This window comes from Pedococcus sp. P1_H8, from assembly GCF_056405175.1.
In genome coordinates this window covers 1-112,289 of sequence record NZ_JBFUCP010000009.1, presented here as the reverse complement: position 1 = coordinate 112,289, position 112,289 = coordinate 1, and the positions used below count along the sequence as shown (strand labels likewise).

General features: G+C 69.6%; 107 protein-coding genes, 2 tRNA genes and 2 pseudogenes. 34 read left to right on the top strand and 77 right to left on the bottom strand.

Going from position 1 to position 112,289, the window contains the following annotated elements:
- Nucleotides 1-120: 120 nt before the first annotated feature.
- The 4 genes from rsmD to AC1DYG_RS14585 all read right to left on the bottom strand — a co-directional run bounded on the left by rsmD (nt 121) and on the right by AC1DYG_RS14585 (nt 5,555).
- Nucleotides 121-696: a 16S rRNA (guanine(966)-N(2))-methyltransferase RsmD gene (gene rsmD, locus AC1DYG_RS14600; protein ID WP_477640593.1), complete on the bottom strand. Its 576-nt coding sequence runs from the start codon at nt 694-696 to the stop codon at nt 121-123.
- A gap of 55 nt (nt 697-751) precedes the next feature.
- The gene (locus AC1DYG_RS14595) at nt 752-1,540 is read right to left on the bottom strand and encodes an alpha/beta fold hydrolase (protein ID WP_477640592.1); all 789 of its coding nucleotides are present in this window, start codon (nt 1,538-1,540) and stop codon (nt 752-754) included.
- A gap of 62 nt (nt 1,541-1,602) precedes the next feature.
- Nucleotides 1,603-3,840: an ATP-dependent DNA helicase RecG gene (locus AC1DYG_RS14590; RefSeq protein WP_477640591.1), complete on the bottom strand. Its 2,238-nt coding sequence runs from the start codon at nt 3,838-3,840 to the stop codon at nt 1,603-1,605.
- Between the two features lie 11 nt (nt 3,841-3,851).
- A complete protein-coding gene (locus tag AC1DYG_RS14585; protein WP_477640590.1) occupies nt 3,852-5,555 on the bottom strand; it encodes a DAK2 domain-containing protein in 1,704 nt (567 codons plus the stop codon).
- A gap of 170 nt (nt 5,556-5,725) precedes the next feature.
- Between AC1DYG_RS14585 and rpmB the strand changes: the two genes are divergently transcribed.
- Complete coding sequence (gene rpmB / locus AC1DYG_RS14580; protein WP_056922510.1) at nt 5,726-5,920, top strand: 50S ribosomal protein L28; 195 nt, start codon at nt 5,726-5,728, stop codon at nt 5,918-5,920.
- Between the two features lie 60 nt (nt 5,921-5,980).
- Here the strand turns inward: rpmB and thiL are convergent, their stop codons facing one another.
- Nucleotides 5,981-6,961 (bottom strand): thiamine-phosphate kinase, encoded by a 981-nt coding sequence (thiL, locus tag AC1DYG_RS14575; protein WP_477640589.1) that lies wholly within the window; start codon nt 6,959-6,961, stop codon nt 5,981-5,983.
- Nucleotides 6,962-7,093: 132 nt separating this feature from the next.
- On the opposite strand from thiL, the gene AC1DYG_RS14570 reads away from it, so the two are divergent.
- Both AC1DYG_RS14570 and AC1DYG_RS14565 read left to right on the top strand, forming a co-directional pair.
- The gene (locus AC1DYG_RS14570; RefSeq protein WP_140741828.1) at nt 7,094-7,327 is read left to right on the top strand and encodes an Lrp/AsnC ligand binding domain-containing protein; all 234 of its coding nucleotides are present in this window, start codon (nt 7,094-7,096) and stop codon (nt 7,325-7,327) included.
- Nucleotides 7,328-7,344: 17 nt separating this feature from the next.
- The gene (locus AC1DYG_RS14565) at nt 7,345-7,845 is read left to right on the top strand and encodes a hypothetical protein (RefSeq protein ID WP_477640588.1); all 501 of its coding nucleotides are present in this window, start codon (nt 7,345-7,347) and stop codon (nt 7,843-7,845) included.
- A gap of 39 nt (nt 7,846-7,884) precedes the next feature.
- Here AC1DYG_RS14565 and AC1DYG_RS14560 read toward each other — a convergent pair whose 3' ends face one another.
- Complete coding sequence (locus AC1DYG_RS14560; protein ID WP_477640587.1) at nt 7,885-8,103, bottom strand: hypothetical protein; 219 nt, start codon at nt 8,101-8,103, stop codon at nt 7,885-7,887.
- A 396-nt stretch (nt 8,104-8,499) separates the two neighbouring features.
- Between AC1DYG_RS14560 and AC1DYG_RS14555 the strand changes: the two genes are divergently transcribed.
- The gene (locus AC1DYG_RS14555) at nt 8,500-9,228 is read left to right on the top strand and encodes an alpha/beta fold hydrolase (RefSeq protein ID WP_477640586.1); all 729 of its coding nucleotides are present in this window, start codon (nt 8,500-8,502) and stop codon (nt 9,226-9,228) included.
- Nucleotides 9,229-9,435: 207 nt separating this feature from the next.
- A complete protein-coding gene (locus tag AC1DYG_RS14550) occupies nt 9,436-9,786 on the top strand; it encodes a VOC family protein (protein WP_477640585.1) in 351 nt (116 codons plus the stop codon).
- An 86-nt stretch (nt 9,787-9,872) separates the two neighbouring features.
- Here the strand turns inward: AC1DYG_RS14550 and AC1DYG_RS14545 are convergent, their stop codons facing one another.
- Complete coding sequence (locus AC1DYG_RS14545) at nt 9,873-10,391, bottom strand: DUF6326 family protein (protein ID WP_477640584.1); 519 nt, start codon at nt 10,389-10,391, stop codon at nt 9,873-9,875.
- Nucleotides 10,392-10,553: 162 nt separating this feature from the next.
- Between AC1DYG_RS14545 and AC1DYG_RS14540 the strand changes: the two genes are divergently transcribed.
- From AC1DYG_RS14540 to AC1DYG_RS14500, 9 genes are all read left to right on the top strand, one after another.
- On the top strand, nt 10,554-11,702 hold the full coding sequence (locus AC1DYG_RS14540) for a sensor histidine kinase (RefSeq protein ID WP_477640583.1): 1,149 nt from the start codon (nt 10,554-10,556) through the stop codon (nt 11,700-11,702).
- Nucleotides 11,699-12,346, top strand: a complete 648-nt coding sequence (locus tag AC1DYG_RS14535; protein ID WP_477640582.1) for a response regulator — start codon at nt 11,699-11,701, stop codon at nt 12,344-12,346. Before AC1DYG_RS14540 ends, AC1DYG_RS14535 begins: the two co-directional genes overlap by 4 nt.
- Nucleotides 12,347-12,602: 256 nt before the next feature.
- Nucleotides 12,603-13,244: a hypothetical protein gene (locus AC1DYG_RS14530; protein WP_477640581.1), complete on the top strand. Its 642-nt coding sequence runs from the start codon at nt 12,603-12,605 to the stop codon at nt 13,242-13,244.
- A 34-nt stretch (nt 13,245-13,278) separates the two neighbouring features.
- The gene (locus tag AC1DYG_RS14525) at nt 13,279-13,797 is read left to right on the top strand and encodes an RNA polymerase sigma factor (protein WP_477640580.1); all 519 of its coding nucleotides are present in this window, start codon (nt 13,279-13,281) and stop codon (nt 13,795-13,797) included.
- Entirely contained in the window at nt 13,790-14,602 is an 813-nt protein-coding gene (locus tag AC1DYG_RS14520; protein ID WP_477640579.1) for a hypothetical protein, read from the top strand. The genes AC1DYG_RS14525 and AC1DYG_RS14520 overlap by 8 nt, the downstream gene beginning before the upstream one ends.
- A 222-nt stretch (nt 14,603-14,824) precedes the next feature.
- Nucleotides 14,825-15,424 carry a YdeI/OmpD-associated family protein gene (locus tag AC1DYG_RS14515; protein ID WP_477640578.1) on the top strand — a complete coding sequence of 200 codons (600 nt, stop codon included), beginning with the start codon at nt 14,825-14,827 and terminating at the stop codon, nt 15,422-15,424.
- A 279-nt stretch (nt 15,425-15,703) separates the two neighbouring features.
- On the top strand, nt 15,704-16,255 hold the full coding sequence (locus AC1DYG_RS14510) for a sigma-70 family RNA polymerase sigma factor (protein ID WP_477640577.1): 552 nt from the start codon (nt 15,704-15,706) through the stop codon (nt 16,253-16,255).
- A complete protein-coding gene (locus AC1DYG_RS14505; protein ID WP_477640576.1) occupies nt 16,252-17,304 on the top strand; it encodes a TolB-like translocation protein in 1,053 nt (350 codons plus the stop codon). The genes AC1DYG_RS14510 and AC1DYG_RS14505 overlap by 4 nt, the downstream gene beginning before the upstream one ends.
- Nucleotides 17,305-17,469: 165 nt before the next feature.
- A complete protein-coding gene (locus AC1DYG_RS14500; protein WP_477640575.1) occupies nt 17,470-17,796 on the top strand; it encodes a hypothetical protein in 327 nt (108 codons plus the stop codon).
- Nucleotides 17,797-17,946: 150 nt separating this feature from the next.
- On the opposite strand, the gene AC1DYG_RS14495 is transcribed toward AC1DYG_RS14500, so the two are convergent.
- On the bottom strand, nt 17,947-19,077 hold the full coding sequence (locus AC1DYG_RS14495) for a D-alanine--D-alanine ligase family protein (RefSeq protein WP_477640574.1): 1,131 nt from the start codon (nt 19,075-19,077) through the stop codon (nt 17,947-17,949).
- A gap of 86 nt (nt 19,078-19,163) precedes the next feature.
- Here AC1DYG_RS14495 and AC1DYG_RS14490 point away from each other — a divergent pair, with 86 nt between their 5' ends.
- Together AC1DYG_RS14490 and AC1DYG_RS14485 are read left to right on the top strand one after the other, a co-directional pair.
- Nucleotides 19,164-20,240, top strand: coding sequence for a trans-sulfuration enzyme family protein (locus tag AC1DYG_RS14490; protein ID WP_477640573.1), 1,077 nt, complete (start codon nt 19,164-19,166; stop codon nt 20,238-20,240).
- Nucleotides 20,241-20,390: 150 nt separating this feature from the next.
- Complete coding sequence (locus AC1DYG_RS14485) at nt 20,391-20,591, top strand: hypothetical protein (RefSeq protein ID WP_477640572.1); 201 nt, start codon at nt 20,391-20,393, stop codon at nt 20,589-20,591.
- A gap of 143 nt (nt 20,592-20,734) precedes the next feature.
- On the opposite strand, the gene AC1DYG_RS14480 is transcribed toward AC1DYG_RS14485, so the two are convergent.
- The 7 genes from AC1DYG_RS14480 to AC1DYG_RS14450 form a co-directional block, all read right to left on the bottom strand.
- Complete coding sequence (locus AC1DYG_RS14480) at nt 20,735-20,941, bottom strand: hypothetical protein (protein ID WP_477640571.1); 207 nt, start codon at nt 20,939-20,941, stop codon at nt 20,735-20,737.
- A gap of 137 nt (nt 20,942-21,078) precedes the next feature.
- Entirely contained in the window at nt 21,079-22,059 is a 981-nt protein-coding gene (locus AC1DYG_RS14475; RefSeq protein WP_477640570.1) for a S24/S26 family peptidase, read from the bottom strand.
- 4 nt (nt 22,060-22,063) lie between these two features.
- The gene (locus AC1DYG_RS14470) at nt 22,064-22,642 is read right to left on the bottom strand and encodes a SipW-dependent-type signal peptide-containing protein (protein WP_477640569.1); all 579 of its coding nucleotides are present in this window, start codon (nt 22,640-22,642) and stop codon (nt 22,064-22,066) included.
- A complete protein-coding gene (locus AC1DYG_RS14465; RefSeq protein ID WP_477640568.1) occupies nt 22,639-23,181 on the bottom strand; it encodes a signal peptidase I in 543 nt (180 codons plus the stop codon). The genes AC1DYG_RS14470 and AC1DYG_RS14465 overlap by 4 nt, the downstream gene beginning before the upstream one ends.
- 52 nt (nt 23,182-23,233) lie before the next feature.
- Nucleotides 23,234-23,758, bottom strand: a complete 525-nt coding sequence (locus AC1DYG_RS14460) for an alternate-type signal peptide domain-containing protein (protein WP_477640567.1) — start codon at nt 23,756-23,758, stop codon at nt 23,234-23,236.
- 194 nt (nt 23,759-23,952) lie between these two features.
- Nucleotides 23,953-24,951: an NAD(P)H-dependent glycerol-3-phosphate dehydrogenase gene (locus tag AC1DYG_RS14455; protein ID WP_477640566.1), complete on the bottom strand. Its 999-nt coding sequence runs from the start codon at nt 24,949-24,951 to the stop codon at nt 23,953-23,955.
- Nucleotides 24,948-25,709, bottom strand: coding sequence for a lysophospholipid acyltransferase family protein (locus AC1DYG_RS14450; protein WP_477640565.1), 762 nt, complete (start codon nt 25,707-25,709; stop codon nt 24,948-24,950). Before AC1DYG_RS14450 ends, AC1DYG_RS14455 begins: the two co-directional genes overlap by 4 nt.
- A 97-nt stretch (nt 25,710-25,806) precedes the next feature.
- Here AC1DYG_RS14450 and cofC point away from each other — a divergent pair, with 97 nt between their 5' ends.
- Nucleotides 25,807-26,658, top strand: coding sequence for a 2-phospho-L-lactate guanylyltransferase (gene cofC / locus AC1DYG_RS14445; RefSeq protein ID WP_477640564.1), 852 nt, complete (start codon nt 25,807-25,809; stop codon nt 26,656-26,658).
- 14 nt (nt 26,659-26,672) lie between these two features.
- On the opposite strand, the gene murA (AC1DYG_RS14440) is transcribed toward cofC, so the two are convergent.
- The 4 genes from murA (AC1DYG_RS14440) to leuC all read right to left on the bottom strand — a co-directional run bounded on the left by murA (AC1DYG_RS14440) (nt 26,673) and on the right by leuC (nt 31,257).
- Nucleotides 26,673-27,989, bottom strand: a complete 1,317-nt coding sequence (gene murA / locus AC1DYG_RS14440; RefSeq protein WP_477640563.1) for a UDP-N-acetylglucosamine 1-carboxyvinyltransferase — start codon at nt 27,987-27,989, stop codon at nt 26,673-26,675.
- A gap of 93 nt (nt 27,990-28,082) precedes the next feature.
- Nucleotides 28,083-28,838: an HU family DNA-binding protein gene (locus AC1DYG_RS14435; RefSeq protein ID WP_477640561.1), complete on the bottom strand. Its 756-nt coding sequence runs from the start codon at nt 28,836-28,838 to the stop codon at nt 28,083-28,085.
- A 395-nt stretch (nt 28,839-29,233) separates the two neighbouring features.
- Nucleotides 29,234-29,827 carry a 3-isopropylmalate dehydratase small subunit gene (gene leuD / locus AC1DYG_RS14430; RefSeq protein ID WP_477615521.1) on the bottom strand — a complete coding sequence of 198 codons (594 nt, stop codon included), beginning with the start codon at nt 29,825-29,827 and terminating at the stop codon, nt 29,234-29,236.
- Nucleotides 29,827-31,257: a 3-isopropylmalate dehydratase large subunit gene (gene leuC / locus AC1DYG_RS14425; RefSeq protein WP_477640560.1), complete on the bottom strand. Its 1,431-nt coding sequence runs from the start codon at nt 31,255-31,257 to the stop codon at nt 29,827-29,829. Before leuC ends, leuD begins: the two co-directional genes overlap by 1 nt.
- A 156-nt stretch (nt 31,258-31,413) precedes the next feature.
- Here leuC and AC1DYG_RS14420 point away from each other — a divergent pair, with 156 nt between their 5' ends.
- Nucleotides 31,414-32,157 carry an IclR family transcriptional regulator gene (locus AC1DYG_RS14420; RefSeq protein WP_056922488.1) on the top strand — a complete coding sequence of 248 codons (744 nt, stop codon included), beginning with the start codon at nt 31,414-31,416 and terminating at the stop codon, nt 32,155-32,157.
- Between the two features lie 328 nt (nt 32,158-32,485).
- Here the strand turns inward: AC1DYG_RS14420 and AC1DYG_RS14415 are convergent.
- The 5 genes from AC1DYG_RS14415 to AC1DYG_RS14395 all read right to left on the bottom strand — a co-directional run bounded on the left by AC1DYG_RS14415 (nt 32,486) and on the right by AC1DYG_RS14395 (nt 36,234).
- A tRNA-Glu gene (locus tag AC1DYG_RS14415) sits at nt 32,486-32,561 on the bottom strand.
- Nucleotides 32,562-32,668: 107 nt separating this feature from the next.
- A tRNA-Gln gene (locus AC1DYG_RS14410) sits at nt 32,669-32,740 on the bottom strand.
- Between the two features lie 102 nt (nt 32,741-32,842).
- Complete coding sequence (gene gltX / locus AC1DYG_RS14405; protein WP_477640559.1) at nt 32,843-34,366, bottom strand: glutamate--tRNA ligase; 1,524 nt, start codon at nt 34,364-34,366, stop codon at nt 32,843-32,845.
- A gap of 72 nt (nt 34,367-34,438) precedes the next feature.
- On the bottom strand, nt 34,439-35,215 hold the full coding sequence (locus AC1DYG_RS14400) for a fumarylacetoacetate hydrolase family protein (RefSeq protein WP_477640558.1): 777 nt from the start codon (nt 35,213-35,215) through the stop codon (nt 34,439-34,441).
- A 65-nt stretch (nt 35,216-35,280) separates the two neighbouring features.
- Nucleotides 35,281-36,234 (bottom strand): GlxA family transcriptional regulator, encoded by a 954-nt coding sequence (locus AC1DYG_RS14395; protein WP_477640557.1) that lies wholly within the window; start codon nt 36,232-36,234, stop codon nt 35,281-35,283.
- 83 nt (nt 36,235-36,317) lie between these two features.
- Between AC1DYG_RS14395 and AC1DYG_RS14390 the strand changes: the two genes are divergently transcribed.
- On the top strand, nt 36,318-36,494 hold the full coding sequence (locus AC1DYG_RS14390; protein ID WP_477640556.1) for a hypothetical protein: 177 nt from the start codon (nt 36,318-36,320) through the stop codon (nt 36,492-36,494).
- Nucleotides 36,495-36,528: 34 nt separating this feature from the next.
- Entirely contained in the window at nt 36,529-37,515 is a 987-nt protein-coding gene (locus AC1DYG_RS14385) for a 3-methyladenine DNA glycosylase (protein WP_477640555.1), read from the top strand.
- On the opposite strand, the gene AC1DYG_RS14380 is transcribed toward AC1DYG_RS14385, so the two are convergent.
- Nucleotides 37,398-38,216 carry a PadR family transcriptional regulator gene (locus tag AC1DYG_RS14380; protein WP_477640554.1) on the bottom strand — a complete coding sequence of 273 codons (819 nt, stop codon included), beginning with the start codon at nt 38,214-38,216 and terminating at the stop codon, nt 37,398-37,400. The genes AC1DYG_RS14385 and AC1DYG_RS14380 overlap by 118 nt on opposite strands.
- Before the next feature lie 244 nt (nt 38,217-38,460).
- Here AC1DYG_RS14380 and argG point away from each other — a divergent pair, with 244 nt between their 5' ends.
- Both argG and AC1DYG_RS14370 read left to right on the top strand, forming a co-directional pair.
- The gene (argG, locus tag AC1DYG_RS14375) at nt 38,461-39,879 is read left to right on the top strand and encodes an argininosuccinate synthase (RefSeq protein WP_477640553.1); all 1,419 of its coding nucleotides are present in this window, start codon (nt 38,461-38,463) and stop codon (nt 39,877-39,879) included.
- 88 nt (nt 39,880-39,967) lie between these two features.
- A complete protein-coding gene (locus AC1DYG_RS14370; protein WP_477640552.1) occupies nt 39,968-40,624 on the top strand; it encodes an RNA polymerase sigma factor in 657 nt (218 codons plus the stop codon).
- Here AC1DYG_RS14370 and AC1DYG_RS14365 read toward each other — a convergent pair.
- The 13 genes from AC1DYG_RS14365 to AC1DYG_RS14305 all read right to left on the bottom strand — a co-directional run bounded on the left by AC1DYG_RS14365 (nt 40,616) and on the right by AC1DYG_RS14305 (nt 57,751).
- Nucleotides 40,616-42,904, bottom strand: a complete 2,289-nt coding sequence (locus AC1DYG_RS14365) for a putative bifunctional diguanylate cyclase/phosphodiesterase (protein ID WP_477640551.1) — start codon at nt 42,902-42,904, stop codon at nt 40,616-40,618. The genes AC1DYG_RS14370 and AC1DYG_RS14365 overlap by 9 nt on opposite strands.
- Before the next feature lie 252 nt (nt 42,905-43,156).
- Nucleotides 43,157-44,740, bottom strand: coding sequence for a citramalate synthase (cimA, locus tag AC1DYG_RS14360; protein ID WP_477640550.1), 1,584 nt, complete (start codon nt 44,738-44,740; stop codon nt 43,157-43,159).
- A gap of 287 nt (nt 44,741-45,027) precedes the next feature.
- Nucleotides 45,028-45,756: a gamma-glutamyl-gamma-aminobutyrate hydrolase family protein gene (locus AC1DYG_RS14355; protein WP_477640549.1), complete on the bottom strand. Its 729-nt coding sequence runs from the start codon at nt 45,754-45,756 to the stop codon at nt 45,028-45,030.
- Nucleotides 45,757-45,784: 28 nt separating this feature from the next.
- Nucleotides 45,785-46,552: a 3-oxoacyl-ACP reductase gene (locus AC1DYG_RS14350; protein ID WP_477640548.1), complete on the bottom strand. Its 768-nt coding sequence runs from the start codon at nt 46,550-46,552 to the stop codon at nt 45,785-45,787.
- Nucleotides 46,553-46,563: 11 nt separating this feature from the next.
- Complete coding sequence (locus tag AC1DYG_RS14345) at nt 46,564-47,958, bottom strand: aldehyde dehydrogenase family protein (RefSeq protein ID WP_477640547.1); 1,395 nt, start codon at nt 47,956-47,958, stop codon at nt 46,564-46,566.
- Nucleotides 47,955-49,322, bottom strand: coding sequence for a glutamine synthetase family protein (locus AC1DYG_RS14340; RefSeq protein ID WP_477640546.1), 1,368 nt, complete (start codon nt 49,320-49,322; stop codon nt 47,955-47,957). The genes AC1DYG_RS14345 and AC1DYG_RS14340 overlap by 4 nt, the downstream gene beginning before the upstream one ends.
- Before the next feature lie 19 nt (nt 49,323-49,341).
- Nucleotides 49,342-50,064, bottom strand: a complete 723-nt coding sequence (locus AC1DYG_RS14335; protein ID WP_477640545.1) for a FadR/GntR family transcriptional regulator — start codon at nt 50,062-50,064, stop codon at nt 49,342-49,344.
- 58 nt (nt 50,065-50,122) lie between these two features.
- Nucleotides 50,123-52,591, bottom strand: a complete 2,469-nt coding sequence (locus AC1DYG_RS14330; RefSeq protein WP_477640544.1) for a GcvT family protein — start codon at nt 52,589-52,591, stop codon at nt 50,123-50,125.
- Nucleotides 52,588-53,508, bottom strand: a complete 921-nt coding sequence (locus AC1DYG_RS14325) for a phosphotransferase (protein WP_477640543.1) — start codon at nt 53,506-53,508, stop codon at nt 52,588-52,590. Before AC1DYG_RS14325 ends, AC1DYG_RS14330 begins: the two co-directional genes overlap by 4 nt.
- Nucleotides 53,505-55,094: an amino acid permease gene (locus tag AC1DYG_RS14320; protein WP_477640542.1), complete on the bottom strand. Its 1,590-nt coding sequence runs from the start codon at nt 55,092-55,094 to the stop codon at nt 53,505-53,507. The genes AC1DYG_RS14325 and AC1DYG_RS14320 overlap by 4 nt, the downstream gene beginning before the upstream one ends.
- A gap of 125 nt (nt 55,095-55,219) precedes the next feature.
- Entirely contained in the window at nt 55,220-56,329 is a 1,110-nt protein-coding gene (locus AC1DYG_RS14315; RefSeq protein WP_477640541.1) for a branched-chain amino acid aminotransferase, read from the bottom strand.
- A gap of 139 nt (nt 56,330-56,468) precedes the next feature.
- Nucleotides 56,469-57,536 carry a 3-isopropylmalate dehydrogenase gene (locus AC1DYG_RS14310; RefSeq protein ID WP_477640540.1) on the bottom strand — a complete coding sequence of 356 codons (1,068 nt, stop codon included), beginning with the start codon at nt 57,534-57,536 and terminating at the stop codon, nt 56,469-56,471.
- 125 nt (nt 57,537-57,661) lie between these two features.
- Nucleotides 57,662-57,751, bottom strand: a complete 90-nt coding sequence (locus tag AC1DYG_RS14305; RefSeq protein WP_477615543.1) for a 3-isopropylmalate dehydrogenase — start codon at nt 57,749-57,751, stop codon at nt 57,662-57,664.
- 329 nt (nt 57,752-58,080) lie between these two features.
- Here AC1DYG_RS14305 and AC1DYG_RS14300 point away from each other — a divergent pair.
- Nucleotides 58,081-58,443: pseudogene (locus AC1DYG_RS14300) on the top strand (GNAT family N-acetyltransferase); the annotation flags it as partial.
- A 141-nt stretch (nt 58,444-58,584) separates the two neighbouring features.
- On the opposite strand, the gene serA reads toward AC1DYG_RS14300, so the two are convergent.
- The 6 genes from serA to AC1DYG_RS14270 all read right to left on the bottom strand — a co-directional run bounded on the left by serA (nt 58,585) and on the right by AC1DYG_RS14270 (nt 66,861).
- Nucleotides 58,585-60,168, bottom strand: a complete 1,584-nt coding sequence (gene serA, locus AC1DYG_RS14295; protein ID WP_477640539.1) for a phosphoglycerate dehydrogenase — start codon at nt 60,166-60,168, stop codon at nt 58,585-58,587.
- Between the two features lie 327 nt (nt 60,169-60,495).
- Nucleotides 60,496-61,524, bottom strand: coding sequence for a ketol-acid reductoisomerase (gene ilvC / locus AC1DYG_RS14290; protein ID WP_477640538.1), 1,029 nt, complete (start codon nt 61,522-61,524; stop codon nt 60,496-60,498).
- 122 nt (nt 61,525-61,646) lie between these two features.
- Nucleotides 61,647-62,159 carry an acetolactate synthase small subunit gene (gene ilvN, locus AC1DYG_RS14285; protein ID WP_140741388.1) on the bottom strand — a complete coding sequence of 171 codons (513 nt, stop codon included), beginning with the start codon at nt 62,157-62,159 and terminating at the stop codon, nt 61,647-61,649.
- A gap of 6 nt (nt 62,160-62,165) precedes the next feature.
- Nucleotides 62,166-64,106, bottom strand: a complete 1,941-nt coding sequence (locus AC1DYG_RS14280; protein WP_477640537.1) for an acetolactate synthase large subunit — start codon at nt 64,104-64,106, stop codon at nt 62,166-62,168.
- 410 nt (nt 64,107-64,516) lie between these two features.
- Complete coding sequence (gene ilvD / locus AC1DYG_RS14275; RefSeq protein ID WP_477640536.1) at nt 64,517-66,244, bottom strand: dihydroxy-acid dehydratase; 1,728 nt, start codon at nt 66,242-66,244, stop codon at nt 64,517-64,519.
- A gap of 92 nt (nt 66,245-66,336) precedes the next feature.
- Nucleotides 66,337-66,861: a SixA phosphatase family protein gene (locus AC1DYG_RS14270; protein WP_477640535.1), complete on the bottom strand. Its 525-nt coding sequence runs from the start codon at nt 66,859-66,861 to the stop codon at nt 66,337-66,339.
- Between the two features lie 184 nt (nt 66,862-67,045).
- Between AC1DYG_RS14270 and AC1DYG_RS14265 the strand changes: the two genes are divergently transcribed.
- On the top strand, nt 67,046-68,155 hold the full coding sequence (locus tag AC1DYG_RS14265; RefSeq protein WP_477640534.1) for a PLP-dependent cysteine synthase family protein: 1,110 nt from the start codon (nt 67,046-67,048) through the stop codon (nt 68,153-68,155).
- 69 nt (nt 68,156-68,224) lie between these two features.
- Here AC1DYG_RS14265 and AC1DYG_RS14260 read toward each other — a convergent pair whose 3' ends face one another.
- The 3 genes from AC1DYG_RS14260 to AC1DYG_RS14250 all read right to left on the bottom strand — a co-directional run bounded on the left by AC1DYG_RS14260 (nt 68,225) and on the right by AC1DYG_RS14250 (nt 70,644).
- Entirely contained in the window at nt 68,225-68,509 is a 285-nt protein-coding gene (locus AC1DYG_RS14260) for a MoaD/ThiS family protein (RefSeq protein WP_477640533.1), read from the bottom strand.
- Nucleotides 68,506-69,594: a WD40/YVTN/BNR-like repeat-containing protein gene (locus AC1DYG_RS14255; RefSeq protein ID WP_477640532.1), complete on the bottom strand. Its 1,089-nt coding sequence runs from the start codon at nt 69,592-69,594 to the stop codon at nt 68,506-68,508. The genes AC1DYG_RS14260 and AC1DYG_RS14255 overlap by 4 nt, the downstream gene beginning before the upstream one ends.
- A gap of 132 nt (nt 69,595-69,726) precedes the next feature.
- Nucleotides 69,727-70,644 (bottom strand): 2-hydroxyacid dehydrogenase, encoded by a 918-nt coding sequence (locus tag AC1DYG_RS14250; RefSeq protein ID WP_477640531.1) that lies wholly within the window; start codon nt 70,642-70,644, stop codon nt 69,727-69,729.
- A gap of 154 nt (nt 70,645-70,798) precedes the next feature.
- Here AC1DYG_RS14250 and AC1DYG_RS14245 point away from each other — a divergent pair, with 154 nt between their 5' ends.
- Nucleotides 70,799-72,016: a PQQ-dependent sugar dehydrogenase gene (locus AC1DYG_RS14245; protein ID WP_477640530.1), complete on the top strand. Its 1,218-nt coding sequence runs from the start codon at nt 70,799-70,801 to the stop codon at nt 72,014-72,016.
- On the opposite strand, the gene gatB is transcribed toward AC1DYG_RS14245, so the two are convergent.
- The 3 genes from gatB to gatC all read right to left on the bottom strand — a co-directional run bounded on the left by gatB (nt 71,965) and on the right by gatC (nt 75,427).
- Nucleotides 71,965-73,500, bottom strand: coding sequence for an Asp-tRNA(Asn)/Glu-tRNA(Gln) amidotransferase subunit GatB (gene gatB, locus AC1DYG_RS14240; RefSeq protein WP_477640529.1), 1,536 nt, complete (start codon nt 73,498-73,500; stop codon nt 71,965-71,967). The two genes, AC1DYG_RS14245 and gatB, sit on opposite strands and share 52 nt — an antisense overlap.
- Nucleotides 73,501-73,505: 5 nt before the next feature.
- Nucleotides 73,506-75,065, bottom strand: a complete 1,560-nt coding sequence (gatA, locus tag AC1DYG_RS14235; RefSeq protein ID WP_477640528.1) for an Asp-tRNA(Asn)/Glu-tRNA(Gln) amidotransferase subunit GatA — start codon at nt 75,063-75,065, stop codon at nt 73,506-73,508.
- A 65-nt stretch (nt 75,066-75,130) separates the two neighbouring features.
- Complete coding sequence (gene gatC, locus AC1DYG_RS14230; RefSeq protein ID WP_477623306.1) at nt 75,131-75,427, bottom strand: Asp-tRNA(Asn)/Glu-tRNA(Gln) amidotransferase subunit GatC; 297 nt, start codon at nt 75,425-75,427, stop codon at nt 75,131-75,133.
- Between the two features lie 82 nt (nt 75,428-75,509).
- Here gatC and mce point away from each other — a divergent pair, with 82 nt between their 5' ends.
- The 3 genes from mce to AC1DYG_RS14215 all read left to right on the top strand — a co-directional run bounded on the left by mce (nt 75,510) and on the right by AC1DYG_RS14215 (nt 78,816).
- Complete coding sequence (gene mce / locus AC1DYG_RS14225; RefSeq protein ID WP_477640527.1) at nt 75,510-75,950, top strand: methylmalonyl-CoA epimerase; 441 nt, start codon at nt 75,510-75,512, stop codon at nt 75,948-75,950.
- 126 nt (nt 75,951-76,076) lie between these two features.
- Nucleotides 76,077-77,417: a crotonyl-CoA carboxylase/reductase gene (ccrA, locus tag AC1DYG_RS14220; RefSeq protein ID WP_477640526.1), complete on the top strand. Its 1,341-nt coding sequence runs from the start codon at nt 76,077-76,079 to the stop codon at nt 77,415-77,417.
- 49 nt (nt 77,418-77,466) lie between these two features.
- Nucleotides 77,467-78,816, top strand: a complete 1,350-nt coding sequence (locus AC1DYG_RS14215) for an AI-2E family transporter (protein ID WP_477640525.1) — start codon at nt 77,467-77,469, stop codon at nt 78,814-78,816.
- 22 nt (nt 78,817-78,838) lie between these two features.
- Here AC1DYG_RS14215 and AC1DYG_RS14210 read toward each other — a convergent pair whose 3' ends face one another.
- From AC1DYG_RS14210 to AC1DYG_RS14200, 3 genes are all read right to left on the bottom strand, one after another.
- The gene (locus AC1DYG_RS14210) at nt 78,839-79,138 is read right to left on the bottom strand and encodes a hypothetical protein (RefSeq protein WP_477640524.1); all 300 of its coding nucleotides are present in this window, start codon (nt 79,136-79,138) and stop codon (nt 78,839-78,841) included.
- 62 nt (nt 79,139-79,200) lie between these two features.
- The gene (locus AC1DYG_RS14205; protein ID WP_477640523.1) at nt 79,201-80,979 is read right to left on the bottom strand and encodes a 3-hydroxyacyl-CoA dehydrogenase family protein; all 1,779 of its coding nucleotides are present in this window, start codon (nt 80,977-80,979) and stop codon (nt 79,201-79,203) included.
- Between the two features lie 70 nt (nt 80,980-81,049).
- Complete coding sequence (locus AC1DYG_RS14200) at nt 81,050-81,454, bottom strand: hypothetical protein (RefSeq protein WP_477640522.1); 405 nt, start codon at nt 81,452-81,454, stop codon at nt 81,050-81,052.
- A 79-nt stretch (nt 81,455-81,533) separates the two neighbouring features.
- On the opposite strand from AC1DYG_RS14200, the gene nucS reads away from it, so the two are divergent.
- Nucleotides 81,534-82,229 (top strand): endonuclease NucS, encoded by a 696-nt coding sequence (gene nucS, locus AC1DYG_RS14195; RefSeq protein WP_477640521.1) that lies wholly within the window; start codon nt 81,534-81,536, stop codon nt 82,227-82,229.
- A gap of 52 nt (nt 82,230-82,281) precedes the next feature.
- Here the strand turns inward: nucS and AC1DYG_RS14190 are convergent, their stop codons facing one another.
- The 5 genes from AC1DYG_RS14190 to AC1DYG_RS14170 are packed head-to-tail and all read right to left on the bottom strand — an operon-like array spanning nt 82,282 to nt 86,937.
- A complete protein-coding gene (locus AC1DYG_RS14190; protein ID WP_477640520.1) occupies nt 82,282-82,905 on the bottom strand; it encodes a histidine phosphatase family protein in 624 nt (207 codons plus the stop codon).
- A gap of 60 nt (nt 82,906-82,965) precedes the next feature.
- Nucleotides 82,966-83,775, bottom strand: a complete 810-nt coding sequence (locus AC1DYG_RS14185; RefSeq protein ID WP_477640519.1) for a DeoR/GlpR family DNA-binding transcription regulator — start codon at nt 83,773-83,775, stop codon at nt 82,966-82,968.
- Nucleotides 83,772-84,662, bottom strand: a complete 891-nt coding sequence (locus AC1DYG_RS14180) for a carbohydrate ABC transporter permease (RefSeq protein WP_477640518.1) — start codon at nt 84,660-84,662, stop codon at nt 83,772-83,774. Before AC1DYG_RS14180 ends, AC1DYG_RS14185 begins: the two co-directional genes overlap by 4 nt.
- A complete protein-coding gene (locus tag AC1DYG_RS14175; protein WP_477640517.1) occupies nt 84,659-85,669 on the bottom strand; it encodes a carbohydrate ABC transporter permease in 1,011 nt (336 codons plus the stop codon). The genes AC1DYG_RS14180 and AC1DYG_RS14175 overlap by 4 nt, the downstream gene beginning before the upstream one ends.
- A gap of 2 nt (nt 85,670-85,671) precedes the next feature.
- The gene (locus tag AC1DYG_RS14170) at nt 85,672-86,937 is read right to left on the bottom strand and encodes an extracellular solute-binding protein (protein ID WP_477640516.1); all 1,266 of its coding nucleotides are present in this window, start codon (nt 86,935-86,937) and stop codon (nt 85,672-85,674) included.
- A 302-nt stretch (nt 86,938-87,239) separates the two neighbouring features.
- Here AC1DYG_RS14170 and AC1DYG_RS14165 point away from each other — a divergent pair, with 302 nt between their 5' ends.
- Complete coding sequence (locus tag AC1DYG_RS14165; RefSeq protein ID WP_477640515.1) at nt 87,240-88,136, top strand: SIS domain-containing protein; 897 nt, start codon at nt 87,240-87,242, stop codon at nt 88,134-88,136.
- Nucleotides 88,133-89,395, top strand: coding sequence for an N-acetylglucosamine-6-phosphate deacetylase (locus tag AC1DYG_RS14160; RefSeq protein WP_477640514.1), 1,263 nt, complete (start codon nt 88,133-88,135; stop codon nt 89,393-89,395). Before AC1DYG_RS14165 ends, AC1DYG_RS14160 begins: the two co-directional genes overlap by 4 nt.
- Here AC1DYG_RS14160 and AC1DYG_RS14155 read toward each other — a convergent pair.
- The 5 genes and pseudogenes from AC1DYG_RS14155 to murA (AC1DYG_RS14135) all read right to left on the bottom strand — a co-directional run bounded on the left by AC1DYG_RS14155 (nt 89,350) and on the right by murA (AC1DYG_RS14135) (nt 97,480).
- Nucleotides 89,350-89,913, bottom strand: a complete 564-nt coding sequence (locus AC1DYG_RS14155; protein WP_477640677.1) for an Ig-like domain-containing protein — start codon at nt 89,911-89,913, stop codon at nt 89,350-89,352. The two genes, AC1DYG_RS14160 and AC1DYG_RS14155, sit on opposite strands and share 46 nt — an antisense overlap.
- 1,434 nt (nt 89,914-91,347) lie before the next feature.
- Nucleotides 91,348-93,120 (bottom strand): annotated as a pseudogene (locus AC1DYG_RS14150) (S8 family peptidase); the annotation flags it as partial.
- 432 nt (nt 93,121-93,552) lie between these two features.
- The gene (locus AC1DYG_RS14145) at nt 93,553-95,565 is read right to left on the bottom strand and encodes a protein meaA (RefSeq protein ID WP_477640676.1); all 2,013 of its coding nucleotides are present in this window, start codon (nt 95,563-95,565) and stop codon (nt 93,553-93,555) included.
- A gap of 105 nt (nt 95,566-95,670) precedes the next feature.
- Nucleotides 95,671-96,036 (bottom strand): STAS domain-containing protein, encoded by a 366-nt coding sequence (locus AC1DYG_RS14140; protein ID WP_477640513.1) that lies wholly within the window; start codon nt 96,034-96,036, stop codon nt 95,671-95,673.
- A 160-nt stretch (nt 96,037-96,196) separates the two neighbouring features.
- On the bottom strand, nt 96,197-97,480 hold the full coding sequence (gene murA, locus AC1DYG_RS14135; protein ID WP_477640512.1) for a UDP-N-acetylglucosamine 1-carboxyvinyltransferase: 1,284 nt from the start codon (nt 97,478-97,480) through the stop codon (nt 96,197-96,199).
- An 81-nt stretch (nt 97,481-97,561) separates the two neighbouring features.
- On the opposite strand from murA (AC1DYG_RS14135), the gene AC1DYG_RS14130 reads away from it, so the two are divergent.
- Nucleotides 97,562-98,212 (top strand): cob(I)yrinic acid a,c-diamide adenosyltransferase, encoded by a 651-nt coding sequence (locus AC1DYG_RS14130; RefSeq protein WP_477640511.1) that lies wholly within the window; start codon nt 97,562-97,564, stop codon nt 98,210-98,212.
- A gap of 32 nt (nt 98,213-98,244) precedes the next feature.
- On the opposite strand, the gene AC1DYG_RS14125 is transcribed toward AC1DYG_RS14130, so the two are convergent.
- The 11 genes from AC1DYG_RS14125 to AC1DYG_RS14075 all read right to left on the bottom strand — a co-directional run bounded on the left by AC1DYG_RS14125 (nt 98,245) and on the right by AC1DYG_RS14075 (nt 106,834).
- Nucleotides 98,245-98,673: a DUF2550 family protein gene (locus AC1DYG_RS14125; protein ID WP_477640510.1), complete on the bottom strand. Its 429-nt coding sequence runs from the start codon at nt 98,671-98,673 to the stop codon at nt 98,245-98,247.
- Nucleotides 98,674-98,700: 27 nt separating this feature from the next.
- Nucleotides 98,701-98,970 (bottom strand): F0F1 ATP synthase subunit epsilon, encoded by a 270-nt coding sequence (locus AC1DYG_RS14120; RefSeq protein WP_477640509.1) that lies wholly within the window; start codon nt 98,968-98,970, stop codon nt 98,701-98,703.
- 162 nt (nt 98,971-99,132) lie between these two features.
- Complete coding sequence (atpD, locus tag AC1DYG_RS14115; RefSeq protein WP_477640508.1) at nt 99,133-100,590, bottom strand: F0F1 ATP synthase subunit beta; 1,458 nt, start codon at nt 100,588-100,590, stop codon at nt 99,133-99,135.
- A gap of 18 nt (nt 100,591-100,608) precedes the next feature.
- Nucleotides 100,609-101,508, bottom strand: coding sequence for a F0F1 ATP synthase subunit gamma (locus tag AC1DYG_RS14110; protein WP_477615578.1), 900 nt, complete (start codon nt 101,506-101,508; stop codon nt 100,609-100,611).
- Between the two features lie 132 nt (nt 101,509-101,640).
- Nucleotides 101,641-103,278, bottom strand: coding sequence for a F0F1 ATP synthase subunit alpha (gene atpA, locus AC1DYG_RS14105; protein ID WP_477640507.1), 1,638 nt, complete (start codon nt 103,276-103,278; stop codon nt 101,641-101,643).
- Between the two features lie 130 nt (nt 103,279-103,408).
- Complete coding sequence (locus AC1DYG_RS14100) at nt 103,409-104,221, bottom strand: F0F1 ATP synthase subunit delta (RefSeq protein ID WP_477640506.1); 813 nt, start codon at nt 104,219-104,221, stop codon at nt 103,409-103,411.
- Nucleotides 104,221-104,796: a F0F1 ATP synthase subunit B gene (locus AC1DYG_RS14095; RefSeq protein ID WP_477640675.1), complete on the bottom strand. Its 576-nt coding sequence runs from the start codon at nt 104,794-104,796 to the stop codon at nt 104,221-104,223. The genes AC1DYG_RS14100 and AC1DYG_RS14095 overlap by 1 nt, the downstream gene beginning before the upstream one ends.
- A gap of 69 nt (nt 104,797-104,865) precedes the next feature.
- Entirely contained in the window at nt 104,866-105,072 is a 207-nt protein-coding gene (gene atpE, locus AC1DYG_RS14090; protein WP_056883533.1) for an ATP synthase F0 subunit C, read from the bottom strand.
- Nucleotides 105,073-105,192: 120 nt separating this feature from the next.
- Nucleotides 105,193-106,005, bottom strand: coding sequence for a F0F1 ATP synthase subunit A (atpB, locus tag AC1DYG_RS14085; RefSeq protein WP_477640505.1), 813 nt, complete (start codon nt 106,003-106,005; stop codon nt 105,193-105,195).
- Between the two features lie 103 nt (nt 106,006-106,108).
- Nucleotides 106,109-106,366 carry an AtpZ/AtpI family protein gene (locus tag AC1DYG_RS14080; protein WP_477640504.1) on the bottom strand — a complete coding sequence of 86 codons (258 nt, stop codon included), beginning with the start codon at nt 106,364-106,366 and terminating at the stop codon, nt 106,109-106,111.
- A gap of 15 nt (nt 106,367-106,381) precedes the next feature.
- On the bottom strand, nt 106,382-106,834 hold the full coding sequence (locus AC1DYG_RS14075) for a hypothetical protein (RefSeq protein ID WP_477640503.1): 453 nt from the start codon (nt 106,832-106,834) through the stop codon (nt 106,382-106,384).
- Nucleotides 106,835-107,031: 197 nt separating this feature from the next.
- Between AC1DYG_RS14075 and AC1DYG_RS14070 the strand changes: the two genes are divergently transcribed.
- A complete protein-coding gene (locus AC1DYG_RS14070) occupies nt 107,032-107,655 on the top strand; it encodes a GNAT family N-acetyltransferase (protein ID WP_477640502.1) in 624 nt (207 codons plus the stop codon).
- 9 nt (nt 107,656-107,664) lie between these two features.
- Here AC1DYG_RS14070 and AC1DYG_RS14065 read toward each other — a convergent pair whose 3' ends face one another.
- Genes AC1DYG_RS14065 through AC1DYG_RS14055 form a run of 3 tightly spaced genes read right to left on the bottom strand, consistent with a single transcriptional unit; the run spans nt 107,665 to nt 110,894 of the window.
- Nucleotides 107,665-108,780: an MraY family glycosyltransferase gene (locus AC1DYG_RS14065; RefSeq protein WP_477640501.1), complete on the bottom strand. Its 1,116-nt coding sequence runs from the start codon at nt 108,778-108,780 to the stop codon at nt 107,665-107,667.
- A 52-nt stretch (nt 108,781-108,832) separates the two neighbouring features.
- The gene (locus AC1DYG_RS14060; protein WP_477640500.1) at nt 108,833-110,113 is read right to left on the bottom strand and encodes a serine hydroxymethyltransferase; all 1,281 of its coding nucleotides are present in this window, start codon (nt 110,111-110,113) and stop codon (nt 108,833-108,835) included.
- Entirely contained in the window at nt 110,103-110,894 is a 792-nt protein-coding gene (locus AC1DYG_RS14055) for an L-threonylcarbamoyladenylate synthase (protein ID WP_477640499.1), read from the bottom strand. The genes AC1DYG_RS14060 and AC1DYG_RS14055 overlap by 11 nt, the downstream gene beginning before the upstream one ends.
- A gap of 81 nt (nt 110,895-110,975) precedes the next feature.
- On the opposite strand from AC1DYG_RS14055, the gene AC1DYG_RS14050 reads away from it, so the two are divergent.
- The gene (locus tag AC1DYG_RS14050) at nt 110,976-112,091 is read left to right on the top strand and encodes a class I SAM-dependent methyltransferase (RefSeq protein WP_477640498.1); all 1,116 of its coding nucleotides are present in this window, start codon (nt 110,976-110,978) and stop codon (nt 112,089-112,091) included.
- Nucleotides 112,092-112,289: the final 198 nt, after the last annotated feature.

Below are 112,289 nucleotides of genomic sequence, written 5' to 3'. Positions count from 1 at the left end.
GTCGCGCCGCCTCCTTCGTCGCGCCGCAGCGGGAAGGTCGTCGTCGCGCGTCCCTTCTGGCGCGCCTCCTCCCCTGCATCGCTCCTTCGTCGCGCCGCAGCGGGAAGGTCGTCGGCGCGCTCAGGCCACGACGTCGGGGAGCCGAGGGCCGGCGAACCAGATCTTCGTCTCGCCGTAGCGTCGCTCCCCCTCGCGCTCGAGCTCCTGCGGCCAGGCGGGTTCCGGTGAGCGCGAGGATCGCTCGACGACCACCAGCGCCTCGGGATCGAGCCACGCCTGCTCGACCAGGGCGACGAGGTCAGCGGCCAGCTCCTCCTCGCCCAGCTCATAGGGCGGATCGAGGAAGACCAGGGTCTGGGGCTGCGCCGGGGCCGCCGAGAGGGCCCGTTGCACGGTGGCGTGCCGCACCGTGATCCCGGGTATGCCGAGTGCTCTCGCGTTCTGCTGGGTCACCTTCGCGGCCGCCTTGTCCGACTCCACGAGCAACACGGTCGCCGCGCCACGGCTGGCTGCTTCGAGACCGAGGGCACCGGACCCGGCATACAGGTCCACCACCCGCGCACCGACGAGCACCTCGAGGTGCTCGAGGCGGGAGAACAGCGCTTCCCGGACGCGGTCGCTCGTCGGTCGGGTGCCCGAGCCCGCCGGGGTGGCCAGCCGCAGGCCTCCGGCCCGTCCACTGATGATCCGCGTCACGGCGGCAAGGTAGCAGCGCCGCCCAACCCAGGGCACGCGGCTCAGGGCACGCGGCTCAGGGCGCGTGCACCGTCGGGTCGTCACGCAGCACATCGAGCAGCAGGGTCAGCACGGCGTCCGGCCGCTCCATCGACGGCAGGTGGCCGGCCCAGTCGAGCTCGACCCACTCGGCACCGGGGATCTGGGCGCCGAGATGGGCCGCGATGGCGCGGAAGTGGGCCAGGTCGTGCCCGCCGGAGACGACCAGGGTGTCGACTGCGAGCGCCGTCGGGTCGACCTCGATCCGGCGCATCGACGGCGGTGGGTCCTGCTCGTCGGCTGCCAGCTGGACCTCGTAGGCACGCCGCTGCATCGTCGCGACGAGCTCGCGCACCTCCGGTCCGGCCTCCGGTCCCACCCAGGTGTCCACGGTGAGTGCAGCGGCCGCGTCGAGGTCTCCGTCCTCGAGCAGCCGCCCCTCCTCGTCGCCGTAGGCCTCCACTGCCGGCGCGTCCTCCTCGGACGGCTCCAGCCCGCGATAGCCGGGGCAGAGCAGGACCAGGGACGAGACTCGCGCGGGATGGGCCGTCGCGAGCTCCATCGCCACCCGCCCGCCGTACGAGGACCCGACCACGGCGGCGCTGCCCACCCCCAGCGAGTCGAGCAGCGCGTCGAGGTCGTCGGCGTCGGCGTACTCCTCACCCGGTTGCGCGGAGTCGCCGAAACCCCTCAGGTCGGGGCGGATCACGCGGAACGCGTGACTCAACCCCGGGACGAGGGGGTCCCACATGCGGCGGTCGGCGACTCCGGCATGGAGCAGCAGGACCGCGGGGCCAGAACCTTTGTCGTCATGGGAGAGCAGCACGCTTCGAGCCTAGGGCGAATTCGCGCGTCGGCGCCCCTCCATTTTCGGTCAACCCTCTCTCGTCATCCCCGCTCGAGGAAGGCCGCCTGCTCCGCGTCGAGGCGTTCGGCAACCGCCACCCCGAGCTCGGGGTGGGCCGTGAGGCCGGGGTCGGAGGCCACGAGCTCGGCAGCGTCCTCACGGGCCTGCAGGATGAGCTCCTCGTCACGCACCAGGGACAGGAACTTGAAGCTGCCCCTCCCCATACCCCTGGTCGATCGGCCACCACCGCTCTGCCGTCCACTGAGCACGTCACCGGTGCCGCGCAGCTCGAGGTCGAGCTGGGCCAGGGCGAAGCCGTCGGTGGTGCCGGCGACGGCCTCCAGTCGTTCGCGGGCTCCACCGTCGGCCTCGGCACCGGTCATGAGCAGGCACAGGCCGGGGTGTCCGCCACGACCCACTCGTCCGCGGAGCTGGTGCAGCTGGGAGACCCCGAACCGGTCGGCGTCCATCACCACCATCACCGTCGCGTTGGCCACGTCGACACCGACCTCGATGACCGTTGTCGAGACAAGGACTCCGGTCTCGCCGCGGGTGAAGCGGGCCATCGCGGCGTCCTTGTCCTCCGGGGTCATCCGGCCGTGCAGGACGTCGACGGTGATGCCGCTCAGCGCAGGGTCGGATCGGAGCTGGTCGACGACCGCGAGGACGCTGGCCCAGACGCGTGGCGCCGCCGACTCCTCCGACTCTCCTTCCTCGAGCTCGCTGTCGTCGGTCGCCGGCGGCGCGTCGGGGACCTCCTCGTCAGAGATGCCGCCGCGGGAGTCCTCGGTGTCCACGATCCGCGGGCACACGACATACGCCTGACGACCGGTCCGGACCTCTTCGGCGATGCGTGCCCAGGTGCGCTCGACCCACCGGGGGTTGTCGGTGGGGACGACGTGGGTCGTGATGGGTGCGCGACCGCGCGGCAGCTCGGTCAGCGTCGAGGTCTCCATGTCGCCGAACACCGTCATCGTCACGGTGCGTGGGATCGGGGTGGCCGTCATGACGAGCACGTGGGGCGGTTGCTTTGCCTTGTCCCGCATGGCATCTCGCTGCTCGACCCCGAAACGGTGCTGCTCGTCGACGACGACGAGAGCGAGGTCGAAGAACTGGACGTGTTCCTGGATCAGGGCATGGGTACCGATGACGATGCCGGCCTCGCCACTCGCCACGTCGAGCAGCGTCTTCTTGCGAGCAGCCGCCGACTGGCTGCCGGTGAGCAGCGCGACCTGGGTGCCGATGTCGCTGCCCCCGAGCATGCCGCGCTCGGCGAGCTCGCCGAGCATCGCCGTGATCGAGCGATGGTGTTGTGCCGCAAGGACTTCCGTGGGGGCGAGCAGAGCAGCCTGACCACCCGCGTCGACGGCCGCCAGCATGGCCCGCAGCGCGATGACCGTCTTGCCGGAGCCGACCTCACCTTGCAGCAGCCGGTTCATCGGGGTGTCGCCGGACATCTCGCAGGCCAGGGTCGCGCCGATCTCCCGCTGGCCTGCCGTCAGCTCGAACGGCAGTCGGGCATCGAACGCGTCGAGCAGCCCACCCACGCCGGGCGTCCGCGCGACCGCGGTGTGCTGGAGGGCGGCCCGCGCACGACGCTGGGCCAGCAGCGTCTGCAGGACCAGGGCTTCCTCGTAGCGCATCCGCTGCCGCGCGCGATAGACCTCCGGCATCTCGCTCGGGACGTGGATGCCACGCATCGCCGCCAGCCGACCGGGCAGACCGCGCCGCTGTCGCAGGTCGGCGGGCAATGGGTCCGGCAGCTCGTCGAGCTGGTCGAGGGTCAGGCGCACGCACTCGGCAACGGCCCAGTTCTGCATGCCCTTGACCTGGAGGTAGACGGGGATCGGCCCACGGTCGGTGGTGGCCTCACCCAGTCCACCGTGCATGAGCTGGTATGCCGGGTGCGCCAGCTGCCAGCGCCCCCGATACATCCCCACCGTGCCGGCGAACAAGGCCGTCGTGCCGGGCACGAGGGAGTCCTTGTGCCCCCACGCCTTGAAGAACACCAGGTCCACCTCGTGCGCGCCGTCGGTGATCGTGACGGTGAGCATCTCGCCGCGGCGGTTCTTCATCGACCGGGTGGCGGCCGTCTTGACGGTGGCCACCGCCACGACATACATCCCGACGTGCAGCGTGCCGAGGTCCGCGGAGTGCTCGAGATAGCGCCGCGGCCAGAACTCCAGCAGGTCCCCCACGAGCTTGATCCCCCGGTGCTTCGCCAGCTTGGGCGCCGCCGTGGAGACGATCTGCGAGAGCTTGGTGGACTGCGTGACCACACCGACCACGCCTACTCGACTCCGAGCAACAAGGGGTAGAGCGGCTGGCCGCCCTCGATCAGGCTGACCTCGACGTCGCGGTGCCCGCGCTCGATGCGGGCGCCCACCGACTCGGCGAGCCCCGGAGGCGCGTCGGCGCCCGCGATCACGGTGACGATCTCGCCGCCACTGCTCAGCAGCCGGCCCACCACGTCGATGGCGACCTCCTCGAGGTCGGAACCCACGATGACGACATCACCCGCGACCGCTCCGAGGACGTCCCCGGGTTCGCAGGGGCCGGCACTGGTCAGGGCCTGCTTGCTCGCGATCGCCACCGCACCGTGGCGGGTCGCAGCCGCCGCGTGGCTCATCTGGGCGGCATTGCGTGAGGCGCTCGCCGTCGGGTCGAAGACCGCCAGCGCCGCCAGGCCCTGGACGGCCGTCCGCGAGCGCACGACGTGCAGCGTGATGCCGTCCTGCTCGGCCGCGCTCGCCGCCGCCTCGGCCGCCATCACGGTGTCGCCGTCGTTGGGCAGGACGATCACCTCGAGCGCATGCGCCGAACGGGCGGCGTCGAGCAGCTGGCCCGCGGACGCGCGGCGGCCCGGCCCGCTCTCGACGACCTTGGCCCCCGCCTCTGCGAGCACCTCGGCCAGTCCCGGTCCCGCCGCGCACGCGACGACGGCGACGCTCGCCGCCGGTTGCGCGCGGCCGATCTGTTCCTCGCCACCACCTTGAACGGCAAAATGGGTGACCCGCACACGGTAGGGGCGACCGGCGTCGATGCCCGCCTCCACGGCAGCACCCACGTCGTCGACGTGGACGTGGACGTTCCACAGGTCCGGCCCGCCCACCACCAGCAACGAGTCGCCGAGCCCGTAGAGGGTCGAGGTGAGGGTGGCCACCCGCTCCTCGTCACTGTCCCGCAACAGATACATGACCTCGTATGCCGGCCCGCCCACGACGAGGTCGCCCTCACCTGTCGGCGGTCCCCCGGTGGCGCCCATCGGCGCGACGACACCGCCGACCTGGCTCCAGTCCTCACGGCGGCGCATGGAGTGCTCGGCGAAGACCTCCATCCGCTCCCCCACGTGGGTGCCGTCCTGGTGCACGACCCGCGCGAGGGCCTCCAGGAGCAGGAGGTACCCCGCGGCTCCGGCATCGACGACCCCCGCGCGCTCCAGGGCGGGCAGCTGGGCGGTGGTGGCCTTCAGTGCCTCGGTGGCAGCGTCGAGGGCGTCCTCCGCCACAGCGGCCAGCCCGCGGTCGACGGCTGCCGCACCGGCGCTCGCTGCCGCCCGCGCGACGGTGAGGATGGTCCCCTCGGCCGGGCGCGTCACACTCGCGTAGGCGCGCTGGCTGGCGCGCTCCAGGCCATCGGCAATGGTTGCGGCATCGGCGAGGTCCTTGCCGCTCTCGGCGATCGCCTCGGCGAAGCCACGGACCAGCTGGCTGAGGATCACCCCGGAGTTGCCGCGGGCGGTCAGCAGCAGGGAGCGGGCCATCGCGGTGCACTCCTGCTCGAGCGAGGCAGCACCGAGGATGCCGGCCTTCTCGTGCTCGGTGCGGACCGAGTCGAGCGCCGCGTCGAGACTGAGGTAGAGATTGGTGCCCGTGTCACCGTCGGGGACGGGGAAGACGTTGAGCGCGTCGATCTCGGCCCGCCGCGCGGCGAAGGCGGCCCGAGTGAGCACGGCCCATCGCCTGGCGTCCACGGCACTGAGGGCTTCGAGCACGGTGGCAGGCTAGTCGCAGACGCCCTCATCAGCCCCGTTTTGGCCGTTGCGCCACACCTCGGCTACGCTTGACCGGTTCCCATGGACCTCTGCGTCGCTGGCCTGTGCCCGCGCGAGGAGACACCGGGAGCGCCCCATTTCTTGTACCAATCGATTTCAGGAGAACACCCGTGGCTGCCAACTGCGACGTCTGCGGCAAGGGACCGGGCTTCGGTCACAACATTTCGCACTCGCACCGCCGCACCAAGCGTCGCTGGAACCCGAACATCCAGCGCGTCAAGGCTCTGGTGGGCGACGCGGGCGTGACCCCGAAGCGTCTCAATGTCTGCACCTCGTGCCTCAAGGCCGGCAAGGTCAAGCGCTGACCCGCTGAGCCTGCCGACCGGCATACCGTCCGAAGCCGATCTCCCCACGGGAGGTCGGCTTCAGTCGTTCCTGCTGACTGAGCTGAAGTGGTCCCAACCGCGGGGTTGCTGCACCACTCCGTCGAGCGTGACGCCCTCCCCCGCCTCGACCACTCCGATGGTGCGCCAGCCGTCAGGGACGCCCGCGGGAAAGGTCGCCAGGAGGCTGTGCTCCTCGCCGCCGGCGAGGAGGCACTCCCACGCCGCGTCACCGACGGCCTGCTCAAGGGCGGCGAGGTCGTCGTGCAGGGCCGCCGGGGAGAGCGCGAGGCGTGCTCCACTGGCTTCGGCGATGCGGTGGCCGTCGCGCAGCAGGCCGTCGGACAGGTCGATCATGGCGCTCGCGCCGGCTTCAGCCGCCTGCCTCCCGGCGATCAGGTGGACCTTGGGGCGCAGGTGGTGGGCCAGACACGCAGCGGGTATGCCGGCCGCGGCAGCTCGCGGGTCGGCGCCACCCTCGAGCAGGGCCAGGCCTGCGGCGGACCGGCCCAGGGTGCCGTAGACCGCCACGACATGATCCGGCCGGGCGCCGCTGCGCAGCACCGGTTCGCGGCCTTCCAGGTCGCCGAGCGCCGTCACCGACACCATGAGCACGCCCGCCGGCGCCGAGGACAGGTCGCCACCGGCGACGACGACCCCGAGCGCGGCGGCCTCCTCGCCGAGCGTGCGGGCGAACTCCACGACCCAGTCGAGCGAGGTCGCCGGATCGGCCACGAGGGACACGAGGATCGCGGTGGAGCGCGCGCCCATGGCCGCCACGTCGGCGAGGTTCTGGGTGAGCACCTTGGTCGCGACGTCGCCAGCCGTCGACCACTCGTCGAGCCAGTCGCGTCCGCGGACCATCGAGTCGGTCGTGGCCACGGTGGTCGGGCCGGTGCGCAGGACCGCGGCGTCGTCGCCCGGGCCGACAGCCAGCGACGGACCCGCCTCGAACAACGGAAAGATCCGTCGCAGCAGGTCCGACTCGGACACATCCGCCAACGTCAGTGCGGCCGTGACCATGACTTGACCTCCTCGTGACGGCCCGGGGGAGACGGGCGGGACACGGGCACGGTAGCGTCTGGCGTGGCCGAGGTGCGCCCCGGCCGTGCGGTTCTCGGCTGTTCCCTAAACAGAAGTGTGAGGTGTCTCGTGGTGGTCCAGGCTTACATCCTGATCCAGACCGAAGTCGGCAAGGCGGCGTCCGTTGCCGAGGCCATTGCCGCTATTTCCGGTGTGGTCCTTGCCGAGGACGTGACCGGGCCCTACGACGTGATCGCCCGCGTCGAGGCCAACACCGTCGACGAGCTGGGCAAGCTCGTCATCGCCAAGATCCAGGACGTGCCGGGCATCACCCGCACCCTGACCTGCACCGTCGTCCACGTCTGAGCGTTCGACCGACCTCCGTGTGCTCCGGCGCCCGCCACGCGGCCGCGCGCCCACTGCGCACCACGACCACCGGCCTCCTCGTCCTCGGGGTGGCCGGTGGTCTGCTCTCAGGGTGTTCCGACTCGGTCGAGGTCACCGCTCCCCCGCACGCTGCAGCCTGTGAGCCCGCCACCGCGTTGTGGCCGGCGACCGTTGCAGGCAAAGGCGCGCGGGCAGTCGACAGTGGGGGCGACTCAACGGGGGCGGCAGCCAGGGACGCCGGGGCGTGGGGCGACCCCGCTGTCATCGCGTCGTGTGGTTGGCCGGCGCTCGGCCCCACCGACAAGGAGTGCCTCGACGTCGACGGCGTCTACTGGGTCGTCGAGCGGCTCGGGGACGGCGTGAAGTTCACGACCTTCGGCCGCGCGCCGGCGATCGAGGTGCTCGTGCCGGACGCCTACAAGCCCGAGCCCCTGATCCTGCCCGCCTTCGGACCCGCCGCCAAGGCCCTGCCCACAAACGGCCGCTCCTGCAAGTAGGCCCTGGCCGGCGCAGGCCGACCTCCCGTGATGCTCGGCTCAGTCCTTGGGGACCGGGACCTCACTGACCGGCGTGACAGTGCTCGTGCAGCTCTTGAAGCCGGGCCGGAGGAACCTCTGGATGGCATTGACGTCGACGGCGTCGACGACATAGAAGAGCGTGTGCTGGGCGTTGGCGCCGTAGCGACCGATGAGCGTGAGACCCTCGACCTTCTCGTCATACAGCGAGTTGGAACCGCCGCGGTCTATCGGGCACATTTCGGGACTGTGAACCTGCGTGATGTGGAAGAGCACCGAACCTCCTAGAGCAGACGCTGGCGTGGTGCATCCCATCGTGGCCCGTGTGGGTTGCCCTGTCACGAGAAGGAACGCGGCGCCCCGACTGTCGTGCGAGCCGCGGATCCGTTGTCGCGGTATCCACCTGGTCGCTCTGCCTCGACACGTCATCCGACCTGAGAGCCGATCGCCCTGCAACAGCGCTGAACACTCTCCTCAGACAGGCGCGCGGCTGCGTCACACATTTGCCATGGCTCCAGCCTTCCGACGGCCTCGTTTCGCAATACCGTTCATGGGTAGGAGCCCGTTGTCTCGGAGGTAGCCATGAGGGAATCCTGGGAGCTTCTGACCGCGGGACCGCCGGATGCGGATCGATCGGTGCTGCTCCTCCCTGGCGGAGCCAACGCGGCCCGCTCGTTCGACCTCGTGATGGCTGACCCGGCGCTCTCCGGTGTTCGCTTGGTTGCCACGACGCTGCCGGGCATGGCAGGCGCGCCTCTGTCCGAAGACGTGTCCGTCCCCGCCCTGGCCCGTCGGGCTGCCGAGCTGGCCAAGGAACAGCACTGCGACGTGGTCGTGGGCTTCTCCCACGGCGCGACGGTTGCCCTGGAGATGCTCCTGTCCGGGCACTTCCGAGGCCCGGTGGTGCTACTCGGCATCAGCCTGACGACGGAAGACGAGGCCGGGTTCTTCCGCGCTGCCGTACGGGTCTCGCAGAGGGTGGGCAGCTGGCCGATGGCCGCCCTGCTCCGGCTCCTGCCGCTGATGGCCAGATCTGCCAAGATACCTGGGCCGCACAAGAAGGAGCTGATCGCGGACCTCAAGCAGAACCGGGCCGGCGACTCCGTTCGGGTGTCCGGCGACTACCTCGACTACATCGCCGCAGACCGGGACTTCGCCGCTGAGCTGGCCGCGTCCGGCAGCCCGGTGTGGGTGGTCCACGCCGAGAAAGGGGACGGCGACCTCACCGACGCGGAGCGCGCCACCCTCCATGCGGCTCCCAACGTGACTCTGGTGACGATTCCAGGTTCGGTGTTCCTTCTCCCGGACGAGGCTCCGCAGCAGACCGCAGCCGTGATCGCCAACGCCCTGGCGCAAGCGACCTAACCATCGACCCGTTGAGCGTGGGCGAGATCGACGAGCGGCGGACAGACTGTGAGGATCGCCGACGCACCCTGCGGCAATTGCGCGAGGGACCTCCACCCACGCGCATGATGCCGGGCAGTTGGTCGCTGACGACTGTCGATTGGGGACGCGCTCGAACGTCATCTGGTTGGAGGCCACGCCCGGTGGCCCGCAGAGCCGGAGGTCATCATGAGCCATCCCATCGTGCACGCCGAGATCCGCTCGAGCGACCCGGACGCAACAAGGGCATTTTTCGGGGAGCTGTTCGGCTGGACCTACCCAACCGAAGGCGCCTTCCCCGGCTACACCTTTGTCGAGACAGGGGTGCCCGGCGCGCTGTACACCGCGATCAGCCCGCTTCAGGGCGACGGCGACCTGGTCACGTTCTTCGTCGGCGTCGAGGACATGGCCGGCGCCATCTCGGACACAACTCGCCTCGGCGGACGCGTCGTACAGGAGCCGGTCAGCGTTCCCGGAGTGTCATTCGCGCTGATCGCCGACCCTCAGGGTCATGTTGTCGGTTTGGCCCAGCAAGTGTGACCGGCAACTCGCAGGAGCCGTCGGTTCAGCCCGTCCGCGCCAGGAACCGCTGGCACCGGGAAGGATGGTCGGGCGCGGGCGGGCAGTCATGCCTGCCACGGAGTGCGGAGCGACTCCCTGTCCAGGCTCGGCGCCATGGGCGATGCGGTGCCGCGGGGCCAGGTCCAGGCGGAGCGCAGGATGAAGGCCAGGAGCAGCACCTCGAGTCCGATGGAGAGGCCGTAGAAGTAGGAGTAGGTCCAGGATTCCCCAGCCGCGTTGTACACCGAGACGGGGAGGTAGACCGTTGCAACGACGAGGTTGACGATGCGGTTGGCACGGGCGGGCAGTGCCGCGGACAGAAGGACCATGAGGCTCGGGATGGCTATGAGCGTGAGCGCACTGGCGACGAAAGTTGGGCCGATGTCGAACTCGTGGACGCTGCCGGCCAGGAGGTCGTCGACGAAGCCGGGCTTGTACAGGGCGAGATAGTCGACGTAGATGTAGAGGAACATGAAGCTGGTCCAAGCCGCTGCGAGCTTGGCCGGCACGGGCATGCGCAGGTCTTCCAGTGGGCGCTGGGACAACGGCTTCTCTCGTGCTGCGTGGGACTGAGGCGTGCTCATCACATTGCTCCTTGGCGTGATCGGGTTCGTGCTCCCACTTTTCACGGATGCCGGCGGCGGGCACATCAGCCCCGGGGCGTGATCTGACCTGGCCGTTGGCCCAGTCGTCCAGTTGTACTTTCGGCGGATACGCCGATGACGCGGGCTTCTTAGGCTGATCAGGTGGCCACCGACGCACTGCGCTCGCTGTGGGTCGAACCCCGACCCACGAACCCTTCGGACAGAGGGCCGCGGGACTGGGCCCTGGTCGCGGCGTTCGCCTGCTGGTCCGTGGTGGAGGCGGTGCTCCGCGAGGACATGGCGCCGCGTCCCTTGCTGCTGCTCGTTGCGCTCGCGGTCATTGCCCCACTGCCGTGGCGACGTGCGCACCCCCTCCGCGCGGCCACGGTGGCTTTCGGACTATTGATCGTGGTCGACATCGTCAGAATCCTCACGGGAATGCAAGGCGCTCTTCCCGCAAGTGTCTCGGCAACCCTGGTCCTGACCTACTCCCTCTTCCGGTGGGGCTCCGGCCGGGAGGCCGCCGGCGGCCTTGGCGTGATCTTGGTCTGGCTGGCCATCACCAACGTCGCCGACTCGACCAGCCTGGCCGATTCGGTCGCGGCCTACGCGTTCTTCCTGTTCGCCGCAGCGCTCGGCGCCGCGATCCGCTATCGCGCGAGGATCCGCATCCGCGACATCGACGAAGCCAAGGCCCGCGAGCGCGAGCAGCTCGCGCGCGAGCTCCACGACACCGTCGCCCATCACGTCTCGGGTATCGCCATCCAGGCTCAAGCGGGCCGTGCCATCGCGGCCTCCCACCCGGAGCGTGCCATCGAAGCCCTGGCCACCATCGAGGAGGCGGCGACCCGAACGCTGACCGAGCTGCGCTCCATCGTCGGCGTACTGCGCGCCTCGCAGCACACCGAGTTCGCGCCGCAGCCGGGCGTGGCCGAGGTCGAGCAGCTCGCCAACGATGGCCAGACGCGTCCCTGCGTCGAGGTGAAGCTCGCCGGTGAACTCGACGACCTCAGCCCCGCGGTCGGGGCCGCGATCTACCGCCTCGCCCAGGAGTCCGTGACCAACGCTCGACGGCACGCCCGCCACGCCACCCAGGTCACCGTGGCCGTCATGGGAGACGGCGACCAGGTCCGGCTGACCGTCGACGACGACGGCACTTCCGGCCCAGCCAGCCGCGCCCCAGCCGGCTACGGCCTGGTAGGTATGCGCGAGCGCGCCACACTGCTCGGCGGCACGTTCCACGCCGGCCCCACCGCCGACCGGGGCTGGCGGGTCGAAGCGAACCTGCCCCGAACCGGGACCCCAGGATGAGCATCAGGGTCCTCATCGCCGACGACCAGCCCATCGTGCGCACCGGACTGACGATGCTCCTCGACGCCCAACCCGACATCGAAGTCATCGGCGCAGCCGCCGACGGGCGAGAGGCAGTCCGCCTGGCGCTTCAGCTGCGCCCCGACGTCGGCCTGTTCGACATCCGAATGCCGCTGATGGACGGCATCGAAGCCACCCGCCGACTGGCCGGCCCCGACGTCATCGACCCCCTGCCGATCGTGGTCATCACCACCTTCGACCTCGACGAGTACGTCTACGGCGCGCTCAAAGCCGGCGCCCGCGGATTCCTACTCAAGGACGCCGGACCCACCCTGCTGACCCAGGCCATCCACGCCTCCGCCGACGGCGACGCACTCATCGCACCCAGCGTGACCATCCGACTCCTCGCCGCATTCGCGCATACACAGACCTCAGCGCCCCGGCAGCCGATAGAACCGCTCACGGCCCGCGAGGAAGAAGTCCTCCTGCCCGTAGCCCAAGGCCGCACCAACAGCGAGATCGCCACCGAGCTCTACATCACCCCAAGCACCGTCAAAGCCCACCTCGCCAGCCTCATGAGGAAACTCGGCGCCCGCAACCGCGTCGAGGTCGCCATGTGGGCCCACGAGACCGGCCGCATCTAAACCTCAGGGCGCTCTGTGTTGTCGGCTGCTTGAACGCTGCCCACCCCCCGCCCAAGGCTGCGAAGAGACGCACTTCCGGTGGCCGCGAGCGGATGGGATCGTCCTTGGTGTGAAACCTTTCGGGCCGCTCGTGGGTCGTGTGGTCATGACAGGCATGATCCTGCGGGGGATGAATGTCCCGGCACCCCACCGGGTCGTGGCGGCCGCGCTGTTGGTCGTCGGGGCTCTGACGGGGTGCACGAGAGACGCCACTGACATGGCCCCGGAGCCTCTGACTCCCACGTGGGCCAGCGACACCACGACGAGCGGCCGGTCCTCCCTTGTGCAGGTGGCGATCGAGCCAGGTACCTACCGGATTCCGGCTTCCGCGTGGTCGCTGGCGGACTACACGGTGACGTTTCGGGCGGGCTGGGAGGTGCAGTACGGCCACCTCTTCAGCAAGCACTCCGACACGGGCAACGAGCTCGGGTTCTATGCCGTCGTGGTCGACGAGATCTTCACCGACCCGTGTCGGGGTGAGGGTGTCCCCGTGGCCGTCGGGTCCCGTGTGGGAGACCTCGTGACAGCGCTGCTCGAGCAGCCCGGCCCGGTCAAGGGCAGCCCCGTGACCAGCACCTTGGCCGGGTACCCCGCAACCCGGATCGACCTCGAAATCCCAGAGAGCCTTGACCTGACGAAGTGTCGCTTGGCCGAGGACGACGTCATGGGTCTCCAGGTCTGGAAGAGCACGCCCGCGGACAAGTACTTCGTGCTCCTTCCCGGCCAACGCGTGAGCGTGTACGTCGTCGACGTGCACGGGAGGCGCCAGGTCTTCCTCGTCGAGACGCAGGCCCGCACGTCTGCGACGGACAAGGCCGAGCTTCAGGCCGCCCTCGACTCGATCCGCATCGAGGGATAGATCCACCATGAGTGCGGGGACTGGGGAACCACTCGTGGCCCAAGACGTCCACAGGGAGTCCGACCGGGTGCGCGTGGTGTTCGAGGCGTCGTACCGGCGCCTGGTCGGCCAGCTGTATGGCGTGTGCCGCGATCTCACCGAGGCGGAGGAGGTTGTCGCGGAGGCCTTCGCACGCGCGGTGCAGCATCGACGGACCTTCGCCCGTCTGGACAACCCTGAGGCATGGCTGCGCACGGTCGCTGTCAACGTCAGCCGCACCCGTGCGCGCCGTCGCAGGCTGCTCGGTGACCGCCAGCACGCGCAGGTCGCGCGCCACCTCATGCTCGAGGACGAACGGTTGGCGCTCATGGATGCGATCCGGACGCTGCCAACCGCGCAGAGGGAGGCGATCGCGCTGCACTACCTGGCCGACCTCCCTGTCCAAGCGGTCGCCGAGGCCACCGGCGTCCCCGTCGGCACCGTGAAGACCCGGCTGCGCCGAGGGCGCGCCGCTCTCGCCCTGCTGCTCGCCGACCTTCCCGACCCCCGTCAGGAGGAGGCGCCCCATGCCTGACCTCGACCGGCTGCTGCGCTCCGACCTGTCCCGCGCTGCGGCTCAGGCTGCACACCAGCCCGACTTCTCGGCCATCGAGCAGCGCGGAGCGCAGCGAAACCGGACCCGCACCGTGCTCACCGCTGCCGCCGCCGCGGTGCTCATCGTCCTGGCCGCGCTCGGAACCTCTTTCATGGGCGGGTTCGATCGCACCGCTCCGCAGCCGGCCAAGAATCCGTCTCCCCGGCCCACCGGGGATGCGCTGGCGAAGCATTGGACTCCGCTTCGCCCGGACACCACCAGGCGGGTCACTGCGCAGTCCCAGATCGATGAAGCAGATACCGCCTACGGAGGGATCGACATCCGCGAGGTCAACTCCGGGGACCCATCGCATTCCCTGTCCTGGGGCATCAACCTCCGAGAGCGGCCCGAGTTGGCGTCAACACTTGACCCCGCGAGCCGCGTGATCGAGCACGGCCTGGTCTTCGACACCGATCGCGATGGTGCCGCGGACTGCCAGATCGGGATCAACACCGATGCCCCGACACCCGGGCAGCTGCGGGTGTGGGTCAAGAACCTGACGACCGGTGTCACCGACGAGCGCGTCGGCGGGCCGTACGGCCATCCTTTCGACTTCTCCCACCCCAGCGAGAGTGCGACTGCGCGGCCGCGAGATGTGAGCATCTTCTTCTTGTCGGGCGCACCCAAACCCTGTGTCTTCCCCAACACGACGGGCTTCTACGCGTACGGGTCCGTGACCGTGGACGGGCTGGTCACGGAGTGGGACTACGCACCGGACAACGCGTGGCTCGAATTGACCAACTGATCCGAGCCCCGGGGTCGCCTCGTGCGTGCACTGCCCACCCATTGACACTGGATGGCACCACGACCGCCAGGATCCCGCACAGGTCAACCAATGAGCCATGTGCGGACGGTCACGACCGCGCCCCTCATGGGCGAGCTCACGCGGCGGAATGCAGCACTGGCTCAGCGCCGCGACCTCTTCAACCGTCCAACTACTTCAAATCCGTGCGCCTAGGCTGCTGCCATGTCGATGGTCCACACCGACGCGGTGTTCTTCGAGGACGACAAGGCGTTCGAGACCTGGCTCGTCGAAAACGCGTCGACCGCCACGCACGTCTGGATTCGGATGGCCAAGAAGGGCACCGGCGTCACATCCATCAATTGGACGACGGCCGTTGACGTGGCGCTCTGCTTCGGCTGGATCGACGGCATCGCCCGGCGGCTCGACGACGAGTGGTACGTGCAGCGGTTCACCCCGCGACGCGCGAAGAGCGTCTGGTCGAAGATCAACCGCGAGCGCATCGAGCGGCTCACCGCCGAGGAGCGGATGCGCCCCGCCGGCCTGGCCGTGGTGGAAATGGCGAAGGCGGACGGCCGCTGGGACGCCGCCTACGACAGCCCTGCTACCGCAGTGGTGCCCGACGACCTTGCCGCCGCCCTGGCAGCGCGCGACCTCACCGACGTTTACGCCGCGCTGGACGGCCGCAACCGCTTCGCCTTCCTGAATCGCATCCAGACCGCGGTGCGCCCGGAGACCCGCGCCCGTCGCATCGAGCAGCTCACCGACGCCCTCGCCCAGGGCAAGACCCCGTTCCCGGCGCCGACGAAGAAGTCCGGTACCTAGGGCTCGGACACCAAACGGCCGGAAGGTAGCCGGATGCACCTCCATGAGGCGCCTGAACGTCGTAGCCCCATCTGGGCGAGCAGACGCGGCGGTGTGTCGCACCTTCTCTCGATGGTCAGCCGCCCGGGTCCGACTCTGGCTTCGCGACGTAGTGGCTGATCTCCAACCTGCGGTGGATGCGCTGGCATAGCTGCCTTGGGACGGTGTCGGGGTGGCTCGAAGTGGTAAATGGTTGCCGCGGGTGTCAACCCGCGGGTGCGTCTGGGGCGATTAGTGGGCATGACGAACGCGCCGCGGGTCGGCGCCCGGCCGCAGAAACCGGGTGGGGGGCTGTGGCCTGCCTTCACGGGGAGGGGCCGGTCGTTCGAAGACTTCTATCGTGCCGAGCTTCCGGGCCTGGTGGTTTTGGCGCGGGCGCTGGCGCCACCGGGTTTGGCCGAGGATGTGGCGCAGGAGGCCATGATGGTGGCCTACCGCCGGTGGTCGACGATCCGGGAGTTGCAGCACCCGGAGGCTTATGTGCGGCGCACCTGCGCGAATCTGGCGGTGTCGCAGTTCCGTCGCCGACTGGCTGAAGCCAGGGCTTTCCGGCGCTCGGGGGCACCTCAGATCGTCGACCAGCTAGGCGGTACCGGCGAGTTCTGGCAGTTGGTGCGATCCCTGCCGCGGCGCCAGGCGCAGGTGGTGGCGTTGCACTACGTGTTCGACCTCTCGGTCGCGGACGTGGCCCGCACGCTGGAGGTGTCCCAGGGGTCCGTGAAGGTTCACCTGAGCCGGGCCCGGCACTCACTGGCGCGCACGATAGGCCTTCCGGTGGAGGTGGAGTCATGAGCCTTGAGGAGCTGGCTCGCAGCGCGACCGCGGACATGTGGGCGGAGACCACGCGCACACTGGACGTCGACGCCCGGTTCCGCGACCTGCGCCACGACCGCACCCGCGGCCGGGTCGGGTGGATAGTTGCCGCCGCGGCCGTCGCCGCGCTCGTCCTGCTGGTCGTCACCACCTCGTGGCCGCGCCGACAAGCCCTGCCAGCCGCCCCGACGCGGCCCGCAAGGGTGGAGTCGCTGGTATTCCAGAACGGAACGGCGTTGACCGTGGTCGCTGGGTCGCTTCCCTCCCTGACCGGCAAGGTCAAGACCGGCGCGCCGGCACAAATGTCGTTCTCCCCAGACGGCTCGAAACTCGCCTACGGCGCCGGCGACGTGCACGTGGTCGACGTCAACACCGGAACGGACCGCCAACTCGGGCCGTGCCGGCAACCCTCGTGCCCGGTGGCGTGGTCGCCGGACTCCGCGCAGGTCCTCACAGCCTCCCCGAATGGACTGGTCCGGATTGCGGTCAAGGGCGGTGAAGCGAGCACCGTCGCCCTGCCGGCGGGCTGGTCCGTGACCGGTCTGGACGTGAACGCGGCCGGCCGGATCGCCCTGACCGGCATGGCCAACGCGGAAGCGTCCGTCATGACGATCGACCTGGCAGGTGGGCGCCCCGAGGTGCTATTCAAGTTCGGGCCGTATCCGGACCTGGGCGATCCCCGCTGGTCGCCGGACGGTCAGAGCTTCATGTACCTGCAGTGGCGCGGACTTCAGGACGGTCACAGCAACGACCTCTCCGTGCGCTCGATCCGTGCAGACGGGCTGGACCTCCGCGTGGTCGCCCAAATGGGGCACTGCGAGTGCTTCGGAGCAGTGCGACCGTGGATGGACCTGTCGCCCGGTGGACGGGTTGCCGTGTCCACGCTGAACCAGGACCGGGCAAGCCTGGTCGAGATCGGAGCCGACGGCCGCCTCACCACCATGCTCTCCAATGCCGTCACAGGCACGCCAAGCGGGATCGGCACGGTCGCCTGGCGGTCCGTGCCGGGCACCACCCCAGCGCGGTGAGCGGCCTGGATCCGGCGGTGCTCACCGCCGCGGAGTACCGCACGTAATCCCTCTCCTACCCCCACCCCACCCCACCCCCGCTCACCTAGGCAGCGCCACCGGCCTCGTCCTGTGTCGTCACGGTCGCCGCTGCCTGGAGCAGCTCACCGAAGAAGGGATATGTCAATGAAACTCACCCACACCGACCACACCGGTACTGCCACCGCGGCCACCACAGTCGCCCTGGTCCTGGTCGTCCTCGGCGTCGTCCCAGCCCAGGCATCGGCTCGCCAAGCCGCAGGTGCCGTGCAAACTCAGCAGTCCGCCATACCCGATAGCGACCAGGTCAAGTCCCGGATCGCCTATGCCTCAAGCCTCTTCGCCACCTGGGCCACCGTGACTAACGGCAACTCCTCGGCCAACGCTGCCGAGCACCGCAAGGAGCTCACCGGCGGGCATGCCGGGTCGGCCAACGCAGCCGAGGCCCCGGCATTCAGGCCGCACGGTCGGTGAGCAAAACGGGGGCTGGCGACCGTGGCGACTCTCAAAGCGTCAGAGTCGAGCCGCTAGGGAATGGCTGTACGGGGATGTCCGGAACTCGGCATGACAGCAAGGTCAACGCCCGCGGCAATCTTGGCGAAATGGAGCGGGCCTCGGAGCAGCTCAGCGCAGGCCGACGGGGCGGGTCAGGGCGAGCTGGATGAGCTCGTCGATCAGCTCCGGGTAGGGCAGCCCCGTCGCCTCCCACATCTGCGGATACATCGAGTGCGGTGTGAAGCCGGGCATCGTGTTGATCTCGTTGATGACGACGTCGCCGCTGTCGGTGTAGAAGCAGTCCACCCGCGCCAGTCCCTCACACCCGAGCGCCTCGAACGCCGCCCCCGCGAGCCGCTGCACCTCGGCCGACACCGAGTCGGGCACGTTGGCCGGGCAGGACAGCACCGCGCCGTCGTCGAGGTACTTGGCCTCGAAGTCGTAGAACTCGTGACCGCCCTCGGTCGTCACCTCGATCTCGCCGACGTGGGACACCCGCGGCGCGTCGGTCCCCCGCCCCTGGAGCACCGCGCACTCGATCTCGCGTCCGACGATGCCCTGCTCGACGATGACCTTGCGGTCATGCTCGCGGGCGATCTCGATGGCTGCCTCGAGCGCCTCGGGTGTCGACACCTTCGAGATCCCCATGCTCGACCCCGCCCGCGACGGCTTGACGAAGACCGGGTAGTCCAGCGCCGCGACTGCGTCCATCGCCGCCGCCTTGTCGCGCCGCCACTGGGAGTCCGTGATCACGGCATACGGACCGACGGGGAGCCCGGCCCCCGCGAACAGGACCTTCATGTAGTGCTTGTCCATCCCCGCGGCGGACGCGAACACGCCTGACCCGACGTAGCGGATATCCGCCATCTCGAACATGCCCTGGATGGTGCCGTCCTCACCAAAAGGCCCGTGCAGCAACGGAAAGACGACGTCCACCTCACCGAGGCTCCGCGGCACTTCCTGCGGCTCAAGCGTCGTGAGGGTCCGGTCCGTCGTGGCCAGCGGCACGACCACACCAGCGCCGCCCGGCGCGACCTCGGGCGTGCTGTCAGCGGTCAGCTCGAGCAGCTGGGGGTCGCCGTCGGAGAGCACCCAGTGCCCGTCACGGGAGATGCCGATCGGGATCACCTCGTAGGCGTCGCGGTCGATCGCCCGCATCACTCCTGCCGCGGTCGCACACGAGACCGCGTGCTCCGACGAGCGGCCACCGAAGACGATGGCGACGCGAGGCTTGTGGGTCGCTGGCTGGTCCGTAGTCATCGCCGCCGAGCGTATCCCGACCATCCGCCGAGCACCCGGCGCGGCCCGCACCGCGGCTGGCACCGCGGCGCCTCTACGCTGGCGGCGTGAGCCACGAGCACCTCTCCCCCGCCTCCCGCGTCGTCGCCCTCGGACGCCAGCCCCGTATGCCGGGTGCCGGCGTCAACGCGCCCCTCGAGTTCACGTCGACGTACATCGCAGACGGTCCAGTGAACTATGCGCGCGCTGGGAACCCGACCTGGTCGGCGTTCGAGGAGGCGCTGGGTGGACTGGAGGGTGGCGACGCCCTCGTCTTCGCCTCGGGGATGGCCGCCGTGTCGGCTGCTCTGTCCCTCGTCCCGCACGGGGGCGCGGTCGTCGTCCCGTCCCACGCCTACAACGGCACGACGACGCTGCTCGACCAGCTCGCCGAGAGCGGTGCCGTCGTGGTCCGGCGGGTCGACCCCACCGACCAGGAAGCGGTGCGCACGGCGGTGGACGGCGCGGCATTGCTGTGGATCGAGTCGCCCACCAACCCCATGCTCGAGGTGTCGGACATCCCGGCCCTGGTGGCGATGGCGCGCGAGTCTGGCGCGCTGACCGTTTGCGACAACACGTTCGCCACTCCCCTGGTGCAGCAGCCGCTCGCCGACGGCGTCGATTTGGTGCTCCACTCGGTCACCAAGTACCTCTCGGGCCACTCCGACGTCCTCCTTGGCGCCCTCGTCACACCCTCCACGGAGGCAGGTCGTGGGCTGCACGCCCGCCTGTCGACCGCACGCCTCCTCGGTGGCGCCATCGCCGGCCCCATGGAGACCTGGCTGGCGCTGCGCGGCCTGCGCACCCTGCACGTGCGGCTCGAGCGCGCCACCGCCAACGCCCGCGAGCTCGCCACCCGGCTCGAGGGACACCCCGCCGTGAGCCGCACGCGCTATCCCGGATTCGGCGCGATCATCGCCATCGAGGTGCACGGCGGCGCCGAGGCAGCCGAGCGGGTGGCCTCCACGACGGCCCTGTGGACGCATGCCACCAGCCTCGGGGGGGTCGAGTCCCAGATCGAGAGGCGCCGTCGCTACCCCGCCGAGCCCTCGACCGTCCCCGACGCCCTGCTGCGGCTGTCCGTCGGCATCGAGGACGTCGACGACCTCTGGCACGACCTCGACCACGCGCTGACCGAAGGGTGAGGACGGACATGGAGGGTGTCGGCCGGTTCGGCTGGGTCACCGATCCTGAGGGCAATCGGATCGAGCTCTGGCAGGCCTCCTGACCGCACCAGCGTCACGAGTCTGCCGTTTGCGCGTCCTTTGGGTAGTCAACCAAAGGAGGGCCACCGCATGCCCGAAGACGAGGACCGCCGCAGACGTCGACGCGGCGCCATCATCGTGACCCTGCTGTCCATCGCCCTCGGCGCTGGCGCAGCCACCTCGGCGGTCGCCACCGTGCTGAGCGTTCAGACGCCGGATGACCAGGGCGCGGTGCTCCGGGGTCCCGCCACCCTGGTGGACCCGGCATCGGTGATCTCCTACGGCGGCTGACTGAACCAGCTGACTGAACCAGCTGACTGACCCAGCTGACTGACCCGGCTGACTGACCCGGCTGACGGGCCTGCTCAGCGCACGCAAAGGCACGGGACTGGCGACGGCCAGTCCCGTGCCTTTCGGCTGCCCAGGGCCCGGTCTCACGGCCGCCGAGCGGTGTCCAGGCCGCCGGTGTCCGGGATGGGCCTCCACGTCCAGACCAGCCGCCGGGGCGCGGTGGCGGCGATCGTCGCGCTCGTGGTGCCTGGGGGCCGGCGGCTCCCGGGCACCACGAGCGGCGCGGCATGTCTGTGGGCGGCGTAGCTCGGCACCACCCGCTCAGCGACGAGGTGTTGACTTCGGGGCATCAGCCGTCCCTTGCATGAAGTGTGGGTGGATCCCAGCGCCGACTCCGACAGCGACCCGCCAGCGCTGGGATCCCGCCCTGGGCCGATCGGTGTGGCTTCAGGCATCTATAGAGACGCACGGGAGCCGCAGACGTGACTCAGAGGGGGCACACGCTGACGGCGGCCACCTTGTAGGCGAGCGTCGCCGAAGCCGCGGAGGTCCAGGTGGTGGAGCCGAAGTTGCGGTTGGCCTGCACCCACGCAGTGCCGTTGACGATCGCCGTGACCACGGTCGAAGAGGTCCCGGCCACGCTTCTGGTCTGGGCGCCACCGTTGCCGTAGTGCAGCGTGTAGTTCGTGGCGCCGGCGACGGCGGTCCAGTTGAAGGTCACGGTGAGAACTCCGACGCCGCCGCAGGTGAAGGTGGCCGGAGCAGGGACCGTGTAGGTCCCCACCGTGCTGCCTGAGACGAGGACGGAGTCCCCCCACGCAGCTCGCGCGGGGGCCGCTGAGAAGGTGCCGAGCCCCAGCACGGTCGTTGCGGCGAAGGCCCGGAGCATGGCGCGTGCCGCGTGCCTCGGGCCGCCTTTCCGGCGACTGACTGAGCGACTGACTGACGGCCTCCCGGAGTCCTCGGACCGACGTCCCGACGCACCGGGGGCTGGTTGCCGCAGGACGAGCGCAAGGAGGAGACCGGCATACCCCGCCAGCACGAAGACGCCGGGGGTCCGGGAGAACCACGCGACGAGCCGACCGGCGTGGGGCACTGACAGGAGGACTCGCGGCGCGGCCTCGACCACGGAGGGCTGGTCGTCGGTGCTGGCGTTCGCGTCTCCACGCAGCCGCAGGGTGGCCGTCCCCTCGTGGTGGGTGATGGCGACGATGCGGTGGGTGACCAGCTTGTCGCCGACGGGCACCGCGACGACGTCGCCGGTGCGCAGGTCTGCGGCCGGCACGAGGCGGGTCAGGGCGAGGCTTCCGGCGGGGATCGCCGGAGACATCGAGCCGGACAGGAAGATCACCGGTCGGACCCCGAAGCAGACCCCAGCCAAGGTCACGACCAGGGACAGTGCCCCGACGACGGCACCGAGGGACAAGGCGAGCTGGCCCGCCTGGTGGAGCACCCGTCGAGGACTCATGGGCTCACTGGCTCGCAGTGAAGGTCAACGAGACGTTGGTCGAAGCGCCCTGCAGGGAGCTGGCCGCGGTGGTCGGCAAGGTTGCCTGGAGGCACAGCGTCTCTGACGCCCCGACGGCCAGGGTCCGCTGGGTGGCTGGAGTGCCCACCAGGTTTCCGGCGAAGGTGGCGCCCGTCGTCGCCAGGGTCGCGCCGGCGCAGGTCCGGGCCGGAGCCGTCCCGGTCACGACGGAGTCAGCGGTGACCTTGACGACGAGGGCGGCACCGAGTCCCTTGGTGTCGAGGTTGGTGGCGGCTGCGGTCGCGTAGTAGGTCAACGGGATGGTCCCGGCGTTGCGGACGGTGAGGATACCCGCGACGGTGTTGCCCGGGACCATCCCGGTCAGGTTGAGATCGGTGTAGGCGGGGACGGCGTCGAGGGTGTTGACCTTGAGGTCCAGGACCCCTGAGGAGATCGTCACCCCCGAGACCGGCACGGTGTCGGACCACAGGGCGTACGTCCCACTCACTCCTGCGGCCAGAACAGCGCCCAGCGCGAGGGTGGCCCTGACCCGGGTGGACCTCAGGTGGCGTACAGGAGTCATGGGTGCCCTCCCTGGAGGTGCAGCGCCGCCGCTCGGTGCCGGTCGCGCACGCTGCCGGTGAACATAGCGGCGGCGTACGCGAGCAACGCCGCCGCCACGACGTAGACGAGCAGCTGGTGCTCAGTCCCACTCAAGGCCGCATTGACCCTCCCGAGCTGGGGCACGGCATACCAGACCTGGCCCTTGAGCTGCACCGGCTTGACCCACCCCTCGTCCACCACGTGGTTGGCGTCACCGCGCGTCCGGAAGGTACGCGAGCCCGCACCGTCGACCGCCAGGGCGACGACCCGGTGCGTCACGACAGCAGGTTCGCCCGACCGGAGCTGGTAGGTGATGACCGACCCGATCCCGATCGACCCCGGTGACACCGGCCGAACCACGACCAGGGTGCCCTCGGGCAGCGACGGGTGCATGGAGCTCGTCAGCACGGCATACGGGGTGGCGCCGAACAGGCGAGGGACGACGACTGCCGCCGCCAGGACCCCGGCAACCCCGAGGATCACCAGCCAGGCCAGCAGGTGCCCCACCCACCCGGTCACAGCCCGTGTCCGGGTGGGGCCTGACCGAACGGCGACGTCGGCCACTGGACTGTCAGCCGTCGTGGGTCTGGGTCGCGACGAGGTTGATCCCGTTGAGCGTCGCCGTGAGCCCTTGGCTCGGGTTGGTCGCTGCGGGGCCGTCGAAGACCACCACGACCCAGGCCTCGATCTCGCCCGTGCCGATGTCGTCAGCAGACGTGATGTGCGCTGTCGGAGTGCCGTTGACATCGAAGTCCGCCCCGGCCGTCAGCTGGCTGGTGAGCGGGTTCGTGGCAGTCCAGGTGGGCGTGTCCAACGCGAGGTCAGCGCCCAGGTGTTCGCCGGTGGCCACCAGGTCGATGGTGCAGAGCTTGGAGAGCGTGTCACCCGGGACGAGCAGCTGCGTGGTGTAGGTGGACCCGTCATCGAGCCACCACCCGGTCCCGCAGTCAGCAGCCCCGAGCTCCAGCCTGCCACTCTGGATCGTGCCGCCGGGCACGGTCGCAGAGTCGTTCCAGTAGGCCAGCGTCCCCGCCCCTCCGAGCAACAGCGCGGCCGCGGCAGTGGCGGCGACCGCGCCCTTGGTCGACTTCTTCATGGTGGTCCCTCCCGAACAGCAAGCCGCTCCCGCCACGGCCGATCCCGATGTGTGGTCCCCATGAAGACCCCACACGAGCGCGAATCCTTACGCGGTCGAGCAATGGAAGGTCGAGCAGCGAGGTCGGTCATGACCCGCGTCGCAGCTCCCCCGTGCGCGCATCGAGCCGCGACGAAGCCCGTCCGGTCGTGCTTCTAGTCGGTCTCGTTCTTGAGGGCGCGGACCATCAGGGCGCCCACGACGTCCTCGGCCCGGCGTCCGTCGTGCACGACCGCGGCGACCTGCTCGATGATCGGGACCCGCACGTCGTGCTTCTGCGCGAGCTGCAGGATCGACTCGCAGGACTTCACGCCCTCGGCCGTCTGCTTGGTCACGGCGATGACCTCGTCGACGCTCATGCCCTTGCCGAGGTTCACGCCGAAGGTGTGGTTGCGGGACAGCGGCGACATGCACGTGGCGATGAGGTCACCCACGCCGGCCAGCCCGGCGAAGGTCATCACGTCGGCTCCCAGCGCCATGCCGAGCCGGGTGGTCTCCGCCAGTCCGCGGGTGATGATGGAGGCCTTGGAGTTGTCTCCCATGCCGAGCCCCTCGGCCATGCCGACCGCGAGGGCGATGACGTTCTTCACGGCCCCGCTGATCTCGGTGCCGACCACGTCGGTGGAGGTGTAGGGGCGGAAGTAGGCCGGGTTGGACGCCTCGGCGACCCTGCCCGCCACTGCTTCGTCGATGCAGGCGACCACGCTGGCCGCAGGCTGCTTGAGCGCGATCTCCTTGGCGAGGTTGGGGCCCGAGACGACGACGATGCGCTCGTGCGCCACGCCGCCCGCCTCGGCGATGACCTCGCTCATCCGCTTGGTGGTCCCGAGCTCGACGCCCTTCATCAGCGAGACCACGGCCGCCGTGTCGCCCAGCACCGCACCCCAGTCGGCGAGGTTGGCTCGCAGTGTCTGAGAAGGCACGGCCAGCACGATGATGTCCGCGCCCTCGGCAGCCTCGGCGGGATCGTGCGTGGCCGACACCGACGAGGGCAGCCTGAGGTTGGGGAGGTAGTCCTCGTTGCACCCCGCATTGATCTGGTCGACCACGGCCTGGCGCCGCCCCCACATCCGGACCGTCGTCCCACCATCGGCGAGGATCGCGGCATACGCAGTGCCCCAGCTGCCCGTCCCGAACACAGCAGCGGTCGTCATGCGTCTTCTCCCTGCTGTCGGCGGAACTTCCCGGTCTCGGGAAGTCCGTGCTTGCGCGAGTCGAACCGCTCGGCGGGGGCCTGCTCACCGCGAATCGCCTCGAGCTCGACCGTGATGGCGGCCATGATCCGGTCGGTCGCCTCGCGCAGGAGGGCGCCGGTCACGGGCTGGTCATAGAGGTCGGCGAGGTCCACGGGAGGCCCGGCGCGCAGGTGCATCGTCTTGCGGGGGAACAGCCTCGGACGCTTGCCGTAGGGCTCGAGGACGTCCTGCGGCCCCCACTGCGCCACGGGGATGACGGGGCACTTCGTGCTGAGCGCGATGCGCGCGGCACCGGTCTTGCCGACCATCGGCCAGAGGTCGGGATCGCGGGTCAGCGTGCCCTCGGGATAGACCGCCACGCACTTGCCGCTCTCGACCGCCGCGACGGCGGCGCGGAAGGCGTCGGCGGCCTTGCCGGTGTTGCGGTAGACCGGGATCTGCTGCGCCCCGCGCAGGATCGCCCCGACGACCGGGACCCGGAAGACACCCTCCTTGCCAAGGAAGTACGGCGGGTGGTCGTTGTCGACCAGGAAGTGGGCGAACGACAGCGGGTCGAAGTACGAGAGGTGGTTGGGCGCGGCGACGAACCCACCGGTGGTCGGCAGGTGCTCCGTGCCCCGCCAGTCGCGCTTGGTCAGGAGCATCAGCAGCGGACGCAGGATCGCCACGGTGAAGCGGTAGGCGAAGGGCAGAGCGCGTGTGCCGCTGGCGGTCACGTGGTCTCCAGATCGATGGGGAAGGTGTGAGTGAGCATCCTCGCGGCTCCCGGGGTCGGTGTCGAGCAACCGCGCCAGCACTGCGACGATCGTCCCAATGACCTCCTTTCCCGACTGGCACCTGGTCGTCCCCGTCAAGGGCGGCGCCACCGCCAAGTCACGGCTGCACCCCCCGGCGGGCGTCGACCGCGAAGAGCTGGCCCTGGCCCTGGCCACCGACTGCCTCACCGCCTGCTGCGCCGGTATGCCGCCCGGCCGGGTCGTCGTCGTGACCTCCGACGAGCGCGTGGCCCAGATGGCCACGGGCCTGGGTGCGCGCGTCATCGCCGACCCCGCAGCGGGCCTCAACGCGGCTGCCGCGGCTGGGCGGGACTTCGTCGCGGGACCCGACAGGCCTGTGGCGGTGCTGCTCGGCGACCTGCCCGCGCTCCGCGCGGCGGACCTGACGACGGCCCTGGGCGCCGCAGCGGCATACCCGCGTGCGGTGGTGCCCGATGCGGACGGCGGGGGCACCGTGCTGCTCACGGCCCTGGTCGGTGCGGAACTCGTGCCCGCGTTCGGCCCGGGCTCCGCGCGCAGGCACCAGGACGCCGGGCACCACCTCCTGGAGCTCGACCTGCCGCACCTTCGGACGGACGTCGATGACGACGCGAGCCTGCAGGCGGCGTTGGCGCTGGGGGTGGGGCCGGCCACCCGACGCACCCTCGGCGCGACGCCGACTACGCTGCCGCCCATGCAGGCGAGCGTGCACACCTTCGACGAAATCACCGGTGCGGGGTCCGCGCTGCTCGACGACGGACGCGAGGTGACCTTCACGGGCGAGGTGTTCGCGGCCAGCGCGCTGCGCCACCTGCGCGTCGGCCAGCGGCTCAGCCTGGACCTCGGTGCCGGCATCCAGATCAGCAAGCTGTGGATCGTCGGGATCGGCGACGACCAGCGGATCGGCTGAGCTCCGCCCAGCGCTCAGCCGACCTCGTAGTCCGCACCCAGAGAGTTGAGCTTGTCGGAGAACCGCTCGTAGCCGCGGTAGATCAGCTCGATCCCGTGCACCTTGGACTGGCCCTCGGCGGCCAGGGCCGCGATGAGGTAGCTGAAGCCACCTCGCAGGTCGGGGACGGTGATCTCGGCGCCACGCAACGGCGTGGGCCCGGAGATGACCGCGCTGTGACGGAAGTTGGCGCGCCCGAAGCGGCACGGCGACCCACCGAGGCACTCCTTGTAGAGCTGGACGACCGCACCCATCTCCCCCAGTGCCTCCGTGAAGCCCAGGCGGTTCTCGTAGACCGTCTCGTGGACGATCGACAGCCCGCTGGTCTGGGTCAGGGCGACGACCAGCGGCTGCTGCCAGTCGGTCATGAACCCCGGGTGGACGTCGGTCTCGAGGACGAGGGAGTTGAGGGGGCCCCCTGCGTGCCAGAAGCGGATGCCCTCGTCGTCGATGTCGAAGTCGCCACCGATCTTCCGGAACACGTTGAGGAACGGCATCATCGCCTGCTGCTGGGCGCCACGGACGTAGATGTCACCCTTGGTCGCCAGCGCCGCGCACGCCCACGAACCTGCCTCGATACGGTCCGGGATGGCCAGGTGGTCGTAGCCTCCGAGGCGGTCGACCCCGTCGATCTTGATGACCCGGTCGGTCTCGACGCTGATGATCGCGCCCATCTTCTGCAGCACCGCGATGAGGTCGAGGATCTCGGGCTCGACGGCGGCGTTCCGCAGCTCGGTGACACCCTGGGCGCGCACCGCGGTCAGCAGCACCTGCTCGGTGGTGCCGACGGACGGGTAGGGCAGCTTGATGCGCGTGCCCTTGAGCCCGTTCGGGGCGGTCAGGCGCAGCCCCTCGGGCCGCTTCTGGACGTCGGCGCCGAACTGGCGCAGGACGTCGAGGTGGTAGTTGATCGGGCGCTCACCGATGCGGCAGCCACCGAGGTCGGGGATGAAGGCCTCCCCCAGCCGGTGCAGCAGCGGGCCGCACAGCAGCACCGGCACGCGGGACGAGCCCGCGTGGGCGTCGATGTCGGCGACATGGGCCTGCTCGACGTTGGTGGGGTCGAGCAGCAGCTCACCGTCACGGTCGGTGGAGTCGATCTTGACGCCATGCAGCTCCAGCAGCCCGGACACGATCTTGACGTCGGAGATCTCAGGGACCCCCCGGAGTCGGCAGGGACCCTCCGCGAGAAGCGCGGCCACCATCGCCTTGGAGACCAGGTTCTTGGCACCCCTGACCTCGAGGTCTCCGACCAGCGGTATGCCGCCATTCACGGTGAGGATGTTTGCCATGGGCCAAGTATCGCGGCAGGCGACGGAGGCCGACACCCCGAGGGGGTGCCGGCCTCCGTCGTGGGGCAGGTGGGGCTGGTGCCCCGTTTCGGACTAGGCCTTCTTGGCTGCGCGCTTGGTCGCAGCCTTCTTGGCCGGTGCCGCCTTCTTCGCGGGGGCAGCCTTCTTGGCGGGTGCCGCCTTCTTGACGACAGCCTTCTTGGCGGGCGCCGCCTTCTTGGCAGGAGCCGCCTTCTTCGCCGGGGCAGCCTTCTTGGCGGGTGCGGCCTTCTTGACGACGGCCTTCTTCGCGGGTGCCGCCTTCTTCGCGGGCGCGGCCTTCTTGGCGGGGGCCGCCTTCTTCGCGGGCGCGGCCTTCTTGACGACGGCCTTCTTGGCCGGTGCCGCCTTCTTCGCAGGCGCGGCCTTCTTGACGACGGCCTTCTTGGCCGGCGCCGCCTTCTTCGCCGGAGCGGCCTTCTTGGCGGGAGCAGCCTTCGTGGCCGGGGCGGCCTTCTTGGCGGTGCTCACCGCAGCCTTGGTCGCGGTGCCCGCGGCGGCGCGAGCGCCTGCGACGGCAGCCTTGGGCAGCGAGCGCGGGTTCTTCACGACATCCTTGAAGGCCGAGCCCGCGCGGAACTTGGGCACGACGGTCTTCTTGATCTTCACGCTGGCACCGGTGCGGGGGTTGCGACCGGTGCGCGCGGCACGGGCGGCCTGCTCGAACGTTCCAAAGCCGGTGATGGCAACGCTGCCGCCCTTGGCCACCTCGCGGATGATCACGTCCACGACGGCCGTCAGTGCATCGCTGGCTGCCTTGCGGCTGCCCAAGCGACTCTCCAGCTCCTTGATCAGTTCTGCCTTGTTCACGTCTTCCCCTCCACAGGGTTGGTGACGCCGGACCCCTTAGCCCGACGAGGGTGAGCCGCCGAGCCAATGCCCGACTTGGGTCTGACGTTAGGGCGGTTGCGCGTGCGAGTCCACCATCCCAAGCGCCCGATCTGTTGTGTCGCAACGGATTGCGGCGCACGAACAGGGCCCTCGCGGGACCGGGAACCCGGCTCAGACATCCACCACGCGCCGAGCCACGAAAATCGCTCCATGGCCAGAACCGTTGCGCATCAAGGCAATTCGCTCACCTAAGGAGAACCAACGACACCACAAGCGGACACAGGCGGCCCCCGACGCGGAGCGTCAGGGGCCGGCTTCGCGTGCCTCGGCCTGCGACTTCGGGGAATTTGCGCCTTGTCGGCGCGCCGCGCGCGTCAGGCCACTGTGGTCGAGGGCTTGTAGGCCGGTCGGCGGGCCTCGAAGTCCGTCACGTCCTGCTCGTGGCGCAGGGTGAGGCTGATGTCGTCGAGCCCTTCGAGCAGCCGCCAGCGGGTGTAGTCGTCGACCTCGAAGGGCGCGACGATGTCGCCCGCGGTGACGGTGCGCGACACCAGGTCGACCGTCACCGAGGCGCCGGGCTCGTTCTCGAGGTACTTCCAGATCAGCTCGATGTCGTCCTGGGCAACCTGGGCGGTGAGCAGCCCCTGCTTGCCGCTGTTGCCGCGGAAGATGTCAGCGAACCGCGACGACAGGACGACGCGGAAGCCGTAGTTCATCAACGCCCACACCGCGTGCTCGCGAGAGGAACCCGTCCCGAAGTCGGAGCCGGCCACGAGCACCGACCCCGCGGCATACGACGGGTTGTTGAGGATGAACGTCTCGTCCTTGCGCCACGCGGCGAACAGGCCGTCCTCGAAACCGGTGCGCGTCACCCGCTTGAGGTAGACGGCCGGGATGATCTGGTCGGTGTCGACGTTGCTGCGGCGCAACGGGACCCCGATGCCCGTGTGGGTCGTGAACGCATCCATCACTTGCTCCCCTCGGAGACGCCGGCGTCGACGAGATCGACGAGGTCCGCCGGGCTGGACAGGGTGCCGCGCAGCGCGGTGGCGGCGGCGACCAGCGGGCTCACCAGGTGGGTGCGACCACCCTTGCCCTGCCGGCCCTCGAAGTTGCGGTTGGACGTGGAGGCGCTGCGCTCACCGGGGGCGAGCTGGTCGGGGTTCATGCCCAGGCACATCGAGCAGCCGGGAAGGCGCCACTCGGCTCCGGCTGCGGTGAACACCTGGTCGAGCCCCTCCTCCTCGGCCTGCAGCCGCACCCGCGCGGAGCCGGGCACGACGAGCATCCGGACACCGTCGGCGACCTTGTGCCCCTTGACCACCTCGGCGGCCGCGCGCAGGTCCTCGATCCGGCCGTTGGTGCAGGAGCCGACGAAGACCGTGTCGACCCGGATCTCGCGCAGCGGGGTGCCGGCCGTCAGGCCCATGTAGTCGAGGGCGTGCTGGGCCGCTGCCTTCTCGTTGTCGTCGCCCATGGTCTCGGGGTCGGGCACGGACTCGCCGAGCGGCAGACCCTGACCGGGGTTGGTCCCCCACGTGACGAACGGCGTCAGGGTGTTGGCGTCGAGCTCGACCTCTTCGTCGAAGACGGCGTCGTCCTCGGTGCGCAGGAGTTTCCAGGCCTCGACGGCCTCGTCCCAGTCGGCACCCTGGGGTGCGTTCTCGCGACCCTCGAGGTAGTCGAACGTCGTCTGGTCGGGCGCGATCATGCCGGCGCGGGCGCCCGCCTCGATCGACATGTTGCACACCGTCATCCGGGCCTCCATCGACAGAGCCCGGATGGCGCTTCCGCGGTACTCCAGGACGTAGCCCTGGCCCCCGCCGGTGCCGATCTTGGCGATGACGGCCAGGGTGATGTCCTTGGCGGTCACGCCGGGCTGGAGCTCGCCCTCGACGTTGATGGCCATGGTCTTGAACGGCTTGAGCGGCAGGGTCTGGGTGGCGAGGACGTGCTCGACCTCGGACGTGCCGATGCCGAAGGCCAGGGCGCCGAACGCGCCGTGGGTCGACGTGTGCGAGTCGCCACAGACGATCGTCATGCCCGGCTGGGTCAGCCCGCGCTGGGGGCCGACCACGTGGACGATCCCCTGCTCGGCGTGGCCCATCGGGAACAGCCGGACGCCGAACTCCTCGCAGTTGCGCCGCAACGTGTCGACCTGGGTCTTGCTCACGAGGTCGGTGATCGGGCCGGGCGTCGTCGGGACGTTGTGGTCCTCGGTGGCCAGGGTGAGATCGGGGCGGCGGACGGTGCGTCCAGCCAGTCGCAGGCCGTCGAAGGCCTGGGGCGAGGTGACTTCGTGGATGAGGTGGAGATCGATGTAGAGCAGGTCCGGCTCGCCCTCGGCGCGCCGGACAACATGCGCATCCCAGACCTTCTCGGCCAGCGTTCCTGACACGTCTGCACCCTTCTGTTCTCAATACGGCCTTCGTCACGTCTTGCGCAGGTCTCGCCGCGCCCTTCGTGAGCACGGCGACGTGCTGCAATCCGAGGTTCGCACGCAGGACACGCCCACGGATTTGCGTCTCAGCGAATGAGACGTCAATATCAAGCCATGGACACAACCAGTGGAGTCGGCGTTCTCGACAAGGCAGCCATCGTCCTGGGCGCCCTCGAGGCCGGGCCGTCGACCCTCGCTCAGCTCGTCACCGCGACCGGCCTGGCTCGCCCCACCGCCCACCGGCTCGCCGTGGCGCTCGAGCACCACCGCCTGGTCACGCGCGACCTGCAGGGTCGGTTCGTGCTGGGTCCGAGGCTCGCCGAGCTCGCCGCTGCCGCCGGTGAGGACCGCCTGCTCGCCGCAGCGGGCCCCGTGCTCGGCGCCTTGCGCGACCACACCAACGAGAGCGCCCAGCTGTTCCGCCGCCAGGGCGACCACCGCATCTGCGTGTCGGCAGCCGAGCGCCCGGTCGGCCTGCGCGACTCGATCCCGATCGGCGCGACCCTGTCGATGCTTGCCGGCTCGGCCGCCCAGGTGCTGCTGGCCTGGGAGGAGCCCGACCGCCTGCACCGTGGGCTGCACGGGGCGAAGTTCACTGCGACGACCCTCTCCGGCGTGCGTCGCCGCGGCTGGGCCCAGAGCGTCGGCGAACGCGAGGCCGGCGTCGCGTCGGTCTCCGCGCCCGTCCGCGGACCCTCCGGTCGCGTCGTCGCTGCGGTGTCGATCTCGGGCCCGATCGAGCGGCTGTCGCGCCAGCCGGGTCGGCTGCACGCGGCCACGGTGATCGCCGGCGCCAACAAGCTCACCGAGGTGCTCGCGAGGCACCACGCCCAGCAGCAGCAGCAGAACCACGCCTGACGCCCGCCCAGTCCCACCCAACCCCTGACTACGCGAACCCCACCACGAGCGCGAGGTATGCCGCGCGGCTGAGCCAGCCGCGCGGCATACCCATCGCCCCCAAGGCGGACTTGTTGCTCCCTGGTGGTCACCGACGACCGAAAAGGGGGGCTCAGTGACGATCTGCGCGCAACAAGTCACCGCGCCGGCGGACTTGTTGCTCCCTGGTGGTCACCGACGACCGAAAAGGGGGCCTCAGTGACGATCTGCGCGCAACAAGTCACCGCGCCGGGGTCGCGGACGCAGTCGGAAATGAGAGAAGCCTCCGTCCGTGGACGGAGGCTTCTACTGGTAGCCCCGACGGGATTCGAACCCGCGCTACCGCCTTGAGAGGGCGGCGTGCTAGGCCGCTACACAACGGGGCCCTAGCGTGTTGCCCGCGCACTGTGCAGTGGCGGGCAGCGGAGAGAACCATACCGGCAGGCAGTGGATTTCTCCGAATCGGCGTGTGCCACAAGGGCTTGCGCCTGAGCTGGGGTACCAGGACTCGAACCTAGAATGACGGTACCAGAAACCGTAGTGTTGCCAATTACACCATACCCCAAGGGGGTATCACTTCCAGCGCGCCCGAAGGCCTTCATGGGAGTGAACCGAGACGCGATACTACCGGCCCGTCGGTGAGGTTCCCAAATCGGCTCCCCCAGCCTCAGGCGAGCTCGTCGTGCAGGCGGTGCAGGCGTGCCAGGGTCGAGGTCTTGCCGAGGATCTCCATCGACTCGAACAGCGGTGGGCTGATCCGCTGGCCGGACACGGCGGTGCGCAACGGGCCGAAGGCGAACTTGGGCTTGATGCCCATCCCCTCGACGATCGCCGAGCGCAGCGCCGCCTCGATGGTGGCGGCCTTCCAGCCACGCTCAGAGCCGAGCACGCCGGAGCGACTGTCGTCGATGTCCTCGACGGCCTTGATCGCCGCTGCGAGCACCTCGCCCGAGTCGTCCTTGAGCTGGGCGCGCGCGTCGTCGGCGATCTCGAGGGCGTCGTCGGCGGTGTAGAAGGGCGCCACCAGCGCGCTTGCCTCGGACAGCAGGGCCATCCTGGTCTGGATGAGCTCGGTGACCTTCTCGAGGCGGGCGAGCTCGCCCAGGCTGGGGTTGCCCGACAGCACGCCGTCCCGCTCGAGGTAGGGCAGCAGCCGGGAGGCGAGCTCACCGGTGCCCAGCTCGCGGATGTAGACACCGTTGAGCCACTCGAGCTTCTTGAGGTCGAAGATGGGTCCGACCGGGTTGACCTTGCCCCAGTCGAAGTCGGCGCTGAACTCCTCGAACGTGAAGACTTCCACGTCCTCGCCGTCCGGCCCGGTCTTCGGCGGATAGGCAAGCAGCGCAAGGAAGTTCACGAGGGCCTCGGGCAGGTAGCCCTGTTCCTTGAACCACGTCAGCCGGGCGGCCGGGTTCTTGCGCTTGGAGATCTTGGACTTGTCGGTGTTGCGCAGCAACGGCATGTGGGCGAAGGCCGGCGGCTCCAGCCCCAGCCACTGGTAGAGCAGGACGTGCTTGGGGGTGCTCGAGATCCACTCCTCGCCACGCACGACGTGGGTGATGCCCATCTCGTGGTCGTCCACGACGACGGCGAGGTGGTAGGTCGGGAACCCGTCGGCCTTGAGGATGACCTGGTCGTCCGGGCGGGGCGCCGAGACCCGGCCGCGGATGAGGTCGTCGAACTGCAGGGGGGCATCGTCGGGGATGAGCATGCGGACGACAGGGGTCTCGGAGAAGCCCGGCAGCTCGGCCCGCTCGTCGCGCGTCTTGCCGACGCAGAGCCGGTCGTAGCCGGTGGGCTGCTTGAGCTTCTGCTGCATCTCGCGCATCTGCGTCAGTCGTTCTGTCGAACACCAGCAGTGGTAGGCCTTGCCCTCCTCCAGCAGCCGCTCGACGTAGGGCCGGTAGGTGTCCAGCCGCTCGCTCTGGCGGTAGGGCGCAAACGGGCCGCCCACGTCCGGGCCTTCGTCCCACCGCAGGCCGAGCCAGTGCAACGTGTCGAACACCTGCTGCTCGCTGTCCGCCTGGAACCGCGCCCGGTCGGTGTCCTCGATACGCAGCACGAACGAACCGCCCTGCTGGCGGGCGAAGGCGAGGTTGAACAGCGACATGTACGCCGTGCCCACGTGCGGGTCGCCGGTGGGCGACGGCGCGACGCGGAGGCGGGGTGCGGTGGCGGGCTTCTCAGTCATGGTGCCCCGATTCTAGGGACCACCCACGGACCGGACGTATGCCGCGTGGCCGGCCAGGCGGCATACCTCGCCTCAGCGGCGCACGAAGGTGTTGCTGAGCGTGCCGATGCCCTCGATCTCGACGTCCACGCGCTGGCCGGCCTCCACGAGGCCGACGCCGGCCGGGGTGCCGGTCAGGATGACGTCCCCCGGCAGGAGCGTGAAGGCCGAGCTGACGTAGGAGACGAGGGTCTCGACGTCGAAGATCATGTCCGCGGTGCTGCCGTCCTGGCGGGTCTGGCCGTCGAGTCGGGTCTGAATCCGCAGGTTGCTGACGTCGAGCTCGGTGCTGATCCAGGGACCGAGCGGTGTGGAGGTGTCGAACCCCTTGGCCCGGGCCCACTGTCCGTCGCCGCGCTGCCAGTCGCGGGCTGTGACGTCGTTGGCGCAGGTGTAGCCGTAGACGACCTCCTTGACTCGCTCCCGAGGCACGTCCTTGGCGATCCGGCCGATGACGATCGCGAGCTCGCCCTCGTAGGAGATCTCCTGCGCCCCTGCGGGCATCACGATCGGGTCGCCCGGGCCGACGACGGCCGTGTTGGGCACGAGGAACATGAGTGGCTGTGCAGGCGGCTCGCCCCCCATCTCCTTGGCGTGGTCGGCGTAGTTGCGACCGATCCCGATCACCTTGCTGCGGGGGATGACGGGCGCCAGCAGCCTGGCATCGGCCAGGGCCACCTGCTCGCCGGTGAGCACCAGGGGCTGGTACAGCGGGTCGCCCTGGACCTGGGCGATGAACTCGCGCCCCGGCTCCCCCTCGACGATGCCGTAGGCCGGGTCCTCACCTGTCGTGTATCTCGCGATGCGCACCGGACGAGCCTATCGGGGGGCCATCGGGTCGGCCGAGGGCGCGGTTCGTCGCCGCCCACCGTCCCTCAGCGGGCCGAGAACTCGCGGCGGTAGCGCTGCGGCGAGGTGCCCACCACCGTCTGGAAGTGGGTGCGCAGCAGGGCCGCCGAACCGAAGCCGCTGTGGGCGGCCACCGACTCGACGGGCAGGTCGGTCGACTCGAGCAGCTCGCGGGCCCGCAGCACCCGCTGCTGGACGATCCACTTGTGCGGTGTCGTGCCCGTCTCGGCGACGAACCGGCGCGCGAAGGTCCGCTCCGACATCATCGCCAGCCGCGCGAGGTCGGGGACGGTGTGCGGTGCGTCGAGGTTCTCGGTGACGTGGTTGAGCACGGGCTGGATGCTCTCGCAGTCGGTCTCGGGCAGCGGCGCCTCGACGTACTGGCGCTGACCACCGTCGCGCTGGGGCGGCACCACCATCCGGCGGGCGATCCGCGTCGCCACGGTCGAGCCGAGCTCGCGACGCACGAGGTGCAGGCACGCGTCGATGCCGGCCGCCGTGCCGGCTCCCGTGATGATCGACCCCTCGTCGATGAACAACACGTCCATCGACACGGTGGTGCGGGGGAACCGCCGGGCGAACTGCTCCGCGTAGCGCCAGTGCGTCACTGCGGTCAGGCCGTCGAGCAGCCCGGTCTCGCCCAGGATGAACGCCCCGGTGCAGATCGACAGGATCGTCGCCCCCTGCCGGTGGGCCTCGCGGATCGTCTCGAGCAGCTCGGCCGGGTACTCGTCGCGGATGCCACCGGCGGGGATGACCACGAGGTCGGCGCCGATCGCGTCGGCCCAGGTGTGCGTGGGGATGAACTGGCCGCCACTGGTCGTGCCGACGGGCTCGCCGGCCCGCTCACCACACGTGATGAACGTGAACGGCGGGACCCCGTCGTCGGTGCGGTCGATCCCGAAGACCTCGCAGGCGAGGGACATCTCGAACATGGCCATCGGGTTGGTCGCGATGGCGGCGATGCTGCGCAGTGCCATGGACAGCAGTATGGCAGAAAAGTTGCTGCGCGCGTCAGTTCTGCCACTCGTGGCTAATTTAGATCGGGCGCATGATTACAGACATGACCATCATCCTGCTCCTGGCATTCGTCACTGCGCTGGTCTTCGCCGTCGAGCGACACCACCGCCGCACCTGGTCGCTCCCGCACGCACCGCACGGAGCCGACTCCACCATCGCCTTCATCGACCTCGACCACGACTGGGACCGCGTCCTGCACGACGCCGAGGCTCGCGCCTGAGGACTGCCCCACCCATCCGGATATCCTGCACACGATGGATATCCGGGTGCTGGCGCATGAGGCGTGGGAGGCCCTCGAGGCCCAGCACGCCGACCGCGTCGACGCTGCCACCTCGAGTCATCGGGAGCGTCGCCAGAGCGGCATCGCCCACCCGGTGGAGGACTTCCTCTTCACCTACTACCCGTTCAAGCCGTCGCAGCTGCGGCGCTGGCACCCCGGTCCGGGCGTGGTCCTCGAGGGCGCGGCGGACCTCGGCCGTGGGGCGTGGCGGTTCTACCGCGACGTGGGCGCCGGCACCCAGCTGGACGCCGCGGCATACCTCGGATCACGGGGCGACACGGTCGAGTTCGTCCGTCGCCTGGTGACGGCGACGCACGCGCGGCCGGCACAGCTCGGCTGCTTCGGGCTGCACGAGTGGGCGATGGTCTACCGGCTGCCCGCCGACGAGGTCCGCCACGCAGCCTGGCCGCTGCGGCTCGGCGCGAAGGGCACCGACGAGGTCGTGGACGGCCTGCAGATCCGGTGCACCCACTACGACGCGTTCCGGTTCTACACGCCTCCAGCGCGATCGCTGAACCTGCTTCAACCGACGCGCGAGGCCCAGGTGGCGCTCGAGCAACCAGGCTGCCTCCACGCCGGCATGGATCTCTACAAGTGGTGTATGAAGCTCGCGCCCGCCATCGCGAGCTCGCTGGTGATGGACTGCTTCGACCTCGCCCGCGAGATCCGCGAGCTCGACATGCGCGCCTCGCCCTACGACCTGAGCGCCCTCGGCTATGTCGCGGTTGCCATCGAGACACCGCAAGGCCGAGCGGAGTATGCCGCGGCGCAGCGCGACTTCGCCACGCGCGGCCAGCGCCTGCGGGAGCGACTCCTGGAGGCCCTGGACGCGATCGGTGGGGACTACTCGGCGGACTCGCTCGAGTCGGCCGAGGCGCCCGAGTCGGTGGGGGCGTCGACTGGAGCGTCGACGGGGGTGCTGTCCACGCTGCCCGTCTCGTCCTCCGCGAGGATGCGGTAGAGCGAACGGCGGGCGTCGGCAAGCACCTGTTGTGCGGCGTCGAGCTGGGCCGGCTGGCCCGCGACGACGACCTGTTCGACGGCGACCACGAGCTGGCCGATCTCACGGCGCATCTCGCGGAAGCCGCGACGCGGAGTGGTCGCGTCGACGAAGGCCTGCGCGAGCTCGTCGCCATGGCCCTCGGCGTACGCGCGGCCGTCGTCGGTCAGGGCGAAGACCTTGCGACGGGGGTCGTCGTCGGACTCGTCCGGAGCGATCAGGCCTTCCTCGTCGAGGACGCGCAGGGCGGGGTACACCGAGCCGGGGCCGGGCTGCCACGAGCCGTCGGAGCGTTCGGCGATGGCGGTGATGATGCCGTAGCCGTTCATCGGCTCCTCGGCGAGGAGGGCGAGGATCGCGCGACGGACGTCACCGCGGCGACCGCGCCGGGGTCCGCGACCCCCGCCACGAGGACCGCGGCCCTCGCCGAGACCGGCGCCCGGTCCGAAGCCGGCGCCGGGTCCGAAACCGGCACCCGGACCGAAGCCGGCGAACTCACCGCGCCCACGGCGCGGTCCCCCGTGGTGTCCGTGCCCGGGATGACCGGGCTGGCCCTCCGGACCGCGGTTGCGACCGGGCTGGGCGTCGATGGACCGGCCTCGGCCGGAGTTGCTCCCTCGACGGGGGTGGGACGTCTGGATGTTCAGATTCATGCGATTCATGGGTTCTCTCCTACGAATGTGGTGTGTGCGGGGCCGTCGCCCTGGTCGGGCGGCTCTCTCTCGCACAGTCGACAGTGTGTCGTCGATATATCGAATGATGCACTCATCGATATATCGATGTCAAGTCCCCTCGCTACTTCCCGCAACCTGAGCACCCCAGAGGGCGCCCAGGTTGCGAGCAGGGGGCGGGCCACGGAGCGGACCCGTGCGCGCCGTGCCGAGGCGGCCCGTAGGCTGACCTACCGTGTCGAAAGTTCTGACTTCCCTGCCTGTTGGTGAGCGTGTCGGGATCGCCTTCTCCGGTGGTCTGGACACCTCTGTCGCCGTTGCCTGGATGCGGGAGAAGGGGGCGATCCCCTGCACCTACACTGCGAATCTCGGCCAGTACGACGAGCCCGAGATCGACACGGTCCCCGACCGCGCCGGCCAGTACGGCGCCGACCTCGCGCGCCTGGTCGACTGCCGGCCCGCGCTTGTCGAGGAGGGCCTGTCCGCCATCGCGTGCGGCGCCTTCCACATCCGCAGCGGCGGCAAGACCTACTTCAACACCACTCCCCTGGGCCGCGTCGTCACCGGGACGCTGTTGGTGCGTGCCATGAAGGACGACAGTGTGGACATCTGGGGCGACGGCTCCACCTTCAAGGGCAACGACATCGAGCGGTTCTACCGCTACGGCCTGCTCGCAAACCCGGCCCTGCGCATCTACAAGCCGTGGCTCGACGCCGACTTCGTCACCGAGCTCGGCGGACGCAAGGAGATGTCGGAGTGGCTGCAGGCCCGCGACCTGCCCTACCGGTCGAGCACCGAGAAGGCGTACTCCACCGACGCCAACATCTGGGGCGCCACCCACGAGGCCAAGACGCTCGAGTTCCTCAACGAGAGCATGGAGATCGTCGAGCCCATCATGGGCGTCGCGTTCTGGGACGAGTCGGTCGCGATCGCCACCGAGGACGTCACCGTGAGGTTCGAGCAGGGTCGCCCGGTCGCCATCAACGGCCAGACCTTCCCTGACGCCGTGGCCCTGGTCGACGAGGCCAACAAGGTCGGCGGACGCCACGGCCTGGGCATGTCCGACCAGATCGAGAACCGCATCATCGAGGCCAAGAGCCGCGGCATCTACGAAGCTCCCGGCCTGGCGCTGTTGTGGATCACCTACGAGCGACTGCTCAACGCGATCCACAACGAGGACACCATCGCCAACTACCACGCCGAGGGCCGTCGCCTCGGTCGGCTGCTCTACGAAGGGCGCTGGCTCGACCCGCAGTCGCTCATGCTGCGCGAGTCCCTCCAGCGCTGGGTCGCCTCGGTCGTCACGGGTGAGGTCACCGTCCGCCTGCGCCGGGGCGACGACTACTCGATCGTCAACACGACCGGCCCCGCCTTCAGCTACCACCCGGAGAAGCTCTCGATGGAGCGCACCGAGGGTGCCGCCTTCGGCCCCGTCGACCGCATCGGCCAGCTGACCATGCGCAACCTCGACATCGCCGACTCCCGGGCCAAGCTCGAGCTTTATGCCGCGCAGGGCCAGCTCGTCGCCCGTCACCAGGACCTCGTGGGAGACCTCGAGCCCGGCGGCGCCAAGGCGATCTCCTCCAACCCGCGCGCCCAGGCTGCCGACGACGACGCCCTGGACCGTGCGGCGATGGAGTCCGGCACCGACTGACCCCGGCCGAGGTGGCGCCTCGCTGATCCTGCACTGCCGGGTCGATGTGACCCGCGTCACAGAATGATCGCTCCCGCGTCTCGTAGGCATGGAGGGAATCCAAGCTGCGGCGGGTGGAGCCGAGCCCCAGCGGCCGGCGGACCCGGCGGACCAGTACGACCTTGCCGTCGAGGAGGACCTCGCGCTCCTCGCAGCCGTTCGCCGTGGTGACATGGCCGCGATGTCTGCCCTCTACGGTCGCCACTACACCGCGGCCCTGCGCACGGCTCGAGGCGTCGGCGGCGCCGGTTTGGCCGACGACCTCGTGAGCGATGCCTTCACGAAGGTCTTCACGGCGATCCTGCACGGCTCCGGTCCGGACCGCTTGTTGCGGCCCTACCTCGCGACCACCATCCGCAACCTCTACGTCGACCGGATCCGCAAGGAGGCCAAGGAACTCCTCGTGGGCAACGCCGAGATCCTCGACCGACTCCAGCCCGACGAGTCCGACTCGTACCTCGAGGAGAGCCTCGTGGTCGACGTCCTGTCCACCCTGCCACCCCGATGGCGCGAGATCCTCTGGCGCACGATCATCATGGGCGAGCCGCTGTCCGTCGCCGGAGCGAAGATGGGCCTCAACGCCAATGCCGCTGCGGCCCTGAACTTCCGCGCCCGCGGTGGTCTTCGCACCGCCTACCTCGCCCGCAGGTCGGCGGAGGACGACGAGGGCCAGGCCGGCCGGGGTCGGGCCACCGGCTCAGCCTGACCGCGACGGTCCGCCCCAGCGGTCCGACTCCTCGGAGGTCTCGGGCGGCAGGCCCACGAGTCGCAGGTGACGGGCGACCTCCGGCGCCGGCGTGGCCATGAAGTAGCCCTGGGCCAGGTCGAACCCGAGACTGCGCACCAGGCCCAGCTGGGCCTGGTCCTCGACCCCCTCCGCGAGGACCTGGGCCCCCAGCGCAGAGCCGATGTCGACCGCCGACTTCATGATCGCGTGGGCGACCTCCCTCGAGCGTCGCGAGGTGGCGTTGAGCTCGGTCGCGAAGGCGCGGTCGACCTTGAGCACGTCGACGGGCATGCGCTGGAGACGTGCCAGCGAGGAGTATCCGACGCCGAAGTCGTCGATGGCGATACGCACGCCGAGCTGTTGGACCTCGCGGAGCAGGGACTCCGACTCCGGCGTGGCTGCGGCCGTCTCGGTGACCTCGAGCTCGAGACGGCGCGGGTCGGCACCGAACTCCTTGAGGGACCCCTCGAGGTGATCGAGGAAGGCGGGTGCTGCGAGCTCGGCCTGAGACACGTTGAACGCCAACCGGACCTCGCCCTCGAGCGCGGCCAGCCTGCGGCACGCCTGCCCGAGCATGAGAGCCCCGATAGGCACGAGCAGGCCGGACTCCTCCGCCACCTCGAGGAACTCCGCCGGCACCAGCAGCCCGCGGGTCGGATGCTGCCACCTCAGCAGCGCCTCGGTCGCGACAACCTTGCCGGTGCCGAGGTCGTGCTGCGGCTGGTAGTAGAAGAGGAACTCCTCTCGCTGGATGGCCAGGTGGAGATCGGCGACCAGCGCCGCTCGCTCCCGGGCACGGATGCTCATGGACGAGGTGAACGCGCTCATCCGTCCGACGCCCGCAGCCTTGGCGGCATACAGGGCGAGGTCGGCCATCCCGACGAGCTGATCGGCAGGGATGCTGCGCGGCCAGGCATGGGCGCAGCCGACGCTGGCACTCACGTGGAGCCTGTTGCCCCGCACGCTGAAGGGCTCGCCGAACACCTCTTGGTAGGGCGCGAAGAGCAGCTCCGGGAACTCCGGGGGGGTTGCTGGTCGGGTCACGACGGCGAACTCGTCGCCACCGAGACGTGCCACGAAGTCGGTCTCGTCGTGCGCCTCCAGGCGCCTGGCGACCTGAGCCAGCAGCTCGTCGCCGACGGAGTGACCCAAGGTGTCGTTGATGGCCTTGAAGTTGTCGAGGTCGAAGATCGCGAGGTGGACCTCACCGCCGCCCGGTTCGCCGTCGAGCACGGTGTCGAGGCTGTCCTGGAACAGCCGGCGGTTGGCGAGCGCCGTCAATGGGTCGGTCTGGGCGAGCCGCACCATCTCGAGGCCGTGGATGTGGGCCTGGGTGGCGTCGGCACCCACACCCCGCCAGCCGACGACCGTCCCGTCCGCCGCCTTCCTCGGCTTGGCGGAGATCGACCACCAGCGCTCCACCCCGTCCACGTGCACCGGTAGCAGGTGGTCGCGGATTCCGACGCCCCTGTCCATCGCCTCGAGAAGGCCTTCGAGCGACTGCTGGCCCTGCTCCGACGGATCGGTGACCCGACCGAGCAGCTCCACCAGGCTGAGACCCCGGAGCGCCCCCATGGTGAACCCCGAGACCTCCGCCAGGCGCTCGGATGCCCGGGTGAGGGCTCCCCCCGAGTCTGTCTCCCACAGCCAGTCGCGAGAGCCGTCCTCGAAGTCGTCGAGGAGGATCTCGACGAAGTGCTGTGCCCGCCGGGCGCTGATCTCGGCCATCGACCGCTGTTCGTACGAGTCGGCCAGGTAGGCGACGCCCGCGATGAGGACAGCGCCGTAGACGACCAGCTGGGTCATCACCACATCGAAGGCCGTCTGGTCCAAAGACAGGACGACCGCTGCGGCGCCGCCCACGTGCAGGATGACCCACCAGACACCGGTCGACCGGACCGTCGAGAGCGAGACTGCACCGGCCCCAAGGATCCCCGCGAAGGTGGCCACCAGGACCACTTGGCGGCCTGGGTCGATCCTGGGGAGCAGGTAGGTCAGGAAGGTCGAGTTGACCAGGGCGTGGAGGACGATCTCCACCACGGTCGTCCGCAGGTAGAGGCGGCTGCGGTCGACTCCTCGCTCGCGACGGAGAGTGCGTTCGCCGGGCCAGAACCACACGACGGGGCGGATGGCCGAGGTCAGCAGGGCCAGCCCCATCCACACCAGGCCGAAGACCCGATGGGCAGGCCCCGCCACGTAGACCGCCATCACGACGACGCTGAACGCGTTGGCCAGGTCCGCGCTGGGCGCGACGCGCATCCCTGCGTATATCTGACGGCGGAAAAGCTCAGGATCAACCCCTTGGGTGGAGGCGACCTCCACACCGCTCACAGTCGTCCGCCCTTCAGTGCTCGTCCACTACGACAGGTGTCCACACATTCAGACGCGGCAACGGTCCGGTCCATTACGCCGCCCGGCGAAATTCGTCGGGAAGGTATTTCGAGCCGTCGCGCGCCGGCGCGGCATACCGAAGCTCAGCTCCTGCTGTGGGACAGGACGTGACGAGCAGGACTAGCGGACGGGGACCCCGGCGCGGACCAGGCCGTAGGTCACGCCGTCGACGAGGGCCTGCCACGACGCCTCGATGATGTTGCCGGCGACGCCGATGGTCTCCCACGACGTCGACCCGTCGGAAGTCTCGATGAGCACCCGGGTCACGGCATCGGTGCCGTGGGCCGCGTCGAGGATGCGCACCCGGTAGTCGATCAGCTCGAGCTTGTCGAGCTCTGGGTAGGCCGGTGCGAGGGCTCGGCGCAGCGCGTGGTCGAGCGCGTTGACCGGACCGTTCCCCTCGCCGGTCGCCACAACCCGCTCTCCACCCGCGACGAGCTTGACGGTGGCTTCGGACAGCGCATTCTCGCCGCCGCCGCGGGCATCGGTGATGACACGCCAGGACTCGACCTCGAAGAAGTCGTAGCTCGCGTCCTCGACCTCACGACGCAGGAGCAGCTCGAACGACGCATCAGCCGCGTCGAAGGTGTAGCCGCGCAGCTCGAGGTCCTTGACCTTGGCCAGCACCCGCGTGAGCAGGTCCTTGTCGTCGGAGAGGTCGTAGCCCAGCTCGCGGCCCTTGAGCTCGATGCTCGCGCGACCAGCCATGTCGGATACCAGCATCCGCATGTCGTTGCCCACGTGCTGCGGGTCCGTGTGCTGGTAGAGGTCGGGGTCGACCTTGATGGCGCTGGCATGCAGACCCGCCTTGTGCGCGAACGCACTGGCACCGACGTAGGGCTGGCGCGAGTAGGGCGGCACGTTGGTGATCTCGGAGATCGCGTGGGCGATGCGGGTGGCCTCCCGGAGCCGTCCGGCCTCGAGCAGCGGCAGACCTCTCTTGATCTGCAGGTTGCTGACCACCGTGAGGAGGTCGGCGTTGCCCGTGCGCTCGCCGTAGCCGTTGATGGTGCCCTGCACGTGGGTCGCCCCCGCGTCCACGGCCGCCATCGAGTTGGCCACTGCGCAGCCGGTGTCGTTGTGGCAGTGGATGCCGACCCGGGCCGAGGTCGTGGCCACGGCGTCGGCCACCACGTCGGCGACCTGGTCGGGCAGCATGCCGCCATTGGTGTCGCACAGCGCGACCACCTCGGCACCGGACTCCATCGCGGCCCGGATGACCTCGAGCGCATAGGCGCGGTCGGCGGCATACCCGTCGAAGAAGTGCTCGGCATCGAGGAAGACTCGACGTCCCTCGCCGTGGAGGAAGGAGACGGTGTCGCGCACCATGGCGAGGTTCTCCTCGAGGGTGGTGCGCAGGGCCGACGCCACGTGGCGCACATGCGATTTCGCCACGAGGGTGACCACCGGGGCCTCAGAGTCGACGAGGGCGCGGACCAGCGGGTCGTCGGCCGCGTTGCCGCCGGCCCGCCKGGTCGCGCCGAAGGCCGCGAGGGTCGCGTTGCGCAGGGACAGCTCGGTCCGCGCACGCGCGAAGAACTCGGTGTCCTTCGGGTTGGCGCCCGGCCAGCCGCCCTCGATGAAGCCGACGCCGAGCTCGTCGAGGTGCAGGGCAATGGCGAGCTTGTCCGACACGGAGAGGTTGAGCCCCTCCTGCTGCGCGCCATCGCGCAGAGTGGTGTCGTAGACGTGCAGGTCGCTCATCGCGGTGTCCTCATCAGCTGGGTTCTCATCGGCTGGGTTCTCATCGGCTGGTCGTCCTCAGTTCCTGGTGGTCATTCTCCCCGACATCGCGCCCACTGCCCGGCGGGGTGGGCTGGCGCTGCGTCTGCCTACAAAGCAAAAGACCCCCCGGGTGTGGGAGGTCTGCGCGACGAGGGAGTCTCGTCGCGCTAGTCGATAATCACCATGGTGGTAGCCATGTGCCAGGACGTCACGCGCTCACTGTGGCATGGGCCATCCACGCTGTGGAACCCCGGTCCGCATCGTGGTCAGGACGCCGAGGGGGTATGCCGCGCGGCTGCCTCCACCAGCGCGGCGAACAGCCGCGGGTCGTCGCCCTCCTCCGGATGCCACTGCACGGCCATCCGGAACCCTGCGTCCGGGTCCTCCATGGCCTCGAGGGTGCCGTCGGCCGCCCAGGCAGCCGCGACGAATCCGGGGTGGGTCAGCACGGACTGGTGGTGGTAGCTCGGAACGACCACGGCGTCGCCCAGCAGCGAGTTCACCCGGGTCCCGGCGACGGTGGTCACGGGGTGACGGCCGTAGGCCCCGACCTCGGGCGAGTGGTCCTGGTGGCCCACCCGGTCGGGCAGGTGCTGCTCCAGGTCTCCCCCTGCGGCAACGGCCATGACCTGCATGCCGCGACAGATCCCGAGGAGGGGCACGTGCTGCTCGGCCGCAGCCGTGGCCAGGGCCAGCTCCATGGCATCGCGGTCCTCCCGGGACTCCTGGACCGAGGCGTGTCGCGGGCGGGCGTACCGAGCTGGGTCGACGTCGACCCCTCCGGCGATGACCAGCCCGTCCACTCGCGAGAGGAGCTCCGCCGCCAGCCCTGGGTCTCCGTCGGCCCGTGGCGGGATGATCACGACCAGCCCACCGGCCTGCTCGAGGTTGCGGACGTAGGAGTAGGGGACGGTGGCGCTGGGGAGGTCCCGCCAGACCGAACGCGTCACCGGCTCGACGTAACAGGTCAGCCCGATCACGGGTCGGCGGCTCACGAGGTGCTCACAGCGCTGTTCGTCCTGCTCACAGCGGGGTGACGTACGCGCCGCTGATCCCGCCGTCGACGAGGAACTGCGAGGCCGTGATGAAGCTTGACTCGTCGCTGGCCAGGAAGAGAACCGCGTTGGCGATCTCGACCGGCTCGGCGAACCGGCCGACGGGGATGTGCACCATCCGTCGAGCCGCCCGCTCGGGGTCCTTGGCGAAGAGCTCCTGCAGCAGCGGCGTGTTCACCGGTCCGGGGCACAGGGCGTTGACCCGCACGCCCTCCCTGGCGAACTGCACCCCCAGCTCACGCGACATCGACAGCACGCCCCCCTTGCTGGCCGTGTAGGAGATCTGGCTCGTGGCGGCGCCCATCACGGCGACGAAGGACGCGGTGTTGATGATCGAGCCCCGCCCCTGCTCGAGCATGTAGGGCAGGGCGGCCTTGCAGCACAGGTAGACGCTGGTGAGGTTGACCTCCTGCACCCGGCGCCACGCGTCCAGCCCCGTCGTGAGGATCGAGTCGTCGTCGGGAGGCGAGATCCCCGCGTTGTTGAAGGCGACGTCGACGCTGCCGAACGTCTCCTTGGCCGTGCGGAACAGCGCCTCGACCTCGTCGGGGTCGGTCACGTCGCAGTGGACGTAGGCACCCCCCAGCTCCGCGACGGTCGACTCCCCCGCCACGTCGTCGACATCGCCGATCACGACCGTGGCGCCCTCCTCGGCGAACCGTCGCACCGTCGCGAGCCCGATGCCGCTGCACCCGCCCGTGACGACGGCGACCCTGCCCTCGAGCCTGCCTGCCATGAAGTGTCCTCTCAGCTGTCCGTGGAGATGCTGTCGTGGGAAATGAACACGTTCTTGATCTCGCTGAACGAGTCAAGCGCGTCCGGTCCGAGCTCCCGGCCGAGGCCGGACTGCTTGAAGCCCCCGAAGGGAGTGGAGTACCGCACGCTGCTGTGCGAGTTGACCGACAGGTTGCCGGCCTCGACCCCGCGGGCCACCCGCAGCGCGCGGCCCACGTCGCGCGTCCAGATCGAGCCCGAGAGCCCGTATGCCGTGTCGTTGGCCTTCGCGATCGCGTCGGCCTCGTCGTCGAACGGCATCACGGCGACAACCGGCCCGAAGACCTCCTCCTGCCAGACCCGGTCGGTCGTGGCTCGGGGAAGCACGACCGTGGGCGGGTACCAGTAGCCGGCGCCCTCGGGCGCCCCACCCCGGAAGGCGACGTCGACCGGCTCGGCCGATTCCTCGACATAGGACCGCACGGTCTCGCGCTGACCCGCACTGATGAGCGGACCCATCTCGGTGCCCTCGTCGCCGGGCTCTGCCACCACGACTCCTGCCACAGCCGGCTCGAACAGCTCCATGAACCTGTCGAACACGCTGCGCTGCACCAGGATCCGACTCCGCGCGCAACAGTCCTGGCCCGCGTTGTCGAAGACGCCGTAGGGGGCCGTGGCCGCGGCCCGCTCCACGTCGCTGTCGGCGAAGACGATGTTGGCGCTCTTGCCACCGAGCTCGAGGGTGATCCGCTTGACCCGGTCGGCGGCGCCCCGCATGATCCGCTGCCCCACCGCGGTCGACCCCGTGAAGCAGATCTTGCGCACCGCGGGGTGGGTCACGAACCGCTCGCCCACGACCGACCCCTTGCCTGCGACGATCGTGAACACACCCTCGGGCAACCCCGCCTCGAGGGCCAGCTCGCCGAGTCGCAGCGCGGTCAGCGGGGTGAGCTCGGCAGGCTTGAGCACCACCGTGTTGCCTGCCGCGAGGGCCGGGGCGAATCCCCAGCCGGCGATGGGCATCGGGAAGTTCCACGGCACGATGATGCCGACCGTCCCCAAGGGCTCCTTGAAGGTCACGTCGAGGCCGCCGGCCACCGGGATCTGCCTGCCGAAGTGGCGCTCCGGCGCGGCCGAGTAGTAGGTCAGGACGTCGCGGACGTTGCCTGCCTCCCACCGGGCGTTGCCGATGGTGTGGCCGGCGTTCGCCACCTCCAGGCGGGCCAGCTCCTCGAGGTGGTCGTCGACGACCTCGGCGAACCTGCGCAGGAGCCGCCCTCGGTCGGCCGGAGCCACGGCGCGCCAGGCCGGACCCGCTGCCTCGGCGCCAGCGATCGCCGCGTCGGCGTCCTCGAGTGACGCCAGGCTGACCTCGGTCACCACGGCCTCGGTGGCGGGGTTGAGCACCTCGTGGACGGTCGCGCTCACAGCCGCTCGAACCCCCGGACCCGCTCCCAGTCGGTGACGGCCGCGTTGAAGGCGGCGAGCTCGATCTCGGCGGCATGCGCGTAGTGCTCGACCACGTCGTCCCCGAGCGCGGCACGGGCGACGGGCGAGGCGAGGAACAGCTCGCGCGCCTGGCTGAGCAGCGACGGCACCCGGTCCTTGTCGGACGCATAGGCGTTGCCGCCGAAGGCAGGTTCGAGCGGGAGCTCCTCACGGATGCCGTGCAGCCCGGCGGCGAGCATGCCCGCCACCGCGAGGTAGGGGTTCACGTCGCCGCCGGGGACGCGGTTCTCGACCCGCAGCCCGGCACCGTGCCCGACCACCCGCAGGGCACAGGTCCGGTTGTCCGTGCCCCAAGCGATGGCAGTGGGAGCAAAGGAACCAGGCTGGAACCGCTTGTAGGAGTTGATGTTCGGTGCGTAGAGCAGGGTGAAGTCACGCATAGTGGCCTGGATGCCCGCGACGAAGTACTCGAACACCAGTGAGCGTCCACCCTCGCGGTCCTCGTCGGCGAAGACCGTCTCGCCACCGAGTCCACGCAGCGACAGGTGGATGTGGCAGGAGTTGCCCTCGCGCTCGTCGAACTTCGCCATGAAGGTCAGTGACTGGCCGTGTTTGGCGGCGATCTCCTTGGCAGCCGTCTTGTAGACGACGTGGTTGTCACAGGTCCGCAGCACCTCGTCGTAGAGGAAGGCGATCTCGTGCTGTCCGGGGTTGCACTCCCCCTTGGCGCTCTCCACGGTGACGCCCGCGGCATACATCTCGTTGCGGATCTCGCGCAGCAGCGGCTCGACCTTGGTGCCGCCGAGGATCGAGTAGTCCACGTTGTAGCGGTTCGCGCCGGTCATCCCTTGGTAGCGCCGGTCCCAACCCTGCTCGAAGCTCTCCTCGAAGACGATGAACTCGAGCTCCGTGCCGGTGAGCGCCACGAAGCCGAGCTCGGCGGCCGCGTCGACCTGGGCCTGGAGCACCGACCGTGGTGACGGGCGCACCGGCCCGCTGCCGTCGAGCCAGGACAGGTCGCACTGGACCGTGGCCGAGTACGGCTGGCCAGGTGTTCGGCGCAGGGTCGACAGGTCGAGGTCGAACATCATGTCGCCGTAGCCGCGCTCCCAGGAGCTGATCGCGTAGCCGTCGACGGTGTTCATGTCGACGTCCACCGCGAGCAGGTAGTTGCACCCCTCCGTGCCGTGCCCGAGGACCGAGTCGAGGAAGAACTGGCTGTGGATCCGCTTGCCCTGCAACCGACCTTGCATGTCGGTGAAGGCCACGATGATCGTGTCGACGGTGCCCGCGGCGATGTCCGCCTTGAGCTCCTCGACGGTGAGCTGGGGTGGTGTGGTCATGGCGTCTCCCTGTCCTGCCTCAGCCCAGCAACCCGCGCAGCAGGGCTGCCGTGGCGTCGCAGTGCTCTTCCATGGTGGCCCGCGCCGTGTCGGGGTCCCCTCCGAGGACCGCCGCGACGATGGCCTCGTGCTGGTCGTTGGAGTGCGCGATGTTGAGCGGCAGCACCGGGATCGCGGTGAGCAGCTCGTGCAGCGCGGACTGGGCTCGGGTGACGGCCTCGATGAGCATCGGCGAGCCGGAGAGCGTCGCGATGGCCAGGTGGAAGCGGCTGTCGGCGAGACGGTGGGCGGCGTTGTCGGGAGCCTCGCGGGCCGCCTTGGCGCTCTCGATCAGCCAAGCCCGCTGGTCTGCGGCGAGCGCCTTGGTGGCGGCCAGGGCAGCGGCGCCCGGCTCGACGACCCGTCGGAAGTCGATCGCGTCGGCGAGCGCGGCGCCGGTGCGCACCGGCGCCTCTCCGGTGCCAGGCTCCAGCCCGACGTAGGTGATCACCGTGCCGCCCCCACGGCCGCGACGTGTCGTGACGAGGCCCGACTCGCGCAGCGCCGCGATCGCCTCGCGCAGGGTGTTGCGGCTGACCCCGAGGCGCTCGGCGAGCTCGCGCTCGGGCGGGAGCTGGTCGCCATCGGTGAAGACCCCCAGGCGGATGGCCGTCGCGAGCTGTTCGACGGTCGACTCGAAGGCATTCCCCGACGCAGGCCGCAGCACGACGTTCGGCAGGGACGTCTGCGGGGCGGGACTCACGCTCAGATCCAATACCTCCCTTGGGGCCACGTCAATGGTCTGCGAAAGAACCATTTCGTCACCTCGCCGTCTCGCGCGCGAGCTTGCGCCCGTCAGGGTCGAACGGCGGGCGCAGCCCCACCGTCACCGGATAGCGCGTGCCCGCGAGGTCGATCTCGTAGCTACCGCTGCGCAGCCAGTCAGCGGTGGTCCTGCCCGTGCCCCGGTCGCCCACGAGGGCCAGACCGACGCCGCTGCCCAGGCTGGCGCCCCACGCGGCAGAGGTGACCTGCCCGACGGGCTCGCCGTCGCGCAGCACCAGCTCACCACCCCACGGATAGGCCGCAGGGTCGCCCACCACGAACGAGACGATCCGGCGAGCAGGGGGCGCCAACCGGGACTGCTCGACGGCCGCGCGACCCAGGAAGTCGATGTCGGTCCCGAGCTTGCAGGCAAAGGTGAGCCCGGCGACGACGGGCCCCGTCTCCGTGGTCAGCTCACGGGCAAAGGCGCGATAGCCCTTCTCCAGGCGCATCGACTCGATCGTGGAGTAGCCGGCCGGGACGACACCGAGCTCGCGGCCGGCCTCGAACAGGTCCTCGTAGACGCCGGCAGCGAGATCGGTGGAAACGTAGAGCTCCCAGCCCAGTTCACCGACATACGTGATCCGCGTCGCCCGCACCGTGGCCTGGCCGATCCTGACCTCCCTGCTGGTTGCAAAGGGGAACGATGCGTCGTCGAACGCGTCGGGCGAGAGCCGCTGCAGCAGCTCGCGGGACCGTGGCCCCATGACGCCGAGGACTGCATACGCACTCGTGAGGTCGACGACGTGGGCCGGCGCGTCTGACGGGAAGTGCCGGCGCAGCCAGTCGATGTCACGCACCGTGGTCGCGGCGCTGCTGACCACGAAGAACTCGTCCGCGGCCGTCCTGGTCACGGTGACGTCGGACTCGTAGGTGCCACGCGAGTTGAGCATCCCCGTGTAGACCGCGCGACCAACTGGCCCACCGACATCCGCGGTGCAGACCCACTGCAGGGCGCGCTCGGCACCGGCTCCGACCACGAGGTATTTCGAGAAGGAGGTCTGGTCGAAGACGGCGACGGCCTCGCGCGTCGCCAGCTGCTCGGCGACCGACCAGTCGACCCACGTGGGACGTTCCCAGGAGTACTCGATGACGGGCGGGACACCTTGGGGGGCAAAGACATTCGGTCGCTCCCAGTTGTTCCGACTCCCGAGGCAGGCGCCCTGGGCGACGACCTGGTCGTGGACGGGTGAACGGCGCAGCGGCCGCCCCGTCTCGAGCTCGCGGTTGGGCCAGGGCACCGCGTAGTGCAGCCCCAGCACCTCACCCACGCGGCGGCGCAGCCATTCGTTGTTGCCCGCCAATGGGGAGAACCTGCGGATGTCCGCGCTGATGAGGTCGGTGGTCGGCTCGCCTTCGACGATCCACTCCGCGAGCGCACGACCTGCACCCCCCGCCGACGCGATCCCCACGGAGTTGAAGCCGGCCGCGACGAAGAAGCCGGCGAGCTCGGGCGCCTCGCCGATGATGAACTGGTTGTCGGGGGTGAAGCTCTCGGGCCCGTTGTAGAACTTGCGGATCCCCGCCTCCGCGAGCACCGGGATCCGGTGCACGGCGCTGTCCATGAGGATCTCGAAGTGCTCCCAGTCCTCCTCCAGCAAGGCGAACTCGAACGGGTAGGGGATCTGGTCCGGAGGAACCCACGGCTTGGCGACCGGCTCGAACCCACCCACGAGCAGGCCCCCCACCTCCTCCTTGACGTAGGTGTAGCCGTCCGGGTCGCGCAGGATCGGCAAGTCGCGGTGCACCCCGTCGATCTGCTCGGTCACGACGTAGAAGTGCTCGGCTGAGTGCAGCGGCACGGTGACCCCGACCAGCTCCCCCACCGCCTTGGCCCACTGTCCCGCACAGTTGACGACGAACTCTGCCTCGACGTCGCCCTGGTCGGTCCGCACGCCGCTGGCTCGACCCCGATCGGTCAGCACATCGGTCACGCGTACCCGCTCAGCGATCCGCACCCCACGCATCCGAGCGCCCTTCGCCAGGGCCTGGGTGAGGTCCGTCGGGTTGGCCCGCCCGTCACCAGGGAGCCAGATGGCGCCGGCGAGGTCGTCGGTACGGATGAGTGGATAGCGTTCGTGCGCCTCCTGCGCGGTGAGCAGCTCGCAGTCCAGGTCGTATGCCGCGGCGCTGGCGGCCGTGCGCCGCAGCGCCACCATCCGCTCCTCGGTTCGGGCCAGCGTGAGGCCGCCGCAGACCCGGTAGCCGGTCCCGAGACCGGTCTCGGCTTCGAGGCGCGAGTACAGGTCCGTGGAGTACTGGACGAGGCGAGTGCTGGCCTCGGTCGCCCTCAGCTGGCCCACCAGGCCTGCGGCGTGCCAGGTCGTGCCACCCGAGAGCGAACCCTGTTCGAGCAGCAGCACGTCGGTCCAGCCGAGGTGGGCCAGGTGGTAGGCGACACTGCACCCGATCACCCCGCCACCGATGATGACGACCCGGGCCCGTGACGGCAGCTGCTCGCTCACGCCGGGTCGCCAGTCGCCGCTGTGGTGGCGGCCTCGATGAGCTCGCCCAGTCGCGGGCTCGTGAAGAGCGCCGAGGCGAGGTCGTGGCGCTCGAGGGCGAAGTCCCAGAAGTCGTGGTCCACGTCGGAGACGCCGTGTTGGATGGCGCCCCAAAGGGTCCAGGCGTAGCGGCCGGCCAGGCCCCACAGCTCGGCCCTGGCCAGCAGCCGGTCGTCCACCTGCCCGTAGTAGGCCTCGACGAGCTCGACCAGGTGCTCGTGACCCAGCTGCGACTCGTTGACGAGGTTCCCCAGCTCGAAGGAGGCCTCGTTGGTGCCGGAGTACTCGTAGTCGACGATCCGGATGCTGCTGCCGTCGTCGAGGAAGTTCGCCGCCAGCAGGTCGTTGTGGCAGGGCACGCGGGCTTCGGGAAACCGGCGCAGCGCCGTCTCGACGCGGGCGGCCACCTCGCCGAGCGCGGCATACCCGTCGGGGACCCGCAGCCCTCGCTGGGTGACGATGCCCCAGTAGCGACGCTGGATGTCGAAGATGTCGAAGTCTGAGGCGAAGGGTGGGCCCGCGTGGAGCAGGCGGATGGCCGCGCCGATCCGCCGTAGGTTGGACGCGACGTCGCTCGCGGCATACGTCCGGCCGGGGAGGAAGCCGACGACGAGCACGCCCTGTCCCGGGAGATAGTCCACGACCGGAGCGCCGACCCCGGTCAACGCCGCGGCCCGGCTGTTGAGCCACTCGTGCTCGCGGTTGACGGCGAGCAGGTCCGTCGTGGGCGGCGAGATCCGGACGACGACGTCGTGCGTCGCCGTCCGGACCCGATAGTTGTGGTTGGTCAGCCCACCGGGCAGCTCAGTCACCTCCCGATCGCCCGCGAGGGCAGGGAGCTGGGCGAGCGCCTGGTCGAGGGTGACCCCGTGGCTCACTCGCCGAAGGCCTCGACGACCGCCTGGTCGATGGTGTGCTTCGGGCCCTTGAACCACTTGCGAGCCGAGACCTGCCACCACACCGCGAGCACGAGCAGCGAGCCGATCGTCAGGATCGGTGCGTAGTTGACGAACTTCCAGTCGAAGTCGTCCGTGAACGGCACCCCGGCGGGGACGAACGGCATGATGAAGTACACCGAGATGATCGCGATCTCGATGACCGCGATGAGGTTCATCCACTTGTACTTCGTGCCGTTGTTCCAGCTGCCTGCCTGGAAGGAGTCACCCATCCGCCACCTCAGCCAGATCGGGATGAGGAACGCGAGGTAGAGGCCGATCACCGCCACCGAGACGACGGCGTAGAAGGCCACCGGCACGATGAGGGGCGCTTCGGCAGTGCCGATGTTGACCTCCTTGAGAGCCGGCAGGGTGATCAGCGCGGCCACGACCGCGACCAGCATGACGGCGTTGGCCGGGACCTTGTTCGCGGACAGCGAGGACCACAGGCGCGAGCCCGGGATCGCGCCGTCGCGGCTGAACGCGAAGGTCATGCGCGAGGCACTGGTCATGCAGGACGTCGTGCAGAAGAACTGGCCGATCGCGGAGATGAGCAGGATCGCGGTGGCCCACTTGGAGCTCATCGCGTTCGTGAAGATGTAGGCCACGCCCCCGCCGCCGACGCCGGCGTTGTCCGGCGCACCGTCCTTGTCGGGCACGGCGAACAGGAAGCACAGCAACAGGATCCAGCCACCGATGGCCGAGTAGAAGATGGACTGCCAGATCCCCTTGGCGGCGGCCTGGGAGGCGGCGGACGTCTCCTCCGACAGGTGAGCCGAGGCGTCGAAACCGGTGATCGTGTACTGCGTGAGCAGCAGCCCGAAGGGCACCACGAGGAACCAGTACTTCACCGAGCTGTTCGACCCTCCGCTGTAACCCGAGTTGTTGAACCGCTCGGTGAAGACGTAGGAGAAGCTCTGGTGGTGATCAGGCACGAGGATGAGGATCAGGATCACGATCGCCGCACCGACGACGTGCCACCAGACCGAGACGTTGTTCATCAGGGCCATCAGGTGCCCGCTGAAGATGTTGAGCACAGAGGCGAGCACCAGGACGATGAGGAAGGTCCAGAACACCCTCGTCAACGAGTAGCTGCCCGCGTAGTCCTCGGAGAACGTGCTGAGGGTCAGGTCGATGAAGGTCGCACACCCGTAGGCCACCGAGGCCGTGACGGCCACGAGGCCGATCAGGTTGAGCCAGCCCGTGAAGAAGCCGGCCCGGGCGCCGCCCATCTTGCTGGCCCACCAGTAGATGCCGCCGGAGGTCGGGTAGGCCGACACGAGCTCGGACATGGTGAACCCGATGATGAGGATGAAGAGCGACACGATGGGCCATCCCCACGAGATCGCAATCGGGCCACCGTTGTTGAAGCCCTGTCCGAAGGTCGTGAAGCAGCCCGCAAGGATCGAGATGATGGAGAACGAGATCGCAAAGTTGGAGAAGCCCGACCACGACCGGTTGAGCTCCTGCTTGTAGCCGAGTTCCGCCAACCGGCGTTCGTCGTCCGAGAGTTTGCTGACGCTGGCCATACGGGCTCCTAGTCTTCGGTGCGAAGTGGAGCCGATATTTCACCCACGAGACTCACCCTGTCAATGGTCCAATCACAAACCATTGACTAGTCACCTCGCGGCGTCAGACCGGGAAGGGGCCCGGGTCAGACCAGGCGCGTCAACCAGCCGTGGGTGTCTTCGGTGCGGCCGTACTGGATGTCGAGGAGCCGCTCGCGGATGGTGCGGGTCACCTCGCCGTAGTCGATGCCGCCCCGGTGGTCGCAGGACCCACCGGCCCAGCGCAGCTCGCCCACCGGCGTGATGACAGCCGCGGTGCCGCAGGCAAAGATCTCGACGATGTCGCCGCTGGCCGCGCCGTCCTTCCACTCCTGGATCGGAATGCGTCGCTCCTCGGGCTCGAGCCCCATCTCCTTGGCGAGCGCGAGCACCGAGGAACGCGTGACGCCCTCGAGGATGGAGCCGGTGAGCTCGGGAGTGATCAGCTTGTTGTCCTTGGTCACGAAGAACAGGTTCATCCCGCCGAGCTCCTCGACGTAGGTGTGCGTCGACGCGTCGAGGAACACCGCCTGGTCGCAGCCGTTCTCGATGCCCTCGAGCTGGCCCGCGAGGCTCGAGGCGTAGTTGCCGCCGCACTTCGCCGCGCCGGTGCCGCCCTCGCCGGCGCGCGCGTAGTCGGTCGAGAGCCAGAGGGTGACGGGCTTGATGCCGCCGCCGAAGTAGGCGCCGGCCGGCGAGGCGATGACCGAGTAGGTCACCTCGGACGCCGGTCGCACACCCAGGAAGGCCTCCGAGGCATACATGAAGGGCCGCAGGTACAGGCTCGACTCACCACTGGCACCGGAGGGCACCCATGCCTGGTCGACCTCGACCAGGGCGCGCAGCGAGCCGAGAAAGTCCTCCTCGGGCAGCTCGGGCAGCGTCATCCGGCGGGCGCTGCGCCGCATCCGCTGGGCGTTCGCCTCCGGGCGGAAGGTCCAGATCGACCCGTCCGCGTGGCGGTAGGCCTTCATCCCCTCGAAGATCTCCTGGGCATAGTGCAGCACCGCCGCCGACGGCATGAGGGTGATGGGTCCGTAGGCCGTGACCTTGCCCTCGCCCCATCCCTCGCCCTTGCGCCACATCGCCGTGACCATGTGGTCGGTGAAGGTCGTGCCGAAGCCCGGGTTGGCCAGTACCGCCTCGCGCTCCGCGTCCGGCCGGGGGTCGGTGCGGCGGGTGACCTCGAAGGTCAACGGTGCGGTGGTCTGGCTCATGGAGTCCTCCTACGTGGGTGCCCCGGTCCTGCGCGGATCGGAGCGTCGTGCTGCGCGTCAGTGCACGGTCTCCTGCCGAGATTACCCGCCCCGGCCGGCGCGTCGGGCAGGAGTGGCGGGCGCCGCCGGAGGACGTGCCCTAGAGCAGGGACGCGATGGCGTCGCCGACCTCGGGCGTGCTGCGTACGGCGCTGCCCCTCGTGGCGAGGTCGGACGCGACCGCCCGTTCGATGCGGGCGGCCTCGTCGGCCCGGCCCAGGTGCTCGAGCAACATCCCGACCGAGAGGATGGTGGCGGTCGGATCGGCCTTGGCCTGCCCTGCGATGTCGGGTGCAGAGCCGTGAACGGGCTCGAACATGCTCGGCGCCGTGCGCTCGGGGTTGATGTTGGCGCTGGCGGCGAGGCCGATGCCGCCGACGATCGCCGCGGCGATGTCGGTGATGATGTCGCCGAACAGGTTGTCGGTGACGATCACGTCGAACCGACCCGGGTCGGTGGCCAGGAAGATCGTGGCCGCGTCGACGTGCTGATAGGCCGTCGTGACCTCGGGGAACTCGGCACCCACCTCGTCGACGGTGCGGCGCCACAGGTGACCGGCGTGGGTGAGCACGTTGTGCTTGTGGACGAGGGTCAGGTGCTTGCGGGGCCGCGCCTGCGCCCGCGCGAAGGCGTCACGGACGACCCGCTCGACGCCGAACCGGGTGTTCACGCTGACCTCGGTGGCGATCTCGTTCGGGGTGCCGGTGCGCAACGAACCACCGTTGCCGACGTAGGGACCCTCGGTGCCCTCACGGACCACCACGAAGTCGATTCCCTCGGGCGCCACCCGCTCCACGGCCAGCGGGCTCAACACTCCCGGGTAGAGCTTGGCCGGGCGGAGGTTGACGTACTGCTCGAGGGCGAAGCGCAGCGGGAGGAGCACACCGCGCTCGAGCACGCCGCTGGGGACGGTGGGGTCGCCGATCGCCCCGAGGAGGATCGCGTCGTGGCCGCGGAGCTCCTCGAGCACCGAGTCGGGCAGCGTCTCGCCGGTGGCGTGCCAGCGACGAGCGCCGAGGTCGTACTCGGTCGTGTGGAACTTGGTGCCCGTGCCGGCAGTGACGGTCTCAAGGGCCTTGATGCCCTCGGCCACGACCTCCGGACCGATCCCGTCCCCGCCGATGACGGCGAGGTTGACGGTGTCGTTGCCACTGCTCTCGGAAGCCATGCTCTCCAGCCTAAAGACGGTCTTGCGATCTGATACTGGTGTCTCACATGACGAACGGCTTCGAGCAGGTGCCCGAAGCCGTTCGTCGTCGCACCACGACGGTGCGGAGGATCTCGCCGCCGACGTCAGTCGTCGGAATGACCCTGCTCGCGCAGGTCCATCGACTCCTGCAGTGCCTGACGTGCCTTCTCAGCCTCTTCGCTCATGTCACTCATTCCTTTGCGGATACCCCTGTGTCCCAACAGGGTTCGGGTTTGTCTGGGTTCTCGGCGTCTCGCGGGGCGCTCTCCGGTTAACGGGGCGCCACTGTCAGCCACGCACGCGGGATCTCCGCGGCGAGTGGGCTGACTACCGGAACTCGCCGCGGCGGATAAGAATTACGACCTGCCGCGTCATGTCTTCGAGGTTACGTGGACGTCCAACTAAATGACACCCGTTTCCCATTCCGTGAGACATGGCTGGACGTGACCGCCGCCACAGTGCTCGCCTCAGCCCCGGACGGCCCTCCACGTCGCCGGAATTCCCCCGTGCCTAGGGTGGCGACGTGCTCCCCGACGGTTATGACCTGCGCCCCCTGTCGCTCGATGACGATGCCGCCCTCGCTGCCGCGTACGCCCGCAACCGGGAGCACCTCCGGCCGGCGCCTGTCCGGCCCGACGCGTTCTTCACCGAGGAAGGCCAGCGCGAGGCGATCCGCGACCGCCTGCGCCAGGTCGAGCTCGGGCTGTTCGACGCCTGGCTGCTGTGGCACGGTGACGACGTCGTCGGCACTGCGACCCTCCAGAACATCGTGCGGGGGCCGATGTGCGGCGCGGACGTGGGGTACTGGATCGACCACGCCCACCTGCGCCGCGGCCTTGCCGTGGCCGCGCTCGAGTTCCTGGTCCAGCGAGCCCGGGAGCTCGACCTGCACCGGCTTGGTGCGGGCACGAACGTGTCGAACCTCGCCTCGCAGCGGGTGCTCCGGCCGGYCCCCACAACGGGACCGGCCGGCATACCTCGTGCTTGGCTTGCTTCGTGGTTTCCTGCGGCGTGCGGCGCCGGGGTTTCAGCTCAGGTCGACGACGCTCACGTCGGCACCGATCTCGGTGACGATCGCGGCGAGCACGTCGGCAGGGATGGTGCTGTCGACGGTGAGCGCAACCAGCGCCTGGCCGCCCTTCTCGTTGCGGGCCACCTGCATCCCGGCGATGTTGACGTCGGCGTCGCCCAGCAGCCTGCCCACGGTGCCGATGACGCCGGGACGGTCGACGTAGGTGAAGAAGGCGAGGTGCTCGGTGAGCGGCACCTCGAGGTCGAAGCCGTTGACCCCCACGATTTTCTCGATCAGGCGCGGACCCGTGAGGGTGCCGGACACACTGATCGTGGCACCGTCGGCCAGGGTCCCGCGCAGGATCGTGACGTTGCGGAAGTCCTGCATCGTCGGGTCCGTGAGCAGGCGCACCTCGCACCCACGCTGCTCGGCGAGCAGTGGCGCGTTGACATAGGTCACCGGGTCCTCGGTCACGTCGGTGAACAGTCCCTTGAGGGCGGCGAGCTTCCAGATCGACACGTCGTGCTGGGTGATCTCCCCCCGGACGTCGACATCCAGCTGCACCGGCACCGAGCCGGCGAGGGAGGTGAAGATGCGCCCCAGCTTCTCGACGAGGGCGATACCGGGCCGCACTTCCTCGGGGACCACGCCACTGGACACGTTGACGGCGTCGGGGACGAGGTCGCCGCCGAGAGCGAGCCGCACGGACTTCGCGACCGCCACGCCGGCCTTCTCCTGGGCCTCGTCGGTCGACGCACCGAGGTGCGGCGTCACGACGACGGACTCGTGCTCGAACAGCGGGCTCTCGGTCGTGGGCTCGGTGGCGAAGACGTCGATGCCGGCCCCGGCGACCCGACCCTCGCGCAGCGCCTCCGCCAGGGCCTCCTCGTCGACGATGCCGCCGCGGGCGGCGTTGATGATGCGCACGGTGGGCTTGACCTTGGTCAGGGCCTCCTTGCCGATCAGGCCCACGGTTTCCGCGTTCTTGGGCAGGTGCACGGTGATGAAGTCGCTCTGCTCGAGCAGCTCGTCGAGGGTGACCAGCTGCGCACCCAGCTGACCGGCGCGCTGCGCCGAGACGTAGGGGTCGTAGGCAAGGATCTCCATGCCGAAGCCCTTCAGGCGCTCGGCGACGAGCTGGCCGATGCGACCGAACCCGACGACGCCGACCTTCTTGTCGAGCAGCTCGACACCGCCGTACTTGCTGCGCTTCCAGGCACCCTGCTTGAGAGCCTGGTTGGCGGGGGCGATGTTGCGCGCCGTGGACAGCAGGAGACCGACGGCGAGCTCCGCCGCCGAGGTGATGTTGGAAGTCGGCGCGTTGACGACCATGACACCGGCGCGGGTGGCGGCCGGCACGTCGACGTTGTCGAGACCGACTCCTGCGCGGGCGATCACCTTGAGCTTCTTGGCGGCGGCGATGGCCTCTGCGTCCATCTTCGTGGCGGAACGGATGAGTACCGCGTCGGCGTCGGCGAGTGCCGGGAGGAGGGCCTCACGGGATGCTCCGTCGACGTGGCGCACCTCGAAGTCGGGCCCGAGGGCGTCGAGGGTGGCGGGCGAGAGTTCCTCGGCGATCAGCACGATCGGCTTGCTCACGTATCAGTCCTTTGGTGGGTCAGTGGTGGATCACTGAGGGGTCACTGATGGGGGTCCGGCACCGCGCTGTGCCCGCGGTCAGCATACGACGGCGCTCAGCATGTGGATGCCACGGCTCGACATGTGACACGCAGGGGCCGCCGTCAACCGGGGCTGTTGAATGTTTGTCCACCGTTGGGGACAACCTGGGGACAACGACGCCGGCCGGCCCCGCGAACGGGACCGGCCGGCATACCTCATCGAGACCGTCAGCGGGCCGGACCCCGGCGCCAGCTTCCTCGGCGCTGCGGGCCTCGCTCCACCGTCGCTCGGGTCCTCGCGCTGTCGTCAGCGGGCGGCGGAGCCCTCGACGTAGTCGGAGTCCGTCTCCTTGATCCAGCTCATCAGCTTGCGCAGCTCCTTGCCGGTCCCCTCGATCGGGTGCTGGGCGCCCTTCTCGCGCAGCGCCTTGAACTCCGGGCCGCCGGCGTCCTGGTCGTCGATGAACCGCTTGGCGAACGCGCCGTTCTTGATGTCGGCGAGGACGGCCTGCATGTTCTCCTTGACGCTGGGGTCGATGACCCGCGGGCCGGAGACGTAGTCGCCGTACTCGGCCGTGTCGGAGACCGACCAGCGCTGCTTGGCGATGCCACCCTCGACCATCAGGTCGACGATCAGCTTGAGCTCGTGCAGGCACTCGAAGTAGGCCACCTCGGGCTGGTAGCCGGCCTCGACCAGCGTCTCGAAGCCGTACTGCACCAGCTGGGACGCGCCACCGCAGAGGACGGCCTGCTCACCGAACAGGTCGGTCTCGCACTCCTCGGTGAAGGTCGTCCTGATGCCGCCGGCGCGCAGACCGCCGATGGCCTTGGCGTAGGACTGGGCCAGCGCCCAGGCGCCACCAGAGGCGTCCTGCTCGACGGCGAGCAGCACGGGGACGCCGCGGCCGTCGACGTACTCACGGCGCACGAGGTGGCCGGGGCCCTTGGGGGCCACCATGATCACGTCAGAGCCGGCCTCGGGCTTGATGTAGTCGAAGCGGATGTTGAAGCCGTGCCCGAAGAGCAGGCCAGCGCCCTCCTTGAGGTTCGGCGCGATGTCGTTGGCGTAGACCGTGCGCTGCACCTGGTCGGGCGTGAGGATGACGACGAGGTCGGCTTCCTTCACGGCGTCTGCCACGGACCGCACGGTGAGCCCTTCGGCCTCGGCCTTGGCGCGGCTCTTGCTGCCCTCGGCGAGGCCGACGCGGACGTCCACCCCGGAGTCACGCAGGTTCAGCGCGTGGGCGTGGCCCTGGCTGCCGTAGCCGATGACGGCCACCTTCTTGCCCTGGATCACGCTCAGGTCAGCGTCGTCGTCGTAGAACATCTCGGCCACGGTGGCCACTCCTTAGTGTTGTCTGGCTTGCTTCGGGTGATCGGTGAAATCTGTTGGACTGCAATGACCTTCAGGTATGCCGCGTGGTCGCCGCGGCGCGGCTGCCATCGGTCCCCTGCGGGTTAGGCCGTCCGGAGCGCCCGGTCGGTGATCGACCGCGTACCGCGGCCGATCGCGACCATGCCGGACTGGACGAGCTCCTTGACCCCGAACGGCTCGATGACCTCGAGGAAGGCGGCGAGCTTGTCGCGGTTGCCGGTGACCTCGATGGTCAGGGTGTCGCTGGCGACATCGACCACTTTGGCACGGAACAGCTGAACCGTCTCGAGCACATGGCTGCGACTGTGCACGTCGGTGCGCACCTTGACCAGCAGGATCTCGCGCTGGACCGAGGCCGTGGGCTCGAGCTCGACGACCTTGAGGACCTCGATGAGCTTGTTGAGCTGCTTGGTGACCTGCTCCAGCGGCAGCGCGTCGACGTCGACGACCACGGTCATCCGCGAGATCTCCGGGTGCTCGGTGGGACCCACGGCGAGGGAGTCGATGTTGAAGCCGCGCCGCGAGAACAGCGCGGCGATGCGGGCCAGGACGCCGGGCTTGTTCTCGACCAGGACCGACAGGGTGTGCTTGCTCATCGCCATCTACCTACCGTCCTTGTCCGCGTCCTCGGGCTGCTCGGTGGCTTCGTCCTCTTCACGATCCCACTGCGGCGCGGTGTCCTTCGCGACCTGGATGGCGTCGTTGCTGACGCCCGCCGGGACCATCGGCCAGACCATGGCGTCGCGGTGGACGACGAAGTCGATGATCACCGGGACGTCGTTGATCTCCATGGCCTTCTTGATGGTGGCGTCGACGTCCTCCGGGCGTTCGCACCGCAGGCCAACGCAGCCGTAGGCGTCAGCGAGCTTGACGAAGTCGGGGATGCGGCTGCCCACGGAGGTGTGCAGGTCGGTGTTGGAGTAGCGCTTGTTGTAGAACAACGACTGCCACTGGCGGACCATGCCCAGGCTGCTGTTGTTGATGATCGCGACCTTGATCGGGATGTTGTTGATGACGCAGGTCGCGAGCTCCTGGTTGGTCATCTGGAAGCAGCCGTCCCCGTCGATGGCCCAGACCACGCGGTCCGGCTGGGCGACCTTCGCGCCCATGGCGGCCGGCACGGCATACCCCATCGTCCCGAGGCCGCCCGAGTTGAGCCAGGCGTTCGGGCGTTCGTACTGGACGAACTGGGCCGCCCACATCTGGTGCTGGCCGACACCGGCGACGTAGACCGACTCGGGTCCGCTGATGGCGCCGATGCGCTCGATGACGTACTGCGGGGACACGCTCTCCTCGCCCTCGGGCGTGGTGTAGCCGAGCGGGAAGGTGGCCTTCCACCCGGCCGTCTGGTCGCGCCAGGCGTCGTAGTCGCCGATGGTCCCGGCCTCGCGGTCGGCGGCGACCGCCTTGATGAGCTCACCGATGACCTCGAGCACGTCACCGACGATGGGGACGTCGGCGTTGCGGTTCTTGGAGATCTCGGCGGGGTCGATGTCGGCGTGGATGACCTTGGCCTCAGGTGCGAACGTCGACAGCTGGCCAGTCACGCGGTCGTCGAAGCGGGCTCCGAGGGTGATGAGGAGGTCGGACTTCTGCAGTGCCGTCACCGCGGCGACCGAGCCGTGCATGCCTGGCATCCCGAGGTGGAGCGGGTGGCTGTCCGGGACGGCACCGCGTGCCATCAGGGTGGTCACGACGGGGATCTGGGTCAGCTCGACGAACTCGCGCAACGCGTCGGAGGCGTTCGCGCGGATGACCCCGCCACCCACGTAGAACACCGGGCGCTTGGCCTGGGCGATCAGCCGAGCGGCCTCGCGGATCTGCTTGTTGTGCGGCCGGGCGACGGGGCGGTAGCCGGGCAGGTCGAACTTGGGCGGCCACGCGAAGGTCGTCTTCGCCTGGAGCGCATCCTTCGAGATGTCGACGAGGACGGGGCCCGGACGGCCCGTGGAGGCGATGTGGAACGCCTCGGCGATGACGCGAGGGATCTGCGAGGCATCGGTGACGAGGTAGTTGTGCTTGGTGATCGGCATCGTGATGCCACGGATGTCGGCCTCCTGGAAGGCATCCGTGCCGATGGCTGCGGAGGCGACCTGGCCGGTGATGGCCACGATCGGCACCGAGTCCATGTAGGCGTCGGCGATCGCGGTCACGAGGTTGGTGGCACCCGGACCCGACGTCGCCATGCAGACCCCGACCTTGCCGGTCGCGCTGGCATAGCCCTCGGCCGCGTGGCCGGCGCCCTGCTCATGGCGGACCAGGATGTGGCGGACCTTGACCGAGTCGAGCAGCGGGTCGTAGGCCGGCAGGATCGCCCCGCCGGGGATCCCGAAGACCGTGTCGACCTCCATGGCCTCGAGGGAGAGCACCAGGCTCTGGGCGCCGGTCACCTGGGCCGGAACCTTCGCCCTCGCCTGTTCGGCCAGCCTGGACGGGCTGGGTGGACTGGCCGCGCTGGGTGGACTGGGCGCCGGACTCGGGGCCGGTTTCGTGTCGCTCACGTCGCTACCGCTTTCGGTTCTGTGGATCTGCTCACGCTGCATCTGCTCACGCTGTATTTGCTCATGAAAAAGCCCTCCAGTCCTCGGGTGAGGACGACGGAGGGCAGCGCGCGGGCTCGAGGAGCCTGCGCGCTAATGAAGTACGAGAATTCGTGCCACATGAGAACTCTCCCGCGCGGTCCCAAGGGTGTCAACGTGCGAGACAACCGGTCCCACGATCCGGACCTGTCGTCTCAGTCACAGAACCTCACCACCGGGCTCAGCCCCGGTGCCCCGCCGACTTGTTGCTCCCTGCTGGTCACGAGGGCCCGATGTGGAGCCCCGGTGACGATCTCCCGGCAACAAGTCGCAGCGCTCCCCCGACTTGTTGCGTCCTGGTCGTCACCGGGCCCTCGATTCCGGCGGTCCGTGACCACCGTGCCGCAACAAGTGGGAGGAAGACGGGGCCGAGGTCAGCCGCAGACGGCCCCGCCACTGGCACTGCCGACGAGCTTGCGGTACTTGGCCAGGACACCGCGGGGGTACTTGGACTCGGGCGGCACGAAGCCCTCCGCGCGACGAGCCAGCTCCGCCTCGTCGACGTGGACGTCGAGCACGCCGTTGGCGACGTCGAGCGTGATGCGGTCACCGTCCCGGACGAAGGCGATGGGACCGCCGTCGACAGCCTCCGGCGCCACGTGGCCGACGCACAGACCCGTGGTCCCGCCGGAAAAGCGACCGTCGGTGAGCAGCAGCACGTCCTTGCCCAGCCCGGCGCCCTTGATGGCACCGGTCACGGCCAACATCTCGCGCATACCCGGACCGCCCTTGGGTCCTTCGTAGCGGATGACGACGACGTCGCCCGCCTTGAGCGATCCCTGCGCGACGGCGTCCATGGCGGCGCGTTCGCCGTCGAAGACCCGTGCGGTGCCCTCGAAGACGTCGGAGTCGAAGCCGGCCGACTTCACCACCGCCCCTTCGGGGGCGAGCGAACCCTTGAGGATCGTGATCCCACCGGTCTTGTGGATCGGCTCCTGCATCGCCCGGACGACCTTGCCGTCGACGTCCGGAGGTGCGATGTCGGCGAGGTTCTCGGCCATCGTCCTGCCGGTGACCGTCAGGCAGTCGCCGTGCAGGAGTCCGGCGTCGAGCAGGGCGCGCATGACGACGGGCACTCCCCCCACCCGGTCGATGTCGGTCATGACGTACTGGCCGAACGGCTTCACGTCGGCCAGGTGCGGCACCTTGGCTCCGATGCGCGAGAAGTCGTCGAGGGTCAGGTCGACCTCGGCCTCGTTGGCGATCGCCAGCAGGTGGAGCACGGCGTTGGTGGAACCACCGAACGCCATCACGACGGCGATGGCGTTCTCGAACGCCTCCTTGGTCATGATGTCGCGGGCGGTGATCCCCCGCCGCAGCAGCCCGACGACGGCCTCGCCCGACTTGCGCGCGAACCCGTCGCGGCGACGGTCGGTGGCGGGCGGGGCGGCCGAACCGGGCAACGACATCCCGATGGCCTCGGCGACCGAGGCCATCGTGTTCGCGGTGTACATGCCGCCGCAGGCACCTTCACCCGGACAGATCGCCCGCTCGATCGCGTCGACGTCGGCCCGCGACATCAGCCCCGCGGCGCAGGCGCCCACCGCCTCGAAGGCGTCGATGATCGTCACGGTCCTCTCGGAGCCGTCGGACATCTTGGCGATCCCCGGGAGGATCGACCCGGCATAGAGGAACACGCTCGACAGGTCGAGGCGGGCCGCCGCCATGAGCATGCCCGGCAGCGACTTGTCGCAACCGGCAAGCAGGACCGATCCGTCGAGCCGCTCGGCATTCATCACCGTCTCCACGGAATCCGCGATGATCTCGCGGCTCACGAGGGAGAAGTGCATGCCCTCGTGGCCCATCGAGATGCCGTCGCTGACCGAGATCGTGCCGAACTCGAGCGGGTACCCACCGGCCGCGTGCACGCCGTCCTTGACAGCCTTGGCGAGCCGGTCGAGGGACAGGTTGCAGGGCGTGATCTCGTTCCACGAGCTGGCCACCCCGATCTGCGGCTTGACCCAGTCGTCGTCTCCCATGCCCACCGCGCGGAGCATCCCGCGCGCCGCGGTCTTCTCGATGCCGTCGGTGACGTCGCGGCTGCGCGGCTTGATGTCGACGCCGTTGGTGGCTGCCCCCGCGGCGGGTTCGGTGGTCGTCATGTGCCGAGTCTAGAACTCGGGTCCACAGGGTGGGACGCCGGTCTCACAGACCGAAAGCAAGGGACCACCAGCCACCGAGGTGGGCCGCGCGGTCACCCGCGCGAGGTGTGGCACCGCTCGAGGGCGGCGGTTCCGAAGTCGAGCCCCGACCAGGGTCCGGCGTAGCGCAGCACGGCCAGCGACGAGGTGGGGAACCCTGCGGCCAGGCACTCGTGGGCCGCCGACGAGCCATCCCCCTCGGACAGCCCGCTGGCGAGCGCCGCCATCGTGGGGTTGTGCCCCACCACCATCACGACCTGCGCCTCGCCTGCCGTCTCGCGGACCGTCTGCAGCACGGTCTGCGCGCCGCCGGAGTAGATGCCGTCGTCGAACTCGATCGTCTCGCCGCAGGCTCCCCCCTCGACCGCCGCAGCCCACGTCTGCCGGGTGCGCATCGCCGTCGAGCACAACACCAGCTCGGGACCGAGCTCGTGCTCGTGCATCCAGACACCGGCCGCCCGGGCATCGCGCCTGCCGCGTCCGGTGAGCGCGCGCTCGTGGTCGGGCTTGCCGATGACCTGCTCGGCCTTGGCGTGGCGGAAGAGGATGAGCACCTTGTCATCACTGGCGAGGGTCATACCCCGAGCATGGACCCGTTGGGCGACAACAACCAGTCTTGACACCAGCGCTCAGCGCGCGGCGACATACCGACCCAGATCGGCACCCACGACGGCGCTACCCTTCGTCCCACCACGACGAGGTGGACCCACGGCAGTGAACCCGCGGCCGCGGCATACCTCTCCGTCCAGTGAGGAACGACCGATGGAGCAGCCGCCCGCCCTGATCGACGTCAGGGCGACCGCACCGACCGACCGGCCATGGCTCGACGAGGCGATCCGCCGCATCCAGGCCGACGCCAACCGCAGCGCCGACACCCACCTCGTGCACGTGCCACTCCCCGGGCTGCCGGACGTCGACCTCTACCTCAAGGACGAGTCGACGCACCCGACGGGCAGCCTCAAGCACCGCCTGGCGCGGTCGCTGTTCCTCTACGCCCTGTGCAACGGCGAGCTGCACGACGGGACCACGGTCATCGAGGCCTCGAGTGGGTCGACGGCGGTGAGCGAGGCCTACTTTGCGCGGATGCTCGGGCTGCCCTTCATCGCCGTCATGGTGCGGACGACCAGCCCGGAGAAGATCGCCCTGATCGAGCGCGAGGGCGGCCAGTGCCACTTCGTGGACGACGCGGGCGAGGTCTACGAAGTGGCGCGACAGCTCGCCGAGGAGCGTGGCGGCCACTACCTCGACCAGTTCACCTATGCCGAGCGCGCGACCGACTGGCGCGGCAACAACAACATCGCGGAGTCGATCTTCGAGCAGATGGGTCGCGAGCGGCACCCGGTCCCCCACTGGGTCGTCGTCGGCGCGGGCACCGGTGGCACGAGCGCGACGATCGGGCGCTACGTGCGCTACCGGGGGCTGGCCAGCCAGGTCTGCGTGGTGGACCCCGAGCACTCGGCCTTCCTCCCCGCGTTCTGCGGCGACGAGGCCGGTGTCACGGCAGCGTGCGGGTCGCGCATCGAGGGCATCGGGCGGCCGCGGGTCGAGCCGAGCTTCGTGCCGAGCGTCGTCGACCGGATGATGCTCGTGCCCGACTCCGCGTCCGTCGCTGCCATGCGCTTCCTCACCGAACGCACCGGCCTGCGCGGTGGCGCCTCCACCGGCACCAACCTGTTCGGCGCGATGCGCCTGGCGTGCGAGATGGCCGAGCGCGGTGAGGGCGGCAGCATCGTCTCGCTGCTGTGCGACGGCTCGGAGAGGTATGCCGGGACGTACCGCAACGACGCCTGGCTCACCGAGCGCGGGTGGGACCTCACGCCCTACGTGGGTGTGCTGGAGCGGGCCTGGGACGAAGGGCTCTGGACCGCCTGAGCGAAACCACCCCCGCGAGTCTGAAGGCTTTGCCGTGCCCTGGCCCTGCGGATCCTTCAGACTCGGCGCCTACCCGCCGGAGACGGCGTTGATGACGTGCACGGTCGAGTTGGGGGTGACGACCGTCTGCACGCCGTCGGCGCGCTTGGCGTCCTCACCGTCGACGAAGACGTTGACGTGACGGCGGATCTGACCCCGCTCGTCCCGGATGCGTGAGGCGAGGATCGGCCACGGCTCGAAGGCCCGGTCGAGCACGTCCGCGAGCGAGGCCTGCGCCCCCAGCTCGACGGGCAGCTCGGCCGCACCGTCGGCCAGGTCGCGCAACAGGCCCGGCAGCACCACGCGGGCCGTCATGGGAGGGTGACCGCCCGGACGCAGAGCACGTCGGGCAGCTGTTCGACGATGCGGGTGAACGAGTCGCCGCCGTCGACCGAGCCGTAGACCTCGCCGTTGCGCGTGCCGAGGTAGAGGCCCGGCTCGTCGGGATGGTTGTCCAGGCCTGCGGCGTCGCGCAGGACGTTCGTGTAGCTCGGGGAGGGCAGCCCCTCGTGCTGGGTCCGCCAGGTCGCCCCGGCGTCGTCCGTGCGCTGGACCTGCAGCTCGGCCGCTGGTGGGATGCGTTCACCGTCGGAGGCGATCGGCACCAGCCACATGGTGTCGCCGCGACGCGGGTGGGCCAGGGCGGTCATCCCGAAGTTCGTCGGCAGCCCTGCCTCGATCGACGTCCAGGTGACCCCGTCGTCGTCCGAGCGGTAGACGCCCTTGTGGTTCTGGGCGTAGAGCCGAGTCGGGGTGCCGCTGTCGCGCACCACCTTGTGGACGCACTGGCCGAACTCGGGCCACTCGTCGTGGGGCTGGAAGTAGGCGTGGATGCCGGTGTTGCCCGGATTCCACGACGCCCCGGCGTCGCGGGTGTTGTAGACGCCACCCGTGCTCATCGCGACGAGCATGCTGTCGGCGTCGACCGGGCTCGGCAGGACCGTGTGGATGGCCCCGCCGCCGAACCCTTCGCCCCACTCGGGTCGGTGGGGGTGCTCCCACAGCCCGCGGTTGAGCTCGAACGTCTCACCACGGTCCGCGCTGCGCCACAGCCCCTGGGGTTCGGTGCCCGCCCAGACCACCGCGGGGTCGTGCGGGTCGGCCACCAGCTGCCAGGTCGCCTTGAGGGCGGTGTCGGTGTCGTCCGGGAACCGGATCGACCCGTCGGGGTGCTCGACCCAGCTGGCGCCGAGGTCGTCGGAGTGCTGCAACGAGGGACCCCAGTGCGAGGAGCGGAACCCCACGAGCAGTCGGGTCGGGTCGGTGCGGGTGTCGAACAACAGCGACAGCACCTCGCTCATCAGGAAGTGCGGACCCTCGATCCGCCACGACTGCCGGTCCTCACTGCGAGCCAGCCACAACCCCTTGCGCGTGCCGATCCCGACGACGGTCTCACCCATGTTTCCCATACTGGCACTCCTCTGGCCGTTCGACACGTGTTGGCGATACCGACCCGAACCCGCAGCAGAACTCATCGCTGGAGGGCCGCTGTCATCGCCGGAAAGCCGAAGGCATCGGTGGCCGAGGGAAGCTCAGACCAGGTTCCGCAACGGTCTCCCGGCGGCATACGCCCCCAGCTGCTCCTGGAGCAGCCGCGCTGCCCGCGGCATGAAGGCGGTCGAGGCCCCTCCCACGTGCGGAGTGATCATCACTCCCGGCGTGCTCCACAGCGGGTGGTCCGGCGGCAGCGGCTCGGGGTCGGTGACGTCCAGGGCAGCCCGGATCCGGCCGGCCGCCGTGTGGCGCACCAACGCGTCGGTGTCGACCACACCACCGCGCGCGACGTTGACGACCAGTGCACCATCGGGCAGGGCGGCCAGGAAGGCGTCGTCGACCAGACCCGCCGTGGACGCACTCAACGGCACGATCACGATGACGACGTCGTGCCGTTGCAGCAGGTCCGGCAGCTCGTCGACCCCGTGGACGGACCGCACGAACTCGTCCCCCGCCCGCGCGCGGCTCGCCACCGCGGTCACCTGTACCTCGAACGGCGTGAGCCGAGCGGCGATCGCCCGGCCGATGGCGCCGTAGCCCAGGACCAGCACCCGTTTGTCGGCCAGGGCCTGGTGGAAGGTCGACGGCAGCCAGGTGCGTTCGCGTTGCGCCGCAAAGAAGTCCGGGAAGTCACGCAGGCTCGCGAGGGTGAGCGCCACCGCCAGCTCGGCCGTCGACGCATCGTGGACCCCGGTGGCGTTCGCGAGCCGCACCCCTTCGGGCAGCACGGCCTGCACGTCGTCGTAGCCGGCCGTCAGGAGCTGCACCAGCTCGAGGTTCGGCAGGTGCGACAGGGCGCCCAGGCGGCCTCCGGCCCCGATGTAGGGCGGGACGACCACCTTGATCTCGTCGGCCCGGTCCGGAGCGCCGTCGAGGTCCCACACGGCGAGCTCGACTCCCGAGATCGGTCCCACGGCGTCCACCCATTCCTGCCCCGGCAGGGTCACCATCGTCATGCCTCCCACGCTAGCCCGCACCGAGAGGGGCCGGTGCGGCCCGTCCGGGTGAGCGGCCGACCCGCCGCGCTGTCAGGTGCTTTGCCCAGCCGCTGTCAGGGGCGTGCGGAGCCGCCGTCAGGTGCGAACGCGCCGGCATCACGCACAATGGGGTATGCCGCGTCCACCGTTTCGTCGATGGCGCACCTCCGCAGGGGCCGCAGTCACCACTGGGGTGGCTGCCCTGCTGCTCGTCAACGGGTGCTCGGGCACGGACGGATCGGGCGACGGAGCGAGCGTCACGGCCCCCGTGCTGACCACATCGACCACAACCACCTCGACTCCGAGCGGCTCGACGACCACCACGAGCAGCGCCTCGACGACCCCGACGACGACGCCGACCAAGGCCGAAGTCCCGGCGACGTCCACCGTCGCGACCAACCTCGACGTCCCGTGGGCCATCGCGTTCCTCCCCGACGGCTCCGCCCTGGTCACGCTGCGAGACAGGGCCCGGCTCCTGCACGTCCGGCCGGGCCACGCGCCCACTGTCCTCGGCCAGATCCCGGGCGTGCGGCCGGACGGCGAAGGAGGCCTGCTGGGTGTCGCCGTGTCACCACGGTTCGCGAGCGACCGGAGCATCTTCGTCTACTTCACCGCCGCAGACGACAACCGTGTCGTCCGGCTGACCTTCACCGGCGGCAAGGCGACCAAGCCGACCGTCGTGCTGCGCGGCATACCCAAGGCTGGCAACCACAACGGCGGACGACTTGCCTTCGGTCCCGACGGCTATCTCTACGTCACCACCGGCGACGCCGGACGGTCCGAGCGGTCCCAGGACAAGGCCGCCCTCGGCGGCAAGATCCTGCGGATCACGACCGACGGCAAACCCGCGCCGGGCAACCCGTTCGGCAACTCCCCGGTCTGGACCTACGGGCACCGCAACGTGCAGGGCATCGCGTGGTCCCCCGACGGTCGGATGTTCGCGAGCGAGTTCGGGCAGAACACCTGGGACGAGCTCAACCTCATCGTGCCGGGACGCAACTACGGCTGGCCGGTCGTCGAGGGAAGGGCGGGTCGCTCCCGGTTCACCGACCCCCTTGCCCAGTGGGCGACCTCCGACGCGTCGCCGAGTGGGATCGCCGTGGTTGACGGCGCGGTCTGGATGGCTGCCCTGCGAGGTCAGTCGCTGTGGCGAGTTCCCTTGACTGCCAACGGCATCGGGTCTCCCAAGCGACTGCTCCAGGGTCGGTACGGTCGGCTGCGTGACGCCGTGGTGGGTCCGGATGGCCGGCTGTACTTCCGGATATCCGGAAGTTCCACTTCCAACAGGGGGCGGCGGCCTCAGGAGAGCTTGGCCAGGATCAGCTCGCGGGCCTTGCCTGCGTCGGCCTGACCCCGCATCTCCTTCATCACCTGACCGATGAGGGCACCGGCCGCCTGGACCTTGCCGTCGCGCACCTTCTGGGCCACCTCGGCGTTGGCGTCGATGACCTTGTCGACAGCCGCCTCGAGGGCGCCGTCGTCCTGCACCAGCTCGAGGCCACGAGCGTCGGCGACCTCAGTGGGCGTGCCCTCACCGTCGATGACCCCGTCGAGGACCTGACGGGCCATCGAGTCGTTGAGGCGGCCGCCACGGACCAGCCCGTCGAGCTCGGCGATGTGGGCGGGCGTGACTCCGAAGTCCTCCACCGAGCGGCCCTCGACGTTCGCGCGACGGGCCAGCTCTCCGGTCCACCACTTGCGCGCACCGGCCGGCGTCGCGCCCGCAGCCACGGTCTCCTCGATCAGCTCGACCGCGCCGGCGTTCATGACGTCGCGCATCTCGAGGTCGCTGTAGCCCCAGTCGGTCTGGAGCCGCTTGCGGCGAAGTCCGGGCGCCTCGGGCAGCGTGCCACGCAGCTCCTCGACGGTCTCGCGCGTCGGCGCGACAGGCACGAGGTCGGGCTCGGGGAAGTAGCGGTAGTCCTCGGCATCGGACTTCTCGCGGCCACTCGTGGTGACCCCGGTGTCCTCGTGCCAGTGGCGCGTCTCCTGGGTGATCTTGTCGCCCTTGTCGAGGATCGCCGCGTGCCGGGTGATCTCGTAACGCACCGCGCGTTCGACGCTGCGCAGGGAGTTGACGTTCTTGGTCTCGGTGCGGGTGCCGAGTGGCACGGCGTCCTGGTCCTGGTCCCCGGTTGCCTTGGGGCGCAACGACACATTGGCATCGCAGCGCAACGAGCCCTGCTCCATCTTGACGTCGGAGACGCCGAGGGCGCGCAGCAGCTCGCGCAGGGCGCCGACGTAGGCCTTGGCCACCTCGGGCGCCCGCTCACCGGCACCGGTGAGCGGCTTGGTGACGATCTCGATGAGGGGTATGCCTGCCCGGTTGTAGTCGACCAACGAGTGGTCGGCGCCGTGGATGCGTCCGGTCGCGCCACCGATGTGCAGCGACTTCCCGGTGTCCTCCTCCATGTGGGCGCGCTCGATCGCGACCCGGTAGACCGTGCCGTCGGACAGCTCGACGTCGAGGTGGCCCTCGAACGCGATCGGCTCGTCGTACTGGCTCGTCTGGAAGTTCTTCGGCATGTCCGGGTAGAAGTAGTTCTTCCGGGCGAACCGGCACCACTCCGCGATCTCGCAGTTGAGCGCCAGGCCGATCCGGATGGCCGACTCCACAGCCTTCTCATTGACGACGGGCAGCGCGCCCGGCAGGCCGAGGCAGACCGGGCAGACCTGGGTGTTGGGTTCGGCGCCGAACTCGGTGGCGCACCCGCAGAACATCTTGGTCGCCGTGTTGAGCTCGACGTGCACCTCGAGACCCATCACGGGGTCGTAGCGCTCGAGCGCCTCGTCGTAGTCGACGATCTCCTCGGCGGTGGCCATAGCCGTGTTCATCGTGGTCACGCTCCCTTCGCGGTCAGCTGGGGGGCCTTGGCCAGCAGCGAGCCGCCCCACCTGTCGACAAGCATCTTCTCCAGCGCAGCGCCCACGTTGTAGAGCCGCTCGTCCTTGGTCGCCGGCGCCAGGATCTGGATGCCGGTGGGCAGGCCGTCCTCGTCGGCGAGTCCGCTCGGCAGGGACATGCCAGGCACCCCCGCGAGGTTGGCGGGGATGGTCGCGACGTCCTGGAGGTACATCGACATCGGGTCGTCGAGCTTGTCGCCCAGCTTGAAGGCGGTGGTGGGCGCGGTCGGGCTGACCAGCACGTCGACCTGCTCGAACGCCGAGGTGAAGTCGTCCGCGATGAGTCGGCGGACCTTCTGGGCCTGGCCGTAGTAGGCGTCGTAGTAGCCGCTCGACAGGGCGTACGTCCCCAGGATGATGCGGCGCTTGACCTCGTCACCGAACCCGGCGTCGCGGGTGGCGGCCATGACCTGCTCGGCGCTGGGGTCGTCGATGCCCTCGGGCAGCACCCGCAGGCCGTAGCGCATCGCGTCGAACTTCGCGAGGTTGGAGGACGCCTCGCTGGGCAGGATGAGGTAGTAGGCCGCGAGCGCGTAGTCGAAGCTCGGGCACGACACCTCGACGACCTCGGCACCGGCCTCCTGGAGCAGGGCGACGGACTCGTCGAAGCGGGCGCGCACGCCGGCCTGGTAGCCCTCGCCGCCGAGCTCCTTGATCACTCCGACCTTGAGCCCCCTGACGTCCGCGCGGCGGGCCGCCTCGACGACCGAGGGCACCGGGGCGTTGATCGAGGTGGAGTCCATCGGGTCGTGGCCCCCGATGACCGAGTGCAGCAGGGCAGCGTCGAGGACGGTGCGCGTGCACGGACCGGCCTGGTCCAGGCTGGAGGCCAGCGCCACCAGGCCGTAGCGGGAGACCCCGCCGTAGGTCGGCTTGACGCCGACCGTGCCCGTGACCGACGCCGGCTGGCGGATCGAGCCGCCGGTGTCGGTGCCGATCGCCAACGGCGCCTCGTATGCCGCGACGACGGCGGAGGAGCCGCCTCCCGAACCGCCGGGGATGCGGGTGAGGTCCCACGGGTTGTGGGTGGGGCCGTAGGCGGAATGCTCGGTGGACGAGCCCATCGCGAACTCGTCCATGTTGGTCTTGCCGAGGATCGGCATACCGGCTGCCTTGAGGCGGGCCACAACAGTGGCGTCGTAGGGCGGGATCCACCCCTCGAGGATCTTGGAGCCGCAGGTCGTCGGCAGGCCCTGGGTCGCCATCACGTCCTTGACGGCGATCGGCACGCCGGCGAGGACATGCAGGTCCTCGCCCGAGGCGCGGCGCTGGTCGACGGCACGGGCCGCCCCGAGGGCTCCCTCGCCGTCCACGTGGAGGTAGGCGTGCACATCGGCGTCGACGGCGGCAATGCGGTCGAGGTGGGCCTGCACGACCTCGACGGAGCTGAGCTCACGGGAGCCGAGCGCGTACGCGAGCTCGGCAGCGCTGAGGCGGGTGATGTCGGAGTTCACGGGTGGTGGTCCTTGGTCTGTCGCTGGTGGGGGCGCGGACATGGGGTCGGTGGATGTGGCGCGGATCGGGCTCGGTCGGCCGCGGTCGGCGGGGTCGGCGCGGTAAGTCAGTCCTCGTCAAGGATGCGCGGCACGGAGAAGCGCTGCTGCTCCTGCTCCGGCGCCCCTGACAGGGCGGCCTGCGCCCCGAGCGACGGACGGACCTCGTCCGGGCGGGTGACGTTCGTCAGCGGCAGCGGGTGCGACATCGGCTCGATGTCGTCCGCGGCGACTTCCTGCACCTTGGCGACGGACTCGAGGATGACGCCGAGCTCTCCGACCATCCGGTCGAGCTCGGCATCGGACAGGTCGATGCGGGCGAGGCCGGCGAGGTGCGCGACGTCGTCCCGGGACAGTGCGGACATGAGCGCCAGTCTAGGGGCGCGGTCAGGAGCGTGACGCATCGCTCATGTCGCGGCATACCGGCCTCGTCCTAGGCTGACGACCATGACTGGACTGCCCACCGAGCTCTTCACCGCCATCGACCACGTGGGAGTCGCGGTGCGCGACCTCGACGAGGCGATCGCCTTCTACCGCGACACCTACGGCATGACGCTGGCGCACCAGGAGGTCAACGAGGAGCAGGGCGTCCGCGAGGCGATGATGGCGGTCGGCGGCAGCGGGTCGCACATCCAGCTGCTGGCGCCCTTGTCCCCCGAGTCGACCATCGCGAAGTTCCTGGACCGCACCGGGCCCGGAGTGCAGCAGGTGGCCTACCGCGTGGAGGACGTCCAGGCCGTCAGCCAGGTCCTGCGCGAACGCGGCCTGCGGCTGCTCTACGACGAGCCGCGGCGGGGCACCTCCAACTCGAGGGTGAACTTCATCCACCCCAAGGACGCCGGCGGCATCCTGGTCGAGCTCGTCCAGCCCGCCCACGAGACGCACTGACTGACCCACTCAGGCGCCGCGTGAGGTAGGTCACCGCGTGACCGGAGTCTCACCGGGTATCCCGATTGCCTTACTCCGCAGTAGTTTCGGCTCCAGCCGTGCCGACGACGCCGAGGAGACAGACCCATGCAGGAAATCCGCGACGCCATCCTCTCCGGGGACCGCACCCAGGAGACGTATGCCGGGTTGTCCATTCCGGAGACCTACCGCGCCGTGACGGTGCACAAGGACGAGGTGGACATCTTCGAGGGCCTGTCCACCAAGGAGAAGGACCCCCGCAAGTCCCTGCACCTCGACGACGTCCCGGTGCCCGAGCTCGCGCCCGGTGAGGCGCTCGTCGCCGTCATGGCCAGCGCCATCAACTACAACACCGTGTGGACCTCGATCTTCGAGCCGGTGTCGACCTTCGGGTTCCTGGAGCGCTACGGCCGCACGTCGGAGTTCGCCAAGCGGCACGACCTGCCCTACCACGTGGTGGGTTCCGACCTCGCCGGCGTCGTGCTGCGGACCGGACCCGGGGTCACCAAGTGGAAGCCCGGCCAGGAGGTCGTCGCCCACTGCCTGTCGGTCGAGCTCGAGGACGCCGAGGGCCACAACGACACCATGCTCGACCCGCAGCAGCGGATCTGGGGCTTCGAGACCAACTTCGGCGGGCTGGCCGAGCTGGCCATCGTCAAGTCCAACCAGCTGATGCCCAAGCCGGCCCACCTGACGTGGGAGGAAGCGGCTTCGCCCGGGCTGGTCAACTCGACGGCCTACCGCCAGCTGATCTCCAAGAACGGCGCCGCCATGAAGCTCGGCGACCGCGTGCTGATCTGGGGCGCGTCGGGTGGTCTGGGCTCCTACGCCACCCAGATGGCGCTGTCCGGTGGCGCCACCCCGATCTGCGTCGTCTCCTCGCCGGAGAAGGCCCAGATCTGCCGCGACATGGGTGCCGAGCTGATCATCGACCGCAGCGCCGAGGGCTACCGCTTCTGGAACGACGACAACACCGCGCAGGACCCCCGGGAGTGGCAGCGGCTCGGCAAGAAGATCCGTGAGCTCACCGGCGGGCACGACGTCGACATCGTCTTCGAGCACCCCGGGCGTGAGACCTTCGGGGCCAGCGTCTACGTCGCGCGCAAGGGCGGCACCATCGTGACCTGCGCCTCGACGTCGGGCTACATGCACGAGTACGACAACCGCTACCTGTGGATGAACCTCAAGCGGATCATCTCGAGCCACTTCGCCAACTACCGCGAGGCGTGGGAGGCCAACGAGCTCATCAACCGGGGCCTCATCCACCCCACCCTCTCCAAGACCTACTCCATGGACGAGGTCGGCCAGGCCGCGCTCGACGTGCACCGCAACGCCCACCAGGGCAAGGTCGGCGTGCTCACCCTCTCCCCCGAGGCCGGGCTCGGCGTGACCGATGCCGGGATGCGGGCCTCCCTGCTCCCGCAGATCGACCGGTTCCGCAACACCTGACCTGCGGCGATACCGCGGCGGCGCGACGGCGTGCCATAGGCTCGGGGCCATGTCAGCCCTGGACCGGTGGCGTGAGTTCCGACGCGCACAGCGCGCCGCCCTGCTCGCCAGCAACCACCCGCACCAGGCCTCGGAGTCGCAGACGTCCTCCTCGCCGATCGGCCTGCTCGCGGACCTCCTGCCCGGCGGCCGGCCGAGCGACGACGAGGAGGGCGCTGCGAGTGCCGGCGCCGGTGCGACCACGGCGACGGCCACGGCCACGGCCGGTGGTCGCGACGAGGCGGACGAGGCGGACGACCAGGAGCGCGGCCGAGGTGAGGAACAGGGTCGGGGCCGCCGCTACGGACAGGCCGGGCGACCGCTCAACCGCCAGTCACCGTTCTACATGGGCTTCGTCGGGGGCATCGGCGTGCTCACGGCCCTGCTGCTGTGGCAGACCCTGGGTCGGCTCACGACAGTGCTCACCCTCGTCGTCATCGCCTTCTTCCTCGCCCTCACGCTGAACCCACTCGTGGAGTTCCTCACCAGCCACGGCATGCGCCGCGGTGGAGCGGTGGCGGTCGTCTTCGCCGGCGTCGTTGCGGTCTTCACCCTGCTCGGGCTCGTGGTGGTCCCACCGGTCATCACCCAGGGCAGCGACCTCGCGCAGAAGGCGCCCGACTACCTCGACCAGATCCTGCGCAGCAGCTTCGTCAAGGACCTCGACCGGCACTACGACGTCGTCGACAAGATCCAGGCCGAGTTCAACAAGCGGATCACCGACGGCAACTTCATCAGCCAGGTGTTCGGCGGGGTGCTGGGAGTCGGCGTCGCGGTCATCGGCGGCATCTTCCAGACGTTCACCGTGCTCGTCCTGACGCTCTTCCTCCTCGCGTCCTTCCCGCGCGTCAAGCAGGGGGCCTACGCGATCGTCCCCGCCTCGCGTCGCCCCCGGGTGATCTCGCTGTCCGAGGAGATCATGCGCAGGACGGGTTCCTACGCGGCCGGCCAGGTCGCCGTCGCGACGATCAACGCCATCTGCTCGTGGATCATGATGATGATCGTCGGCATCCCGTATGCCGCCGTGCTGGCTGTGGCGGTCGGCTTCCTCGGACTCATCCCCATGGTCGGTGCCACCATCGGTGCCGCGGTCGTGTGCTTGGTCGCGGTGTTCGACGAGCCCAAGAAGGCCGTGATCGCGATCATCTACTACGTGGTCTACCAGCAGGTCGAGAACTACATCGTCGCGCCCAAGATCATGCAGCGCACCGTGTCGGTCCCTGGCGCGGTCACCGTGGTGGCGGCCCTCGCCGGCGGCACCCTCCTGGGTGTCCTCGGCGCCCTGCTCGCGATCCCCGTGGCAGCCGGCCTCCTGCTGCTCTACGAAGAGGTCCTGCTCCCCCGCCAGCGCCGCCACTGAGCTCGCCGGGCTGGCGGAGTCCTCAGCGGATGGAGCCGCGGGTGTGCCGGCGGTCGCGTGCCTCCCAGCACGGGGTGTGCCAGTGGCGACGGTCGTCGAGCCCACCCATTCCCTCGGCCGGCCAGGCCACCACGTGCGGCGTGCCCATCTGGATGTCCTGCTGGCAGCCAGGGCACAGGTAGGCGCGGCTCGCACCGCTGCCGGTGACGCGGCGCACGAACCACTCGCCGCCGGCATACCCCTCCCGCCGCGCGGTCCCCCCGACCGCGCGGTCGAGGTTCAGCGGGGCGTCGTCACGGCGACGCCGGTTGGCACGGGGCATGGTTACGATTCTCGCAGAGCCGCCCCGGCCGCTGGCGCCACGCCGACCGCCGCAGCGCAGCCTCAGGCGTAGGTGCGGAAGCCGCGCCCCGTCTTGCGGCCGAGGTAGCCGGCCGTGACCATGTGCTCGAGCAGCGGCGCAGGGGCGAAACCGGGCTCGCGGAACTCGAGGTAGAGCTCGCGCTGGATCGCCAGCGACACGTCGTTGCCGACGACGTCGAGCAGCTCGAACGGCCCCATGGGCAGGCCGCACCCGGTCTTCATCGCGGTGTCGATCGCGTCGGCCGTGGCGTAGTTGGCGTTGAGCATCTTCACGGCATCGTTGAGGTAGGGGAACAGCAGGGCATTGACGATGAAGCCCGAGCGGTCGCCACACGTGACCGCGTGCTTGCCGACCTTGGCGCAGACGTCCTGCACCGTCGCCACGACGTCCGGCGCGGTCGAGACCGTGTGGACGACCTCGACGAGCTTCATGATCTGCGCCGGGTTGAAGAAGTGCATCCCGATGACGTCCTGCGGGCGCGAGGTGGCGGCCGCGCAGTCGACGACGGGCAGCGACGAGGTCGTGGTGGCCAGGATCGCTCCCGGCCGGCAGATCTCGTCGAGGTTCTCGAACAGCGCCTTCTTGACGGCCAGGTCCTCGACGACGGCCTCGACGACGAGGTCTGCGGAGGCCAGGTCGTCCAGGGATGTGGTGCCGGTCAGGTGGCCCAGGGCGGCGGCGCGGTCCTCCTCGCTGAGCTTGCCGCGCTGGACGGCCTTCTCGAGCGACTTGGTGATGGCCGCGGTCACGGCGTCGACCTTGGGCTGGCTGCGGGTGACGTAGACGACGTCGTAGCCGGCCTTGGCGAAGACCTCGATGATGCCGGTCGCCATCGTCCCGGAGCCGACGACGCCGACAGTCCGCACCTCGCGCAGCGCGGCTGCGGACTCGCCGGCCGACGTCGGGGTGAGCCCGTCGTCGACGACCTGGCTGCTGCCCGGCTCGGCGTAGGTGTAGAACCCGCGACCGCTCTTGCGACCCTTGAGACCGGCGCTGACCATCTGCTTGATGACCGGGCTCGGGGCGTGCAGGCGGTCGCGGCCCTGCTTGTACATCGTGTCGAGGATCTCGTAGGCGGTGTCGAGACCGATCAGGTCCATCAGCGCGAGCGGGCCCATGGGGTAGCCGCAGCCGAGCTTCATCGCCGCGTCGATGTCCTCGCGGCTGGCATAGCGCGACTCGAACATGGAGACGGCGTGGTTGAGGTAACCGAACAGCAGCGCGTTGGCGATGAACCCGGCCTTGTCCCCCACGATGACCGGCTGCTTGCCGAGTCGGATCGCGAGCGCCTTGACGTCCTCGAAGACCTCGTCCTCGGTGACGACGGTGCGGATCACCTCGACGAACTGCAGCACGGGGGCGGGGTTGAAGAAGTGCATGCCGACGACCCGCTTGGGGTTGCCGGTCGCCACCGCGATCTCGGTGACCGACAGCGACGACGTGTTGGTCGCGAGGATGGCCTCGGGTCCGACGATCGCGTCGAGCTTGCCGAAGAGCTCCTTCTTGAGCTCCAGGTGCTCAGGCACGGCCTCGACCACGAGCTGGCAGTCCGCGAGCTCGTCGAGGCTCGAGGTGAACTGCACTCGCGCGTGCAGCGCCGCCTGGTCCTCCTCGCTCAGCTTGCCCCGGCTGACGGCCCGGCCCGTGGAGTGCTCGAGCACGCCACGTCCCTTGTCGACCGCCGCCTGGTCGACCTCGACCGCCACGACGTCGATCCCGTTGCGGGCGAACACCTCGACGATGCCGGCACCCATGGTGCCGAGACCGATTACTCCGACCTTGCTGAACTCACGAGCCATGCCGCGAGTCTGGCAGAGCAGGTATGCCGCGTGGACCCCCGGGGAGCGTGACGGTCACCACCCCGCGTGCTCACCAGTCGTGACCGGCCCCGATGAGGGCGGACTCCATGTGGAAGCGCTGCTCGCGGGACAGCCCTCGGATGGCGGTCGGCACCGGGATGTCCACCGCCCTGCAGTAGTCACGCAGCGCGTGGTCGTAGGCCAGACGCGCCGCCATCAGCCGCTCGGCCTTGCGGGGCTGGTCGCCCTCCTCGACCCGGCGGATGTGAGCCGCGAGGCGGCTGAGCTCCAGGGCCAGCAGCACCGGCGGGATGGGTTCGGTCGCGGGGCGACGCGAGGCGCGCCATGACTGCGCCCTGGCGACGGAGGGCTCGAGCAGCCTGGGTGGCCGGCCGGTGGTGAGCCAGCGCACCCCGCTCACGAGGGTGCCCATCACGAGGGCGAGACCGGCTACGTTGCCCAGGACGGACGGCATACCACTCACCTCTTGTCCATGAGTGTGCGCTCAGGACCCCGGCACGCGCAACGGTCGGCGGGCCGTAGAGTGACCCCTCGTGCGGTTGGTCATTGCGAAGTGCTCCGTGGACTACGACGGACGTCTGTCGGCCCACCTCCCCCTGGCGACGAGGCTCCTGCTCGTCAAGGCGGACGGCTCGGTGCTCGTCCACAGCGACGGCGGCTCCTACAAGCCGCTGAACTGGATGTCACCGCCCTGCGCGATGGCGGAGGTCGAGCCCGAGGCCCACGAGGCCGCCGCCGGGGTCACCGCCGTGTGGCAGGTGCAGCACGCGAAGTCGGAGGACCGGCTGCGGGTGCTCATCCACGACGTGCTCCACGACTCCGCGCACGACCTGGGCGTCGACCCGGGGCTGATCAAGGACGGCGTCGAGGCGCATCTCCAGAAGCTGCTCGCGGAGCACATCCACACCCTGGGTGACGGCTACAGCCTGGTCCGCCGTGAGTACATGACGGCCATCGGCCCGGTCGACATCCTGTGCAAGGACGCCACGGGCGCCTCGGTGGCGGTCGAGATCAAGCGGCGCGGCGACATCGACGGCGTCGAGCAGCTGACGCGCTACCTCGAGCTGATGAACCGCGACCCGCACCTGTCCCCCGTGACCGGCGTCTTCGCCGCCCAGGAGATCAAGCCCCAGGCGCGCACGCTGGCCACCGACCGTGGCATCCGCTGCGTCACGCTCGACTACGACGCCCTCAAAGGGATCGACAACAGCGAGCACCGGCTGTTCTGAGGTCTGGGGCCGGCGCTAACCCAACAATTGCATGGATGAGCGACGGCGCGGTCTAGACGACGGCGCGGTCGGTCGATCCCGGCCAGCTCAGCACCTCGAAGCCGTCCCCGTCCACCGACACCTCGGCCACCGCGCAGTTGGGCAGGTACTTGGCGGCGGCGAGGTCGTCGCGAACGTTGCCGGAGATCCGGGGCAGGACGAACGACATGACGCCGCCGTGCGAGAACACCAGGACCGTCTCGCCGCGGAACTGGTCTGCGATCGCCTGGAGCGCCTCGCGATAGCGGGCCACGACCTCCTCGCCGGTCTCCCCGCCGGGGATGCACCGACCCAGGTCCCCGTGCAGCCAGGACTTGAACACCGAGGCGAGCTCCGGGTCGTCGTGTGGCCGACCCGCCAGGGCGCCGACGGAGAACTCCTCCAACCCTGGCACCGCCCGCGCCTCGACCCCCAGGGCCCGCGCCGCGATCGCGCCGGACTCGATGGCTCTGGCGAACGTGCTCGTGTAAACGCGGGCGACCTTGCGTGTGGCCACCGCGGCCGCCAGCGCCTCGGTCTGCTCGACTCCCTCCTGCGACAGCCAGCCGCCTTCGTCGGACAGCACCGACGGGTGGCCGTACTCGGCGTCGCCGTGCCGCGCGATGAGCAGGGTGGCGGCGCAGTGCAGGTCGCTCATGGCTTCGAGATTAGGCGCTCCGAGGGTATGCCGCGTGGCGCGGCTTTGAAGGTGCCTGCCTCAGACGATCTCGACCGTGACGCCGGCAGCCCGGAACTCGGCCAGCGCAGCCGCAGGTGCGGTCTCGTCGGTGACGAGCACCTGGATCCGCTCCGAGGAGCAGATTCGGGCAAAGGCACGTCGCCCCACCTTGTCACCCGTGCTCACGACGACCACGCGGTCGGCGCGCTGGACCATGAGCGAGTTGATCCCGGCTTCGCCCTCGTGTTCGCAGGTCGCTCCCCCCGCCCCCGAGACGCCGTCGACACCCAGGACGACCGTGTCCAGCCACAGCTCGCCCAGCACCATCGAGGCCAGCGGGCCGGAGAGCTCGTAGGACTCCGGCCGCGCCACACCTCCGAGGGAGACGCAGCGGATGAACGGCCGCAGCACCATCTCGGTCGCGATGTTGAGGGCGTTGGTCACGACCGTGATCGACGGACGGCGCGACGACGCCGCGAGATCGGCCCGGGCAGCGAGCTTGCGCGCGGTGGCACTGGTCGTGGTGCCTCCGTTGAAGCCCACGACGGACCCCTCCGGAATGAGGTCGGCGGCGAAGGCGGCGATCCGCTCCTTGGCCGAGTCGCCACCGCCCTGCTTGTAGCGCACCGGCAGGTCGTAGGCCACGGCGCTGGCCACCACACCCCCATGGGTGCGCGTCACGAGCTGCTGGGCCGCGAGGTCACCGAAGTCGCGACGCACGGTGGCCTCGGAGACGCCGAGCGACTCCACCACCTGGGCGACGCTGAGCCGGCCGTGCTCGGCGAGCAGGCCGAGCAATGCACTCCAGCGGGCGCCGCGGTCCATGCTGCGCCCGTCCGGCTCGTTCACTTGACCGCTCCCGAGGTGAGCCCGCCGACGAGGTGCTTCTCGATGAGGGCGAAGAGCACGACGACGGGAACGATGGCGATGATCGAGGCACCGAACAGCTGGTCCCAGTTCTGCTCGTAGCCGGTGACATAGGAGTTGATACCCACGGTGAGGGGCTTCTTGGCGTCGTCGAGCATCAGCGTGAGCGCGACGACGTACTCGTTCCAGGCCGCGATGAAGGTGAAGATCGTGGCCGTCACCAGACCGGGCAGGGTGAGCGGAAGCATGACCCGCCACAGGGTCCCGAGCCGCCCGCAGCCGTCGAGCTCGGACGCCTCCTCGAGCTCGCGCGGGATCGAGGCGAAGAAGCCGTGCAGGATCCAGATCGCGAAGGCCAGGTTGAAGGCCGCGTTCGTGAGGATCAGGGCGAGGTAGGTGTTGACGAGGTTGACCGTGAAGAACTCGCGGTAGATCCCCACCACCAGGGAGGTCGGCGAGAACATCTGGGTGACCAGGACGAGGAACAGGAAGGCAATCCGACCGCGGAACTTGAAGCGAGCCGTGAAGTAGGCCGCGGGGATGGCGACGACGACGACGATCGCCGTGGAGGCGACGGCCACGATCACGGACGTGCGGAGCCAGGCGAGGAAGCGCTCGTCGCCGATGACCTCGGAGAAGGTCGTCCACTTCCACACCTCGGGCAGGACCGACGGCGGCGTCCGGACCACGTCGCTGCTCGGACGGAACGCATCGAGCAGCATCACGAGGTAGGGCCAGACGAAGGCGAACGCGACGCCGAGGCCGATCAGGGGCATCGCCCACGGGCGGATCCCGCGCCAGCCGGTGGGGCGGGCGGGCTTGGTTGCCGCGCCACGCGGCATACCCGTGGTCGTGGTCGTGGTGGTCACGACTCCTCCTCGCGCCAGCGGGAGACCCGCAAGTAGACAAGCACCGCCACGAGGATGAGGCAGACGTTGAACAGGCCGGCTGCCGCCGACTGGCCCACGTCCTTCTCAGCGCTCTTGAAGGCGAGCTTGTACATGAACGTGATCGTCGTGTCGTGGCTGAAGCCCGGGTTGGACTCGTTCAGCGTGTAGATGATCGGGAAGCTGTTGAAGACGTAGATCATGTTGAGCACCGTGGCCACGAGGATCGCCGGCCGCAGCAGGGGCAGCGTGATCAGTCGCCAGATCTTCCACGGGGACGCCCCGTCGATCCGCGCGGCCTCGTAGACGTCGGTCGGGATGGCGTTGAGACCGGCCACGAAGACGTACGCGGTGAACGGGACCGACACGAAGACGCCCACCGCGATCATCGACGGCATGATCAGGCGGTCGCTGCCGATGAAGTCGATCGGGGTGTCGATGAGGTGCAGGCCGAGCAGCACCGCGTTGAGGGTGCCGTAGTAGTAGCTGTAGATCAGGCTGAACAGGCGCGCCGTGATGACCAGGGAGGCCGCCCACGGAACGATGACCGCCCAGCGGACCAACCTGCGACCCCAGAAGTCCTTGGTGAGGAACTGGGCCAGGCCCAGGCTGATCACGATGGTCAGCAGCACCACGGCGACCACCCAGACGAGCGTGTTGGTCAGGACGGTGCCGAGGCTCTCGTTGGCCAGGACGTTGCGGTAGTTGTCCAGCCCCGCGTCACCCTTGCGCAGACCGGTGATCGAGTAGCGCGAGAGCGAGGCCCGCACGAGCTCGACCGCGGGCCAGACGACCACGCCGAAGATCAGGGCGAGTGCTGGGCCGAGCCACAGCAGCGCGATCCAGCCGGAAACTCGGCCGCCGCGACCGTGCCGCCGGGACCGGAGTCCCCGACGACCGGTCGGCGGCGAAGCCGGGGCGGATGGTGCCGGTGCGGGGGCGGCCGGCTGACCGACCACACCCGCACCGTCACCGATGGGCTGGGTCACGCTCAGCCGCCGGCCTCAGCGGACTGCTGGAGCTTGTCCAGGACCGCCTTCGGGTCGCCGGTGACCGCCGTTCCGAGGTTCTGCTGCACCGCGAGCTTGACCTTGTCCCAGGTGGGGTCGTCGGTCGGCGTGAGGTGGGCGTTCGGCAGCGTCTCGAGGTAGGTCTTCAGCGCGGCGTCGGAGGAGAACTCCTGGATGCCGGACTTGGTGACCGGCAGGAAGCCCTCTGCCTTGATGAAGGTGTTGACCTGGTCCTTCTGGTAGTAGAGGTCGTAGAACGCCTTCACGGCCTCCTGGTTCCCCTTCTTCTTGAAGGCCATGAGGTAGTCGGTGACGCCGAACGTCTGCGGCGTCCCACCGTCAGCCTTGGTCGGCATCGGCGCCACGCCGTAGTCGACCTTCTTGTCCTTGTCGAGGGCCCCGGCCAGCGGGGAGAAGCCGACGACCATGCCGACCTTGCCGGACGCGAACAGGTCGAAGGCGTCCTGCCGGTTGGTCTTGCCGGGGTTGTTCTGGGTCAGCTTCTTGGTCGCGAGGCCCTTGAGGAAGCCCAGCGTCTCGACGTTCTCGGGGCTGTTGACGGTCCACTTGCCGTCCTTCTTCCAGTCCCCACCGTTGTTGAACAGCCAGATGGAGAACTCACCCTGGGCCTCCTCGGGCCCGAGCGGCAGGCCGTAGCCGATGTTGCCCTTGCCGAGGTCCGCGATCTTCTTGGCGTCCGCCTCGAACTCGGCCCACGTCTTGGGCGGCTCGGCGATGCCGGCCTCCTTGAAGAGGGTCTTGTTGTAGAACATCGCCCGGGCCGAGCTCAAGTCGGGCATGCCGTACATCTTGCCGTCGTAGGTGCCGGACTTGACGAACGCCTCGAGCAGGTCGGACTTCACCGCAGCGGGGAGCACCTCGTCGGAGTTGTAGAGCAGGCCGTCCTTGGCATAGCTGGCGTAGGCGTTGAGGTTGAGGATGTCCGGCGGGTTGTTGTTCTGGACCATCGTCGAGCTCTGCTGGTCGATGTCGTCCCAGCTGACGATCTGCACCTCGAGGGTGTTGCCCGTCTTGGCCTTGTACGCCGTGGCGAACTGGTCCCAGAAGGCCTTCGTGTGGTCCTTGGAGTACTCCGCCGCGACGAGCTTGATCGTTGTGGCCTTCTTCGAGCCTCCGCCGTCGGTGGAACCGGCTCCCGTCCCGCCTCCGCAGGCCGCGAGGCCGAGTGCCATGACCGCGGTCCCCGCGATCAGACCCGCAGCCGGCAGGTGTCGTCTGGTGCTCACGTCTTACCTCACATCTCTCGTGGACGATCAGACGACGTTGCCTGACCGGTTCCGCCCCTGATCGTTGTCCAGCATTGATCGTTTCGTAGCGGTTAACGCGCGCTTCGCTCAGGTTCAGCGAGGCTTGGGAACACATTGGCCCCACCCGCTGGCCCAGTCAAGCCTCCTGGCAGGAGTTTCTCGGCCAATTTGGAGCACAAATCCCATCAAAACGCATTCAATCGCGCACCCTCTTGACTGATTGAATCTGATGGAAGACCATCTAGTTCGGTCTTATCCACTCACAGAAGGAGTGCCACGAAGTGCCCACCACGCATCTGGCTGCCGAGATCGCCACCCAGCCCGCCGACTGGCGAGCCGTCCTGAGCCGGGTCTCCGAGGCCCGCGCGGTCCTCCCCTCCGACGGCGCACGCGTCGCCGTCACCGGGTGCGGGACGTCCTTCTACATGGCCCAGGCGTATGCCGCGCTGCGCGAGTCGGCAGGACACGGCCACACCGACGCCCACGCGGCCAGCGAGTTCCCGCTCGACCGGAGCTACGACCACGTCGTGGCCATCTCCAGGTCGGGCACGACGACCGAGGTGGTGGAGCTGCTCGAGGCCCTGAAGGCCCGCGGACAGGCCACCACCGCCATTGTCGCGACGGTGGGCACACCCATCCCCGCCCTGAGCACGCACCAGCTCATGCTGCCCGAGGTCGACGAGCGGTCGGTGGTGCAGACGCGGTTCGCCACCACGACCCTCGCCCTGTTGCGAGCCACCCTCGGCGAGGACCTCACAGGCGCCATCGCCGACGCCGAGGACGTCCTCGCGCAGGACGACGACACCGCGCTCGCAGGGCTGCGCGACGTCGAGCAGATCACCTTCGTGGGACGCGGCTGGACCAACGGGCTCGCCCAGGAAGCAGCCCTGAAGCTGCGCGAGTCGGCCCAGTTCTGGACCGAGGCCTACCCCGCCATGGAGTACCGCCACGGCCCCATCAGCATCGCGACTGCCGGACGGGCGACCTGGGCCTTCGGCGACGTCCCCGAGGGGCTGGCCGACGACGTCCGCGCCACCGGTGCGCACTTCGAGCACCGGACGATCGATCCGTTGGCCGACCTCGTGCGCCTGCACCGCCTCTGCGTCGCCAAGGCGGAGCAGGCCGGCGTGGACCCGGATCGACCGCGGCACCTGTCACGGTCCATCATCCTCACGTGACCTCTGCGAGCCCGAGCGCCCAGCGCATCCTGCTCACCGGCGCCGTCGTCCTGCCGGATCGCGTCGTGAGCGACGGCGCCGTCGCCATCACCGACAACCGCATCGCGTATGCCGGTGAACGCGGCTCGCTGCCCTCGGAGTGGGTGGGTGTCGCCTCGCCCCAGGGCTGGCGCGCGGGACTGACCCTGCTCCCAGGGCTGGTCGACATCCACTGCCACGGCGGGAACGGTGGCGAGTTCGGCCCCGATGTGGAGAGCGGGCGCACGGCCGCCAGGCACCACCACACCCACGGTTCGACCACGGTCATCGGGTCGCTCGTGTCGGCCCCGGCACGGACCCTCCTCGATGGTGCGCACGCGCTGGGCGAGCTGGTCCGCAGAGGCGAGCTGGCCGGCATACACCTCGAAGGGCCGTTCCTGTCCGCGGTCCGGTGTGGCGCCCAGAACCCGGCCGCCCTCGTCGACGCCGACGTTGCCCTGGTCGAAGCCCTGGCTGAGGCGGGCGGCGAGGGTTCGTTCGCCCACATGACGTGGGCGCCCGAGCGCGCCGGAGGCGACTGCGTGCCCGCCGCACTCGCTCGCGTCGGCGCGCTGGGCTCGCTGGGGCACACCGATGCCGACTACGGTCTCGCGACCCGCGCCCTGGAATCCGTTGCGGCGCAAGGGGTCCGGGGCGGATTGCCGCTGGTGACCCACCTCTTCAACGGCATGCCACCGCTCCTGTCACGGGCACCGGGACCTGTCGCTGCATCGATCGCCGCAGCCGCGCGAGGTGGGGCGGTGGTCGAGCTGATCGCCGACGGCGTGCACCTCGACGGTGGCACCGTGCGGATGGTCTTCGACGCCGTGGGACCCGACCACGTCGCCCTGGTCAGCGACGCGATGGCTGCCAGCGGCCTGCCCGAGGGCGCCTACTCGCTGGGTGGCCTCGACGTCACGGTCCGCGACCGCGCCGCGCGACTGACCGACAGCGGCAGCCTCGCCGGCGGGGTGAGCACCCTCCTGGAGCAGGTGCGCTGGCTGGTCGACGGGCTGGGCATCCCCCTGGCCGATGCGGTGAAGGCGGCCTCCGCGACCCCGGCGCGTGCGCTGGCACTGCAGGGCGTGGGCTCGCTGTCAGCGGGATCTGACGCCGACGTCGTGGTGGTCGATGACGAACTGTCGGTGCAGCGGGTGCTGCGTCGCGCCCAGAGCTCAGTCTTGCCGAGGAGGTGTCAGCGCACGACCACCGAGACCGCCGCCGAGGCCGAGGGGTTGTAGATCCCGGACCCGTTGTAGGTCGCCGTCAGCTTGTGCGTGCCACGGGCCAGGACGGGCGCCCGGTAGGCGGCCTTGCCCTTGCTGACCGCGACGGTGGCGAGCACCTTCGAGCCGTCCCGGAACGTCACCGTTCCGGTGGCGACCGACGGGCTGACCGTGGCGGTCAGGGTCGGACGGTAGCCCTTGAAGAAGTCGCGGTCGTTGACGCTGAGCGACGTCTTGCTCACCAGCCCCTTGACCGTGACCTTCACGATGCCGGAGGTGCTGCCGTTCGTGATCGCATCCCCGTTGTAGGTGGCCGTCATCGAGTGCGTCCCACGGGTCTGGCCCGAGGCGGTCCACACCGCCTTGCCACCGCTGACCGCCACCGTCTTGACGACCTTGCCGCCGTCCTTGAAGGACACCGTGCCGGTCGCCATCGAGGGCGTGACGGTGGCTGTGAACACCGGCTTGCCCCCGTAGGTGTACGACGTCGAGCTCGAGGTGAGCTTGGTCGACGACGCGGCCTTGACGGTCACGACCTGTGCCCTCGCACCATCGGCGTTGAGGTGGTGGAGGAGCAGCAGGCCCTGGGGCTTGTCCGAGGCGTACGACGCGTCGTCACGGCGGACATTCAGCAGGGCGCCCGGGGCGTCGGTGCTGAGCATCGTGCCGTAGTCGTCGCTGTAGGCCGCCAGCGCGGGCGAGGCCACGCTGAGGGTCATCGGAGCGGCCTGGGAACCGACCGCGTCGACCTGACCGGCCTCGGCGGTGTAGGACTCGACCCAGTACTTGATCTTGGGCGTGGCGCCCGCGACCAGACCTGCCTCGCTCAACGCACCCACGGACACCGGAAGGGCCAGCGAGTCGCTGTTGAAGACGTTGGTGTCGAACGAACCGTCAACGTTGTTGACAGACTCCGGGCCGTAGAAGTCGGACGACTCGAAGATCGAGTGGAACCGCTTGGGCCCAGTGCGAAGGTCGACGATGTCCACGACGAAGTAGTCGTAGTCGTCCGTGGTGGACACCCGGGTGTTGTAGGCCACGGCCTCGGGGCCCGGGGTTGCCGGGTCCGTGTCGAGGTACACGTCGAACTCGGTGTAGGAGGCCGGCGTGCGCCAGGGACCGTAGCTGCTGACCCCGAAGCTGACCTTCGAGCCGGCGATGTCGGCGGGCTCGTACAGGAAGGCGTCCGAACCCGTCCCGACGTAACGCAGGTCGGCGGAGCGGTCATCGGCGAAGGCGATGCAGTCGAGGACCAGAGCTGACGAGCAGCTCGGGATCTTCGGGCTGCTGCCCTGCAGCTGGAACGTGGACACGGTCGACTCGTAGCCGAGGGGGTCGGAGTCGCTGTACGTCTGGATGCTCGAGCCGGCCAGGGCCAGCGTGCCGGTCTTGACCGCACCTACACCCGTGACCGTGCTCTGGGCCGCACTCGCCATGGCCGAGGCCGGGCGGGGTGCGGACCAGACGGGCACGCGCAGGGCCGAGCCCGGCGTGAGACCGGCAGGCGTCAGCACCATGCGTCCGCTGGCGTCAGCGCGGTAGCTGCGGTCGATCCCCAGGCCCAGCGGGTCCGTCGCCGTGGTGGGGTCCGGGACCGCTCTGAGGGCCGAGCGCGTGATGGTGGCCGTGACCTTGACGTCCGCTGAACCGCCAGCCGGGAGGCTGACCTGGCTGGGGCTGAACGAGTACATCACGCCCGCAGACGGGTGAGCCGCCTGGTAGCCGATCGTGTAGGACGCCGACCCGGTGGGGCGCTTGTTGACCACGTGCACGGTCTTGGTCAGCGTCGTGGTGGCTGCAGTGACGGCGACCGGGCCGAAGGAGACGCTGACGGCACCCGGGGTGTCCTTGACGTAGGCCAAGGTCGTGGTGTCGACGGCGGCATCGGCCTTGACCCTGCCGGAACCGACGCGCTCAGGTCCGTAGACCGCGCCGGTGTGGTTCGGGCCCACGTGGACGTCCTGGGTCGCGGTGTTCATGATGGCGGCCTTGACCTCCTCGGAGGTCCACGTGGAGTGGGCGCCGCGCACGAGGGCGGCTTCACCGGCCACGTGCGGGGAGGCCATGGAGGTGCCGCTCTCGGCGATCCCCTCGTTGCCCGTGCCGACGGCGACGGAGAACGTGGTCACACCGGGGGCCGCGACGTCGGGCTTGACGTTGCCGGCGATGCCGACGCCCCGCGAGGAGAAGCCTGCGACCTGGTCGACGGCACCCGGGTTGACGATGGTCACGCTGTTGCGCAGCGCGTTGGTCATCGTCACCTTGACCGGGGTTCCCCCGTCGAGCTGGGCCTTGATCGCAACAGTCGCCTGGTTGACCGTGAGCATCGCGGGGATGACTGCATCGCCCGTCACGCCGGCCGAGAAGGCGTTCACGTCACTGCCGAAGATGACACCGGCCGCACCAGCTGCCCTGGCCGCGGCCGAACGACCGGCCGAGCCACAGCGACGTCCTGTGCCGTCGAACCACTTGGTCATGACGATCTTGTTCAGGACCTTGGCCGCGTCTGCGGTGGAGAACGCCGAGCAGCCATCGGTGTTGTTCGAGGCAGAGGCCGGCTGGCTCCAGTCGCCGAGCGTAACGACCTCGGTGTCGGTCAGGCCGGGCTTGGTCGCCCAGTCGTAGGCCACCGACTTGAGGGCCGCGAACACGTTGTCCTGGGTGCCGTCGACGGTGCCGGCCGGCTCTATGCCACTGGGGCTCTCGACCTTGAGCCCGTCGACCACGGAGTCACGGTCGTCGGATGCTGCCACGGCGAGCACGCGAGTGGCGTTGCCGGGCGAGCCGCCCACCTCGTAGACGTCACCGCTGTTGCCGATGGAGGCGACGACGACGGTGCCGAGGGCGGCGAGGTTGTTGGACGCGACTGCGTCGGGGTCATCCGGGGAGCCGTAGCTGGAGCCGAGCGACATGTTGACCACATCGAGGCGGTCGGACAGGTCACCGTCGCCGTTGGGGTCGGCCGCCCAGTCGAGGGCCTGGCCCACGACGCTGGTGTCGCCCTCGCAGCCGAAGACCTTGAGCGCGTACAGCGACGCACCGGGTGCGACGCCCGGGCCGATGGCCAGGTCCGCGGGGTCGATGTCCGTGGCGTAGCCACCGGTGTAGGTCGCTCCCGCCTTCGTCACGCCGAGACCGGCTGCCGTGCCGCTGACGTGGGAGCCATGGCCCTCGCAGTCCAGCGGGTTGGGGTCGGGCACGGGGACGGCAACGCCGTCACCGGGGTTGTAGGCGTCGCCGGCGAAGTCGTAGCCGCCGACCACCTTGGTGGTGGGCGTGAACGTGTTCGAGGCCTTGGCAGTCGCGTATGCCGCGCCGGTGCCCGGTCCCCCGAAGTCCGCGTGCGTGTAGTCGATGCCGGTGTCGATGACGCCGACTCGGACGCCTTCACCAGTCTCGCTGCGTCCCTTCCACACCTCCGGGGCTCCGATGAGCGGCACCGACGAGGAGTTGGACGGGGACTTGGGGGTGATGCGGTGGACCGCCTTCACGCCGGGGATGGCGGCGAGCGCCTTCAGCCTGCTGGCGTCGGTGCGCACGGCGACACCGGAGTAGAGGGCGTGCGCGCGGTAGAGGGTGCGTGCCTTGGTCTCGGACTCTCCGAAGCGTGCCTCGACCGAGGCCTGGGCCCGCTTGATCGAGGCCGTCTGGATGCGGGCAGCGAGCGTGGCTGCCGAGCCACCCCGCGAACGAGCCTGGCCGAAGGCCGTCGACGCGGGTGCCGGGTCGAGCTCGATCATGACGTCGACCGCACCCTTGGCACCCACGAGACTGCGGTCGAGCTTCTCCGCCTGTGACCGAAGGGTCCCCAGCCCGAGGGAGCCCGCACCCGTGCTTCCGGCGGGGAGCCTGACGGCGGTCCCGCGGTGCTTGACCGGGCTGGGCTGGGTGCTCGCCGTGGCAGGCGCAGCGCTGAGGGCTGCCGCAGCCACTATCGACAGGGCGCTGACGCCGACGACAGCTGTGTAGCCGCGACGCCTTCCCTGAGATTCCATCGACACGTGGTCTCCTTGTGCGCGCGGCCACGACCATTCGCCCCGGGGATCGCCCGAGACGTGTGAAGGACACGCGCCCCCACTGGTTCACCACGCCGTCGCTGAAATTAGGGCATCTCAGCGCGAGCCGGACGCGATTCCGCCACAACGCGCACAAAATTCTTGGCGTGTCGGCCCTCAGCCGGTCGCGGCGGCCGTCTCCAGCCCTCGCGAAGACCGGATGATCTTCACGAACTGGCCCATGATGTCGTTGAGTCCGAAGTCCTTCGGGGTGAAGACCGCGGCCACGCCGAGGGCGCGCAACGCGCGCGCGTCGGTGTCGGGGATGATGCCCCCGACGATCACGGGCACGTCGCCTGCCCCCGCAGCCCGCAGCCCGTCGAGGATCTCGGGCACCAGTTCCATGTGCGACCCCGACAGGATCGAGATCCCGACGAGGTGCACGTCTTCGGCGACCGCGGCCGCCACGATCTGCTCCGGCGTCAGCCGGATCCCCTGGTAGACGACCTCGAACCCGGCATCGCGCGCCCTGACGGCGACCTGCTCGGCGCCGTTGCTGTGCCCATCGAGCCCCGGCTTCGCGACGAGCACCCGCAGCCGCTCCCCCAGCTCGTCACCGGTGCGGCTGACGTCCGCCCGAACCGCCTTCAGCTCGTCGCTGCCGCCGCTGGCGACACCGACCGAGCCCGAGACCCCCGTCGGGGCGCGGAACTCGCCGAACTCCTCGCGCAGCGCCTGGGCCCACTCCCCCGTGGTCACTCCGGCGCGCGCGGCCTCTAGCGAGGCCGGCATGAGGTTCGCGCCACTGCGGGCGTCGGCGGCGAGGTCAGCGAGGGCAGCGGCGGCGCGCTCGCGATCCCGGGGCTCGGCGTCACGCCGCTCGCGCCACTCCCGGACCGCCGCGGCCGCCTTGGCCTCCACGTCGTGGTCGACCGTCTGGATGGCCGCGTCGAGGTCGGCCGTGAGCGGGTTGGGCTCGGTCGTCTGGAACCGGTTGACGCCGACGACCACGTCGTCGCCGGCTTCGATCCGCTGGCGACGCAGCGAGTGCGAGGCCACCAGGGCTGACTTCATGTAGCCGCTCTCGACCGCCGGGACGGCCCCGCCCAGCTCCTGGACCCGGGCGATCTCCGCCTTGGCGCCCGCCACGAGCTCGGCCACCTTGCCCTCCACGACGAGGGATCCGGTGAACAGGTCGTCGTACTCGAGCAGGTCGGACTCGAAGGCCAGAACCTGCTGCATCCGCAGCGACCACTGCTGGTCCCACGGTCGCGGCAGCCCCAGCGCCTCGTTCCAGGCAGGGAGCTGCACGGCCCGGGCGCGCGCGTCCTTCGAGAGGGTCACCGCGAGCATCTCCAGCACTATCCGCTGGACGTTGTTCTCGGGCTGGGCCTCGGTGAGGCCGAGCGAGTTGACCTGGACGCCGTAGCGGAAGCGCCGTTGCTTGGCATCGGTCACGCCGTAGCGCTCGCGCGTCAGCTCGTCCCACAGCTGGACGAAGGCGCGCATCTTGCACATCTCCTCGATGAACCGGACCCCGGCGTTGACGAAGAACGAGATCCGCGCGACGACCTCGCCGAACCGTTCCGGCGGCACCTGGCCCGAGTCCTGCACCGCGTCGAGCACGGCGATGGCGGTGGACATCGCGTAGGCGATCTCCTGCACCGGAGTCGCGCCGGCCTCCTGCAGGTGGTAGCTGCAGATGTTGGTCGGGTTCCACTTCGGGATGTCGGAGACGGTGTAGGCGACCATGTCCGTGATGAGGCGCAGCGAGGGGCCCGGGGCGAAGACATAGGTGCCGCGCGACAGGTACTCCTTGATGATGTCGTTCTGCGTCGTGCCGGCCAGGGCGCGGACCGCCGCGGCAGGATCGGCGCCGGTCGCCTCGGCCTGCTCCTCCGCGACGACCTGGTACATCGCGAGCAGCCACATGGCGGTGGCGTTGATCGTCATGGACGTGTTCATCTGGTCGAGGGGGATCTGGTCGAACAGCGCCCGCATGTCACCGATGTGCGAGATCGGCACCCCCACCTTGCCCACCTCGCCACGGGCCAACGGGTGGTCGGGGTCGTAGCCGGTCTGGGTCGGCAGGTCGAAGGCGACCGACAGTCCGGTCTGGCCCTTGGCGAGGTTGCGGCGGTAGAGCTCGTTGCTGGCAGCGGCACTGGAGTGACCGGCATACGTGCGCATCACCCAGGGGCGGTCCCGCTCCGGACGTGACGGCTCGGTCGGGACGTCACTGTGCTCAGCCATAGGGCCGAAGGTACCGGCGGCAGTGCAGGGCGAGGGAGGCGTTCAGGCGGTGACGGCCACCACAGTGGCGGCCGGCACGGCGTCACGGAGCACCAGCGCGCGGTCCAGGCGTGATGCACGCAACAGCCGCCCGGTGCGCTCGGTCATGTCCACGACGGCCAGCCGGCGTCCCGCGCGGCGGGCCCGGTTGTAGGCCTCGACCAGGACCCCGAGCCCGGTCGCGTCGCCGATCTCGGCGCCTGCGAGCCGCACGTGGACGTCACCGCAGCCAGTGTCGATGATCTCGTGCAGGAGGAGCCGCACATCGGGGACCGTGTGAACGTCGATGCGACCGGTGATGGCGACTTCCTGCCCCGTGCGCATGGCACGGACCTGGACGGGCAGAGCCCCGATGGCACCGATCGACATGCGAACCCCCTTGTCCGTGAGACACATTCACCCACACCGACGCCTCGTTGGGGGGCCCGGTTGCCTCCCCCCAGATCAAGATCTGGTAAAGGTGCTCGCGTGCAGACCCCGGGTTCAGCCCCTGCGGCCCCCACACAACCCTCAGAGGAAGGGAGCCGGCTCAGACGAAGGGGTCGTCGTCGGGCTCGCGCGTGACGTCCGCGCCCAGCCCCTGCAGGCTCTCGGCGAACCCGGCGTAGCCGCGGTCGATGTGCTGCGCGCCGCTCACAGTCGTGATCCCGTCGGCCACCAGCCCGGCGATCACCAGGGCGGCACCGGCCCTGATGTCGCTCGCCTCGACCGGAGCGCCGGACAGGGTCTCCACGCCGTGGACCATCACGTGGTGACCGTCGATGCGGGTCTCGGCACCGAGCCGGTTCAGCTCCTGGACCGTGCGGAACCGCGCCTCGAAGAGGTTCTCCGTGATCATCGCCGACCCGTCGGCCACCGCGTTGCAGGCCAGGGCGAACGGCTGGAGGTCGGTGGGAAAGCCGGGATAGGGCAGCGTGGCCACGTCGAAAGCCCGAGGTCGACGGCCCCCGGAGTCCACCCGGAACCCGCGGTCGGTCGTCGTCACGGTGGCGCCGCTGGCCCTGACCAGCTCCAGGGCACTGAGGAGGTGCTCCGGCCGCGCCCCCACCACCTCGACGTCGCCGCGGGTGGCAGCCGCGGCAAACGCCCAGGTGCCTGCCGCGATCCGGTCCGGGACGACGGCGTGCTCGGTGGGTCGCAGGGACGGGACGCCGTCGATGTCGATCACCGACGAACCGGCCCCGCTGATCCGGGCGCCCATCGAGATGAGCAGCTCCGCGATGTCGACGATCTCGGGTTCGCGGGCGGCGTTCTCCAGTCGGGTCGTCCCCCGCGCCAGGACCGCGGCGGTCAGGACGTTCTCGGTGGCGCCGACGCTCGGGAACTCGAGGCGGATCTCGGCCCCGTCGAGCCCTCCTGGCGCCTCCGCGACGAGGAAGCCGTGGGTGACGTGGACCCTGGCGCCGAGCGCCTCGAGTCCGGCTGCGTGCAGGTCCAGCCCGCGCGACCCGATGGCGTCACCACCGGGGATCGCCACGTCGGCCGAGCCGGTACGCGCGACCAGCGGACCCAGGACGGCCGTCGACGCTCGCAGGGCGCGGACCAGGTCGTAGTCGGCGCGGTGCCCGATCTGCTCCGGCACGTCGATCTCCACGACGCCGGCGACTGCGTCATAGTCGACGGTGCAGCCGAGCCGGCGCAGCAGCTCGGCCATGATCGTCACGTCGAGGATGGCCGGGACGTTGGTCAGCCGGGTGCGTCCCACCGCGAGCAGGGCTGCCGCCATGAGCTTGAGGGCGCTGTTCTTGGCACCCCACACGGCCACCTCGCCGCGCAGCCTGGTGCCACCGACGACCCGGAAACGTTCTGCCACCCGACCACCCTATGCGAGTGAACACGCGGCGGTATGCCGGGTGGTGACGTCCTCGCGGCCGCCGTCTGGGAGGCTGCAGTCATGGTCAACCTCACGCGCATCTACACCCGCACAGGCGACGACGGGCAGACCCACCTCGGTGACATGAGCCGCACGAGCAAGACCGACGTCCGGCTGCTCGCATACGCCGACGTCAACGAGGCCAACGCCGCCATCGGGGTCGCCCTGGCTGCAGGCGAGCTGCCCGACGACATCAGGGCCACCCTGCTGCGCGTCCAGAACGACCTGTTCGACGTCGGCGCCGACCTGTGCACCCCGCTCCAGGAGACCTACGAGTACCCACCGTTGCGCGTCGAGGCCGCCTGGATCGACGAGCTCGAGACCGACTGCGACCACTATCTCGAGCGAGTCGAGAAGCTCCGCTCGTTCATCCTCCCCGGGGGCACCGTGGGATCGGCCCACCTGCACGTCGCCACCACCGTGGTCCGCCGCGCGGAGCGACAGGCGTGGGCAGCCATCGCGGCCTACGGCGACCAGCCCGGCTCCGGCACCAAGGGCGAGGGCGGCGTGAACGTCCTCACCGCCAAGTACCTCAACCGGCTGTCGGACCTGCTGTTCGTGCTCGCCCGCGTCGCCAACCTCCCGATCGGCGGCGACGTGCTGTGGCAGCCGGGCGGCGGTCGCGCCGAGGGGCCGGGAAAGCCGACGCGCCAGGCGTCCGGGCGAGGTTGACGCCGTCGGTCAGGCGATACAGACGCCGTCCGTCACGCGACGTTGACGTTGAACCCGGGCGGTGAGCTCTCCAGCCAGCTGCGCATCGCCGTGTAGGCGGAGGGGGCCAGGGCCAGCGAGAAGGTGTCGGTGCCGTAGTGGCAGTCCACCGTCACGGCCTCGGGGAGCCCGGCGATCGCGGTCTCCGGCAGCGTGGGCGGCCCGAGCTCGAGTCGGGTCCGGTCCCAGGTCCTGGCCGACCGCGGCGACGGGCCGATGAGGGTGAACCACTCGAGCGTGGTGCCCGAGAAGCGCAGCAGCCCCAGGCGGTACTGCGAACGACCGTGCGGCTGGATCGCGCAGAGCATGAGCGGCGCGCCGGAGGCGAGCAGCCGCCGCCGGACGAAGATGTAGGTGAGCGCGAGGACCGCGAACAGGATGAGCGCGCCGGCGACGATCTCCGCGGAGATGACGGGCGACATGCTCTCCCCTTTCGAGTGTGCCGGCGGCTAGGCCGTGAAGGCCGAGGCGTCGACGGCCTCGGCGATGATGATCACCTTGTCGCGGTCGACGGACAGGAACCCGCCGTCGATGGTGGCGGTCTGCGAGCCCTCGCCGGACTTGATCCGGACCTCACCCTCGACCAGGACGCCGAGCAGCGGGGTGTGGCCGGGAAGGATGCCCAGCTCGCCATCGACCGTGCGGGCCACGACCATGTCGGCGTCGCCCTCCCAGACCTTGCGGTCCGCTGCGACGAGTTCAACCTGCAGGGTGCTCACGGTGTCCTCCGGTGGTTACGGCACTGATGGTGCGGTGCAAGTCTATCGGCCTGCGGTGGGTGCCCCGCCGACCAGTGGTATGCCGTGGGGCCGGCCCAGTGCGGCCGGCCCCAGTGGCATTCCAGGTGGTTCTCGTTGTCCTCAGGGACGGCGTCCGCCGACCTAGAGGCTCTTCTCGATCTCGGCAGCCTGGCGCTCGACGTCGTCGAGGCCACCACACATGAAGAACGCCTGCTCCGGCACGTGGTCGTACTCGCCGTCGGCGATCTTGGTGAACGCCTCGATCGTGTCGGCCAGCGGCACGGTCGAGCCCTCGATGCCGGTGAACTGCTTGGCGACGTAGGTGTTCTGACCGAGGAAGCGCTGGATGCGACGGGCGCGGTTGACGAGGATCTTGTCCTCTTCGGACAGCTCGTCGATACCGAGGATCGCGATGATGTCCTGCAGCTCCTTGTTGCGCTGGAGGATCTGCTTGACCCGCACCGCGGTGGAGTAGTGGTCCTCCGCGATGTAGCGGCGGTCGAGGATCCGCGACGTCGAGCTGAGCGGGTCCACGGCCGGGTAGATGCCGAGCGAGGCGATCTCGCGGGAGAGCTCGGTCGTCGCGTCGAGGTGGGCGAATGTCGTGGCCGGGGCCGGGTCGGTGTAGTCGTCGGCCGGGACGTAGATCGCCTGCATCGAGGTGATCGAGTGACCGCGCGTGGAGGTGATCCGCTCCTGGAGCGTGCCCATCTCGTCGGCCAGGGTCGGCTGGTAGCCCACGGCGGACGGCATCCGGCCGAGCAGCGTGGAGACCTCGGAACCGGCCTGCGTGAAGCGGAAGATGTTGTCGATGAAGAGCAGCACGTCCTGGTTCTGCACGTCGCGGAAGTACTCCGCCATCGTCAGCGCCGACAGCGCGACGCGAAGGCGGGTGCCCGGCGGCTCGTCCATCTGGCCGAAGACGAGGGCGGTCTGCCCGAGGACGCCGGCCTCCTCCATCTCGACCATCAGGTCGTTGCCCTCACGGGTGCGCTCGCCGACACCGGCGAACACCGACACACCACCGTGGTCGCGGGCCACGCGGGCGATCATCTCCTGGATGAGCACCGTCTTGCCCACGCCGGCGCCGCCGAACAGGCCGATCTTGCCACCCTGCACGTAGGGCGTCAGCAGGTCGATGATCTTGATGCCGGTCTCGAACATCTCGGTCTTGGACTCGAGCTGGTCGAAGGCCGGGGCCTTGCGGTGGATGCCCCAGCGTTCCTTGACCTCGAAGGTCTCACCCTCGGCGAGGTTCATGACGTCACCGGTGGTGTTGAACACCTTGCCGAGGGTCGCGTCGCCCACGGGGACCATGATGGGGCCGCCGGTGTCCTGCACCTGGGTGCCGCGGACGAGGCCGTCGGTCGGCTGCAGGGAGATGGCGCGGACCATGTTGTCGCCGATGTGCTGGGCGACCTCGAGGTTGAGGTTGTTCTTCACACCCGAGAGCTCGACCGTGGTGGTCAGCAGGTTGTACTGCTCGGGCATCGCGTCGGCGGGGAACTCGACGTCGACGACCGGGCCGATGATGCGGGAGATGCGGCCGATGCCACCGGGGGTGGCGGCCTTGGTCTCTTCAGTGACAGTGGCAGTCATTGGTTTCTCTCTACCTTCTCAACTGGCGTCGGCGAGGGCGTCGGAGCCGCCCACGATCTCGCTGATCTCTTGGGTGATCTCGGCCTGGCGAGCCTGGTTGGCCAGCCGGGTGTACTTCTTGATGAGCTCTTCGGCATTGTCCGTGGCCGACTTCATGGCCCGCTGGCGCGAGGCCAGCTCGGACGCGGCAGCCTGCAGGAGGCAGTTGTAGATGCGCGCACCGACGTACTTCGGCAGCAGCGCGTCCAGCACCTGCTCGGCACTCGGCTCGAACTCGTAGAGCGGCAGCACGTCGTCCTCGGCGGGGGCCTCTTCGCCCTCGACCACCTCGAGCGGCAGCATGCGGATGACGTCGGGCTCCTGGGTCACCATGTTGACGAACCGCGTGAAGACGATGTGGACCTCGTCCACCCCACCCTCGGCGAAGTCCTGGTTGAAGGCGGCGACGAGCGCGTCGCCGATCTCACGGGCCACCTCGAAGGTCGGCTGATCGGTGAAGCCGGTCCACTCGTCCGCGAACTCACGCTTGCGGAACTTGTAGAACCCCACCGCCTTGCGGCCCACGAGGTAGGGGACGACCTCCTTGCCGGCGCCGCGCAGGTCGCCGATCAGTCGCTCGCTCTCCTTGAGCACCGAGGAGCTGTAGGCGCCGGCCAGACCGCGGTCGGACGTCACCACGAGGACCGCCGCACGGCGGACGTCCTCGTGCTCGGTGGTCAGCGGGTGGTCGACGTTGGAGAAGGTCGCGACGGCCGAGACCGCACGGGTCAGGGCGCGTGCATAGGGCGAGGACTCCCGCACCCGCTGCTGCGCCTTCACCACGCGGGAGGCTGCGATCAGCTCCATGGCTCGCGTGATCTTCTTGGTCGCCTGGACGGACCGGATGCGCTGGCGGTAGACCCGCATCTGCGCTCCCATATGTAGCCGCCTCTCTCGTTTCTTGGTGTCGTCGTGTTCTGCACGCTTGGTTCTGCGCTGTCGGGTATGCCGCGTGGGCGGCATGGTCGCTGCGGTGCCGGGTGCGCACGGGGTGCGCACCCGGCATACCGGTCAGCGCTTCTGCTTGACGATCTTCTCCTGCTCGACGTCGTGCTCGAGGGCACCCGGGTCGGCCTCGTGGCCCACGGGGGTGTTCTCGGCGCCGGACGCCTGGAACTGCTCCTTGAACTTGCCCACGGCCTCCTCGAGTCCCGAGCGGGTCTCGTCCTCGAACTTCTTGGACTCGCGGATCGCGCTCAGCAGCCCGGACTTCTCACGACGCAGGTAGTCGAGGAACTCGCTCTCGAAGCGGGACACGTCCTCGACGGCGATCGAGTCGAGCTGGCCGGCGGTGCCGGCCCAGATGGAGACGACCTGCTCCTCGACCGGGAACGGCGCGGCCTGGCGCTGCTTGAGGAGCTCGACGAGTCGGGCGCCCTTTGCGAGCTGGGCACGCGAGGCCGGGTCGAGGTCCGAGGCGAACATGGCGAAGGCCTCCATCGCACGGAACTGCGCGAGGTCGAGCTTCAGACGACCGGAGACGTCCTTCATCGCCTTGATCTGCGCGGCGCCACCGACTCGGGAGACGGAGACACCCACGTCGATCGCGGGACGCACGTTGGCGTTGAACAGGTCGGCCTGGAGGTAGATCTGGCCGTCGGTGATGGAGATGACGTTGGTCGGGATGTAGGCCGAGACGTCGCCGGCCTTGGTCTCGATGATCGGCAGACCGGTCATCGAGCCCGCTCCGAGGTCGTCGGACAGCTTGGCGCAGCGCTCGAGCAGACGGGAGTGCAGGTAGAACACGTCACCGGGGTAGGCCTCGCGGCCCGGCGGGCGGCGCAGCAGCAGCGACACGGCGCGGTAGGCCTCGGCCTGCTTGGACAGGTCGTCGAACACGATGAGCACGTGCTTGCCGTCGTACATCCAGTGCTGGCCGATGGCCGAACCGGTGTAGGGCGCGAGGTACTTGAAGCCCGCCGAGTCGGACGCGGGGGCCGCGACGATCGTGGTGTACTCCAGCGCGCCGGCCTCCTCCAGGGTGCCGCGGACGGCAGCGATGGTGGAGCCCTTCTGGCCCATGGCGACGTAGATGCAGCGAACCTGCTGCTCCGGGTCGCCGGAGTCCCAGTTCTGCTTCTGGTTGATGATCGTGTCGACCGCGACCGTGGTCTTGCCGGTCTGGCGGTCACCGATGATGAGCTGGCGCTGGCCGCGACCGATGGGGGTCATGGCGTCGACGGCCTTGAGGCCGGTCTGCAGCGGCTGGTGCACCGACTTGCGCTGGACCACGGTGGGCGCCTGCAGCTCGAGGGCGCGGCGCTCGGTCGTCTTGATCTCGCCGAGGCCGTCGATCGGCTGGCCGAGCGGGTTGACCACGCGGCCGAGGAAGGCGTCACCGACGGGGACCGAGAGGACCTCGCCGGTGCGCTTGACCTCCTGGCCCTCCTCGATCTTGGAGAAGTCACCGAGGATGACCACACCGATCTCGTGGACGTCGAGGTTGAGCGCGAGGCCCAGCGTGCCGTCCTCGAACTCGAGCAGCTCGTTGGTCATGCACGACGGCAGACCCTCGACGTGCGCGATGCCGTCACCGGCGTCGCTGACACGGCCGACCTCTTCGCGGGAGGCCGTGCCGGGCTCATAGGACTGAACGAAGTTGTCCAGCGCGTCCCGGATCTCCTCCGGACGGATCGAAAGCTCCGTCATGTGATCTCTTCTCCTCGATTGCTGACCCGGTGGGCCGGGCCAAAGTCTGTGGTGTGGTCCAGCATCTTCAGTTGTGGTCAGGCCCAGTTGGTGCGGTGTGCCACGTTTGTCGTGGCGCTCGGGCGGTGGGTCAGCCGGCGATGTGCCGACGTGCTTCGTCCAGGCGCCGCAGCACGGTGCCGTCGACGACCTCGTCGCCGACCTGGACCCGGATGCCGCCGAGGACCTGCTCCTCGATGACGACCTGGAGCAGGACCGGCTTGCCGTAGATGCCCTGCAGCGCCGCGGACAACCGCTCGCGCTGCTGCTCGGTGAGGTCGGTCGCCGCCGTCACGACGGCGGTGATCTGCTCACGCCGCTTGGCCGCGAGTCCGAGGTAGAGCTCGAGCGTGCGGTCCAACTTGCGACCACGCGGGGACAGCACGGCCTGGCGGGCCAGGTGCACCGTCTCGTCTGCGGTCTTGCCGTCGAGCAGCTCGCTGACCACGCCGGCCTTGGCGTCGACGTCGCCCTGGCGGTTGGTCAGGCGGTCCCGCAGCTCGGGGTTGCCGGCCACGATGCGCTCGAAGCGGAACAGCTCGTCCTCGACCCTGTCGATCCGGCCGGCCTTCTCGGCACCGGCGAGGATCGACGTGACAGCGAGCTCCTCGAGGGTGTCGGACAGGTCGCGCTCGGTGGCCCAGCGCTGCCCGACGAGGTTCTTGACCACGACGATCGCCTCGGCCGAGACCTTGCCGTCGAGCAGGCGCTCGGCGAGCGTCTGCTTCTCGACCCCCTCGCGGGACGGGTCGGCGAGGGCGCGGCGCAGGGTGGCCGAGCCGTCGATGACTCCGACGACCGCGAGCAGCTGGTCACCGAGCACGCGACGGTCTGCCCCGCCGGCGAGCGCGGCGTCGAGCGCCTTGCTCCCAGCGATGGCGGCCGCACGCGACGATCCACGCATCAGGCGTCCTCCCCGACCTTCTCGGGCTGGATCTCTCCGGCCTCGAGCTCGGCCAGGAACCGGTCGACGATGCCCTTCTGACGGGTCTCCTCGTGCAGGGACTCACCCACGATGCGGCTGGCCAGGTCGGTCGACAGACGACCCACCTCGGCCCGCAGCGAGACGACCGCCTGCTGGCGCTCCGCCTCGATCTGCTTGTGGGCCGCCTCGGTGATGCGCGCCGCCTCGGTCTGAGCGTGACCGCGCATCTCGACCACGATGGCCGCACCCTGCTCGCGAGCCTCCTCGCGGATCCGCGCAGCCTCGGTGCGGGCCTCGGTCAGCTGGGCCTGGTACTGCTCCAGAGCCGCCTGGGCCTGCTGCTGGGCCTCTTCGGCCTGCTGCATCCCGCCCTCGATCGCGGCGGTGCGCTCGGCGTACGCCTTCTCGAGGTTGGGCACGACCTTGGTGGCCACGACCCAGTAGAGGATCGCGAAGGCGATGACGCCGAAGATCAGCTCACCCCAGAGGGGCAGGATCGGCAGGCGTTCGCCGGTCGTGTCCTCGGCGGCGGCCGCGACAACCACCTGCGTGATGCCGGTGAAGTGCTGCACGGGTTCTCCTAGTGCTGTGGTGCCAGGGGGCGTTGGGCTGGGTGGTTCGGCTTACTTGAAGACGAACGCGAGAACCAGACCGAAGATGGCCAGCGCCTCGGCAAGGGCGAAGCCGAGGATGGCGATGCCCTGGAGGACGCCGCGCGCCTCGGGCTGGCGGGCGACACCGTTGATGTAGGCGGCGAAGATCAAGCCGATGCCCACACCGGGGCCGATCGCAGACAGGCCGTAGCCGAGGATGGCGATGTTGCCAGTCATGTCAGAGGTCCTCTTTCGGTTATCAGATCCGTCGGCACCTCGCCGAGCGGGAGTTCGTGTGGCGTATTCAGTTGTGGGTCTGGCGGTCCTGCACCGAGCCGGTCGACGGCTCGGACGATCTCAGTGCTCGTCGGCGAGCGAGCCGGCGATGTAGGTCGCTGCGAGCAGCGTGAAGATGTAGGCCTGCAGGAACTCGATCAGTCCCTCGAAGGCGGTCAGCACGAAGGCCATGCCGAAGGAGCCGACACCGGCGACCTTCAGCCCCAGCCCGCCGTGGATCAGCATGTACTCGCCGCCGGTGATGAACAGCAGCAGGAGCATGTGCCCGGCGAACATGTTGCCGAAGAGTCGCAGCGCGAGCGTCAACGGGCGGGTCACGAAGTAGGTCAGCAGCTCGAGCGGGATGATCAGCACGTAGATGCCCTTGGGCAGCCCCGGCGGGATCATGTGCTTGACGTGTCCCCAGGCGCCGCTCTTCTTGATGCCGACGGCGTGGTAGATCACGAAGACCAGGAGGGTGAGCGCGATCGGGAAGCCGATGCGGCTCATCGTGGGGTACTGGATCGGCGGGATGATGCCGAAGAGGTTGTTGACCAGGATCAGCATGAACATGCTGAACAGCAACGGGACGAACTTCAGGAAGTCGTGGCTGCCGATGATGTCGCGGGCCACGCCGTTGCGCACGAAGTTGTAGGCGTTCTCGGTGACCCACTGACCCTTGCCCGGCACGACGGCCGCACGCTTGGTCGTGGCCACGAGGAACCAGGCGAGCAGTCCCACGGAGATGGCCAGGACCACCATCGGGCGGGTGATCGCGAAGTCGCCGTGCCCGATCAGGGGCTGGTAGAACTCGGCCGGCGTGGGGGCGTGGAAGCCCTCGCCCTCACCGCCCTCGGCAGCCAGGCTGATGGTGCCCAGCACGTTCAGACTCACAGGTTCTCCTTGAGCTTTGCGTTCGAAACAGTCCACGGGCCAACGAAGGCAGCGTTCACGCGCCCGGGCCCGGCATACACAGGGGGGAGCTGACCTGCGGAAGTCATTGCGTACCGTACCGGAACCACACGAGGTACAGCGACAGGGCCATCCCACCCACGATCCCCACGGCGACCAGCCAGGTCGTGCCCAGCCAGTGGTCCAGTCCCCACCCTGCCGCGCCGAACATCGCCGGTCCGGTGATGAGGTAGGACACGACGTTCCACATCCGTGCTTCGTCGAGTCGCTGATGACCCGAGTCGGCCTGCTGCAGCGGCGTCTGCCGGGACTCCGGCGACGGCCGCGAGGACGGTGTGGTCACGGTGAGCTCCAATGGTCATGTGGCCGAGCCCCCATCCTGCCCGGTTTCCTGCGGTGCGTCGAAAGCAAGCCTGCGGGAACGGACGAAGGCGATCACCTGGAACACCTGCCACACCAGTGCGACCGCCAGGACGGCCACACCGAAGGCGGTGCCGTCCAGCCAGGTCGCGTCCTGCAGGGCGATGATGACGAGCAGCAGGAAGATCATCTGGCCCATGAAGACGGCCAGGGCGCTGGCGAGGAAGCGCAGCGGATCGGAGGCGCCACCCAGCCGGCGCATCACGAGCAGGCCCAGAGCGAAGAAGATGATGGCGATCGTGAAGCCGAGGCCGGCCCCGAGGGCTGCCTTGCCACCGCCCACGACGGCTGCCACCACGACGGCGACCGGTCCCACGGCCAGGGTCGGGAGGAAGGCCCCACGCAGCATCACCGCGAACGGGTCGCGGTCGGTGTGCGGAGCTGCGCTCATCGGTCTGGCCTGCCTGATTCGTCGGGGCTGCGGTGCCTGGCGAAAGGGGTGGTCTGCACCCTCCTTGGGGTGCTTGTGAAAGGTATCACAAGCGTTTGGACCCCGCTACCGGGGGTCCGCGCCAGAATGCCGCCGCACCGCATCCGGCACCGATTTCCTTGGCTGCGAGGGGATCCGGGCACCGGTAGCCTGCCGACATGTCAGCAACTCCCCCGAGCGGTGACGCCCTCGTGGGCCGTTTCGTCCGCCTCGACGTGATGGCGCCCGACGACGCCGAAGGACTGCACGCGGTCTATACCGACCCGGCCGTCTACACCCAGGGCTTCATCATGCGACCGCCGCCGGCCGACCTCGCCGCCACCCGCACCGACACCGCCCAGAACATCGCGGCGCGCACTGCCGGCCGCACGGCATACACGGTCCGGCTCACCGGCGAGGGCGGGCTCGGCGAGGCCGGCACCGTCGTGGGCACCTCCTCGCTCGGCGACGTCGACCTCCAGAACGAGCGGGTGCACCTCGGCTGGACGATGTACGCCTCGCGGTGGTGGGGCACCCAGGTCAACCCCGAGTGCAAGCTGCTGCTGCTCGGGCACGCGTTCGACTGCGGGTTCGGGCGGGTCAAGATCCAGACCGACGCGGTCAACCTGCGCTCCCAGGCGGCCATCGCCAAGCTCGGCGCCACGCGTGAGGGCATCCTGCGACGGCACACCAAGCGCGCTGATGGCAGCTTCCGCGACACGGTCGTGTTCAGCGTGCTGGCGCCGGAGTGGCCGTCCGTCCGGGCCGGCCTCGAGCAACGACTGGGTATGCCGGGCGGCTAGCCGGCGGGGTCAGTTCATCGTGGGGCGGTGGCCCGGGACGGACCAGCGGGGCAGCCAGATGGTCAGCACACCGGTGACGACGACGGCGGCGAGCACTCCCCCGCCGGCGACCCACGCGTCGTCGATGAAGATGAAGCTGACCGAGCCCATCGCGGCAACCGCGGCCCACAGCCAGAGGAGGATCACCGCGCGGCGGTGACCGTGGCCGAGCTGGAGCATCCGGTGGTGCAGGTGCTGCTTGTCCGGGTGCCACGGCCGCTCGCCGCGGCGCGTGCGACGGACGACAGCCAGCAGGATGTCGACCAACGGCAACAGGATGATCGCGGCGGGGACGACCAGTGGCAGCAGCGTCGCGGCGACCGGGTTGGTGCTCACCTGGGCGGGGGTCACGTTGCCCGTGGTGGAGATCGTGGCCGCGGCCAGCAGCAGTCCGAGCAGGAGCGCACCGGAGTCACCCATGAACAGCCGGGCCGGGTGGTAGTTGTGCGGCAGGAAGCCCACGCAACAGCCGATCAGCGCTGCCGAGATGAGGGTCGCGGACGAGAACACGTTGGGGGGGTCGTAGCTGCGGGAGATGCCGTAGCTGTAGATGAAGAACGCTGCCCCCGCGATGACGACCACACCCGCCGCGAGCCCGTCGAGCCCGTCGATGAAGTTGACCGCGTTGGTGAACAGCACGACGGCGAAGACCGTCAGCCCCACCATGATCGGCTGCGGGAGAACCGTGACCCCGCCGATCGGCAGCTGGTAGAGCAGCACGCCGCTGAACGCCATGATCCCCGCGGCGATCATCTGGCCGCCCATCTTGGTCAGCCAGTCCATCTCGCGGATGTCGTCGATCGCGCCGATGACACAGACGAGACCGGCTCCCACCAGCACCCCCCGCAGCTCCGGCCCCAGGCGGAAGACCTGGCCGAGGAACGGCAGGTGGCTCGCCGCGACCATCGACGCGGCGAACCCCAGGTAGATCGCCACGCCCCCGAGCCGCGGGATCGGCGTCGAGTGCACGTCGCGGTCACGCACCGGCGTGAAGGCGCCAGTCCGCACCGCGATGGCGCGCATCAGCGGCGTCGCGGCATACGTGATCACCGCGGCGACCATCAGGACGAGGAGGTACTCGCGCACCTAGGGCGTGTCTCCAGATCTCGGGTGGGTCGGGACCCAGGTGGGTCGGGACTCAGGCTCGAGCGTAGGCCGGAAAGCGGGTCACGAGGTCCGTGACGCCCGCGCGGACCTCCTTGGAGACCGTGTGGTCGGGATCGGCGTCGCCCTGGGTGACCGCCTTGGCGATGAGCTCGGCGATCTCGCGCATCTCGCCGGTGCCCATGCCCTGGGTGGTCACGCAGGGGGTGCCGACGCGGATGCCGCTGGCGATGTTGGGCTTCTGCGGGTCGAACGGGATGGCGTTCTTGTTGAGGACGATGCCCGCGGCGTCGGCCCGCGCCTCGGCGTCAGCGCCCGTGACACCGACGCCCTGGAGGTCGTGCAGGCTCAGGTGGGTGTCCGTGCCGCCGGTCGTGGGGCGGATCCCCCGCTCCCCCAACGAGGTCGCGAGCACGGAGGCGTTCTCGATGACCTGCTTGGCGTAGGCCTGGTACTCGGGGGTCGCGCACTCCTTGAAGTTGACCGCCTTGGCAGCGATGGTGTGCATCTGCGGACCGCCCTGCATCATCGGGAAGACGGCCTTGTCGAGCTTGGCTGCGTGCTCCTCCTTGCAGACCAGGGCACCAGAGCGCGGTCCGCGCAGCACCTTGTGGGTCGTGAAGGTGACGACGTCGGCGTGCGGGACGGGGCTGGGGATCGCCTTGCCGGCCACCAGTCCGATGAAGTGGGCGGCATCGACCCAGAAGATCGCGCCGATCTCGTCGGCCAGCCTGCGGAAGAACTCGAAGTCGATGAGGCGCGGGATCGCCGAGCCGCCGGCGAGGATCACCTTGGGCCGGTGCTCCTTGGCGAGACGCTCGACCTCGGCGTAGTCGATGTCCTCGGACTGCTTGTCGACGCCGTAGTGGACGGCGTTGAACCACTTGCCCGAGAACGAGACCTTGGTGCCATGGGTGAGGTGGCCGCCCATCGGCAGGGCCATCGCGAGGATGGTGTCGCCGGGCTGCATGAAGGCGCCGTAGACCGCCTGGTTGGCGCTGGCGCCGGAGTGCGCCTGGACGTTCGCGTGGTCGGCGTCGAACAGGGACTTGCATCGCTCGATGGCGAGGGTCTCGGCCTTGTCCACCTCGGAGCAGCCGCCGTAGTAGCGGCGACCCGGGTAGCCCTCGGCGTACTTGTTGGACAGCGTGGAGCCCAGCGCCGTGAGCACCTGGGGGCTCGACATGTTCTCCGACGCGATCAGCTGGAGACCTCCGCGGATGCGGTCGAGCTCGGAGACGAGCACCCCCGCGATCTCGGGGTCGAACGACTCGAGGGCACCGAAGTCGGAACCGTAGAAGGTGTCAGCGCTCATGGGTGTCTCCTGGGAGGGGGCTGTCGACGGTGGGATCCGCAGGCAACTCTATTGCCTCGCCGTCCGCCTCCTCCGGGGTGCCCGGCGCCTCGTCCTCAGGGGTGCCCGGCGCCTCGTCCTCAGGGGTGCCCGGCGCCTCGTCCTCGTCCTCGGTCTCGAGCACGGCCTTGATCTGCTCGAGGCTGACGGCTCCCGCCCTGAGCAGGACGAAGTCCTCGCCGGTGCAGTCCAGGATGGTCGACACCTCGGTGCTCGTGGTCGGCCCGCCGTCGAGGTAGACGGTGACGGCCGCACCCAGCTGGGAGGCGGCCGCCGTGACCGTGGTGGCGGCCGGCTGGCCCGTGAGGTTGGCGCTGGTCACCGCCATCGGTCCCACCTCGCTCAGCACGGCGAGCGCGATGTCGTCCTGAGGCATCCGCAGCGCGACGGTCCCGTTGGTCTCGCCCAGGTCCCACATGAGCGAGGACTGGGCCTTGAAGACCAGCGTGAGCGGGCCGGGCCAGAACTCACGGATCAGGTCCCGCGCCCAGGCCGGTACGTCGGTCGCCAGCCCGTCGACCGTGCGAACGCTGGGCACCAACACGGGCGGAGGCATCTCGCGCCCCCGTCCCTTGGCGGCGAGCAGGGACGCCACGGCCTCGGCCGAGAACGCGTCGGCGCCGACTCCGTAGACGGTGTCCGTGGGCAGGACGACGATCTCGCCCGCACGGACCGCCTCGACGGCCCTGGCGACGCCCTCGACACGGCCCTCTTCGGTGCTGCAGTCATAGACGGGGCTCATGTCGTCAGCCTAGGACCCGTCCCAGGTCAGTACGTCAGGTGGCTGAGGGCAGGGGCGCACGGGCGGCGGGACCATGTCGAGATGAGCGAGACCACCACCACACCCCCGACGACGCCACCGACCACTGACGAGCTCGCCGAGCGGATCTTCGGTGCCCTGCTCGGCACCGTCGACATCGTGTCCATCTACCTCGGGGACCGGCTCGGGTGGTACCGCAGCCTCGCCGCTGACGGACCGGCCACGGCACCGGCCCTCGCCGAACGCACCGGCACCCACCCGCGGTACGCGCGCGAGTGGCTCGAGCAGCAGGCAGTCACCGGCCTGCTGACCGTTCAGGAGCCGGGCCGCTCCGAGACGGGGCCCGAACCCGCCGACGCACGCGTCTACTCGATCCCGCCTGCCACCCAGGAGGTGCTGACCGACGAGGCGAGCCTGAGCTACCTTGCTCCCCTGGCCCGCATGTTCGGAGCCGTGGGGCCGCAGCTCGGCGGGTTGCTGGACGCCTACCGTCTCGGTGGCGGGGTCAGCTGGGACCAGCTCGGGGCCGATGCCCGCGAGTCCCAGGCTGACGCCAACCGGCCCTGGTACGAGCTGCGCCTCGCGGACGCGCTCGCGGGCGTCCCTTCCGTGCACGATCCCCTCTCGGCGCCCGGGGCCGCCATCGCCGATGTCGGCTGCGGGGCCGGCTGGTCCAGCATCGCGCTGGCCAAGGCCTATCCGGGCGCCACGATCCACGGCTTCGACATCGACGCCCCGTCGGTGGCGATGGCCACGGCCAACGCCACCGCGCAGGGCGTGTCCGACCGAGTGACCTTCACAGCAGGTGACGCCGCAGGGATGCCGGCGGAGCGGTTCGCCGCGGCGTTCGCCTTCGAGTGCGTCCACGACATGCCGCGGCCTGTGGAGGTGCTGGCCGCGGCACGTGCGTCGTTGGCTCCGGGCGGCTTCATGGTCGTCATGGACGAGGCGGTGGCAGAGGAGTTCGCTCCGGACGGCGACGAGCTCGAACGCATCATGTACGGCTTCAGCCTGCTGGTCTGCCTCCCGGACGGCATGTCCGGCCGCGACAGCGCAGGCACCGGCACGGTGATGCGACCCTCGACCCTTCGCCGCTACGCCGAGCAGGCCGGGTTCAGCTCCTTCGAGGTCCTGCCGGTCGAAGACTTCGGGTTCTGGCGGTTCTATCTGTTGAAGTGACCAGCCTGTTGAGGTGACACGAGTCTTTGATGGATCGACCCTGTCAGGGCGTGTGTCGAGTCCGGGGACATCTGGGACACCTGATGTCTTGGGACATGTGAGACACGGCTGCTGACCGCCTCGTGGGGCACCAGGTGCGCTATGGCTGGTGTCATGGCGAGATCGGCGGCTCGGATGAAGATGCTCGATGCGGCGTTG

Excerpts from the sequence above, each read along its gene's own strand:
- AC1DYG_RS14535 (WP_477640582.1), top strand. The coding sequence starts at position 11,699 with ATGAGCATCAGGGTCCTCATCGCCGACGACCAGCCCATCGTGCGCACC.
- AC1DYG_RS14350 (WP_477640548.1), bottom strand. The coding sequence starts at position 46,552 with ATGGCAGGCAGGCTCGAGGGCAGGGTCGCCGTCGTCACGGGCGGGTGC.
- AC1DYG_RS14470 (WP_477640569.1), bottom strand. The coding sequence starts at position 22,642 with ATGACTCCTGTACGCCACCTGAGGTCCACCCGGGTCAGGGCCACCCTC.
- AC1DYG_RS14505 (WP_477640576.1), top strand. The coding sequence starts at position 16,252 with ATGAGCCTTGAGGAGCTGGCTCGCAGCGCGACCGCGGACATGTGGGCG.
- AC1DYG_RS14480 (WP_477640571.1), bottom strand. The coding sequence starts at position 20,941 with ATGCCCCGAAGTCAACACCTCGTCGCTGAGCGGGTGGTGCCGAGCTAC.
- atpD (WP_477640508.1), bottom strand. The coding sequence starts at position 100,590 with ATGACTGCCACTGTCACTGAAGAGACCAAGGCCGCCACCCCCGGTGGC.
- AC1DYG_RS14460 (WP_477640567.1), bottom strand. The coding sequence starts at position 23,758 with ATGAAGAAGTCGACCAAGGGCGCGGTCGCCGCCACTGCCGCGGCCGCG.
- AC1DYG_RS14520 (WP_477640579.1), top strand. The coding sequence starts at position 13,790 with ATGCCTGACCTCGACCGGCTGCTGCGCTCCGACCTGTCCCGCGCTGCG.
- AC1DYG_RS14205 (WP_477640523.1), bottom strand. The coding sequence starts at position 80,979 with ATGGCTCGTGAGTTCAGCAAGGTCGGAGTAATCGGTCTCGGCACCATG.
- murA (WP_477640563.1), bottom strand. The coding sequence starts at position 27,989 with ATGGCAAACATCCTCACCGTGAATGGCGGCATACCGCTGGTCGGAGAC.
- AC1DYG_RS14420 (WP_056922488.1), top strand. The coding sequence starts at position 31,414 with ATGGACACAACCAGTGGAGTCGGCGTTCTCGACAAGGCAGCCATCGTC.
- AC1DYG_RS14320 (WP_477640542.1), bottom strand. The coding sequence starts at position 55,094 with ATGGCCAGCGTCAGCAAACTCTCGGACGACGAACGCCGGTTGGCGGAA.
- AC1DYG_RS14395 (WP_477640557.1), bottom strand. The coding sequence starts at position 36,234 with ATGGCACTGCGCAGCATCGCCGCCATCGCGACCAACCCGATGGCCATG.
- AC1DYG_RS14100 (WP_477640506.1), bottom strand. The coding sequence starts at position 104,221 with ATGCGTGGATCGTCGCGTGCGGCCGCCATCGCTGGGAGCAAGGCGCTC.
- AC1DYG_RS14055 (WP_477640499.1), bottom strand. The coding sequence starts at position 110,894 with ATGAGCCCCGTCTATGACTGCAGCACCGAAGAGGGCCGTGTCGAGGGC.
- ccrA (WP_477640526.1), top strand. The coding sequence starts at position 76,077 with ATGCAGGAAATCCGCGACGCCATCCTCTCCGGGGACCGCACCCAGGAG.
- AC1DYG_RS14340 (WP_477640546.1), bottom strand. The coding sequence starts at position 49,322 with ATGACCACACCACCCCAGCTCACCGTCGAGGAGCTCAAGGCGGACATC.
- gatC (WP_477623306.1), bottom strand. The coding sequence starts at position 75,427 with ATGTCCGCACTGTCCCGGGACGACGTCGCGCACCTCGCCGGCCTCGCC.
- ilvN (WP_140741388.1), bottom strand. The coding sequence starts at position 62,159 with ATGAGCAAGCACACCCTGTCGGTCCTGGTCGAGAACAAGCCCGGCGTC.
- AC1DYG_RS14245 (WP_477640530.1), top strand. The coding sequence starts at position 70,799 with ATGCCGCGTCCACCGTTTCGTCGATGGCGCACCTCCGCAGGGGCCGCA.
- AC1DYG_RS14500 (WP_477640575.1), top strand. The coding sequence starts at position 17,470 with ATGAAACTCACCCACACCGACCACACCGGTACTGCCACCGCGGCCACC.
- AC1DYG_RS14145 (WP_477640676.1), bottom strand. The coding sequence starts at position 95,565 with ATGCGCACGTATGCCGGTCACTCCAGTGCCGCTGCCAGCAACGAGCTC.
- ilvD (WP_477640536.1), bottom strand. The coding sequence starts at position 66,244 with ATGACGACCACCGAACCCGCCGCGGGGGCAGCCACCAACGGCGTCGAC.
- AC1DYG_RS14495 (WP_477640574.1), bottom strand. The coding sequence starts at position 19,077 with ATGACTACGGACCAGCCAGCGACCCACAAGCCTCGCGTCGCCATCGTC.
- AC1DYG_RS14550 (WP_477640585.1), top strand. The coding sequence starts at position 9,436 with ATGAGCCATCCCATCGTGCACGCCGAGATCCGCTCGAGCGACCCGGAC.
- AC1DYG_RS14130 (WP_477640511.1), top strand. The coding sequence starts at position 97,562 with ATGGTCAACCTCACGCGCATCTACACCCGCACAGGCGACGACGGGCAG.
- AC1DYG_RS14315 (WP_477640541.1), bottom strand. The coding sequence starts at position 56,329 with ATGAGCCAGACCACCGCACCGTTGACCTTCGAGGTCACCCGCCGCACC.
- AC1DYG_RS14260 (WP_477640533.1), bottom strand. The coding sequence starts at position 68,509 with ATGACGGCCCGCGTGGTGCTGCCGGGCCTGTTGCGCGACCTGGCCGAC.
- AC1DYG_RS14110 (WP_477615578.1), bottom strand. The coding sequence starts at position 101,508 with ATGGGAGCGCAGATGCGGGTCTACCGCCAGCGCATCCGGTCCGTCCAG.
- AC1DYG_RS14140 (WP_477640513.1), bottom strand. The coding sequence starts at position 96,036 with ATGTCGATCGGTGCCATCGGGGCTCTGCCCGTCCAGGTCCGTGCCATG.
- leuD (WP_477615521.1), bottom strand. The coding sequence starts at position 29,827 with ATGGATGCGTTCACGACCCACACGGGCATCGGGGTCCCGTTGCGCCGC.
- mce (WP_477640527.1), top strand. The coding sequence starts at position 75,510 with ATGACTGGACTGCCCACCGAGCTCTTCACCGCCATCGACCACGTGGGA.
- AC1DYG_RS14370 (WP_477640552.1), top strand. The coding sequence starts at position 39,968 with ATGGAGGGAATCCAAGCTGCGGCGGGTGGAGCCGAGCCCCAGCGGCCG.
- AC1DYG_RS14485 (WP_477640572.1), top strand. The coding sequence starts at position 20,391 with ATGCCCGAAGACGAGGACCGCCGCAGACGTCGACGCGGCGCCATCATC.
- AC1DYG_RS14215 (WP_477640525.1), top strand. The coding sequence starts at position 77,467 with ATGTCAGCCCTGGACCGGTGGCGTGAGTTCCGACGCGCACAGCGCGCC.
- AC1DYG_RS14265 (WP_477640534.1), top strand. The coding sequence starts at position 67,046 with ATGGAGCAGCCGCCCGCCCTGATCGACGTCAGGGCGACCGCACCGACC.
- AC1DYG_RS14380 (WP_477640554.1), bottom strand. The coding sequence starts at position 38,216 with ATGAATCGCATGAATCTGAACATCCAGACGTCCCACCCCCGTCGAGGG.
- AC1DYG_RS14280 (WP_477640537.1), bottom strand. The coding sequence starts at position 64,106 with ATGCAGCGTGAGCAGATCCACAGAACCGAAAGCGGTAGCGACGTGAGC.
- AC1DYG_RS14475 (WP_477640570.1), bottom strand. The coding sequence starts at position 22,059 with ATGAGTCCTCGACGGGTGCTCCACCAGGCGGGCCAGCTCGCCTTGTCC.
- gatA (WP_477640528.1), bottom strand. The coding sequence starts at position 75,065 with ATGTCCGCGCCCCCACCAGCGACAGACCAAGGACCACCACCCGTGAAC.
- AC1DYG_RS14200 (WP_477640522.1), bottom strand. The coding sequence starts at position 81,454 with ATGCCGTCCGTCCTGGGCAACGTAGCCGGTCTCGCCCTCGTGATGGGC.
- gatB (WP_477640529.1), bottom strand. The coding sequence starts at position 73,500 with ATGAACACGGCTATGGCCACCGCCGAGGAGATCGTCGACTACGACGAG.
- thiL (WP_477640589.1), bottom strand. The coding sequence starts at position 6,961 with ATGGTCACGGCCGCACTGACGTTGGCGGATGTGTCCGAGTCGGACCTG.
- AC1DYG_RS14310 (WP_477640540.1), bottom strand. The coding sequence starts at position 57,536 with ATGGCTTCCGAGAGCAGTGGCAACGACACCGTCAACCTCGCCGTCATC.
- AC1DYG_RS14545 (WP_477640584.1), bottom strand. The coding sequence starts at position 10,391 with ATGAGCACGCCTCAGTCCCACGCAGCACGAGAGAAGCCGTTGTCCCAG.
- AC1DYG_RS14560 (WP_477640587.1), bottom strand. The coding sequence starts at position 8,103 with ATGTGCCCGATAGACCGCGGCGGTTCCAACTCGCTGTATGACGAGAAG.
- AC1DYG_RS14455 (WP_477640566.1), bottom strand. The coding sequence starts at position 24,951 with ATGACGACCGCTGCTGTGTTCGGGACGGGCAGCTGGGGCACTGCGTAT.
- AC1DYG_RS14255 (WP_477640532.1), bottom strand. The coding sequence starts at position 69,594 with ATGGGTGAGACCGTCGTCGGGATCGGCACGCGCAAGGGGTTGTGGCTG.
- AC1DYG_RS14050 (WP_477640498.1), top strand. The coding sequence starts at position 110,976 with ATGAGCGAGACCACCACCACACCCCCGACGACGCCACCGACCACTGAC.
- AC1DYG_RS14530 (WP_477640581.1), top strand. The coding sequence starts at position 12,603 with ATGGCCCCGGAGCCTCTGACTCCCACGTGGGCCAGCGACACCACGACG.
- gltX (WP_477640559.1), bottom strand. The coding sequence starts at position 34,366 with ATGACTGAGAAGCCCGCCACCGCACCCCGCCTCCGCGTCGCGCCGTCG.
- AC1DYG_RS14190 (WP_477640520.1), bottom strand. The coding sequence starts at position 82,905 with ATGAGCGACCTGCACTGCGCCGCCACCCTGCTCATCGCGCGGCACGGC.
- AC1DYG_RS14515 (WP_477640578.1), top strand. The coding sequence starts at position 14,825 with ATGTCGATGGTCCACACCGACGCGGTGTTCTTCGAGGACGACAAGGCG.
- atpE (WP_056883533.1), bottom strand. The coding sequence starts at position 105,072 with ATGACTGGCAACATCGCCATCCTCGGCTACGGCCTGTCTGCGATCGGC.
- AC1DYG_RS14125 (WP_477640510.1), bottom strand. The coding sequence starts at position 98,673 with ATGTCGCCCGTCATCTCCGCGGAGATCGTCGCCGGCGCGCTCATCCTG.
- AC1DYG_RS14390 (WP_477640556.1), top strand. The coding sequence starts at position 36,318 with ATGACCATCATCCTGCTCCTGGCATTCGTCACTGCGCTGGTCTTCGCC.
- AC1DYG_RS14060 (WP_477640500.1), bottom strand. The coding sequence starts at position 110,113 with ATGAGCGCTGACACCTTCTACGGTTCCGACTTCGGTGCCCTCGAGTCG.
- cofC (WP_477640564.1), top strand. The coding sequence starts at position 25,807 with ATGACCTCCTTTCCCGACTGGCACCTGGTCGTCCCCGTCAAGGGCGGC.
- atpA (WP_477640507.1), bottom strand. The coding sequence starts at position 103,278 with ATGACGGAGCTTTCGATCCGTCCGGAGGAGATCCGGGACGCGCTGGAC.
- AC1DYG_RS14305 (WP_477615543.1), bottom strand. The coding sequence starts at position 57,751 with ATGAGTGACATGAGCGAAGAGGCTGAGAAGGCACGTCAGGCACTGCAG.
- AC1DYG_RS14510 (WP_477640577.1), top strand. The coding sequence starts at position 15,704 with ATGACGAACGCGCCGCGGGTCGGCGCCCGGCCGCAGAAACCGGGTGGG.
- AC1DYG_RS14210 (WP_477640524.1), bottom strand. The coding sequence starts at position 79,138 with ATGCCCCGTGCCAACCGGCGTCGCCGTGACGACGCCCCGCTGAACCTC.
- AC1DYG_RS14070 (WP_477640502.1), top strand. The coding sequence starts at position 107,032 with ATGTCAGCAACTCCCCCGAGCGGTGACGCCCTCGTGGGCCGTTTCGTC.
- AC1DYG_RS14385 (WP_477640555.1), top strand. The coding sequence starts at position 36,529 with ATGGATATCCGGGTGCTGGCGCATGAGGCGTGGGAGGCCCTCGAGGCC.
- AC1DYG_RS14250 (WP_477640531.1), bottom strand. The coding sequence starts at position 70,644 with ATGACGATGGTGACCCTGCCGGGGCAGGAATGGGTGGACGCCGTGGGA.
- AC1DYG_RS14270 (WP_477640535.1), bottom strand. The coding sequence starts at position 66,861 with ATGACCCTCGCCAGTGATGACAAGGTGCTCATCCTCTTCCGCCACGCC.
- AC1DYG_RS14365 (WP_477640551.1), bottom strand. The coding sequence starts at position 42,904 with ATGCGCGTCGCGCCCAGCGCGGACCTGGCCAACGCGTTCAGCGTCGTC.
- AC1DYG_RS14075 (WP_477640503.1), bottom strand. The coding sequence starts at position 106,834 with ATGAGCGCAGCTCCGCACACCGACCGCGACCCGTTCGCGGTGATGCTG.